The organism is Marivirga atlantica (assembly GCF_016734805.1).
In the GTDB taxonomy this organism is placed as follows: domain Bacteria; phylum Bacteroidota; class Bacteroidia; order Cytophagales; family Cyclobacteriaceae; genus Marivirga; species Marivirga atlantica.
On record NZ_JAERQG010000003.1, the window covers coordinates 57,672 to 173,014 of the forward strand.

A 115,343-nucleotide genomic window follows, 5' to 3' on the forward strand; every position below is an offset into this window, starting at 1 on the left:
CTCAGAACATAAGTTGGTGGATGATCTAAAGCAAAAGCAATGGGAAGTGACTTGCCTATGCTTCGTTGATACTGATGGGAATTCCTTTGACAGGTCAAAGTTCAGGTCTTTAAAAAGACCGAACCTGACAGGAGATAAAATAGAAAAGGCAGTTTCGCACCTGATATAGTCCACTCTGCACTATACTCCTTTTATCTTTTTTCTGTTTTTGTTTAGTCCTCTTTTACCTTAAAAGTGGACTATCAATTTTTACAGCCCACTCTGCACTCTGCACTCTACACTGCACCATGCTTTAGAGCCTCATAACGCCCCTTTTAGCCTCCTACTTTAGCATCGTATTCGACAATCGGATATGACTTTTGGCCAAGAGTCCATTCATTAATTCTTAATACGATTTAAGATGGACGAAATAATTGAACGTCTTGAAAATCTCCAACGCCTAATTGAGAGCCAGGGGATTTACACGAAAGAAGTTTTAAACTTCAATGAGGCTTGCCAGTACTTGGAGCTTTCACAGTCACACTTATACAAGTTGACAAGTGGAGGTAATATTCCACACTACAAGCCAAACGGAAAGAAGCTCTATTTCAAGAGAACGGAGTTAGAAAGCTGGTTGCTTCGCAACCGCAATTCTACTCAGGAAGAAATAGACCGCAGAGCTGCGGATTACCTAATCAAAAAAGGGAGGGTAAAGCTATGACAGAGGTTTTCGATATGCTCTTGACAGTAGCTCAAGACATAAAAACAATCAAAGCATACCTCCTCAATTTCCATAAGTCACGATTGGAGCAATTCAGTGACGAATGGATTGATGGTCAGGTAGTGATGCAAACGCTGCACATTAGCAAAAGAACCCTTCAATCCCTTCGGGATAGTGGGGTTCTTCCCTACAGCCGAATCAATGGCAAGTTCTATTACAAAGTTTCTGATATGGAAGCTTTACTGGAATCCAACTACTCACCTTCAAAATCAAAGCATTATGGAGATCAGTAGAGAAGCCATTTTGAGAAAGACACATTACGGCTTGAATATCTATGCCCATGTATTACGCCACTACTATCAGGGTGAAACAGTCCTATCCCTTTCGGGACGGGACTGCAAACCTGCTAAGAATCCTTTCAATGCGGACAAGCCCACATTGATGGTTAAAGTAGTTGACGGCATTGCTACACACACAGATACAGAAGAAGCCATTGCACAGGGCAATATCTTTGATTTTGCTTCATTGCATTTCAGCCTCGAAGGGCAAGCCCTTCTTGATAAGATCAATGAAGAACTATACCTGAGAATTGGAAAGGAAAGAGGGTTTTATCACCAAGCGGAAACGCAACCTGCGGTTGCTCTTCCTGAAATAGTCAAACCAGCTCCGCCAGTTTTCAGCTATTTCAACAAGCCCGTTACCAACACAATCCCAAGTCGCCAAGTCTCCTTGATAGAGGTGTACCATCTCATCAAAGGCAATGATTTTGCTTCGTGTACAAGTACACTTCGCAATATCTCCGAGCCAAAGGATGCACGAAAGTATAAGGCTCAAAACTTCGATTATGTGACCTTCTCCGGGTCATTCTCTAAGCGGAATGATGCTAACCTCCAAAGACATTCAGGTTTGCTCACAATCGATTTTGACCACATTGAGAACATTCCTTCACTCAAGGATTCATTACTCAGCGACCACTATTTTGAAACGGAGCTACTGTTTTTATCTCCTTCAGGTGATGGGTTGAAATGGGTAATACCAATCGACTTGACACAGGCAAAACACCAGGACTATTTCAAGGCAGTGGCAAACTACGTTTCCCACACCTACCAGATTGAAGTAGACCAATCAGGAAAGGACATTTCCAGAGCATGTTTCCTGCCCCACGACAAAGACATATTCATCAACCCTAAATACATATAGGTTATGGAGCGAAAAACATTCAATCCGCTGGAATGGCTTGATAAGCCAGACCAACAAGTAAAAGTTACAGAGCAAAGCGATTACAATACAAGTACACAACTCGAAGAAGTTGAACTAATCATACAGGGAATTGAGTCCAACCAAATAGATGTTACCTCCGCTTACAGCGATTGGGTAAATATCGGTTTTGCCTTTGCAGACGAGTTTGGTGAGACAGGCAGAAACCTGTTCCACCGTGTAAGTCAATTTCACCCTGAGTATTCCATACAGGAATGCGACAAGCAGTTCGATAATTGCATGAAGGCAAGAGGTCAGGGAGTTTCCCTGAAAACCTTCTTTTTTCATGCCAAACAAGCGGGCATTCCTTTGGCTACACCAAAGCAGGAACGACAGGACTACAGCCCTGCAAGCAAGTCTGAATACCAAAGCAAGAATCTCAACACTCAGGCAGAAAACAAAAAAGAACCGGATTTAATGCCAACATTCCCAAATTCCTTGTTTCCTGAACTTCCTGAGTTTTTGCAAAAGGTAATACAGATAGCCACCTCCAATGAGGAAAGGGATATTTTACTCCTTGGCTCCTTAGTGGCTATTAGTGCCTGTTTACCCAAAGTATCAGGCATCTATGATGGAAAGCGTGTCTACGCCAATCTGTTTCTATTCATTACCGCCCAGGCATCCGCAGGGAAAGGACGTTTGGTACACTGTAGGCAATTAGTGAATCCAGTTCACAAGGAGTTTCGGGAACAGGCAAAACTCCACAAGCAACATTATGAACTGGAATTGGCTGAATACAATGCCAATAAAGGTAAAGTTGAAGGCATTGAGAAACCTGACAAGCCACCAGAAAAGATGCTCTTTATCCCTGCTAACAACAGCTCTACTGGAGCTTATCAATTATTGGGAGATAGTGATGGTAAAGGATTGATATTTGAAACTGAGGGTGACACACTTGCACATGCATTTAAGAGCGATTACGGCAACTATAGTGACGGCTTTAGAAAAGCCTTTCACCATGAGACTATTTCCTACTATCGCAGGACAGACCGTGAATATGTGGACATAGAAAGCCCTTGTCTTTCTACTGTCCTTTCAGGTACACCCAAGCAGGTAGCCGCACTTATTCCGAATGCAGAAAACGGCTTATTCAGCCGCTTCATCTTCTATTATATGAATGTTCGTCCAGTGTGGAAAAATGTATTTGCTTCGCAAACTACAAATGGATTAGACGACTATTTTGATGCGTTAGGAAATGAGTTCTTTAGCCTTTATAGTTCGTTGAAAGCTGGACAGGATGTTCAATTCTTTCTCACCGCTGACCAGCAAGACCAGTTCAATCAGTTCTTTGGTCAGATACAGGAAAAGTACATGAGTATTCAGGGAATCGACTATATGGCTACCATCCGAAGATTGGGACTGATTGCCTATCGTTTCTGCATGATATTCTCCGCTTTGCGGATCATGGAAATGCCCCACATTCAATATGATAAAGATATTGGGGCATTCGACAGCTCCACTGGGGAAATATTAACACATGGCTGTCAAACAGGTGAAACATCATCCAAGATGATTTGTGAAGAAAGAGACTTTCAAGCTTCGCTTGCTATGGTAAAAGTGTTAGTAAAGCATTCGAGTAAAGTATTTGCGGAACTCCCAGAGGACGTTCAGAAACCCACTCGATTAAATAGGAAAGAGAAATTCTTGCATAAGCTACCCAAACACTTCAACCGTCAGAAGTACTTGGAAGTGGCAGCAGCTTTGAGTATTCCCCACAAAACGGCAGAGGGCTATATCACTGACTTCTGTAAATCAGGGCTGATTCATCGTGAGTCTCAGGACAACTACATAAATACCTCGATTGAGGAAAATGAGGAAGTTAAGGAAATCAAGGAAGAACAAGCCTGATAGGCTTTTCTTCCGAAGATTCGACCACACCTATAAAATCAATCTCTTGTGGTCATACTAAGGAAAGTTAATCCTTGGTATCCTCTATTTCCTTAAAATCCTTAAAGTGTCAAAACACACACAAATATAATTTGAATAACTCTACAAAGATATTTAATTGCTTTTAATTATCTTTTTCTTACCTTTGTTAAGTATTTGAAAGATTCTACAAATAGATGAGAGTAAAACTCAGTGATATTGCACAACTTCAATTTGGTTTATACACCAAGCCAACCGAGAACGGCAATGCTGCCTATCTACAGGTGAAGCATTTTGATGATTGGGGCAATCAAACAGATAAGATCGATACTTTTATTCAGATTGACCAGAAGAATGAAACGCATCTTTTAGAAGAAGGTGATATTCTATTAGTGGGCAAAGGAATGAGGAATTTTGCCTGGACGTACCATAGAAACTATGGCCCTGCAATGGCCTCTTCTATCTTCTTTGTTATCAAAGTGGACAGATCGAAAGTTATACCGGAGTTCCTCACTACCTTATTTAATATGCCCCAAACACAGTCACACTTTCAAACATTGGGAGCTGGAAGCTCTATTCCATCTATTCGTAAGTCGGAATTAGAAGCCTTTACTATCCAAATCCCCTCATTGGAACTACAAGAAAAAGCAATTGCCATAAAGCAATTACACTATAAAGAAATGGACTTGTCCCGACAGATTATTGCGGAAAAACAAAAAGTCTATCAGGCAGTCATTAAAAACTTAATTTATCAGAAGCATGAGCAATAAACCGATTACCCAAAGCGAAATCAACAACATTGTCTGGAAAGCCTGTGACACTTTTAGAGGTGTCATTGACCCCTCACAATACAAGGATTATATCCTGACCATGCTTTTCGTAAAGTATGTATCTGATGTATGGAAGGATAAAAAGGACTTCTATGCCAAGAAATACAATGATGATGCGGTACGAGTAGAAAGAGCACTGAGAAACGAGCGTTTTCAATTGCCAGAAACATGCACGTTTGATTACCTCTTTGAAAACCGAAATGCTGCGAATGTAGGCGAGTTAATCAATACCGCTTTGGAAAGCATGGAAGATGCCAACCGCAGCAAGTTGGAGCGAGTGTTCCGAAACATTGATTTCAACTCAGAAGCCAACCTCGGGCAAACCAAAGACCGTAACAGAAGACTCAAAAACCTTTTGGTTGATTTCTCTGCTCTGGACTTACAGCCATCGCACTTAGAGGACAATGACGTGATAGGTGATGCTTATGAGTACTTGATTGAAAAATTTGCTAGTGATGCAGGAAAGAAAGCGGGAGAATTTTACACCCCTGCTCAGGTTTCTAAGTTATTAGCCAAACTCTTAAACCCTCAACCTGGTGACAGGATCATAGACCCAACTTGTGGTTCAGGTTCTTTGCTGATCAAACTATCCAAACAAGTAGGTAGCAAGAACTTCTCACTTTACGGTCAGGAAATCAACGGAAGCACTTGGGCATTGGCTCGTATGAACATGTTCCTGCATGAGATCGATGATGCTACCATAGAATGGGGCGACACACTCAACAATCCTAAGCTGCTGGAAGATGACAGCTTGCTTAAAGGAAACATTGTAGGGGCAAATCCTCCTTTTTCATTGGATAAATGGGGAGCAGACAATGCCATATCTGACCAGTTTACCCGATTCCATAGAGGTGTACCACCCAAAAGCAAAGGTGATTACGCTTTTATCTCTCACATGATCGAGTCTACCTACCACGATACAGGTCGTGTAGGTGTCATACTCCCTCATGGAGTGCTTTTCAGAGGAAGCAGTGAAGGCAAAATCAGGCAACAACTCATTGAAGAAAACCTACTGGAAGCGGTCATTGGTCTACCTGCCAACCTCTTCTTTGGTACAGGCATACCTGCCACGATCATGCTGTTCAATCGTGCCAAGGGTGACAACAAAGATGTATTGTTTATAGATGCCAGCCAAGGTTACGAATCAGGCACTAACCAAAACCGCCTACGTGATAAGGACATTGACAAAATTGTCAATACGTATCGAGCCTTTCAGGAAGCCAATCCATTGACCACCGAAGAAGGCGAAGTATTGGAAGATAGGTTTGCCTACCGTGCTACTCTCAAGGAAGTGGAGGAAAACGAGTACAACCTGAATATTCCTCGCTATGTAGACACATTCGAAGAAGAAGCGGAGGTGGATATTCCCGCAACACAAAACAATATCATCGATCTAAAAAAGGAGTTGGCAACTGTGGAAGATCAAATGGATACTTACTTAAAGATATTAGGTTATTAGCATGGTAAAGGTAAGAGAATTAATACGGCATAAAAACCCTGACTTTATCCCTTCTGATTGGGAGTTCGTTGAATTAGGCGAAATCGGTAACCTACTTTCTGGATTAACCTATTCTCCAGACAATATTGATGAGCAAGGTACACTTGTGCTTAGATCTTCTAATATTAACAATGGCTATCTCGAATTTGATGATAATGTCTTTGTTGATACAACATCTTTAAAGTTTTATCCTGTGGAAGAGGGCGACATCTTAATTTGTGTCAGAAATGGAAGCAAATCATTAATAGGTAAGAATGCACTTATTACCGAAAAAGCAGAAGGAATGGCTTTCGGTGCTTTTATGGCTCTCTATAGAAGTGAGCATAATCAGTTTCTTACTCACCTATTCAATACTGATTTATACAAAAGTCAAATCCATAGGAACTTAGGTGCAACTATTAATTCCATCAATGGAAGTGACTTTAAGAAATTTCATTTCCCTTTCCCTCCAAGTGATGAACGAAAAAAAATAGCCGTAATCCTCAGCACCTGGGATCAAGCCATTTCCACTACCCAGAAGCTAATTGATGAACTCAAAATCCGTAATAAAGGGCTTGCTCAACAATTGCTGACCGGGAAGAAACGGTTGAAGGGATTTGAAGGTGAATGGGAAGAAGTTACTTTAAAGGATATAGCTGAAAGGATCACAAGAAAAAATGATGAGTTAGATGATACGGTAGTAACCATATCGGCTCAAAGGGGTCTTGTTCTTCAAGAAGACTTTTTCACAAAGAGGGTTGCAAGCGAAACTCTAACAAATTACTACCTCATCCATAGAGGTGAATTTGCTTACAACAAGAGTTATTCAAATGGTTATCCAATGGGAGCTTTTAAAAGGTTAGAAGACTTTGAAAAAGCAGTTGTAACCACTCTCTATATCTGTTTTGCATTAAATAAAGATGTCAATTCAGATTTTATGAATCACTTTTTTGAAGCTGGTTTGATGATTCGCCCGTTAATGAAAATTGCTCAAGAAGGTGGACGTGCTCACGGTCTTTTGAATATTGGAATACATGATTTCTTTGGTCTAAAACTAACTATTCCATCCCTTGAAGAACAAGAAGCAATAACCGCTGTGCTTTCAGAAGCAGATAAAGAGTTGAAGCTGCATCAGAAACAATTAACTACCCTTAAAGAGCAAAAGAAAGGCTTAATGCAAAAGCTATTGACGGGAGAAATAAGAGTTAAAACGAATGAATAAAAACCGGAGACTATGAGTACAAAAAATCTATACATTGATGAAAGCTGCCATCTGGAACATGATGGGTTTCCGGTGATGTGCATTGGATATACTAAGATAAATGCAGAGGATTATGACAACCTCAAAGAAGGCATTAAATCCATAAAGCTAAAACACAATGCCCCAACTGAAGTAAAGTGGAACAAGCTTTCTAACTCACGTATAGAGTTGTACAAAGAACTCATAGATTTCTTTTTTGATTCACCTGTTCAATTCAGGTGCATATTGGTCAAATACAAAGGAAAATTAGATCATGCAGCTTTCAATAAAGGTGACCATGACAGCTTTTATTACAAGTTGGTTTACTTCCTGCTTAATTCGTCCACCAATCCTCCTAATGGCAATGATTACAAGGTGTATATGGACATCAAGGACACCAGAGGCAAAGAACGGTTGTCTCAAATCAAAACAGTATTTGAGAACAAGTATTATGGCGAATCACCCTTTATCCATTTTCAGCATATACGTTCAGACGAAAATGAATTTCTACAGCTTACTGATCTATTCATTGGCGCTATAACTTATAAGTCAAGAAAGGAACATGAAAAGGAAGGAGCCTCTTCTGTTAAAAATGAAGTGATTGCCTATCTGGAAGAAAAGTCAGGTTATTTACTGAACGAGGGTACAGAACCTTGGGAAGAGAAGTTTAACATATTCGATCATCAACCTAAATCTAAGTCATAATGGAGCTGGATGATTTAGAAGACTTGTTTGATGACTTAGGCTTTGATGAGCCAACGCCTGATCAATTGTATCAGATGTACGGAATTTTTCTCAATGACATTGCCAGGAACCCAATTGTACTTAATGGCAAAACACTAAAATATAACAGCAACAGGTCAAAACATCCTGTTTGCAGAGGTAAGGCACAGGCTTTCGAGCATATCATTACAAGAGAAAGTAAAATATCGGGTAAAAGAAATTTTGACAGGGATAGGGCAAACAAAGTGCATTGGATTCGTCCAGTTTTATTGAACGCCAGTGATGTCAGAATAAAGTATTTTGAAAAGATAAATGATAAAGGGGAGAACCAACATTTTTATTGGTATCAGGAAAAATCCTTCATCATAATAATCAGGGAAATTCAGCCTGACATTCTGTTAATAACCTCTTTTTCAGTAGATAATCTGGAAAGGTATAAATTCAAAAAGTGGTATGATGAGTACAGAAATTGACATAAAAAAACCCCACTTCGTAAGTGAGGCACGCAACTTTAGGCACTGCGATCGAGTGAACAATGTCACTTGCCAAGTCCTTTACCCTTTGGGTAATGACAATACAAATGTCGTAAATATTTACGAGATAAGCAACAATAAGTTTGTAACTAACACCTATCATACTGATTATCAAGATGTTTACTCACCTTCTTTGACCGCTTTATTTCTCAAACAAAAAGCCAAGCTTAGTGCCTGGCTTCATGCCGAACGGGGACACCCCGATCCTAATATCTTAACGCTGATTACTCGGTTCAGCGTTAGAAACCTTTGTAGATTCCTTACCAAGGGTAAAGAGCATAGCAAAGATACGAAAAAGAGTTTCCTGTTCAATACAACATTAAGACATATATAATGGCAGCACCATCATTTAAAGAAGATCATATATCGCAGCTTCCGGCATTGAAGCTGCTCATGAATATGGGATGGAAATACCTATCTCCAGAACAAGCTTTGGAAGCTCGTGGAGGAAGAACATCTAACGTATTGTTGGAAACCATCCTGAAAGAACAATTACATAGTATCAATTCGATTGAATACAAAGGGAAAGAGTTTACCTTCTCAGAAGTCAACGTAAACAATGCCATTTTATCCTTACGTGACCTTCCTGTTCAAGATGGTTTTATCGCTTCTAACAAAGCGTTTTACGAACTCACCACGCTTGGCAGGAGCTTTGAGCAATCGGTTTTGGGTGATAAAAAGAGTTTCTCTTTCCAATACATTGATTGGAAACATCCTGAGAAGAACTCATACCACGTATCAGAAGAATTTAGTGTCCTAAGAAGTGGCAGCAGCGAGCATTACCGTCCTGATATTGTGCTATTCATCAATGGTATACCTATGGTAATCATAGAATGCAAAAGCCCAAAAATCAAAGACCCCATTGACAAGTCCATAGAGCAACATTTAAGAAACCAGCAGGAAGAAGGTATTCGTTCCTTATATCAATACTCCAACCTTGTGTTTGGACTGGCTACACATGATGCCAAATACGCTACTACGGCCACTGAAAAAGAATTTTGGAGTTTTTGGAAAGAGTTATTCAAAACCAAGGGGGAAGAAACAGAATGGCTGGACAATTTACAAACCCTAAAGAACCAACCACTACCCTCAAATGAAAGGACAACCCTCTTTCAGGAGCGGTATAAAAATGTATGGTCATACTTCAAGAATTTAGAAAAGGAAGATCAAGCGATTACCGAACAGGACAGATTATTGTTTAGTCTTTGCCAGCCACATCGTCTTTTAGACCTCTTTTTTAATTTCACTCTCTACGATGATGGAATTAAGAAAGTGACCAGGTATCAGCAATATTTTGCTGTACATAATACGCTCAATAAAGTAGCCCAAACAGATAGTCATGGATTAAGAAAAGGAGGAGTAATCTGGCATACCCAAGGAAGTGGCAAATCACTTACTATGGTTATGTTGGCTCAACTCATTGCCACCCACCCCAAAATTAAGAACCCTAAAATCATATTGGTCACAGACCGTATTGATCTGGACGATCAAATAACAGAGACATTTAAAAAGTGTCAAATACCTGTTGAAAATGCTCAGACAGGTAAACATTTGGTAGAGTTACTTTCAGGCACAGGGGATACTGTCATTACTACCTTGATCCACAAGTTTGAAGCTGCGGTAAACCGAGCCAAAGAAGGCTTTGATTCACCTGACATATTTGTGTTAGTAGATGAAGGACACAGAAGTCAATACGGTACTTTCAATATCAAAATGCAAAAGGTCTTTCCAAGAGGCTGTTTCATTGCATTCACAGGTACGCCTTTGATGAAGAAGGAGAAAAGTACGGCTAACAGGTTTGGTGGTCTGATAGATGTCTATTCGATAACTGATGCAGTGGCTGACGGTGCGGTAGTACCCTTATTATATGAAGGAAGGCACAATTTGATTGAGGTCAATGAAAAGCCATTAGACAACTATTTTGAGCGTGTTTCCGAGCCGCTTACACCATACGGTAAGGCAGCATTGAAACGAAAATTCAGCTCTACCAACCAGCTTAACAAGGCAGAAGAAATCATTTATGCCAGAGCATGGGACATATCAGACCACTACGAGCAAAATGTACAAGACATCCTCTTTGGTACATTAAAGGCTAAAGGTCAGTTAGTAGCACCAAATAAAACCACGGCTATTCGTTACCGAGAGTTTATTAAGCAGATTGGCAAAGTAAGTTGTGAAGTATTGATTTCTGCTCCAGATGTCAGGGAAAACTATGATGATGCTTTTGAGGAGAGTGACGATGTGATATTGAAGTTCTGGAAAGCCATGATGGACAAATATGGCAGTTCTGAAAACTATGAGAAATCACTGATCAACTCATTCAAGAAACAAGATCACCCTGAAATCATCATTGTAGTCGATAAGCTTCTGACGGGATTTGACGCTCCTAACAACTACGTGTTATATCTCACAAGACAGTTAAAAGAACATACTTTACTACAAGCCATTGCAAGGGTTAATCGATTAGCTCCCGGTAAAGAACATGGTTTGATTATCGACTATTATGGTAATCTTGAAAATTTGGATTCTGCATTAGAGACCTACTCAGGAACCAACGATTATGATGCCCTTGATTTGGAAGGTACGCTAACCAATATTAGCGAAGAAATCAAAAAGTTACCACAAGCACAATCAGAGGTCTGGGACATCTTCAAAGAAATCAAAAACAAGTATGATGAACCTGCCTACGAAGAACTATTACAGGATGAGGCAATTCGCCATATATTCTATGAAAAAGTCTCGGCTTTTGCCCGATTATTAAAATTGGCTTTGTCCAGCTTTGAGTTCATAAGCAATACCCCGGAGCAGCAAATCAACAAGTATAAACAGGACGCTAAATTCTTTTTAGGATTGAGAATTTCTGTCAAGCGGAGGTATTTTGATGACTTGGAATACAAGGAATATGAACCACAAGTTCAGAAACTAATTGATAAGCATATCACTACTGAAGGTGAGATTCTTCGTATCACCGAATTGGTCAACATTTTCGATAAAGAGCAGCGAGAACAGGAAGTAGAAAAAATCACCAGTAAAGCAGCAAAGGCTGATCACATTGCCAGCAGGACAATCAAGGCTATCAATGTAAAAATGAATGAAGACCCTGTTTACTTCAAAAAGCTGTCAAGACTTATACGAGATACCATTGATGATTACCACCAACACCGTATTTCTGAGGCCGATTATCTCAACAAGGCAAAAGAATATGAAGATCAATTCCACAACGGAAGACAAGATAACATCCCTGAAAACTTAGTTGGAAATGATACTGGTATAGCCATTTATAACTTAGTAAACGAGATTTTCAAAGGTCACTTGAAAAGATCAGAAGGTGCCGAAAATGTAGGGGCTATCATAGCAGAGGGTATTGATAACGTAATTAAATCCATCGTCTTTGAAAATGGCAAGCCCATTATTGATTGGGTGAATAAGTCCGACATAGAGGGTAAAATCAGGATTGATATTGATGACTACCTCTTTGAGCTGAAGACTCAACAAGACATTGAATTGCCCTTTGATTTGATAGATGAATTAGTAGAAGAAGGATTAAAAATTGCTAAGCTGAAATATGTCTGATACCATCACCATACAGTCATTCAAATTCGGCTCTAAGGAAATCAACTATGAGCTTACTTATCAAGAGCGTAAGACCTTGGGTATTCGTGTTTATCCTGATTGCAAAGTGAGGGTAATAGCCCCAAACGAAACAACCGAAGAGAAATTAAAATCTAAGCTTAGAGAAAAAGCTCCTTGGATCATCAAACAACAGCTTGAATTTCTGTCATACCATCCTCTCACACCACCAAGACAATACGTAAATGGTGAAACACACCTTTATTTGGGAAGACAGTATAAGCTTAGAATTGAAAATGATCTTCAAAATGGAGTTAAGGTTTACAGGGGTAGATTGATACTTTTCAAAAAAGAAAATACCTCTCCTGCGAACATCTTGACAGAATGGTATAGAGAAAAGGCAGCATTACATTTCCATGATATTCTAAACAAGGTGCTTCCATTATTTAAACGATATGGGATTTCTACACCAGACCTACAGATAAGATATATGCCTACCAGATGGGGAAGCTGTACCGTCAGAGGAAAGGTTATTCTAAATCCCGATTTGATAAAAGCTCCTAAAGGAAGTATTGAATATGTAATTATCCATGAACTCTGCCATTTGGTGCATCATAACCATACAAAGGCATTTTATGATCTACAGGAAACCATAATGCCAGATTGGAAAAAATGGAAAGAAAGACTTGAAAACACACTGAATTAGATACTGCTATGTCGAACCATACCTTCAATATACTCACATTCAATCACCCTCAGGAAGAACAAACCTTTTACTTCACTGACCAGGAACAAGCCAACCTCACTCGGATTTACAAATCCTTAGTGCCTGATGAGGTCATTGAAAAGTATGGAGAGCAAGACCATTATTACACATCATTTACAGTTGAGGCCGAAGGTTTCTTAGCGGTATCAAAACCAACAAGTCCACAGTTTGAGACCAAGACAAATGAGCAAGGAGAAGAACGGTCATATACCATCCGTAATTCTACCTTTTCCACTTCAGTACTAAAGAGATATTACAATTCACTCATTCATAGCCATTTCAAGGAGAAAGGATTTTTAGTGAAGCCCAATTTTGTAAGTGATACAGAAGTTTGGCTTCCAAGTGCCAAACAAGACACCACAGGCAAGTACAAGATATTCGACCGCTTCTCACTCAAAGTACAGTTTAAGACAGTTTCCGACAGTCTTGAATTGTTGGTGACATTTGAAGGTAAATCCAAAATCTTCAAAGTTCCTGTCTCCACTCTTTTAGAGGATGTATCACCGACAGATATTAATTGGGTAGTGTATGAAAAGGGTCTGTACCGTTTTGATGAGTTACCTGATAGCGGTAAAAGAGAATATGACAAGGTGTATCCAGTATGGAATTTCGAAATCAGAGATGCGTTAATGCAAGGAACGGAAGCCCCGGACAAAACCAATAAGTACAAAAAGTTTAGAGAGGGAATCGACAAGTTCTACAATCAATACCTGAATACAGAGGAATTCAAAGCAATCATTCCAATTACCTCCAATGGATTCATACCAGTTAATAAAATCAATGTCGGGTCAGTCAACAATTCCAGTAACCGCCTTTTATTCGGTGAAGAAAAGTCTGGAATCGTGCCAATGGATGGAATGAAAGAGCATGGTCCTTTCGGATTAAGCCCTACTACTAAAATTCACTACTTTTTTATCTTTCATAAAGATGATCAGCCCATCGCAGAGAAGATGGACAGTTATTTCAAAGGAACTGAGTTTGGCTTTAAAGGATTGGTCAAGTTTATTCATACAACTTACCACACCGAAAAAGGATTCAGTATAAGGTTTGATGACAGAGATGATCCATGGCCAGAAATCTATGAAGCGGTTACCAACAAACATTTTGAATCAGATATTCAGTACATCGCCATTTATATCAGTCCATTCTCCAAGAACTCACCGGACAAATCAAGAAGGAAGATATACTACAAGCTGAAAGAATTGCTTTTAAAGGAAGGTGTATCCTCACAGGTAATTGATGGTGAAAAGGTAATGACTAATGAAAAGTACTATTACAGCTTACCGAATATTGCAATTGCCATTTTAGCCAAATTGAACGGCATTCCGTGGAAGCTGGATACAAAGCTTAAAAATGAATTGATAGTAGGCATTGGAGCATTCAGAAACTCAGAAGTGGATATACAATATATCGGCAGTGCTTTTAGCTTCGCTAATAATGGGAAATTCAACCGTTTTGAGTGCTTCCAAAAAGACCAAACAAAGGAGTTAGCAGGTTCAATTATCAGAGCAGTAAAAGAGTATGCAAACGTCAATACAGGCATCAAACGGCTTGTGATCCACTTCTACAAGAGTATGAGGCAAGATGAACTACAACCGATAGAAGACGGCCTCAAACACCTTGGATTAGACATTCCAGTATTTATAGTTTCCATCAACAAGACAGAATCCTCGGACATTGTTGCATTTGATAACAGTTGGAAAGACCTTATGCCAATGAGTGGCACTTTCATAAAGGTTGGGTACAATAAGTTCCTGCTATTCAACAACACAAGATACAACCCAAAATTCTACAGCTTCCATGACGGCTTTCCGTTCCCGATAAAGCTGAAAATCTTTTGTACAGAAAAAGAGCTGGTAGAAGAATACAAGACGGTAAAGGAATTGATTGATCAGGTATATCAGTTCAGCCGTATGTACTGGAAATCAGTAAGACAACAGAACTTACCAGTTACCATCAAATACCCTGAAATGGTCGCAGAAATGCTCCCTCATTTTGATGGCAATGAAATACCTGAATTTGGAAAAGACAACCTTTGGTTTTTATAATGGACAGAATAGAAGAAATATTTAAAATTAAGGACGTAAAGCCGACTGCTGTAAGGATAGTAGTACTGCGCTACCTATTAGAGCAAAAGAAAGCACAGTCTTTAAAAGACATTGAAGTTGGTCTCGATCAAACAGACAGAAGTTCAATTTTTCGCACACTAAAAACTTTTGAAGATCATAAGGTGATCCATAGCATCGAAGATGGCTCAGGGATGACCAAGTATGCTGTATGTGTAGAAGGCTGCAATTGCGATCCAGAAGACCTTCATTATCATTTCTATTGCACTTCATGTGAAATGACTTTTTGCCTTTTAGACCACCCTATTCCTTTAGTCAATCTACCAAATAATTTTAAAATGGCACAAGCTAACATGGTCATTAAAGGATTATGCGATAAGTGTAACCAATAACCTTTGCAATCGGGTTGCACTATCACTTCTTTATATTTGTGACCAATGAAGTATTTATCTTTGATATTCGCCACGTTTACGCTGATGCTCTCCACAGTCCCTATTGAGGGAGCTTGTCGTAGTAACTCGTATGATGGTGTTTACAACTACTCAAATACAGAATCTAGTCAGCAGGAGAGCGGAAATCAGGATAACGAAAATTGCCCCCCACTCTGTGGTTGTCAATGTAGTCATGTACATGCAATCTCTTTTGGAAACAATAGGGTAATTATCAATCTGGTATTTGCGGATAATAATAAGTTGCCCAGAAACTACAACAATGGTATTTCTTTTAATTTAATAAATGCCGTTTGGCATCCCCCAAAGTTTTCCTAAAAGGTTATTGCTTACTTATTCAAAGGTATTAACACATGTGATTTTCAAGTCACATGTGTTATATTCAATAACCACCACTACGCCTACTGTCCAATAGAACAGTACGGCTTGTATTTCCAAATCAACATGTTTAAAAGTCATAAACATCAGGACTTCTTTATCAAGAGATCCTGATAAAAGTAAAGCTATGATTAATCAAATAATTTCGTTTTCAATAAAAAACAAGCTTATTATTGGCCTGCTCACGCTGGCGCTCATTGGGGTCGGGATATACTCCATGTCCACCGTCAATCTGGGCTCTGTACCCGACATTACCAATAATCAAGTGCAGGTAATTACTGTATCAGAAAACCTGGCCACTGAGGATATCGAACAGTTTGTTACTTACCCTGTAGAGTTGGCCATGGGCAACCTGCCGGGAGTAGATGAAATCCGTTCTGTTTCGAGGTTCGGCCTCTCTGTCGTTACCATTGTTTTTGAAGACGATATGGGTACCTATCTGCCCCGCCAACTGGTACAGGAAAAACTAATCGAATTAAAAGAGACCATACCGGAGAAATTTGGAAGCCCATCAATGGGTCCCATTTCCACTGGTTTAGGCCAAATCTATGAATACACCATTGAACCACAAGAGGGTTATGACTCGATGTATTCACCTATGGAGTTGCGCACGATTCAAGAATGGATTGTAAAACGGCAATTAACTTTGCTTGAAGGTGTGGTTGAGGTGAATTCTTTCGGTGGCTATATTAAGCAATATGAAGTGGCCATTAACCCGGATAAACTCAATGCACAGAATGTGAGCATCTCTCAAGTATATGAGGCTCTGGCCAGAAACAATGTTAATACCGGTGGGGCTTACATTGAGAAGAACAGGATGTCTAATTTCATCCGTGGAGAAGGCTTGGTGCGCTCTCTGGATGATATCCGAAAAATCGTCATAAAAACAGAAAATGGGATCCCGGTTACGGTAGGTGATGTAGCCTCTAAAGTACACTTCGGCAGCCAGGTGCGATATGGGGCTTTCACACAGGATGGAAAAGAAGCTGTTGGCGGCATTATTATGATGCTAAAAGGCTCCAATCCCAATGCAGTCATTCAGAATGTAAAAGAGCGTATGGAAGAGATAGAAAAATCTCTTCCGGAGGGATTAGCGATCAATACGATAATTGATCGTAGTGATTTAATTTCCAGGACTACCGATACTGTAAAAACCAATCTTATAGAAGGGGCGCTGATTGTCATTTTCGCCCTGGTGATTCTGTTGGGTAGCCTTCGTGGCGGTATTATCACTGCGACTACCATTCCGCTTTCCCTACTGTTTGCCTTCATTTTAATGAAGCAGTTCAATGTGTGGGCCAACCTGATGAGCCTTGGGGCCATTGATTTTGGGATCATCATTGACGGGGCGGTGATCATTATAGAGGGCACAGTGTATGAAATCCAAAAGCGCATCCGGTCAGGGAAAATCAAATTCAACCAGGGCGTAATGGATGAGGTTGCTTATGATGCGGGCAGTACAATGATGAGTTCGGCCTTTTTCGGACAGATTATCATCCTCATTGTATTTACCCCCATCTTATTCCTTACCGGGGTGGAAGGTAAGATGTTTCAGCCGATGGCCTATACATTTGGCTTTGCCATGATTGGTGCCATTTTCCTTTGTCTGACGTATGTACCGATGATGTCGGCCTTGTTTATGAAACCTGTTCAAAACAAAAAGAACTGGTTTGGACGATTTGAACGCTGGCTGGAAAAGGTTAGTGATAAAATAATAGATGGCATTCAATGGGTTTATTTGCCTTTGCTAAAAGGTGCGCTGCGTTTTAAAGCAATTGTGATCATCGTAGCTATTGTGCTGCTGGGAGTAGCCGGGTTTATTTTTTCCCGTATGGGAGGGGAGTTTGTGCCACAGCTTGATGAAGGAGATATCGCGATGCAGGCACTCATCAGGCCCGGAAGTTCCCTAAGTGAGTCTAAAGAGGTATCAATCAAGATTGAGAACCTGTTGCTGGAAAGTTTTCCCGAAATAAAAACGGTAACTGCCCGGATTGGGGTGGCCGATATCCCTACGGACCCCATGCCGATGGATATAGCCGATATGTACCTCATATTGGAAAAAGATAAAGATAAATGGGTTTCAGCTGAAACCAAGGACGAGCTAATTGAGCAAATCAAGGAAAAGCTGGAAACCAATCTGACCGGGGTTAACCTGGTATTTACCCAGCCGGTAGAGCTGCGTTTTAATGAGTTGCTGGAAGGGGTACGGGAGGACATTGCCGTAAAACTCTATGGCGAAGACCTGGAAGTGCTTTCCGCAAAAGTGCAGGAAATGGCGGATATAATTTCTACCGTGCCAGGAGCCGGTGATGTAAACCCAGAACGTACATCAGGACTTCCCCAAATGACCGTTCGTTACAATCGGGATAAAATTGCCCAATATGGATTGGACATTCAAAAGATCAATGAGTATGTGAGTTCAGCCTTTGCAGGTGGTGTGGCCGGGGTGATTTTTGAAGGTGAAAAAAGATTTGATCTGGTCATCCGCTTTGATGAGGCGCACCGGAAAAGTATTGATGACCTGCGCACACTCTACATTGATCTACCCGATGGTACCCAAGTTCCGATAAAAGAAGTGGCCGACATTAGCTATGTGCCGGGCCCCATGCAGATCTCGCGGGACAATACCTATAGAAGAACCTATGTAGGAGTGAATACACGGGGAAGAGATGTAGAGTCAGTGGTAAATGATATTCAGGAAAAACTGGATGCACAACTAGAGTTACCTCCCGGCTATTACATCACTTATGGAGGAGAGTTTGAAAATCTGGAAAGGGCTAAAAGCAGATTAGCAATTGTTGTACCCATTGCTCTCTTTCTCATCTTTGTTCTGCTCTACTTCGCCCTGAAATCATTTTCTCAATCCATTATGATCTATATAGCTATTCCACTGGCAGCTATTGGGGGAGTATTTGCACTGTGGGTTAGAGATATGCCTTTTAGTATTTCAGCGGGAGTTGGTTTTATTGTGCTTTTTGGTGTAGCTGTCCTGAACGGTTTGGTATTGATCAACCGATTTAATTCCCTGAAAGAGGAAGGAGTCACCAGCATCAGGGACCGCATTTTTACAGGAACTAAAGAACGGATCAGGCCTATTATGCTTACCGCAACCACGGATATTCTCGGATTTCTTCCTATGGCATTTTCAGCGTCTGCAGGAGCAGAAGTGCAGCGGCCTTTGGCTACTGTGGTAATTGGTGGTATGCTTACTGCCACCTTGCTTACGCTGGTAGTGCTGCCGGTGCTTTACACTTTTGTAGAAGGAAGAAGCGATAAAAGAAATAACCTGAGTGCACCAAATGTCAATGTGATCATCATATTGATTATTTGTGGTGGATTATTTGGCTTACCGGCTATGGCTAATGCCCAGCAGCAGGAACAAAAGAATGACAGCCTACCAACGATTACATTAGAACAGGCAAGGAAGCGTGCAATAGAAAATTATCCTAAAATCCAATCAGCCAGGCTGGAAATTGAAAGCCAACAGGCCTTAAAGAAAACAGCGTGGGACTTAGGTAATACCCAAATATTTACTGGTAAAGAGGAAGTGGGCAATGGATCGGATGGTGTGTACACACAATTCGGTATCCAGCAGCAGCAGATTGATGTGTTCGGTATAGCACCACGTTTGAAATTGCAAAAGGAACGGGTGGCATTGGCTGAAGCTGCTCTGGACTTGTCTGTAATAGAACTGGAAAGGGAAGTGAGTCAGGCCTGGGCGCAGGTATATGCTTCAAAGAATAATTACCAGGTGTATGAGCAGTTGGATTCGGTTTTTACCGATATTGAAAGAGCCGCACGAATCCGCTTAGAAACAGAAGCCACTTCCAAGCTGGAATATTTGGCTACTTCCAACCAGGCCAATCAGGTACAGATACAGAAGGAGCAGGCGTACAGAGATTATCTAAGTGCCTTGCAGCGGCTCAACCTGTGGTTTGCCAATGATACACTATTTACCGTGCCGGATATCCCGGCCACTCAATTGGATGAACCGCTGAATTATGTAGCCGATTCCCTAATGAACCATCCTATTTTGAATGTTTCAAAACAACGGGTAGATGTAGCGGATGCGACCATAAAAGAAAGACGTTCGCAGTTTTTTCCACAGTTGCAAGGCCAATATGGACGACAACAAGTTGATGGGCAATCAGGATTTTATCAGTACCAAATCGGTATTCGGATCCCTTTGTTTTTCGGGCCTGAGCTTGGCAGGACACAATCGGCCAAAATACAGCGGGATATTGCAGGACAAAACCTGCGACAAAACCAGTTGGAGTTGAATGCAGCTTATCAGGAAATGAAAGAGCAGTATCTGAAATGGCTTTATTCATGGAATTACTACAGGGATGAAGCACTACCCCTGGCGCAGGAACAACGAGCCGGAGCTATTTTGGCTTATCGGGAAGGGGCGATTGACTATGTGACTTTTCTGCAAAACATCAGGGATGCCATTCGCATAGAGGTGGACTCATGGAATGCCTTCGGCAACTACCTGAATAGCCGCTACCAACTGGAATACTATTTAAAAACATCAAATTAAGCATTTAATAAAACCTGAATGGATAATCAGATTAAAAATATAAACACAATGAAAAAGCAAATCTTATATATACTGGGATTGGTACTGATGGTATCGGTATTTACGGGCTGCGGCAGCAAGTCGGCTGATAACTCAGGTGATGCCTCTCACGAAGAACACAGTGAGGGCGAGGCTAGGCACGAGGGTGAAGAAGGAACTAATGAAGAAGGGATGGCTGAGCTTCACCTTTCGGATCTCAAGTTTGAAAGCCTGGGCATCAAAATTGACACACTACCCATTCGCTCACTATCGGGCGTGGTAGAAGCAAATGGCCAGTTAGAAGTGCTACCTCAGCATGAAGCAACCGTTACAGCTATTCTGGGAGCCAACGTAACCTCCATCAAAGTGATAGAGGGAGACCAGGTTAGCAGAGGGCAGGTATTGGCCTATATTTCTCATCCTAACCTGACCAGGTTACAGACTGACTATATACGGGCTTACAGCCAACTACAGTTTCTGGAAAAAGAAAACCAGCGGCAGAAAAGGCTCTATGAAGAAGAGGTAGGTTCCGGAAAAACTTATCAGCAAATTCAGGCGGACTACCAGGCCATGAAAGGTGAGGTAAAAGGCTATGAAGCCCAATTGAAGCAGCTAAGCCTGAATGTGGAGAAGATACGGAGTGGGGAAATCTATGGGTACGTACCTGTAGTCAGTCCCATCCATGGATTCATACAAAAAGTCAAGGTTCAGATTGGTCAATATGTAGACCCTCAGACCAAGATGTTTATGATTGTCAATACCGACCACATTCATGCCGACCTGATGGTGTTTGAAAAGGATATTTATAAAGTAAAGGTAGGACAAAAAGTGTCCTTTACTGTGGAGTCTGTTCCGGGAAATACGCTGACTGCCAAAATCTATTCGGTAGGCAAACAATTTGAACAAAACCCGAAAGCGGTGCATGTACACGCAGAGATAGATCAAAAAGAAGATTTTTTGATCCCGGGGATGTATATCAATGGTAAAATAAGAACGGGTGATAATCAGGTAAAAGCCTTGCCGGAAAGTGCCATCATAGAAGAAGAAGGCAAGCCTTATATTTTTATGGCGGAAGCGCATGAAGAAGATGGCAAAACCGAATGGGCGTTTAAAGCCATAGAAGTACGAACAGGTATCACAGAAGACGGATGGGTAGAAATTAAATTGTTAGAGCCACTTCCTGAGGGCACAAAAGTAGCCTGGAACAACGCTTATTACCTAATTTCTGAAATGAAAAAAGGGGAGACTGGTGACGATGATTAAAGATAGAAGTATGAAAAAAACAATATTCAAAATATCGAGAATGGACTGCTCCTCTGAGGAACAGTTAATTCGTATGAAATTGGAGTCGTTTTCCAATATAAAACACCTTGAATTTGACATACCTTCCCGTCAACTTGGAATTTACCACATTGGTGACATAGATCAAATTCATCAGGCTATCAGCGAGTTGAACCTAAACGATAAATTGGAAAACACAGAAGACGCTGATTTGCCTTCAGTTGTTGACGAATCGCATCAAAGGAAAATACTATGGTGGGTATTGGGCATCAATTTCGGCTTCTTTGTAGTAGAAATGACTACCGGATGGATATCCCGCTCTATGGGTCTGGTGGCTGACTCGCTGGATATGCTGGCAGATTCCATCGTCTACGGCCTGAGCTTATTTGCTGTCGGTGCAGCTATTTCTCGTAAGAAGAAAGTAGCCAAAATCAGTGGCTATTTTCAGATGGGATTGGCTCTGTTAGGTTTTTCAGAAGTTTTGCGCAGGTTTTTCAGCGAAAGCGAAACACCGCTGTTTCAATGGATGATCATCATTTCGGTACTTGCCTTAATTGGTAATCTGGTTTCACTCTGGCTGATCAATAAAGCTAAAAGCGAAGAAGCTCACATGCAAGCCAGCGCCATATTCACTTCCAATGACATTATCGTAAATGGAGGGGTAATACTAGCTGGGATTCTGGTTTATTTTCTAAAAAGTAAATGGCCGGATCTGGTTGTTGGTGGTGTTGTTTTCTCCTTTGTTATGCGTGGTGCTTTTCGAATACTGAAATTGGCAAAATGATTATGGGACATAATCACAATCATTCACATAATCATTCAGAGGGCAATGTAAAAGTAGCCTTCTTTCTCAACCTTGCCTTTACAATCATTGAGATCATTGGTGGTCTCTATACCAATAGTTTGGCTATCCTGTCGGATGCACTGCATGATTTAGGAGATAGCCTCAGTTTAGGACTTTCGTGGTACTTTCAGAAGCTATCCAAGAAAGGTAGAACCAAGACATTCTCTTACGGGTACAAACGATTCTCATTGCTTGGTGCGATAATCAATTCGATTGTGTTAGTGGCAGGGTCAATATTCATCCTGACAAAAGCGATTCCTGAACTCTTTAATCCTGGGGAAACAAATGTTGAAGGCATGCTCTATCTATCGATTTTGGGAATAGTAGTAAATGGTGCAGCTGTTTTCAAACTCCGAAAAGGAGAATCTCTGAATGAAAAAGTAGTTTCACTACATCTTTTAGAAGATGTCTTGGGATGGGTGGCCGTTCTTATAGGTAGTGTCATTATGATGTATACAGATGCACCATTTATAGATCCGTTACTCTCAGTACTAATCTCGCTTTTTGTTTTGTACAATGTTTACAAAAACCTCAAAAAGAGCCTTTTAGTAATTCTTCAGGGCATTCCCGAGGAAATTTCCATTGACGACATTCGGCAAAAGCTCAAGAACATATCAAAAGTTACTGACATCCATGACTGCCACGCATGGTCGATGGACGGCCAGTACAACATTCTTACACTTCACCTTCGACTAGATAAAGACTACAAACTTTCAGAACAAGCTAAGCTCAAAGAGCAAGTAAGAACACAATTAAAAGATGAATCGATTAATCACATTACCATAGAGTTTGAAGCACAGGGTGAAAACTGTGAGTTGGAGGATTGTTGATCAAATCATTTGATAAGTGATGAAAAAATATCAGATTAAAACAAAATGAAGCTAAACACCCTCTACATAAAAAACATGGTTTGTCCTCGCTGTATTGACACAGTGAAGGACATTTTGGATAACCTGAATATAGAAACCTCCTCCATTGAACTCGGAGAAGTTCATACACCAAACAACATCACGAGTGATCAGAAATCACAGCTGGAGGAACTACTGGCAGCACGAGGCTTTGAGTTGCTTCAAGATCAAAAGTCGAAACTGATCGGACAGATCAAAGCGATCATTGTAGATCAAATTCATCACAACAAAGAAGCCTTAAATATCAATTTCTCTACCCTAATAGCTGATAAACTGCACCAGGAGTATTCTTCTCTCAGCAGGCTTTTCTCTTCTGTCGAAGGAGTCACTATTGAGCGGTTTATCCTTAAACAAAAAGTAGAGCGAGTGAAAGAGCTCATCTTTTACAATGAGCTAACGCTCTCAGAGATTGCTCATCAAATGGACTACAGCAGTGTAGCCCATCTATCCGCCCAATTCAAAAAAGAGACGGGCATGACCCCCACAGCTTTTAAGAAAATGAGAAATCCGGGACGGCAATCACTGGATCAGCTGTGATCAAAATCTCATAAGCCTTTTTCAAAATTGTGTAACAGCCACAAGCAGCTTACCGATCATCTTTGTATCGTGACAATTAATACGATAACAAGATGACCAAAGAATATACAATTACCGGAATGACTTGCACTGGCTGTTTGGCCAAAGTGAAGAGAACGATCAATGGAATCGAAGAGATACAAGAAGCCGCTATTCAACTGGAATACCCACAGGCAAAGATTATCTCCGATGAATCTTTAGACCTTGGAGAAATTAATCTGGCATTAAAAAAGGTAGGGAACTATGCCATTTCTGAAGAATATCAAGAGACCGTACAAGCTCCGCTCCCTAAGATCAAAAAACAAGAACCACTCGCTGAGAAGTCCATTACCACCTACAAACCACTGATCCTTATTGTAGGGTTCATTGCTGTGGTAACAGCTTTGAGCCAATACCCATTCAATGAATTTTCGGGGATGTTGTGGATGCGCCACTTTATGGCAGGGTTCTTCATTGTCTTTGCTTTTTTCAAGCTGCTAAACTTACAGGGCTTTGCCAATTCATACAGTATGTATGATATTGTAGCTGCTAAATGGAAGACTTGGGGTTACATATACCCTTTTGTTGAGTTGGCTCTCGGACTTCTTTACCTAACTAATATTGCCCCATTAGTTACCAATTTGAGTACCTTCTTAATCTTAGGTATAAGTAGTATAGGGGTAATAAAAAGTAATTTGGATAAGAGAAAGATTAAATGCGCTTGTTTAGGGGATGTTTTCAACTTACCAATGAGCACAGTTACAATTGTTGAAGACCTTTCAATGATAGGCATGTCATTGATTATGCTTCTTCAAAACCGAATCTTGTAAACAAAAGTCAAAATTCTATAAAACATCCTTCTTTTAATTTCCTATTTTTGCTTTAGGTGAAAAGAATAATCTCCATATCGCTTGCTTTGCTCATGTTGGTTTCCAACGTGGGTTTCTCTATGAACACCCACTTTTGCGGTGGTGAAGCGGTTGAGACCTCTTTTTCAATCGGGCTTCATAATCCTGATTGCGGTATGGCAGATATGGATGGAGATTGCAAAAAAGAACCATCCTCAGAAGAACAGGTGAACCCTAAACCTTGTTGTGAAAATCAACATGAGGTACTTCAGTTAGATGAGAATGCAAATCTTCAAGCCTTCTCTGTTGATGTGAATCCTGTTTTCTTTGTTGCTTTCATTCACACTTATATTCAGCCGGTTCTATTTACTGATCAAGCTTTTGTTCATAACACTTATTACTCTCCTCCCATACCTGATAAGGATATTCAAGTCCTTTTTCAGACCTTTTTAATTTAAACCGCATAGTACAATTTGATGTTCCTGGTCTTGTGACTATGGAGCATAGTGGCATTTCCTGCCATTGAACAATTCTTTTCTGTTCAATCAAATTCAATTGTATTATGCTCAATAAAATCATAAAATATTTCTTAGAGAATAAGTTGGTCACTGTTCTCGTCCTTACAGGTTTTGTAGCCTGGGGAATTGTAACTGCTCCATTTGGATGGCAAGTGGGTGCATTGCCTTCTGATCCCGTTCCGGTAGATGCCATACCAGACATAGGAGAAAACCAACAAATCGTTTTTACCCAATGGGCTGGCCGTTCACCACAAGATATTGAAGATCAAATCTCTTATCCTTTAACTACCTATTTATTAGGTATCCCAGGAGTAAAATCTATCAGAAGTTCATCCATCTTCGGTTTTTCCAGTATTTATATCATCTTCTCCGAAGATGTAGAGTTCTATTGGTCACGTTCCAGAATACTCGAAAAACTCAACTCACTACCCTCTGGCTTACTCCCTGATGCCGTACAGCCTGCATTGGGCCCAGATGCCACCGCCTTAGGGCAGGTGTATTGGTACACCATTGAAGGAAGGGACAAAAACGGAAATCCAACTGGCGGTTGGGACTTGCACGAAATCCGCACAGTTCAGGACTTCTATGTGAAGTATGGTTTAAATGCAACAGAAGGCGTTTCAGAAGTTGCTTCCATTGGCGGTTTTATTCAGGAATACCAAATTGATGTAAATCCTGACGCTTTGAAAGCCTACAACATCCCCTTGCATAAAGTCATGCAGGCAGTACAAAAATCCAATAAGGATGTTGGTGCAAAGACCATAGAAATCAATCAGGCTGAATATTTAGTTCGTGGTTTAGGATATGTCAAGAAAGTAGAAGACATAGAAAAGGCAGTAGTTGCAGTACAAGACAATGTGCCTATAAGGATAAAAGACATTGGTGTAGTATCTCTTGGCCCCGCTACAAGACGAGGTATTTTGGACAAAGATGGTGCTGAAGTAGTAGGTGGCGTTGTAGTAGCTCGATATGGAGCGAATCCCTTGCAGGTCATCAACAATGTAAAAGCCAAAATTATTGAAATAGCACCCGGCCTTCCCAAGAAAACATTGGCTGACGGTAGAGAAAGCCAGCTTACAATTGTCCCGTTTTATGATCGCTCAGAATTGATCTATGAAACCTTAGGTACACTGGAAGAAGCCTTGTCGCTGGAAATTCTCATTACCATTCTGGTGGTGATTGTGATGGTATATAACCTAAGAGCTTCATTCCTTATTTCCAGCCTTTTGCCCATTGCCGTGCTCATGGTGTTTATTGCCATGCGATACTTTGGTGTCGATGCGAATATTGTAGCACTATCAGGAATAGCCATTGCCATCGGAACAATGGTGGACTTAGGTATTATTCTTTCTGAAAATATCATCAAGCATATTGATGAAGCCCCACCAAGCCAAAAACTAATTGATACCATTTACAATGGAGCATCAGAGGTGGCCACTGCGATATTAACGGCTGTCTCTACCACAATTGTGAGTTTTGTCCCTGTATTTACCATGCAGGCAGCAGAAGGCAAGCTGTTTGGTCCTCTGGCTTTTACAAAGACTTTTGCCCTTTTAGCTGCATTGATCGTTTCATTGCTGATTTTGCCAACACTGGCACATTGGTTTTTCGGCTTTAATATTAAAAACAAGTTCTTAAAAAAATACGGCCACTACGGCTTAGTCCTTATTGGAATTATTAGCCTCTTTATTGGACAGGTTTGGACGGGAGTGTTACTAATTCTATTTGGAATCATCGGTATTGTAAAAAACATTGAACAGCTCAAAAATGCTTCACTTCCGACTGTAATAAAGTTCTTACTCAAGTATGCGGAATTAATCATTGTCCTGTTGGGAGTCATTTGGTTGCTGGCAAAATATTGGTTACCACTAGGTGCATCTAAATCCCTTCTCCTCAACTTTGTTTTTGTTGCCCTATTGGTCGGTGTTATACTCGGTGCGTTTAGGCTATTGGAATTTCAATACAAAAAAATCCTCACTTGGTGTTTAAATAACAAAATCAAGTTTTTGATTATCCCGACTATACTCATCCTATTAGGTGCAAATATTTGGCTTGGCTTCAATGCTGTTTTTGGTTTTGTCTCCAAGGGTTTTGAGAAGGTTGGATGGAATTTGGATCAGACCAAAGGATGGTCAGCCATGTCCCATACCTTTCCCGGGATAGGCAAAGAATTTATGCCTTCTCTGGATGAAGGAAGCTTTCTGTTGATGCCAACCTCAATGCCTCATTCCGGAGTAACATTCAATCGAAAGATAGTAGGCCAATTGGATATGCTACTTACCAGTATCCCCGAAGTAGAGCTAACGGTTGGTAAACTCGGACGGGTAGAATCAGCCCTTGACCCAGCCCCTATTTCTATGTATGAAAACATTATCAATTACAAGTCAGAATACATCCTAAACAAAAAAGGACATAGACAAAGGTTTAAGGTGGACAAAGACAATCGGTTCATTACTATTTCGGGAGATGCCCTTACTAACAAAGAAGGTTTGGAACAGGGCATAGAAGCGACTGCATTAATTGCAGATGATAATGGCGAGTATTACCGCAATTGGCGTGATCACATTCAATCTCCCGATGATATTTGGAATGAGATAGTAAAAGCCACCAAACTACCAGGTGTCACCTCAGCACCTAAGCTTCAACCGATTGAAACTCGGTTGGTCATGCTCCAAACAGGGATGCGAGCTCCTATGGGAATCAAGGTATATGGACCTGACCTGAAAACAATAGAGAACTTTGGATTGCAGTTGGAGAACGTTCTAAAAGGAGTGCCTTCTGTAAAGGCAGAAGCAGTATTTGCGGATAGAATTGTAGGTAAACCCTACATACACCTCAACATAAACAGGGATGAAATCTCACGATATGGATTGAATATAGAAGATGTTCAGCGGACCATAGAAACTGCAATTGGTGGAATGAAAATCACTTCCACTGTAGAAGGTCGAGAAAGATTTCCTGTCAGGGTACGCTATCCAAGAGAATTGAGGGATGACCCTGAAGCATTGGGTAAAATACTAATGCCTACACCCACAGGTGCTCAAATTCCATTATCTCAAATCATAGACTTTGAATATGTAAGGGGTCCACAAGCGATAAAAAGTGAAGAAACCTTTCTGGTTGGCTATGTACTGTTTGATAAACGTGCTGGTTTCTCGGAAGTCACCGTGGTAAACGATGCTCAACGCACAATTCAGGATAAAATTGATTCAGGTGAACTGACCGTACCTGCTGGTGTCAGCTATAAGTTTTCAGGGAGTTATGAAAATCAGGTGAGGGCAGAAAAACGACTTTCTATCATTGTTCCTTTGGTATTAGGCATTGTATTTCTCATTCTTTATTTCCAGTTCCGTTCGGTATCCACTTCATTAATGGTATTTACAGGTATTGCAATGGCTTTTAGCGGTGGCTTTATCATGCTATGGCTCTATGGGCAAAGTTGGTTTGCAGACTTCTCAGTCTTCGGCACAAATTTTCGTGATTTATTCCAAATACACACCATTAATCTGAGTGTGGCCGTTTGGGTTGGGTTTATTGCCCTCTTTGGAATAGCAACTGACGATGGAGTATTGATGGCTACTTATCTGGATCAAAGCTTTGATAGAAATAAAACAGATAATATAAAAGGAATAAGAGCAGCAACAGTGGAAGCAGGACAGCGCAGAATAAAGCCAGCAGTAATGACAACTGCCACGACCATCATTGCTTTACTACCTATCCTCACTTCTACTGGTAGAGGTTCAGATATTATGATACCCATGGCATTGCCTGCTGTTGGTGGGATGCTATTTGCTGCCATCACTTATTTCATAGTTCCGGTGATTTACTGCTGGAGAGAAGAACGTAAAATTTCAAAAGGCCAATCATGAAAAAAATAATCATAATCATATTCACGGCATTTGGCTTTTCCACATTAACAAATGCTCAGTCGTTAGATGACTATTTCAAGTTAGCGGCAGAAAACAATCCGGGATTGCAGGCTAAATACAAATCCTTTGAAGCTGCTATGCAAAAAGTAACACAAGTTAGCAGTTTGCCAGACCCCAATCTTTCCTTCGGTTATTTCGTGTCTCCAGTGGAAACAAGAGTGGGGCCGCAACGAGCAAGGTTTTCTTTGACACAAATGTTTCCATGGTTCGGCACTTTAAAAGCCCAGGAAGATGCTGCTACTTTAATGGCAGAAGCAACATATCAAGAGTTTTTAGATGCCCGAAACAAATTGTACTACCAAGTATCAGCATCATATTATCCACTCTATGAGCTGCATAAGTTGATTTCCATTGAAGAAGAAAATCAACGCATCCTGTCCTCATACAAAGAGATAGCCACTATTCAATTTCAAAACGATAAAGGCTCAATGGTAGATGTATTGCGGGTGGATATTATGCTCAAAGATGCAACTAGTAATTTGTCTATACTGGAACAAAAGCAAAAACCTCTTGTAACTCGTTTTAATAAGCTTTTGAATCGGTCTGATGACGACAATATTGTTGTTCAGGACTCTTTATTCACTTTTAGTTTACCTGCAAACTATCGTAAAGACTCGTTACTCGCGTCCAATCCTATTCTTGATGAATTGGAGTTGAAAATTGAAGCAAGTAAAGCAAGTGAACAAGCCGCAATCAAGCAGGGTCTTCCAAAACTTGGTGTAGGCTTAGATTATGTAATCGTAGGTCAACGTACGGATGTGTCATTACCTGATAATGGTCAAGATGTATTTATGCCAATGGTGTCTGTGAGCCTTCCAATTTTCAGAGGAAAATATAAAGCAGCACAAAAAGAAGCTCAACTCATGCAAGAATCTTATTCCCTGCAAAGAGAAGAAGCTGCTAACAGGCTAATCAGTTCCTATGACATGATTTGGTTCGAGATCCAAAAACAGATTGAGTTGATACAGTTATACGAAGAACAAATACAGGAGTCTAGGCAATCATTAAACCTTTTATTCTCTGCTTACAGCACTTCGGGAAAAGACTTTGAAGAAGTACTTAGGATGCAACAACAAATATTAAAGTATCAAAAAATGAAAGCTACTGCCTTGTCGGAATACCACATCGCATTAGCAGAACTGGATTATATCACAGCTAAATCGAAATAATCATGGAAAATAAACATCATAATCATACAAACGAAGATCACAAGCATAGTCATGAACACCATGACCATAGTAATCATAATAATGGCCATGAATCTCATGACCATCACCAGGGACATCATGCCCACATGATTGAAGATTTCAAAAAACGCTTTTGGATTTCTTTAGTCATCACCCTGCCTATCGTAGTGCTTGCACCAATGATACAGGGATTAATCGGTTATGAACTTCGCTTCAATGGTGATCGATATGTTCAATTCGTGCTTTCATCCATTATTTTCTTTTATGGAGGTTGGCCATTCCTAAAAGGTCTCGCAGATGAAGTAAAAAAGAAAGCTCCGGGTATGATGACTTTGATTGCTTTAGCTATTTCAGTAGCCTATTTCTACAGTTCAGCTGTAGTATTTGGACTTGGTGGCAAAATCTTCTTTTGGGAACTCGCCAGCTTAATCGTCATCATGCTATTAGGCCACTGGATAGAGATGAAATCCGTTATGGGAGCTTCCAATGCCTTGCAGGAATTGGCCAAAATGATGCCTTCAACAGCTCGCAGAATTAAAGAAGATGGGGAGCATGAAGATGTGCCTATTGATAATTTAAAAGGCAATGACACCATACTGGTAAGACCAGGCGAAAAAATCCCTGCTGATGGTATCGTATTGGAAGGTGAAAGTCATGTAAATGAATCCATGCTTACTGGGGAATCAAAACCAGTAACCAAACATAGAAATGATCAGGTTATTGGTGGTTCGGTCAATGACAATGGCACCTTAAAAATCAAAGTGAAGCATACGGGCAAAGATTCCTACTTGTCTAAGGTGATAGAAATGGTGAAAGAAGCTCAGGAAACGAAATCCAAAACCCAAAATCTGGCAGATAAAGCCGCTGCATGGTTATTCTACATCGCTTTAGGAGCAGGTATGACCACACTTGTAGTATGGTTGAGCCTCGGTAAAGACTTTGAATATGCATTAGAACGTATGGTAACCGTCATGATTATCTCATGTCCTCATGCTTTGGGCTTAGCTGTCCCTTTAGTAGTGGCCATTTCCACGGCTGTTTCTGCTAAAAATGGATTATTGATCAGAAACCGAACAGCATTTGAGAATGCAAGGAAACTAACCGCAATCATATTCGACAAAACAGGCACTTTAACCAAAGGTGAATTTGGGGTAACACGGTTTAAAAGTACTTTAGACAATTACTCGGACAATGAATTACTTCAAATTGCTGCGTCTATAGAAAATAGTTCTGAGCATCCTATAGCGGCAGGTATCGTTCGTAAGGCAAAAGCAAATGATTTGACTTTACAAGAGCCTGAGAACTTCCAAAATATTACAGGAAAAGGAATCAAGGCAAACCTAAAAGGACAGGAAATCAAAATTGTTAGTCCAGGAATGCTTACAGAGCAGGGATTTGACACTCCAGCTGATGCTTTTAAAACAGAGGATGAAACGGTAGTATTTGTTTTGATTGACAATTCATTGGCAGGATACATTGCCCTTGCAGACGAAATTCGACCAGAATCTTTATCAGCAATAAATACGCTAAAAGAGAGAGGTATAAAAGTTTACATGGCAACAGGTGATAACCAGCAAGTGGCAAAAGCAGTTAGCCAGCAACTCTCTTTGGACAACTTCTATGCAGAAGTACTCCCCGAAGACAAACAACGCATCATTAAAGAGCTTCAGGAAAAAGGTGAATTTGTAGCCATGACGGGTGATGGTGTAAATGATGCCCCTGCTCTTGCACAGGCTAATGTGGGGATTGCCGTTGGTTCGGGCACAGATGTAGCAGCCGAAACGGCTGATATTGTTTTGGTCAACAGTAACCCGAAAGACATTGCCAATTTGATTCTTTTCGGTGCGGCTACTTACAAAAAAATGATGCAAAACTTATGGTGGGCAGCAGGTTACAACATTGTAGCCGTTCCTTTAGCTGCTGGTGTTTTGGCAGGTGTTGGGATTATTCTCAGCCCTGCCATCGGTGCGGTTCTAATGAGCCTTAGCACTGTGATAGTTGCTTTCAATGCACAATTATTAAAAAGACAAATCAAGAATTAAGATGAAAAATATAAATAAAACAACAGTAATTATAGCCATAAGCACAATGGCTATCGGCTTGCTACTTGGCTGGATAATTTTCGGAAGATCCAATGAAAACCAAACGGATGAACATAACCATACTGCAATGGCAGATTCCGAAACAATTTGGACATGCTCTATGCATCCACAGATCAGGAAGAGTGAATCAGGCGATTGTCCTATTTGTGGTATGGACTTGATTCCTTTGGAATCCACAGATGGTGAATTAGACCCTATGGCAGTGAGCATGTCACCAACTGCCATGCAGTTGGCACAGATTCAAACTATGGTGGTTAATAAGGGTAAGGCTGATAAATCAATTCGTCTAAATGGAAAAGTACAGGCAGATGAACGTTTGCTATCTACCCAATCTTCACACATCCCAGGCAGGATTGAAAAGCTTTCAGTCAATTTTACAGGAGAATTTGTGTCGGCAGGTCAGGTTTTGGCAAATGTGTATTCCCCTGAATTGGTGACTGCACAAGAAGAATTGTTTGAAGCAAAAAAAATAAAAGAAACACAGCCTGCATTGTTTAATGCTGCCAAAGAAAAATTGAAAAACTGGAAACTCTCAGACAAACAGATTGATCAGATAGTCAAATCAAATAAGACCATAGAACAGTTTCCAATTCTCGCCAATGTTTCAGGATATGTAACTAAAAAAATGGTCAATCTGGGTGACTATATCAAACAAGGGGAAGCCTTATATGAAATAGCGGACTTATCTAAAGTATGGGTGCTTTTTGATGTGTATGAGTCAGATATGACTTGGATAAACAAAGGTGATGCGGTGATATACACAGTGCAATCAATACCTGGTAAAACATTTAAAGGAAAAATTAGCTACATCGATCCTGTTATCGATCCAAAGACCAGAGTGGCAAAAGCAAGACTTGAAGCAACAAACAAAGGTTTAATGCTCAAACCAGAAATGTTCACAACTGGAACGATAGAAGCAAAAACCAATACCAATTATACATCCTTAACTGTCCCTAAAACTGCTGTAATGTGGACGGGCAAACGCTCCGTAGTTTATGTGATGCAAATGTCAGCTCAAGGTATAAGTTTCATCATGCGAGAAGTTACTTTGGGTCCAGAATTAGGAGAAAGTTATGTGATTGAAGAGGGCTTGCAGCCTGGCGAAGAAATAGCAATCAATGGCACATTCAGTATTGATGCAGCAGCACAATTGGCAGGCAAACCAAGTATGATGAACCCGGAAGGTGGTGTAGCCATGACTGGCCACAACCATGGGGGAAATACCAATTCAAATATGGAAACAATGCCTGTTTCATCTAAGAAAACAACATTATCAGAGGATGCCAAAAAGTCTTTACAACCACTTTTTGACAACTACTTCAAATTGAAGGATGCGTTGGCAAGTGATGATTTTGAAGATGCTAAAGCATCGGGAGTAGCTATGAACAACTCCTTAGGAAAGATTGATATGAACCTTTTTAAAGGAGATGCACACTCTTTATGGATGCAACAATCCACTGCATTAAAACCTAGTTTACAGCATATTGAACATCTCGGTGACATCAAAGCCATTAGAGGAAAGTTCATCAGCATATCCAATTTAATGATTGCAATAGCAGAATCTTTTGCCCCATTATCCACTGCTATTTATATTCAGAATTGCCCTATGGCAGACTCTAACAAAGGAGCAGATTGGTTGAGTCTGGATAAAGAAATTCAAAATCCATATTTCGGAGAGTCAATGCTTTCTTGTGGCGAAAACACCAAAACAATAAAATGAAAGAGTGTTGCAAAATCGGAGACAATGCACCTCCCTCAATATTTAATAAATGGGCTTCCAGAATAATATGGGGTATCATATCCTTCATCGTTCTTGGCTTATCACTAATTCAAATGTTTAACTTCTAAATTTTAACACAATGAAAAAATCAAATTCAATCTTAACACTCGCTTTAGTAGCAGGTCTCTCATTTTCGCTTCTTGCCTGCGGAAATAGTAAATCAACCGATCATAACGATGATAATACTGAACATGATCATAGTGGTATCGATCATGCAGCCGAGCATAAAATGCCCGATGGTTCAGTTGTGGAAACGAGTGAAAATAAGTCCATTTCTCAATTAATCGATCAATACCTGGTAATTAAAAATGCCCTGGTTCAAGACGATTCAAGAGCGGCTGCCAGCGCAGGTCAAAAACTTGCAGAAACGTCTTCAAGTATAGACCTTAACACTTTTGAAGCATCCAAGCAGTCCGAGATTAAGGAAATATTGGAAGTAGTAAAAGAACATGGCGAACACATTGCCAAAAGTGAAATAGCACATCAGCGAGAGCATTTTGAAGGCATGACAAAGGACTTCATGGACATACTTGCAATCACAGGAACGGACAGAACACTATATCAGCAGTATTGCCCAATGTACAACAAAAATAAGGGAGGGTATTGGTTGAGTGACTCCCAAGAGATCAAAAATCCATTATTTGGCAGTAAAATGCTGACTTGTGGTTCGGTGAAAGAAACCATTTCAATGAAATGAAAAAATGGCTTAAATTATCTCTATGGATAGTTTTAATTGTGTTGGTGGGGATTCAATTTGTCCCCGTCCAACGCGATGAAATAGAACCAGTTACCAATGCTGATTTTATTGAGCATTACGAGTCCCCTATTGTCATTGGAAATATTATCCGAGCATCTTGTTATGATTGCCATAGCAACCAATCCAAATACCCATGGTACAGTAATGTTCAACCTATAGGTTGGTTATTACAAAATCATATTTCAGAAGGAAAATCTGAATTGAACCTATCTGAATTTGGCAACCTTTCGAACCGCATGAAACGGATGAAAATAAATTCAATCATTAGTCAAATTGCAGATGATAAAATGCCACTTCCTTCTTATGTGCTTATGCACTCTGATGCCAAATTGGATTCCTTAAAAAAAGCTCATTTGGTTAGTTACTTTGATTCAATATTAGTTGATATTGATAGGTGAAAAAAAAACCTTTGTTTTTTATAATGGAAAAATCTGTATTCAAAATATCACAAATGGATTGCCCTTCTGAGGAACAAATGATTCGGATGAAATTGGATGGAATAAACGAAATCAAACAACTTGAATTTGAGATACCTCAAAGGAAACTAACCATATTTCACATTGGCAATACTACGGAAATTGAAAGGATATTAGCAGAACTAAAATTAGGTTCAAAACTAATATCAAACACACAATCACAGGTAGTAATTGATGTAGAATCAGACCCAAGCAACCAACGAAAAATCCTTTGGGCTGTTCTTATCATCAATTTTGTCTTTTTTGTTCTTGAAATGCTATTCGGCTTGATTTCTAAATCTATGGGGTTGGTGGCAGATTCTTTGGATATGCTAGCAGATTCGTTAGTGTATGCATTAAGCTTACTGGCAGTAGGTCAAACATTAATTCGTAAAAAGAAAGTAGCTAAACTAAGTGGGTACTTTCAAATGTCATTAGCTCTATTTGGTTTATTGGAAGTCATTAGACGTTTTGTAGGATCTGATGGCATACCGATTTTTCAAAACATGATTATCATATCCTTTTTAGCTCTTTTGGCAAATTCCGTTTCACTTTACCTGATTCAAAAGGCGAAGAGCAAAGAAGCACACATGCAAGCTTCTGCAATTTTTACTTCCAATGATATTATCATCAATTTAGGTGTAATTTTGGCTGGAGGCTTAGTCTACTATTTTGAAAGTAAAATACCTGACTTAGTTATTGGTTCTGTTGTTTTCATTATTGTATTTAGAGGAGCAACAAGGATTTTAAGATTAGCGAAATAACCCCACCCTCACCCATGTGCTTCCAGTAGGTTCATTGCATTCGTTCGTACCTCACTCTTTACATTCACCCACTTCCTGCACCACACAGCAAGAGCACTCCTTCATTCCTTTCCGTTGCACTCCAATCCATTCAGTCATACACTTGCTTTTCCCAACGCACACCCCAACGCAGGTAAAGCGGTGTTCGTCAATCGTTCCGTTTTGTTCCGCAAAAACATATCTGCAAGGGTAAAATGTACTCCCTTCGGTCGCCCTTGCATATACCGTTCACTTACCAGGTGGTTTGTGCTCCAGTAGGTGCTCACCACCTGCCGTTCACTTGTTTTGCTTCACACACTACTCTCAATCCTCACTTGCAGCTACTTCATCCCCCCAAACCCCAATAAGGTGTTCGCTGTACTCACAGAAGAATTATATTGGGGGTCAGTCGCTGCATGTGTTTTTGCTCGCCTGCGGGTCGCTGCGGGCTGATCGGGCTGTCATGCTTTTTGCAATTAGTCCAGTGCCTACAGTCGCTTCATTTCAGTCTCTCGTTCCTCTTTCCTTTCATTCAGCCACTTTCAGCACCCCACACAAGAGTAGCTCATTCACTTCACTCAACGAGCCGACACAGTTCCATTCCGCAATCCGTCTGTTATGCCTTCAATTAGTATTTGGTGGATTTATTAAGATGTCAAATACTCCAACACCAATAACAGCCAGTAATTGCTTCATTCCACCCAACAAATCGTTTCGTTCCGTTCAATCGCTACCCTTGCCTTTCCCGACCCTAATGCAAAAAATCACGCCAGCCCTGCCGTAAACGGTAGCTGTCTGCCGCCCTCATTCTTCGGGCTTTTGCAGCCACCACCCTTGCTCCACTCGCAGGCGGCTCGCATAAATGGCTACGCCTTAGTTTACCTGCGTTCACACAGCAATTACATTTAAGCATGTCAATGACTCTTGTATTTAAGTATTTGCTTAAACATTAAACTAAATTTCTTTTCTTTGCGTTTATTTAAGTAATCACTTAAATACGATTCATTATGACCAAAACATGTATTAGAGTTTATGCTGATGAAAAACAGATCAAGCAGTGTAAGCAAGACATTGAAAAAGTAGGTGATGCAGTAAACCGAATAGCAAGGGCACTTAACCTTGCTGGCAATGAGGTACGACTAAAAATTCTGTTTCTATTGGACAAGGAATCCAAAATGTGTCCATGTGATCTTAGCGATATTCTGGGTATGACAGTTCCTGCCATTTCTCAGCATTTGCGAAAGCTAAAAGACGCAGGGCTTGTTGAAACAAACAAAGTAGGACAAACAATTTTTTACTCTATTTCTGAATCCAACAACCTCATTCTGAATCCAATATTTAAGCTGTTAGAACCAGAAAATGAATCAGTACTATGAAGGACAAGAAATCAAGCTCATTAGCATTGACAAGCGCATTGACGGCTATTAGTGCATCACTTTGTTGCATTACACCAGTGTTGGCACTACTTGCAGGATCAAGTGGAGTAGCTGCAACATTTTCTTGGTTAGAACCTTTTCGCCCTTGGTTGATTGGAATAACTGTAGTCGTTTTGGCATTTGCATGGAATCAGAAATTGAGACCAAGAACGGAGGAAGAAATTGCCTGTAATTGTGATGAGGAAAAACCTTCTTTTTGGCAGTCAAAGAAATTCCTAGGTATAGTGACGGTATTTACAGCGATCATGCTAGCATTCCCTTATTACTCGGATGCCTTTTACCCTGAAACCAAACTATCAGAATCAGAAAATGTCAATCTCGAATCAACCTACGAAATCAATATTACTGGAATGACCTGCACGGGATGTGAAGAACATGTGAAACTTGAAATTGGAAAACTACCTGGCATTTCTGGTTTAGAGGTTTCTTATGAAAAAGCGAATGCAGTGGTAACTTTTGATGAATCTAAAACAGACATTGAGAAAGTAAAATCGGCTGTTGACAAAACAGGTTACAAAGTAGAATCAGTAAACAAATCAAAATGAGTGAAGTAGTTCTTAAATCAACAATTACTTGTCCTAAGTGTGGACATCAAAAAGAAGAAACCATGCCAACAGATGCATGTCAGTATTTCTATGAATGCGAAAACTGTAAAGAAGTACTTAAACCCATACAAGGTGATTGTTGCGTTTATTGCTCTTATGGTACAGTAGCTTGCCCACCAATCCAAGAAGGTGGTAAAAGTTCATGTTGTGGGTAAATCAGACAATCAAAATAAAGAGAGCAGCAAAGTTAGGTGGGTTCGCACATGCCCACCGCACAACCGGATTGCCAAGGTCAAGCCCTACGGGTTTTGATAAAAATCTCCACCCTACGGGTAGTATTTTTCCCAAAAACCTTGTCAACCGTGCCACACCCACCTTTTCAAGAGCTTTCTCTTTTCTTTTTTTCCCTTTTTTCTTTTCTCTTTTGAAAATGTCTGTGCGAAGCGCAGCGAGCATAATTCTAATGGCTTGCTATATGAAATCGTTTCGCTTGAAAACACACAGACTAGGAACCACCTACAACAAACCCCATTTCTTTATCCTGAATAAAGGATTGAACAGTGGTAAACCACTCAATACACCATGCCCGAATTGTTTTGTTTGTATTGTTGAAAATGAAGCAGATAGGGAATTTTTATACTGGCTATGCTTCGGACTGTGGAGGTCTAAGTCATTCCATTTCTATTTGAAAGGCTCGGTGATTCCATTCATAACTATTGACGAGATCCGAAAGGTTATAAGAGAAAGTGAAGTCAAAGCAAGCACCAAAGAGAAGGCATTTGAAAAGTCGATTCAGGCACTAAAACTATTGGATGTCAACGAGCAAAAAATCAAGCTCACCTTAAAAATGATAGATACTGCCAGGCAGTCAATATTCCACAACCTAATGAAGGAAACAGGGGCAGGATAGCTTCTTGATCTGACAAAAGAACAGGGCAACAAAGGCAAAATAAAGCACACCAAAGCAACAGCACCTAAGAATGAATCTTCGCCTGTTTCTTGTAGTATTTTAGATGGTGAAGGGCAAATCCATGGTAAGTCCGTGTCAAGTCCAAGCAAATGTTTAATCCTTTAAAAATCGTAAAAAGATGGGAAAAATTAATCAAGGTATTCTCGGTGGTGTCTCCGGACAGGTTGGGAATGTAATCGGTGGAACTTGGAAGGGCATCGATTACCTAAGAATCAAACCTTCCAGTGTAGCGAACCCAAGAACTGAAGGTCAAGTTGACCAGCGTTCAAAGTTCTCAATTGTATTGAAGTTCTTGCAGCCAATGACTGACTTCCTTAGAGTTGGTTTTAAGCAGTATGCCAACAAGATGACCCAATTCAATGCGGCCATGTCATACAACCTGAATAATGCCATTACAGGAGCTTACCCCAACTTCATGGTAGACTATGCAAGTGCATTGGTTACAAGAGGCAACTTGACTGGTTCTGCGAATGGTGCAGCTTCTTCTCCAAGTGCTGGAAACGTAGAAGCTACCTGGACAGACAATTCAGGAAGTGGTAGTGCTCAAGCAACGGACAAAGCTCTGATTGCTCTTTTGAATACCACTAGAGGTGAGGCAGTTTTCACAACTGCGGGACCAGCAAGATCAGTTGGTACAGCAACCATTCCAGTGCCTTCTGAATACTCAGGAGAAGACGTTGAAGTCTTCTTAGGGTTTGCATCAGAAGACGGAACTAAAGTTGCTAACAGCTCTTATTTAGGCTCTGTAACAGTTGCGTAAAGCGATTGGTGTTTTCGATAAAAACCGCTTCCTTTGTGAGGCGGTTTTTTTATGTCCACTCCGCTCCATTTTTCCTTTCTTATCCCTTATTTTGCTATTAATCAGCTATTTCTGTTGCTAATTCGTTTCTACTACTTTAGCAACATGCTGATATACAGTAAGTTAAATTAATATCAAATATTCTGTATCGGGAAGTAGGTTGGGAGGAAATCACGACTTATAGCATTGATTCAACAAGCATCTTAGAAAGGCACACTTTACTAGTCTGAATAATGAGAGTTGTTTAGCGGGTTAAGTAGATTGAGGGTCTAAAACGAAATCTACATTAAAGTAAAACTATTTAATAAACAATTACGTCTTAAGAATTCATAAGGTAAAAGGGGGATGTTGAATTAATAAATTTATTTTAATGGAAATTAAAATAATAGTAAAAATCCCTTTGAAGGTGATTAAGTTGTTATTAGCAGCATTGATTGTGTTGTTTTCTTAATTGAAGAACTACTAGTCGTGATAAACGGTACGCTAATTATTTTAGCGTGGATGAGAAAAAGCAGTTAAAAAGGAGATTGTTTAACTGTTCATCCGAGTGGTGAAGGTCTCCGCCCCTCTTTTTACTTTTTTAATTAACATTATCAGTTCTACCAAAATAACTTAGAGGTCTACAACAGTTTTTCTGTACCGTACCATAGATATCTTTATATGAAACCTTAATATATAAATCCTTCATAATCTGCCTAATTGATTCACGTTGTTCTATAGCTTCATCAATACTCATATCAATCTCAACTTCTACAAGTTTATAATTTTCTCCTTTACTTAAAAAAAAGTCCTTATATCTAGAGGCATAGAATTTATATTTAGCTCCTTTAGATAATTTCATAGGTAGCCAATCAATTAATGTATTTTTCTTCTCCAAATTAGGTACTTCTTTATATACTTCGATATCAGTAATTTCAGCTGGGCCAATTCCTACATTTGTTATCCCTACATATAACATATTTTCGAAATCACCATAACCAATATTTATTAAAGGTACAATGGACTTCTTATTGTGTTCCCTTTGAACGTATAGTGTACCAAAAGCTGCTATTGCAATTAATCCAGTAATTATAACATTAATAATCTCCATATTATCATAATTATGTTTAACACCTTCGTTTTGTCATGTTTAGGTATTAATTTAACACATGAGCAACAGAGGTAAAACAATTCATTTAAAAACCAAGAAGCTAAAATCAACTAAGCTTTCCTACTATCTACAGATTTATAACCCTATCCCTGATAACTAGCCAGTTCTGGAGGTTAAGCACTAATATTAATTTAGTTTCTAATAAAAAATAACTATTTTTATTAAAGCTACTACCTTAAAATAAGCATCATGAATGCACCTACAGCCACCATTACTGATAAAGGTGATTATCTGATCGTCACTGAAATTGGTGAAAGAACAAGTCTTCTGGATATAGTTGAAGATGTAAAAACTGTCTATGAAGCTGCCAAAGCATATGACAACAAGTATTTATTAGTTGACTTCCATCAGGTAAATAATATTGTCCCTCAAACAGATGCTTTTAATCTGGTAAGAATTTTTGAGAGTAAGTTTCCAGATTTAAGCGACCTTACCTTTTCTTACATTACTAATGATGAGAGTTTGCAACTCGTAAAGTTCTGGGAACATATAAGTAATCAAAGAGGATTTAAAATTAAGGTTTTCACCAATTTTGATGAAGCACAAAACTGGCTGATTTCTGAAATAACAAAGGTAGCTTAAGCATGAGTATCTTAATATAGATAGTAGTCCTTAAATTATACCCATAAGAAATCGCCAGGAATCATATAGCAGTTTACATTTTTGATGTATACTTCTTATTTAGGTAATCTATCATGGTTTTCAAGCATTTTTATAATGCTATTTAACATATAATATTTTATATTTATCATGTACTATTAGTTCTTTCAACCTACCAAGCACGATGGATATAAAAGTCCTTATCATAGAAGACAACCCTATTACAGGTCAGGATTTAAAAGAAATTTTGGAAGATTATGGGATGCTGGTTACAGGAGTGACTAAAACTAGAAGTGAGGTATTGATGTCTATTAATGGACAAAGTCCTGATGTATTATTAGTTGATATTAACCTTAAACATAATGATGATGGTATAGAAATAGTTGATGAACTTCTCAAGACTTATCATTTCCCGTTTATCTATTTAACAGCTAATTCAGATGTAGAAACGGTCAAAAGAGCTTTCAAGACCAACCCAGCTTCGTACTTAACCAAACCTTATGATGATAAAGATGTAATAATTGCACTTGAGCTAGCCTTTAATAACCATTATAGTAAAGTCATACAAGAAGGTGTTAAAAATAATCCTTTCATATACTTAAAAGGAACTAACGATTTTGAAAAAGTTCATGTTGATGATGTCTTATTTTTACAAGCTCAAGGAAGTTACACTGTATTTTTTACTTCTAATAAAACCTATACACTAACTAGTAATTTAACGCATAGTAAGGAAAAAATAGAACACCCATCATTCTTAAGAATTCATCGTTCATATGTTGTTAATACCAAGCATATAAGTGCTGTTAAGAATGACTCACTACTTATTGCTAATCAAACACTACCAATAGGAAGAAGCTATAAAAATGACATAAAGCATAAACTGCAAAAGATATCATGAAAATCATGATTCATTTCTTATTAGGAGTGATCAGTCTTTTACCGAACCTAAAAGTAGCGCAGCAAGATGCGAGTTCTTTTCCAACAGCATTTATTTCTTCAGATAGTATTCAACTAGTCTCCCGAACCCCCTATTGGGTCAGAGTAGATATCCCTAAGGTACCAAAATCAGGAAATTATGTAGTACAAGCCGGCAACTGGTATATGCGTAATATGCAATTCTATGATCACAATTATAAGCTGATAGGTAGCGGAAATAATACGCTCCTGAACTTGAATAAAACAGAAAATACTACACTCTACATTTACTATGAGTTTTATGATGAAAAGGCCAATATTCCATTCAATATTCAGCTTTATCCTGCTTTAGAGTTTAAGGATAAAGTGAACCAGATGAATATTTTTCAAACAGCATTTTTTACGATGTTGAGCTTTCCTCTTCTTATTTCACTTTTCTTTGCTAAAAAGAATACAGAACGCGTATATCTATTTTATTCATTATACATCTTATCTGTCTTTTGGTTTTTCGGATATCAATATGGCTTAATAGGTAAATTATTTAAGGGTATTAACCACGTTTCACCTATATGGATTTGGCTTTCAGGCTTCACAATAACACTTTTTTATGCACTTTTTTCTGTCCATTTTTTAAATCTAAAAGAAAGGGATGTTAAAGCCTACAAAATAATAAAAGCAGGTATTATTTATATACTAGGTTTAACCTTCGCTTCGCTTGTTCTTTACATATTTAGAATTGACGCCCAGCATGCACTTTGGTATAAATTACCAACTATTGCTATTCAGTTGGTTCTTATTTTCGCGGTTCTCCTACGCGTGTTTCAACTACAAGGTCATCTCAAGAACTATTATCTCACTAGTGTTATATTATTGATTGTAATATCCATTGGAGGACAAATCATGTCCACTATTCAGTTAGTCAATAATTTCAATTACATCATACAAGCTGGCTTAGTAATGGAGATATTTATTCTCTCTATTGGTTTAGCGGTTAGAGTTAATTTACTCCGTGAAGAAAAGGATATGGCACAAATTGAACTGATAAGCCAGCTAAGACTAAATGAAAGCTTACAGAAACAGTATACTGAACAACTTGAGGCAACGGTATCATCAAGAACACAAAACTTAAAAAGACAAAACAAAGAAATTCAGGTACTGCTGAAAGAAATTCATCATAGAGTAAAAAACAACCTACAAATGATTATCAGCCTCTTGAACATGCAGCAAAGAAGAACTAATTCTGAAGCTTCTAAATTGACATTACTCTCAGCCAAAAACAGAATTAAATCCATCGCTTTAATTCATGAACACCTTTATTCACACAATGATTATGGACAGATCGCTCTGCATAAATACTTGCCAAAGCTTATAAACTTACTAATAAGCTCAATGCATAAAGGCTACCCTATTAAAACCAATATTGCAATTGATGAAGTTAATGAAAGTATCCAAACCAGTATTTCAATAGGCTTGATTATGACAGAATTGATTACTAACAGTTTAAAATATGCACTACGCAATCATCCAGCTCCAGAACTGGAAATAACTTTAGAAGAGCTAAATAATTCAGTTGTTTTCTCTGTAAAAGACAATGGTAATGGCATTGATGATACCCATGCTAATGGTATGGGATACTCTATCATTAATGGTATTTTAGATAATGCTGAATCAAAACTAGAGCAAAATGTAAATGATGAAGGTTTTACTGTAAAGGTAACTTTGAAGTTATAAAACTTGAAATAATGGAAATAGCAGACATTTTTCATACGACTGAACCCTTTGAAAGATATGGAACTGAGTATTTTCTAGTTCTCACTTTTTATGTGCTAGCGGGCTCTTTACTAATATACCTGGGCAGAAATGTTAATGAGTTAAAAAAAATTAGAATACTCAAGTCGATAGGCTTTATATTATCTGCCATTATTGTATCCTGGATTATTACTGAAAGCTTATTGGGGCGTTTTAATTATAAAAACGACTTACCGATCATATTCTGTAATTTCACTGCACTAGTAATCCCTTTCTATTTTATATATAGAAAACAAGTGACCTTTGATATGCTCTATTACATTATATTTGCCGGAGCTATTCAGGCAATTATTACTCCCGGACTAAAGTTCAATTTTCCACACTATGAATTCCTTAAATTCTGGACTGTTCATGTAGGTTTAATCATTTTCATTTTATATGAAATGATCGTTTTTAAGAAACTACCTTCAAGAAAAGGAATATTCACCTCTTTCTTAACTGTACAGCTTTATGTTATAGTAGTTTTTATACTTAATTCTATAATAAACACCAATTACTTATATCTGAATACGCCTCCCGATAATGGTACGCTACTAGATGCTTTAGGTGGCTGGCCTTATTATATTATCTGGATGGACCTGATTTTAATACCTTACTTTATACTTTTGTACCTACCCATTTTTTTAATAAAAAGAAAAAGCAAGCAACTATCCTAAAAGTTGCCTGCTGCTTTAATATTTAACCTAAAATTATACTAGTTATTTCTATCGAGAAAATCTCCTGTCGCATTGTTTAAAAATGTATTGGCATTTTCTGCGGCCAGAAAATCATACTGCCTATCAGAAATTTCAAGTACTACACCCCAACCTTTACTATCTGTAAATGTGCAATTAGTAAAATCAAAATTGATATTAGATGATGAAGTTTGAGTATCCTTAACTACAATATTTCCTTGTTCAGTTGCTCCTGTAAACATTACATTTCCACCACCACTTATATTTAGGTAATCAATGCTATGTGCTACATTAGCCATGGTATTTAAGAATACTCCTCCCCAACCAGCACTAAGATCAGTAGCTTCAAAAATAATAGGATTTGCCTCCGTACCTCGAAAATCCGTTGCTAAACGATTACCAATGGTTAAAGAGGAACCGTTATCGAATTTAATGTTCACACCTTCCTCTACTATTAAAGTTTGTGTAAAACCTACAGATAAATCTAAGTTTTGATCAATCCTATAAAAATTGTCATCATTTAAATCAGGAATTGTTATTTCTGGAGCCGAACTATTACTTGCTCTGGCTTTAAGCAAAATAGCAGGAATAGAAGTTATTTCATTTGTAAAGGTTACCGAAGAACTGACTGCAGCATCTACAAAATCAATTGGAAGAATTAGTGCCTCTTGAGCACAATTTGAAAAAGTAACGGTACTTAAATTAGGAAAACTGTTGTTAGCCGAATAGAAACCATATCCACCTGAATTATTAATTTCAACATTAGTGAAACTGCTATTATTGTTTACATATAAGGCTGATTGAATATCATTGCCAGTTACACTATGAGCTGCTGAACCAGCATTATCAATGTGCACATTTTCGAGTGCCAAAGAACCACCACTCAATATACCCTTCCAGCCTGTTCCATTTACACCACTTATAATAGAACTATTGGCTGATTTACCTGATATTGTTCCACCTGCAGTAAGTACTAGCCCTGTATTTTCATCCATAGTTAAGTTCTTACCTTCTTCAAAGAGTAATGATATAGGCTTGCCTAAACTCACTCCATTTGTAAAATGATAATTGGTATTACCAGCTGCAATGTTAAAAGCATTATCATTTGTTGAAAGCGAAGTTTCTCCTTGTCCATTCAAGGTTACTACTGCCTCTGCATCGGAAAAAGTATTTCCTCTGATTAAATTAATATTAAAAAAGGAGCTATGAATGGCATCGTGTTGATCGAAAGTATTACTGTAAATCCCTTGACCTGTAACGAATGCATTCTCAAGTAAATTAAGGTTAATACCCGATGAATTCTCGAATACAGAATTGTCGAACTCTATATTACCCTGATCAACTGTAATAGTAGCAGCTTGATAGCCTTCAAAAGCAGAGCCCCCAGCACCTGAAATGATGCATCCTGAATTGATTAATTTTAGATTACCTGATTTCACCAAAATTCCTTTCCAATTATCCCCAGAAAACTTAACCAAGCCAGATTCGTTTCTTTCATCGATATTTGTTAGTTCTCCCCCATTATCTATAATAATTCCGGCATTCTCACCAAATGCTATATGCACACCATTATTAATTGTTAACGTTTTACTATCTAAGATGAGCATTTCATTCACCTGGTAATCAATCACTGTATTATCAAAAGGTGTTATATCAATCAATTCATCCAGATTAGCTAGCATACTATTATTCAGCTCAACAATACCCGAAACTGTGACAACAACTCTGTCATTGCTGAAGGTATTTCCACTGGTTAATTCGAGCAGAAAATCGTACTGACCATTAACCTGAGGCGTAAATGAAAAGGTTTCTTCTTTATCAGGTGTTTGCAAAACAGATCGACCCAACTCGTACCTATTTCCATCAGAAGTAATTATAGGTGCAGGTCCATTCTGGTAAGTAAGAACAAAATTGCCGGATGCATTACCTGGAATAATTGATTCTGAGAAGTCTATTACTACTTCTTCTCCTAAGCCAACACTAAAATCATCTAAAAGTACAGCAGTAAGTTGCTCATTTGTTGTGGTTCCGTCATCATCCTCATCACAGGATGTAAATAGTATTATAGGCATTAAAAATACTATATAGATTGCTATATGTTTAATATGTTTCATTTTTCTAATTATTTAAGGTTGTTATTATTTAAAGTAGCCCTCCCCTTTCTTAAGGAGAGAGCGTTTCGGGCTTGGCAAAATCTCCAAAGCTTATCAAGCCCTGAAGATTTGCATATATAAGCCCTAACCTGAACTTGCAATTTTTTGAATGAGATTTTTCATTTATTAAGCTTTAGAGTAAAACAATATATTTCAATTTTAAATTGAGATATTTATATTTTATAGCAAAAGCTTTCTTTGTGAACGACAGCTTTTCTTTGTGAATGACAATGTTATTTAAAAATGAAAAGGTGGTCGGCTTTAACTTATGGGTTGAAGCAATAAGCCATATAATGAACTTCCTAGGTGTTTATTTAATAAGATTGATGTAAACACTTTCCTATACCACAAGTTAGTGAGTCAAACTTTATTAAATGAACTTCAGGAAACTATTCGATTTCTTAAGAGGCCTCAACACAGAAGGAAACAACAATAAAGCATGGATGGATCAGCACCGATCGCTCTATGAAGAAATAAGAGATGAATACAAGCAATTTCTTGATGTGATGAATCAGGAGTTTGCCCAGATACATCCTAACTATCATGATACCCCAGGTAGAAAAGCCATCAATAGAATCAATAACAACAAGGTGTTTCACCCTAATAAACCCACTTATAAAGATCACTTCGGGGCTGGTTTGGATCAGTCAAAGAATCATGCTGACTTCTACATCCATTTAGGCATTAATGAACGTTTTGTGGCAGGAGGTTTTTACCATGCGCCCAACGACATTCTTAATAAAATAAGAGATGCAATAGACTACAACGGAGAGCAATTTATGGAGATTATCAATAAGCCTGATTTTAAAGCATATTATGGTGAATTAATGGATGAAGATGCTTTAAAAACTTCACCGAAAGGCTATTCACAAGAACACAGATTTATAGAGTTACTCAGATTGAAGAGCTTTGCAGTATCGCATGATCTCACTCAAAAAGAAGTAATAGGCGGTGGATTTAAAGAGGAGTTGATTAAAGCGTATAAATTACTATTACCCTTCAGGCAGTATCTAAATCAGGCCGTTGCTTTTGAAGAATCTTGATTAATTTAAGCTATATCATCCTCTAGTGAAATAACATATTCTACCAAATTATCTTCCCTACCAAGCCCCAGTTTCTTGCGTAATCGATATCGTGCGGTTTTAACACTCTCAGGGGAAATCCCCATTACTGTGGCTGCCTCCTTTAGGTTCATATTTAGCTTGAGTAGTGCACAGAGTTTAAGTTCATTATTAGTAAGGTCGGGGTATTTGCCTTTCAGCACACTAAAGAAATTGCTATGAACTTCTTCAAACTGTCGCTTAAAATCCTGCCAGTCTTTATCAATGTGGACGCTGCTACTTACAGTCTTTTTAAGGGCGTTTAATTTTCTGATGGTTTCCTGATCTTGTGTTTTCTTAAGCTCATCAATACTTGATTTCACTTCCTCCATCAATTCATTCTTCTGGATAAAGTTGAGCGTATAGCTTGTTAATTCTTTATTCTTAAACTCAATTTTCTGATTTAGTTCAATTTCCTTTAAGCGAGCATTTTCTAACTCAGCTTGTGACAAGGCTTCATTTGCCCTGTATATTTCTTCATTTTTCTCAAATAGCTCCTTTTTACGCTTTATGTTAATTCGCTGCCGGCTATAGATGAAATAAGAAATAATAATGACAGCAAGTATGCCTACGATAAGTAGGTTTCTCCATAAGGCACTTATTTGCGAATCTCTTTTCAATAAGCTCACCTCTTGCTCCTTCAATTTGAGTTCCTGAGCGTTTTTCTCCAACTCATATCTATTCTCTAATCTTACAAACTCTCGTAACTTCTCAGCATTGAAAAGGGAATCCTTCACTATATTATACAGCTCAGCATATTCTAATGCCTGCTGATAGTTTCCCCTATCTTTTGCAAGCTGTTTCAATTTCAGATAGATGTCTCTTTTTAGCTTTTTGGAACTTATAAGCTCAGCTTCCTTTAAGGATTTTTGCAGATAAAGATCAGCCAACTGATAATCACCCTTTTTCATATATATAATCCCTAGATTATAAAGGTTGGAAGCTTTTCCGTTGAGGTCGTTTGTTTGATTCTGGATCACAATAGCTCTATTTGTGTAGATCAATGCACTATCTAAATGGCCAGATAATTGAAAGAGCATGCCTAAATTAGATAATGCTGTGGATTTACCATATCTATAATCTTCAGCTACACTTATACTGAAAGCCTCATTGAATTTGCTTTTGGCCAAATCAATCAGTCCTTGTTTTTGATAAAGTTCACCTATATGATTAAGCGTATTTGCTGATCGTTTCGGCCTGTTCAGTTGCTGAAAAGTACTCAGCGCCTCTTCATAATATCTTAAGGCCTCATCAAAACTATTCTGTTCATGGTAAATAAGGCCAGTATTCATCTTAACATTGGCAATATTGAGGGTATCTTTCAAAAGCTGATACTGAGAAAGTGCTGTTAGGAGCACATCCAGACCTTCCTCATAATTGCCTTGTGCCCAATTAGCTACACCAATAGATCTATTGGCCATAGCCATACCTTTCAAGTAGGACTGATCTTTAGCAATTTGTAGTGCTTCTCTACTTAGTGCTTCTGCCTTAACAGGATCAACTATCCAGTTATTATAGCTCAGTTGATTTAGCAGATCAGCTCTTACAGAATCTCTGGTTTGATAGGTTCTTAATACATTCTTTAAGCTATCAGAAGTAGGCTGTGCATTAAGCTCAGTAAGATGTAAGAAGAACAGAAGAGTAATTAGATATTTGGTCATTCTACAGATTCTCTAATAATAGTAACATACAAATATTAGCTATTTATTAATCCGATGCCTATTAATTACATTATATCTTTCTCACATTGTTGCTTGTACTGAGCTTGTTAATGATAAATCTTACCCATTTCATTTTCCGAAGAAAGAATTTCTGTTGGCCCAAAAGAAATGCAAATCCTATTAATAATATTTGATAAAGGGGAATTACAAATATAATGTACAATGCAATTTTTGACGGTATGCTTGTGGAGTTGTCAATTCCTATATAATCAAATATGAATGATTTGAGTAATACTGCGGTTGTGCCAGTAAGTGCAAAAACACACAAAACTAGTATCACCTGAAACAAATTTTCAAGCTTCCACTTTCGCTTTAAGCGGTTTAAGAAGACTAATTTTTTAAGCTTCATAATGGTTTCTTTTAAAGGTTGACGGATTAACCAACTATTTTAAAGGTGACTATTCGAAGAATAATATAGATGACACACACCAAAACTAACTTGGCATTTTCTCCAAAATAACTTTCAACTCTTTGATTAAATAAATTTATAATAGCTTTCATTTTAATTAATATTTTAGGTGTTAAAATACCCGAGATACATTGAATCCAAAGTGCACATCACCATTGAAGAAATCTCCTGAAGTTTCTGTGATAAATCCCTTTTCAATCATGGATCGACTATTGGTTAAGTGCAGCTGGAATACATGTCCTCCGGTTTCAATATCAACTCCTACAGCAATTGAATTGTAGTTGGTATCTGCTTCAGGTACATCAAATCGATAATAATATTCCGCATTAAGAGAAATACGCTGGCTCATTTTAAGCCTACCCCCCACTCCTAAAGCGTATACATCACTATTTTCCTGATCTTCAAGAATTTGGTTTCTGTGAACCAAAGTAGGCATCAACTGCATGGAAAACAGGCTGCTGAACTTACGGGCTATCAATAGCTGATGAGTATATACTAGCTTTGATGCTGTTGTATTAAAGCCCTCCTGCCCCTTCAAACTCTTTAATGCAGCACTTGTTAAATAAGCCAAAGAAATAGGCATCACCTTGCGTCCTTTGCTTTGTCTTAGAAGTTTTAGTTTAAAGAAAGTATCAAAGGTTTTTTCAAAAGAATTTCTACCTAAACCAATGGTAATTCTATCTGACAATCCGTACTCAAAACCTAATCTGATATTGGCACCATCGATGCCAAAAAGCTCATAGGCTCCAGAATTCAATCTGCCGAAACGGTGAGAAATTAGAAACTCGAAAGCCTTAGCTTTTCTGGTTTGTACTGTATGTCCATTTATTAAACGACTTCCCTTAAAAGTAGCTTCTGCATAAATAACAGGATCTTCAGTATTGTCATTAAGTAATGCCATTAAATCATTGTCCTGAGCGCGGAGCTGTAACATGAAAAGAAGAAGCATTATAGTGTAAGTATATTTCATAATTGTTTCTTAACTGGATAATTAATTAAATCACTTGATAAGGAGGAACCATACACATGCAATTGTCCCTCCTATCTAGCAATGAATATTTTTACCAACTCAACTCTTAAAAGGCAGGTATTTAAGTTCAACAGTTACCTCAACTTCTTCTGCAATATTTTTAAACACAATAGTCGGGATTTCAATATCATAGTCGGCCACCTTCACCATGAATGATGTTTTTGCCACCACTTTGTTATTATCAACTTTAATAGAACCTACTGTATCCATAGGTTTCGTAACTCCATGAATGGTCATTTTACCTTTAACCCTTACCTCATAAACGCCATTCCTATTGATATCAATTACTCCATCACTTACAAAATATCCACTAAACGCAGCCATAGGCCACTTTTCTGACTCCAAATAATTCTCATTAAAATGCTCCTGCATTAAAGAGTTTTCGAACTGAAAAGCTGTGATTGGTACATTAATGGCTACTTCAGACTTTTCTATATCAATAATACTTTGCACCTTATTATTAATAGCTTCTATATCTTCCAAAGGAGCCTCTGAATAAAATTTAGCGTAGCCTGTCTTGGTAAAGAATTTTGTTTGTGCATTCGCCTCGCCTACCAGCAGTAGTAAAAAAAAGGCTGTGATTAAATTTTTCATTATTAAAATTTTATTGGTTTCAGTTTTTATTGATTTGCTCCACTATCTACCCAGCAGGCTATCAGAGCTATTTCTTGATTGCTAAGGCTTTTACCACTTGATGATGGAGGCATTGTTTTAGCACTCGTTCTGGATTTAATCCTACTTGAATTACCACTTATATTTCCTGCATCTCTAAAATCAGGGTTTACATTGCCCCCATGGCAGCTTGAGCTAACGCAGTTAGTCTGGATGATACTTTGGATTGCTGAGAAATCTACCTCAGTAGCTATTTCAACATTCTGAGATACACTGCATCCTGAGGCATCTTCTGCAATGAGTGTATACTCACCAGTGGCTAGATTCTCAAATGTATTATCAGGTTGAAAATCACCAGTACCCAATTTGAATCTATAAGGTTCTTGACCACCAGTTGCAGATACCGTAACAACACCTGAATTACTTCCACAATCAGCAGCATCAGTCTGAACTGATATGTTTAAACCCGAAAGGTTTTGAATTTCAACACTGAGGGTACTAGAACAGCCATCAATCGTTTCTACTGCAATTTCATAAGTGGCAGCAGACAGATTCTCGAAACGCCCAGTAACATTCTCATTCTCACCATTAATACTGAACTTAAGTGGTGATCCTTCAACACCATCTGCTTCTACTACAATTTCACCTGATTCACTTCCACATTCTGTATCTGTGCTTGAAATAAGATTAAGAACAGGTACATCGATACAGGCTTTCTCTTGCTCAATAATATCATAAGTACATGCATTAAAGGCAAACAAGAAGCATATAACAGCTAATCTTCTCAAATAGGGTACGATAAATTTCATCAGTTTAAGAATTGATAGTTATGCACTCCTTAAAATTGTACTGCAGATAGACTCCATAAATCTGCGATACTTCCACTTATATCTCCTCTGCCATTATCGTCCGAAAAATAGTATAGCGGCCTTCCTTTGAAAGTGAGCTGAGTAGTACCATCTGTACGGTTGATAGTGGAAAATTCAGATGACTTTAATAAGGATGGTAATATCAGCTCATCTTTCACCTGAAACGAAGGATATGCACTTAGGCATCCTCCGGCACAATTACTCGTGTTCTCAGAATCATTCTCAAAAAAGTAGAGAGACTTACCTTCAGCATCTACCAGATAGGAAACATCAGTATCGTCAATATTTTGCTTAGCTACTGCCAGGCTATAATCTACTTTTGCTCCAAACCATACTGAACCTACACCATCACCCTTTACATCTGAAGATGATTCATCAGAAGCAAAGTAATAAAGCGGCCAACCTTGGTAAGTTGTCTGTTTAGCTCCATCAGCTCTCGTAATAGTTGAAAAGTCTGCCAGCTCTAATCCTTCGCCAACTGCAACATCTTCTATGTAGAAAACCGGCCATGCATTCAAACAACCGTCATTACAATTGCTTTCGCCAGATACATCATTAGCGAAAATGTACAATGACATCCTATTGGCATCGGAGATGATTTCTCCAAATTCACCTTTTTCTATAATGCTAATTTCAGCAGTTTCTTCTGGTGCAGCTACTTCTTCTTCACTACATGCTAGCGTGAATAAAAAAGTAGCTAGTAATAATAATTCAACAATTCTTAATTCAATTTTTTGCATCAGTTTTTTAGTTTTTGTTTGATGCAAATGTATGAGAGACTAAGCCTCACCTATTATAATACAGGTAGACAATTAGGTTACAGCGGTGTAAAAACAGGTGATATAAAAGTAGACAAAATTGATTAAAAATAGCCCTATAATGTTTCTAAAGCTATTTAAATGATTACTAAAGTAATTGGTGAGAAAAAATAAGATGTAATATAAAAAGTATACAAAACTAAGTGTTTTCAAAGACCTGATCCTTATCAGGATAAGTTATTAGGAAGACAAACAATTACTTCTGTTCCTTTATTCGGCTCACTTTCAATTCTTATAGTACCGGAAAGCTTTTCAACGAAGTCTTTTACCAAAGTGTAGCCAATACCCGTACCTTTTTCATGTTTGGTACCCACTTCACTTAGAACATTTTCATTATTTAGAACCCTATTAATCGTTTTCTTATCCATGCCTACACCGGTATCTCTTACATGCAAGTAAATTTGTTGTTCACTTTTTTCGTCAATGCTTATTGATATGGTACCCCTCGGATGGGTATATTTTATCGCGTTAGAAATCAGGTTTCTGAATATAGTAGAAATAGCATCTTCATCACTTCTATAGGTCAACTCTGCCGGAATATTATTCTCTATTTCAATATTCTTCTCAGATATCTGGTAAATGAAAAGTCCTATTACCTGCTTAACTAAATCATGTAGATTAAGCTCAGAATATTTAAACTGAAAGCCTTCCCTGTTAGAAATTGACCAACTTAATATGTTATTTACTAAAATACTTATGGATTGAGACGATCGATTCAACATATCAAACATTCTTTCCCTTTCAGCATCACTTTTTGATTGTTTTAAAATGTTAACAAGCGAATTTATATTACTAACGGGATTCTTAATATCATGCGCTATTATATTGAATAGCCTATTTTTAGTACTATTGGCAACCTCTAGCTTTTTCTTGCTCTTTCTGAGCACATAAAATTGAATAATAAATATTATTAAAGAAATAGAAATAATGGCTGTTAAAATATATTGATATGAGAGCAGTTTGTCTTGAGCGCTAAGCTCCTCCTGAGCTTTCTTATTCTCAAGATTTAGCATCATATTCTCATTTTCACTCTCTTCCAGCTGGTATTTAGCCCTGACTTCTTCTAATTGTCTATTTTTTTCAACGTTGAAAAGAGAATCCTTCTCATCACTGTACTTTATATGATAGTTAAGGGATTGTTTATATTTACCCTGATCCTTAAAATTTTCTGAAATAAGCTTATAAACATAGTTTCTCTCTCTTATCTCACCTGTTTGTCCCATTAATAACAAACTTTTCTCGTAGCTGCGTTGAGCTTGTTCAAATTCCTTTTTACTGTTAAACACCCTGCCCATTGTATAGTGAACAAAAATAGCAGCCGAATTGAACTGATAATACTGAAGTGTTTTTAATGATTTTTTCAAATAATCTAAAGCAATATCCGATTCATTTAAATCGTGATAAGCTTCTCCAATATTAGCTTGATTAATCGCTACAGCTAAAGAGTCTCCTATCTTTGTGTTTAGTGCTAAGGATTTTTTGTAATAAGAAAGTGCCTTGGTATAATCTTCGTTAAAATAAGCCGCAACACCTAAATGGTCATAACATAAAGTGATTCCTGGGGTGTCATTAACTGCAATAGCACTTGAAAGGATATCATCGTATAATATTTTGCTCTCGTTTATACGGTTTAAGCTCAAATAAATACCGGCAAGAATAGTTTTGGACTTTATCAACTCTGTTGTATCACGCACATACTCATTGTAATCAATGCTATTGAGTATGTTGCGCACCGCAGAAGTATTATCGCCCAAGCGCCATTGTACGTGCGCAAGACCAGCCATGCCTTTTGCTTCAAGACTAAAGTCAGATAATAATCTGCTAGTTCGAATAACTTGCTTGTAATATCTTGCGGCACTATCCAACTTACCTTGCTGATAATATATTTCAGCAATATTGAAATCCTGCTTATTCATTAACAGGCTATCATTTTCAAGCAAAGCCTTCGATTTTATCACTCTATATGAAGCTAATGCACATTTATAATTTGCACTGTTAAAGCAGGAATCAGCTTTAGACTGAAGGGATTGTAATTCGGTTTCATCAATTGCAAAAACATAAGTACCCAAAACTGAATTCCCGAAAAATAAGGAAAGAGATAGAATAAAAATAAGCTTCGATCTAGACAGCATTAAATACTTTACAATCAGTTAAATAGATTAATTAAACTTAATACATAAAATACTAAGTTAAAAACTAAAGCTAACTTTAAGAATAAGGGATGTAACTTAATGAATGCTTTTACATTAATTTTCAATAATTACTGCATCCACCTTATTTTCGGATACAAGCTGATTAAAAGCAGGTATGTCTTCATCCAAAATGTCTCTCAGCTCATTTAATATGCTATCAATTTCTGCTGTAACCTCTTTTCTAAATTCTATAGCCGCATCAGTAGGTGCATTGTCTCCCATTCCCATGAGTGAATTTAAATGTCCTAACTTATTATTCAACCTTATCGGGTAGTTTAATGGATCTTGCCCGCTCTGATTCTTTGTTTGATAGAGCGCTTTTTCAATAACCTCCATTTCAGTCAAAATGTGCTTTCCAAAAGTCTTTATTGTATCAAGCTCTGTTTTGGAAAGAACTATATTGATTTGTTTTCTAGCTTCTCTGATTTTTTCAATGCTCTTATTAGTCTCGGTAAGCTTATCAACTACTTTCTGCTGAAAATCAAATTGCGCTTGTAAGTCGGCCATGCTTGCAGAAGAGCGTGGGTCCTTTTTAATTATAAAATTTTGAGTAGCTATGCTTTCATCATTGATAAGGAGTTCTACCTGATAGTCACCAGGTAAGGCCACTGGTCCACTTAAAGATGACCACCATAAAATCATTCCATCAAAGCCTTCAGCTCCTCGATATTCCATATCCCAAATATGCTGATTACTACCTGGCTTAACTGATAAAGTGCCTTCTTTTTTCTTTTTATTGGGTTTAGTGCTAAATACCTGAATAGTATCGCCATCTGACTCTTTGTAAATAAGCTTTACTGTGTCGGCAGCAGCAGTATCCTGTACATAAAAATAACTTATCACTCCCGATGGCATATTAGTGCCTGCCGTTTTGCTCTCTCTAGACCGGCCCGCTATTCTATAAGTAGGTTTAGGTTGATATAAATGATATTCATTTGAAATATTTACTGCCTGATGTAATACAGTGAGATCATCAATTAACCAAAAGCCTCTGCCCTGTGTTGCAGCTATTAAATGATTGTCTTTTATAGCTAAATCTGTAATAGGAACAATTGGTAAATTCAATTGAAAAGGCTGCCAGTTTTCTCCTGAATTGAATGATATATACATACCCGATTCTGTGCCTGCATATAATATAGAGGGCTTTTCAGGGTCCACACGGACTACTCTCACAAAATGATCATTAGGAATTCCATTGGTTAATTTAGTCCAGCTTTTACCATAATCAGTGGTTTTATAAATATAAGGTTGATAATCACCTGATTTATAAGAAGTTCCTGCAACATAAACGCCTCCCTTTACGCCAGGAATAGCATCTATACTATTGATCATCAACCATTTAGGCATATCCTTGGGAGTAACATTATTCCAGTTTTCTCCTCCATCTTTACTTACGTGGATCAGTCCATCATCAGAACCTGTCCATAATAAATTCTCTTCATAGGGTGATTCCATGGCCGCGAAGATAGTTCCATAATACTCTACACTGGTATTATCTTGCGTGATGGGGCCACCTGAAGACTTCAAGGTAGATGGATCGTTTCTGGTCAGGTCAGGACTGATTAACTCCCAGCTTTGACCTTCATCAGTTGTGACATGTAAATGATTGGAAGCAGTATATAGCTTATCAGGATTGTGTGGTGAAAAGAAGATAGGGAAATTCCACTGGAATCTATACTTCATATCTTCAGCTCCATGCCCCATAGGGTTATCAGGCCAAACGTTGATAGCTCTTATTTCCTCGGTTTTATGATTGTAGCGTGTTAAAAAGCCATCGTAGCTACCGCCATAAACAATGTCATCATTTTCAGGATCAACCGCTATATGGGCACTTTCACCGCCTGCAGTTGGCTCCCAGTCTCTTTCCCCAATTACAGATCCAGTTGTTCTGTGTGCAATTCTAACAGTAGAATTATCTTGCTGGGCGCCATATATTCTGAATGGGAAATGATTATCCGTTACCACCCGATAAAATTGCGCAGTATTTTGGTTCGTGTAAGTGCTCCAGTTTTCTCCACCATCGAAGCTAATCTGTGCACCTCCATCATCAGCTATGATCATACGCTGATTGTCATTAGGAGCTATCCATAAATCGTGGTGATCTCCATGGGGAGCATTATATGATTGAAAGGTTCTACCGCCATCTTTTGATTTGTGGTAGTTTACATTAAGTACATATACAATATCTTCATCCTGGGTATCTGCATATATTCTGGTATAATACCAGGCACGCTGCCTAAGACTTCTGTCATCATTAAGTTTTTTCCAGGTCTCGCCTCCATCATTGGAGCGAAAAACACCCCCATTGTCATTTTCTATGATAGCCCATACTCTGTTGGAGTTCTTTGGAGAAACTGTCACGCCTGAAATACCCCATACTCCTTCAGGTAAACCTTTATTTCCAGAAATATTAGTCCATGTTTCACCACTATCAGTAGATTTCCAAAGTGCCGAACCAGATCCTCCACTAGATAAGCTATAAGGTGTTCTTCTGATATTCCAGGTTGAAGCATACATAATGCGTGGATTATTAGGATCGAGAATAAGATCCACTGCTCCTGCATCCTGATTGGCAAAAAGCATACGCTTCCAGGTATTCCCTCCATCAACAGATTTATAAACACCTCTCTCTGAAGTACCTTTATATAAGTCACCCATTACAGCAGCATAAACGATATCAGGATTTGTAGGATGAACCCTAACCCTTGCTATATGCCTGCTGTTTTCTAAACCTATCTGCTGCCATGTTTTTCCTGCATCCACTGATTTCCACATACCATAACCATAAGAAACATTCCCTCTCACAGTTTCTTCACCACCACCTACGTAAATCACGTTGGGATCACTCTCAGCAACTGCAACGGCTCCTATTGACCCTCCGAAAAAACCATCTGATATATTCTCCCAGCTATTGCCGCCATCCTTGGTGCGCCAAACACCACCACCGGTAGCACCCATATAATAGAGGTTGGGCTCATTATTGACTCCTGTTACAGCTGCTGAACGGCCACCACGATAGGGACCTATTCCACGCCACTGTAAAGCATCATAGAGTGATTCGTTAACAGAAGATGAGCTTTCAACCATCTTTTTCTTTTGTGCTTGAGCACTTGAAAAGAAAACTAGCGTAAGGATAAGCAGGATGGACTTTTTCATAGTTTTTGGTTTAAAAACTGAAAATAGTATTTTCTTAAATCAAAGCCGAATTATTAATAAAGAAAGGTATTTACTTTAACGACTATTATTTAATTATTCATGTTCTTTGTCCCAAAAGAACGATCTGTTAAAAAATCAACTTATAGCCTACTCCTCTCACATTTATAATCTTTACGCTGGCATCTTCTTCTAACTTTTTACGCAGCTTTGAAATAAAAACATCAAGTGTACGGCCAATGTAGTTTCCCTCATCTCCCCAAACAGTTTTTAACAGGTAATCGCGCTCAACTGTGGAATGAGAAGTCTTCAACAGTAGTGCAAGCAAATCAGCCTCCTTACTTGAAAGCTCAATCTTTTCACCTTTGAAAGAGAGCTCCATTGTTTTACTATTAAATTCGTAAGCTCCCAATTGAATTATATCTTCATTTGGACTGTTTTCACTCCTTTTCTTTTGAAAATATATCCACAAAAATACTAAGCATATCAGAAGTATAATACCCGATGTAATCGAAAAGATATTTATCTCTCCCCATTTTAAAGAAGTCTTATTACTTCTGGTACTTGAAGGACCAATAAAAAGAGATCGTATTGAATTATTAGGCTCTAAAATGGTAAAGTAAATTATGTAGCAAGCTTTTGGAAGTACCCTGTTGATGCAAGGAATCAAATCGTTTTTTACAGAGTTACCAATCTCATAACTATAAACAACCTCACCGGACTTACATGTTTGTACTTCTACTAGATAGCTTGTTGCGATATGAGATTGTTCAACAACACTTTCTATTTGTGCAACCAGTTCTTCAGGGCGAATTAGCAGTTCCTTTTCAAATTCTAACTTATATCTATGCTGTTCAGATTTTGATACTAAAACGAGAGAAATACTGTCTCCTGAATTGAGTAGTATTTGATGCCCCATCATTCTAACAGCTACCTGAATGTGCTTTTCATTGATATCAGTTTGTGCTATACCCTTTGAGGAATAACAAAATACAAATAGGCATGCAAGAATAAAGCTGTTGAGTTGTGGGCTAATCATGGTGTAAATCTATCCGATTCTACTACTATTTGAAATCATTTACATGTCATTTTACATTAATTTACATTCAATTAAGCTAAAGAAATGGGCACAAACTTATCATTGTAAGAAAAAAACCAAGATGACAACTGAAAAATTTCAAACACCAAAAAAGCACTTCCTCTTCTTTCCTTTGGTATGCATCATAGCATGCAATGAACCTGGCAAATTGAACAATTCACAAGAAAATGAGAAAGTAAAAGCTACCTCAACTATTAGCAACAGTAAGAAGATAGACACTGATGTTTTCAAGAGCCAGTTAAGCAGTGCCTTCTTTGGACTAGGGTATAAAGAAGGTTTTGATAATAAGGAACAAGTAAGCCAATATGTCCGAAAGATATTTCAGGATAAAAAGGGACATTTGTGGTTTGGTTCTAATGCTGTTGGCGTAATCCGCTACGATGGTGACACCTTAAGTTACTTTTCGATTAATGAAGGTTTAAGTGGAAGCCAGGTTACAGGAATTATTGAAGATGAAGATTTTAACCTTTGGTTTTCTACCAACGGAGGAGTTACGAAATATGACGGTAAATTATTTACCAACTTTACTGCACAAAACGGGCTAAGCAGTGACAGAGTTTGGAGTATATTTCAAGACACAAAGGGAACTATTTGGATAGGCACAGCCAAAGGTCTTTGTCGCTTCAACGGTAACATATTTGAACCCTTTCCAATAACTGGTCACCCCAGTAGTGTTGTTAGGAGTATGACAGAAGACAATAATGGCAACCTTTGGCTGGCTACAGATGGGGAGGGCGTTTACAAATACGATGGACAGAAATTTACTCCTATCACTTCAAATAATGAGTTAAGTGATAAACATGTGATGAGCATTTTAGCAGACTCAAAAGGTAATATCTGGATGGGTACCCGTTTTGGCGGTATTAGCAAGTTTGATGGTCAATCCTTCATGAATTATTCAGTTGACAATGGTATTGGTAATAATGAAGTTTGTACAATTTATGAAGATAAGAAGGGGAATATATGGTTTAGTGCTGAAGGTTTTGGCATTTATCGTTATGATAAAGGAAAAATCATCAACTTCAGCCAACAAGCCGGTTTAAATATTCGTGCTGTGCAGGCTATTTTTGAAGACAGACAAGGTCGTTTCTGGGTTGGCGGTGGAGATGGCCTCTACAGAAGAGCAGGAAATGAATACATTAACATTAGAAAAAATGGCCCATGGGATGATTGTTAAGATAATTATCACACATCGAAATTTTAATTAAAAGCTATTATGAGTTTACTTTCTGAATAGGATTCATTTAGAAAGTAAACTCATTAAACAAACAACTTTATTTTATTGCTATATCTGATTCAGTTAAAAAAGGTAATGTTTTCAACAAGCAATTACTACCTCATGAAACAACTACGTAAACACCTAAAAAAAATATGAAACCAAGATAAAGAATAGGATGTAGCTTTCGCCTTGAAATAATATCATAAAGAAATAGGGACAGCCACAAACCTAGCCAAATGGGAAATGCCAGATGCACAGGATTCAGTCCTAAGTTGCCACAAAAACGACTTAATATAGGCTCCAAGCATAAGAGCATACCAGTAAAAATGAAATATTGATGTAATACGCTATTTTGTCGTTTTAGATAAGCAAATAAGAGTACTAGAGCAAAAGCAGGTACAAACAGGCGATTAGCCTTCCCGAAAAATGGTAAATCGACAAAATCAGGACCCATATAAGCAAGATAATTGATGCTTAACAGCATGAAAATGGCAATTACGAAACCAATTATTCCAAATTTTTTATGTTGAGCAATATTTAGCTTTCGGATGTGATTGGTTTGAATGATCAAAACTATCGTCCAGGAAAACATAATTAAACCGTGAATAATCATAAATGGATTACTGTTACTTTCTTGGTGTACATCAGTTATCATATTATCGGAGAAGGCAATCAGGCTCATGATAAAAATAGCGATGCTTAAGCCAAAGAAGTAGTTTCTGGTATAGAAGTTCTTTTTCATCACATTTTTTATTTTACTTTTTAATTTCAAGCCTTAAAAAACGGGCGGCATTATTATAAAATATGTCTTCTTTTTGAGCTAAAGAGAGAAAAGGAGCCTCATTGATAATATCAATACTTTTTCCAATAAGGCCTGGCCAGTTCATGGAATCGGAGCCAAACATGATACGTTTGCCATAACCGGCTAACACCATTTTCTTTAGATGATACTCATAAAAATAAGCTTTGGGATAAGTCCACATAATACCACCCAAATCAACATAAAGCTGTGGGTAAGAGTACATCATGGCAATCATTTCATCTATGAATGGCTCTCCATAATGCATGACGGACATCCTGAGTCTTGGATACTTGTTTAAAACCTCTTCCAGTTGAAGTGGATTTGAAAATTTCACGCGGTAATTTGGAAAGCCCAGATAGGGAGCACCCGGAGGACCTGACCCCAGGTGAACAGCTACTGGAATATCGAGTTTAACCGCCAACTCCCAATACTTATCCATCCTTGAATCGTTCGGAGCAATGCCATGATATTGGTTACCTATTTCTCCTAATACCTGAATATCATTGGCCCTTATAATGGTTTCAAGACTATCGACAGGCATTTCATCCGCGGGTAAACTAAACTTTAAGCTGGGAATAAATCTGTCGGGTGCGGCTTCCAACCAGTCTGGAAGAAAATCTACTTCCCCACTCAAGACAGCCGTTATATTATACTTATGGAGCTGCTCCACTGTTTGTTTGATCAGTTCTTCGTCTGTTTCGGGCGACCATAGTAAACCTTCGCAGTCCGGGTTTTCTGATGCCTTCATCACCACATCCATCCAGATATCTTTAGGGTCAAAATGCTGGATCATAGTGGATATAGGTACACAAAACGGAAGCGGTGGCGGTCCATTGGCATCTGCATGAAAGGCATGCAAATGTACATCAATGATGGGACCTTTATAAGGCGCATAAGGTTTTGATTCATCGGTCTGTGCCATGATACCTATATGAAGCAGGCAAAGAATGATTGTTAAGAAGTAGTTTTTCATGATTTTAGGTTAAAGTTTTTCAGGAATGTTTTATGCTCAGTTCTCTCTATTGATCAGATTATTCATAGTGATTATCTTCCATTTCTCTTCTGATTTTTTCCATATTCTTGAAGCTGTTTCACGCAGAGAGTCCCCCGCAGAACTGATGTAAATCATGCTTACATAATCATACCCCAGGTCATCAGATAGTAATTTTTGATCATTATAAGTTTCTACCACCCGTTTTTTTGGTAGATGAGGACCATACTTTACGAGGTCATTATAGCTCCATATTTTTCCGTTTTCCCACATCTGTATGTCCTCATCAAATCCGGCTAGTATGTTTTCCAGATTTTCACTACCCATCATATATTTGTTTTGATAGGCCTGAGCCATATTCTCAAATGCCTGTTGCTCTTCTAAAGAAATCGTTTGAGTTGATATCTCTGATTCTGAAGGTGATTTTTGTTGAGTGCAGGCAACTAGTAGCACCCAAATGATTAAGCTTAATTTTTTCATAGTTTTATTTTTTAATATGTGCCTGACTGATCATATGGCTTACTATTTTCCATTCGCCATCTATTTTTTGATATACTCGCAGATGATTGATGTCCCGATCCGGCATTGGCTCACCAGAGCTATATTTTTGCCCTTTTCTAAGATTCCTGGATCTTAATAAGGCTACATCATTACTTAAAAAGTTAAAGTCATTTTCTGCATAATTTTGCTTACCTGCCATCACGAAGTCAAGGCTGAAAATTTCCGTGAGAAGCGCTCTAAGCTCTTCCCTGGTGCGCACTCTATCGCCAAAAGCATTGGTCCAGTCTGTTGAGTCTGCATAGTCCGTCAAAACCAGTTCTACATTTCTACTCTCCCAGCCTTTGTTATAGTTTTCGATTGTTTTTAAAATAGCCTGGCGGTCTGCTGATCTATCAGGTTTTAAAAAAGTAAATGCGAACAATATGCTTGACAGCAAAATCAAAAATGTTATAATTTTTCTTTTGTGTATTTTCATAATTATTTCATTTAGTTTGTCAGTGAGGTATTTATATCGCCTTTAGAAATTGGTTGCCAGCGTTTATAGGTGAGCGAACGCCAAAGCCATTCCATAGGACCATATTGAAATTTAGACAACCAAAGGTGACTAAAGACTATCTGAAACACCAAAATACCTAAACCTACCGCTGTAAAAGCCAGCGGACCATCTGTGGCAAATAAGCCTAAACCATAACTATTGTAGATCAGGCAGCAGATGACACTCTGCATGAGATAATTTGTTAGCGCCATCCTACCAAAAGGAGCAAATATTGATAATACGTTTTTAAAGGAGTGGTTTTGGTAGAGCAATGCAATCCCACACGCATAAAAGAGACCTAATGCAGGCACTCCATAAGCATAAACTAAGGGTTGAATTATCCCCAGCTTACCAAATGTGTAATAAACATCGGTAGTCATCAATTGAGCTAACACTAAATTGCAGGGAATGCCAATGACTGCACCCCAGATCATTACTTTTTTAAAGAGTGGTCGATGAGCTGCAATATTTGTAAAGAATTGCTTGCGAGCCACATAAAAGCCCAGTAAAAACATGGCAAATACCCTGAAAAATCTGCCAGTAAAAATTAAGTCAGGATAGCGACCAAAAACCAACCCTCCTGCATTGAACATTAAAATATCCTTCAAGCTACCAGATTGATAAGCCAATATAAGTTGCTCAAAGGGAGGTGCACCTGGAGCTCCTGCAAGCTCAGCAGCTGAAGCATTCTGCTGTCCATACCACATAAAGGCATATTGAATAAAAGGAATCAGGAGAAGGATGATAGCCCAACGCAGCAGACCTTTATCGGAAACTTTAGTAAACAGCAGTAAAACGAATCCTAATAAGGCATACACAGTTAGAATATCGCCAACGAAGAAGAAGACTGCATGCAGGAGTCCAAACAAAAATAGGATGAGTAGCCTTCTGGAAAAGCGGCCTGCAAAAGGTTCATTTCTATCTATTGACCGTTGTAATTGCAGGGCAAAGCCAATTCCGAATAACAGAGAGAAAATGGAGTAAAATTTCCCATCTGATAGGAAATGTAAAATCCACATAAGCATATGCCCCGCCTCAGCTGCCGGCATATTTTCCTGTGCTTCCGGAGATAACATCCAGAAGCCCGAATGGTAAGGCATATTGGCGAAAAGTACACCAATAAGGGCAAATCCTCGGAGCACATCTAAAATGAGATGGCGTTCATTAGGTTGTGTAGGTTTCATAGTTTTTTTATTTTGAGTTGAATCACTTAATCAGCCCAGAAGCCACTTCTCGGTGAAGCCGCCAGTTGCCTTTTGTGTCCTTTTTGAGGATCACCAAAAAAGAGTCCTTAAGCTCAATGGTGTTACCCGCAGAATCTGTGTAGAAAACAGAACTTACTCCAAAATCATAAGCCACCGTATCGCTTACAATAACTGTTTCCTTTGGATACATGATGATGCTATCATAACTGAATAAGCCTTTTGGATCTTCCCGCATCTTACGATAGGCCTGCCACTCTGCACTACCCGGGCCAATTGCCTTAATATCTTTGGTAGCATACTTACTTAAATCTGAGTAGCGTTTCTCCTTTATCGCTAGTTGAAAATTGGCTCTCAAGTTTTCTATTTTGGCGAGCTCATTTTCAATAGCTGCTTTTACATCCTGTTCATTTTCCGTGGCTGTAGAACAGCTGTAAATGGACAGGAATATTAAAATGAGTATCAATTGAATTTTAAAGTACATCATATTTGAAAGCATTAATTATCACTTATTTGCCAGGCTCATACTTTTTTGAGCTTTCGCCTTAATCTGATGGCAATGAGGGTTGGGATAAGGGCGATGAGCAGACCAAAGAGAAAACCTTTTATCGTAAATTTTAAGGTCATGTTGGAGTCTATATCATGTCTATGATTCCAAATCTCTACAATTTTCCCTTCCTCATTGAAGCGGAAGACATTGATGATCGGAATCGTACCAGCACCATACATGATTTTACCAAGTAGGGTTTCAGGTATGTAGGTGGCTTCCCAGCGGGTGGCTACCAAATCGCCTTCTGCTATCTGGTAATTAATTTTAGAATCCCAACTTCCATTTTCCCAGAATCTGTCGGCAGTTAATTTCTGTTCTATAGCAGGCTCTGTTACATTCTTTCTGTCTCCAATATCATGGGCCACATAAGTATCGGCCACATATTGCGTGTATTTTTCAGTATTATTTGTAAACCAGAGATCTTGATAGAAATTATTGGCTATTTGTTTGTTTCGTTGTTCACGAGAAATTTCAGAGCGTGATGAGACTGCTCTCCCGTTGATCTTTAAGCTATCCTTCTGAGCAAAGGAGAAGGAAGTATGCAAACATAAATAAATTATTAAGGCAGGTTTTTTCATAGTTTTAAAAAGGTTTTAGCATTTAAATAGAATATTTTTTCTTTGTCCTCATATGTGAGGAAGTCATATGAGTTTAATGTATTGATACTTTTTTCAATGGCATGTGGCCATACCATTTGGTCGGAACCATAAAGTACTCTATCAATAAGCTTATATCTTTTAGCTTTTCTTAAGAAAGCTTCTGCATAGTCCATGGGCTGTTCTGCAACCCATAGTATAACTCCAAGATCTACATAAACTTGACTATACTGGGTCATTAGACGTAATGCATGTTCGTAATAAGCCTCACCAGCATGCATTAGATAAATTTTTAACTTGGGGTATTTGGCCAGAACATCTTCAACAGTATAAGGATCTCCATATTTAAGGCGAAAGTTGGGGCAGCACTGATAAGTAATATCCATTCCACTACCTCCTGTATGAACACCAACAGGTATTTCATAGCGCTCACATATTTTCAAAAAGTGATCAAATGCTGGATCAGAAAGTGTAAACCCTCCATAAACAGCACCAATTTCACCAAATACCTGAATAGCTCCGGATTCAATTTTCTTCTTGAATTCTATGGTATCAGTAGGTGGTTCACTGGTATAGTAACCAGGTATGATTACATCGTCTGCTTTAAACATACCTTCTCCACCAATGGTGCTTACAACAGCTTTCTCAATCTTAAATTTCTTTATTTGCTCTAGTAGGGCCTGGTGGAATACTTGCAAAGATACAGGTGCTTGTGTGCCATCTGGAGCTATTCTTGAGCCATAACTATTTTCTGAATAATCATGCATGTGCATATCTATAATTGGACCAGTATAGGCTGCGACTGATTTTTGGGAAGAATTAGATATGCCCTGGCCGTAGGCATTGACAAGAAAAGCCCATAATAAGGTAGATGATATTAATTTTTTGCAGTTCATAGTTCTGAAAATTTGGTTTACTTCACTTGCCCGGATGCCACCTCTCTATGCAATAGCCAGTTACCTTTGTTGTCTTTTTTCAAAATCACCAGGTAGGAATTGGTAAGCAGTTTTTCTTCACCAGCCTCATTGGTATAATATACTTTGCTGGTTCCGTAATCGTAGGCTACGGTATCACTGACAACAACAGTCTCTTTAGGAGACATAATAATGCGATCATAAGGAAAAGCTCCCCTCGCCTGCCCCAGCTTATACATTTCTAAAAAGCCGGTAGAAGCTGGACCTATATTCTCCATATCTGAGGTAGTAAATTGGCTGAGGTCCTGATAGCGCTTTTCTTTGATAGCCAGCATAAAACCCTCGCGAGTTTCCTCTATTTTAGCTAGCTCTTTTTTAATATCCTGGGCATAGCTTGAAAACCCAATAAGCATTAGAAATAGCGTGAATTTTAAGAACATATTGATAGTGGTTTTTATTGAACATGCTCAAGGTAGCTGATCTCTAAAAATCACATTATCAGATATATCCCAAAAATTATAAGAAATGTAACATCATGGCCCTGGATTGTTTTAAGCCTGATTTTTATGGTAATCGGATGGAGCTATTCCATATTTATTTTTAAAGCATTGGGTAAAATAGCTTAAACTGTTAAAGCCTGATTGGTAAGCGGCTTCGGTCACCTGAATTCCATTAGCTTTCAATAGGTCTGCAGCTCTTTGTAGTCGGATGTCCCTTATAAATTCACTTGTTGAAAAGCCTGTCAAAGCTTTTAGCTTTCTGTGCAATTGCATTCTACTTACTCCCAGTTCGTTTTGAAGTTTTTCTACCGTCAGATCAGTATCAGAAATATGCTCTTCCACTATGGAAAGAATTTTTATGAGGAAGCGTTCATCAGGATTGTCAACATCTACCTTTGACGGTGATAAAGCAATAGTTTTATTATATTTTAAACGCAATTGCTCTCGCTGATTTATCAGGTTTTGCATCCTAATGAGTAACTCATCCGTATTGAAGGGTTTTGCTAAATACTCATCGGCTCCAGTTTTCAGTCCATCTAACTTACTTTCTATGTCTACTTTTGCCGTTAACATTACTATGGGAATATGGCTGGTACGCTCATCGTGCCTTAGCAGCTTGCATAGTTCCAGTCCATCCATTTCAGGCATCATCCAATCTGAAATAATAATATCTGGAATTAGGTCAACGGCCTTAGCCATTCCTTCCTTACCATTATGTGCCTGAACCACTTTGTATTCGGCTTGCAGAATAGAAGTGATATGATGGATTAAATCTAAATTGTCTTCTACTATCAATGCAATGGCTTTCTTATTGTTCAGTTCTACCTCCTCTACCGGTTCTGGCATTGTAGTATCATGAAATGTTGTTGGTGTTTCCTGCTCTTGCTCTGCCATTTCAGCCTGATGGTATGCTCTTGCTGAAATAGGTATTTGTATGTCAAATCTACTTCCCTTCTCTGCCGTACTCTTAGCTGAAATTGTACCATGATGCAAGGAAACCAACTCCTTAGTTAATGTTAAGCCTATACCTGTTCCTCCGTAGGCCTCACTGCTGTCTACCTGATGAAAACGATCAAAAATATGCGTTAGCTGATCTGAAGGAATTCCCTTTCCATTATCTTCCACACTCAACACCAGGAATTCATTTTCTTTCAGCGCCTGCACCCTCACCATTCCTCCAGCCGGAGTAAACTTCAGTGCATTGGAGAGTAGGTTGTTCAATATCTTCTGTACACTATCAGAATCAAAAAAAGCCAAGTTTAGTTGCTCATCAATTTCACAGCTTAAATCAATATTTCTTGAAGCGGCTAATGACTCAAAGGCAGCTACATTCATCCGAATAAACTTAGCGAGATCATGCTGCTGAACAACTAATTTGAGTTTTCCCGCTTCCAGTTTCGATAGATCCAAAATTTGATTGGTAAGCTCCAGTAAACGCTGAGCATTTCTTTGTACCAAATGAAGATCATTTTTGATAGCAGGATCATTCTCAGTTTTTAATATCTTTTCTACCGGGTTTAAAATGAGTGTAAGGGGTGTGCGAAACTCATGAGAAATATTGGTGAAGAAATTAGTTTTCACCTGATCAAGCTCTCTTAATTTAGTATTTGCTCGTACTTTTATTTGATACCTGCTATAACCTACTGCCACCAGAATAATTAAAATTATGGCAATTGTAAGTAAGTAGTTCCTAAGGTTCTGCTGCTTTTGAAGCTGTAAATTTGCTACCTGATTTTCTGCACTTAACAGCTCTATCTCCTGCTCCTTTTGCGAAACCTCATATTTGGCTTCCATTTCAGCTACTAATTTAGATTGCTCAATATTGGTTAAGCTGTCGTACAATACTTTATGAACCTTACTAAAGCTAAGAGCTTTACCTAAATCACCCTTACTTTCATAAAGTTGGCTCAGTAATTTTGTGATATTGCTTTTTGCTGGCAAGAGCTGTAATGTATCGGCCAACTGATCTGCTAAAAGAAGTGTGTCCTCGGCTGCATTTAACTGTTTGGTTGCCAATAGTACTTTGCCAATGGCTAAAAGGTTATTACAGATACCTACATCATGTTCAATCGTTTTTTGAATGGCAATACTTTCTCGAAACTCAATCAGTGCCTTGCCGTATTTGGCTTGATCATAGTATAAGTTTCCCAAGTTTGTTTTAATATCTGAAACATTGTATCGCTCATTAATAGCATCAAAAATAGCAGATGCCTTATTGAAATATTCTACTGCCAGCGCATAGCTAGCCGACTGCTGCTCAATGGCTCCAAGATGCTGGTAAACAAAGGCCAGGGCATATTTATTACCCGATTTTTCACACAACTCAATGGATTCCTGGAGATAACTTTTAGCTTTTTCAAAATTACCTAGTTGATTATGTACCAGGCCAATGTTAATCTGTGCTGTTTCCTTTATGGATAAGTTCCCCTTTTCCAGACTTTCCTGATAATGTTCTAAGGCTTTGGTATAAGCACCTTTAGAAAGGTAAATATTACCGATATTGTTATTGGCACTAGCCACTAAAACATTATTCCCTGCTTTTCCGGCTCTTTTTATGACTATCTCAAAATGAGGAATGGCCTTCTCCCACTCCCCTAACTGATTATAAGTATTCCCTAAACCTGTATGCGCATCTGCCATGCCTCCAAGGAAATCTATTTCTTCAGCCAGTTCCGCTCCTTCCTCAAAATAGTAAAGTGCAGAATCATTTTCACTTCTGATGCGGTACATATACCCAAGGGTATTATAGGCATCAACCTCTCCTTTTTTATAAGCTATCTGCTTGCTTAAGCTGGCTGCCTGTTTTGCAAACTGAATTACTTCTTCAGGATTTGAATAGTATAAATCAGTATAGAAAAAACTTAAGTATAACTTCACTCTATTAGAGTCCACATTCTCCAGCTGAAGCTGCTTTCTTAGTGAATCAACCTCATCCTGAGCTTGTATTGCATTTATAAAGCTCAGGAAAGTGAAAAATAAAATGAGTCTTTTTAACGACATAGTAATGCACTTTAGCACTACAAAATATGAAATTATTCAGTTTTCCTCACCCTCAGTTGAAGGATATTATTTGCCAATACTTTTTACAATCTTTTTTATTATTCCTTGACCGATTAATTATTTAAATCATTTTGCACCGCTGAAAACTCTCGTAAAATAGCCAGCTCTTTTAAAACACCTTTTCTGATCACATAAAAGACCGTAAGAGCAATGAATACAAAACCAATATCCATGAGCCATATCCATTTCATGTCAAGGTATTTCATAAACTCTGGTGTAAGCATATAAAACCCAATGATATAAAGTGCTACGATAGTGATTGTGAAAGCGCCATGAATTTTACTTCGGTAGTGATAATATGCCACCATCCTTTTGCTAAGCTCATCTGTTTTAAGGTTAATAGACAGCTGTGAAGCCTTAACTAGGCTGACTATTTCAATAATGATCCTGATTAGCAATCCTCCACACATTAATAATACTCCTACTCTACTTAATACTTCTTTAAATGGTGCAACCTCGGTAAAGAAATATACCAATACCATTAAGGTGATGCTTAATATAGCTATGGTGCTTAGCTGGGCATTTCTGCTTTTATTCTTAGTAGCTCTGGCTTGAGCTACCAATTTTTCGGAATCAGCTGTTTTTGTTTGTCCCAAATCAGCTTTATCGTTTTTCCATTTATTTTTTAGTTCATCGAAATCATTCATTGCTCATAATCTTTTTAAGCTTCTCTTTTACTCTGTGTATTTTCACTCTCAGGTTACCGGGGTTAATCCCCATAATATCTGCTATCTCATCATAGGATAATTCATCTAACACCAGCATGATTAAAAGTCTATCTACCTCTGCCAACTTTCCTATCGCAGCATATAATTCATTGTAGTTGTGGTCTGCTACGGTGTCTGCTTCAGGATTGACCTTAACATTCTCTAAACGATCAGTTGGCATCCGTTTCTGCTTCCTAAGTTGCATAAGACAGGTATTCACGGTTATTCGATAAATCCATGTTTTATGACTTGATTTTCCTTCAAAAGACGATAATGCATTCCAGGTATTGACAAAGACTTCCTGTGACAGATCCTGAGCGGCAGCACTATCGCCTTTGGTAAAACCAAGGCATAGTTGAAATACCATGCCTTGAAACTGGCGGTGAACTGATTCAAATTCGTTTTTAAGGCTCATTATTCCACTAAGAATTTATTCATTTGTGTACTTAGCCATTCAGGCTGATCAAACATGATAAAGTGTTTACTATTTTCGGCTATCAGTATTTCGGCACCTGCTAAGTTGGTAAATTGATCAGTTAAATTTTTTTCTACAAGGTCCCGATCCGGAAATGATGCCCCAAGCACTAAAGTTTTCGCCTTGATCTGAGCTAAAGTCGGTCTTAAATCTACTTTTAGTAAATCAGTATAGCCATAAACATAGGTTTCCAGGTCTGCCTCCATACTCCACTGAACAAGTTCTTCTACTTTCTCATTTTTCATAGTCATATTCATTGACATCATTTTAGCCATCGCCAATCTGGCACTATCTGTTTGCTGAAGCATTTGCTGATTATAAGGACTTTCATATTGAATGGCTTCTGCTGGTACACCGGGCATCATTAAGGCACGCATACATGGCAAAGCATCCACTATTATCAATTTTGAAACCAGCTCAGGGGCTTCACTTGCAATCTCCATTGCCAGCATGCCACCCATACTATGACCAATGATAATGACATCTTTTAGCTTTTCATTTTCAAGATACTCAATCAAATCATTTTTGATAGTGGAGTACCACGGCATTTCAATGGCCGGATGACCATTAAACCCTGCATAAGAAATTTGTACAGTCTGATAATCGCCTTCAAGGCTATTAATGGTTTCATCCCAAACGGATCCTGGTGTTGTAAAGCCCGGAAGCATTAATACTGCTGCTCCCTTTCCTGACTTTACAGGATAAATAGAAGGATTTTGGGCATAAACAGAAACCACTAAAACTACTGCTACAAATAAAGAAACTAATTTTTTCATGATTTTTAAATTTAAAGTTTCCTCTTAGTATCAACATTGAGGCAGTTGTTACAACGAACTTCATCTTTTTTAGAAATTTCTTAAAATCGAGCTAAAACCTATGACTTAAATCACTTCTAAGGCTGCTATGGATCATAACCCTAATGACTAAACTTCCTGAACTTGTGAATTCAAAAGGAAGAAATTATGCAGCGGATTGATTATAAATATGGAAAAGGAAGTAAAAAACTGAATAGTGATTCGTTAAAAACAACCAATAAGGCTGCACTAACAAAACTGATCACTCAGGCTAATATTCCCATCATACCGTTGAAGATTTTTAATGAAAAATTCTCTACTTCTTCACTCAATGAATTACATAAGCTCTTAAAAACCAACCATAAATGTGTAGTATTTGAGGGCAGTAAAGATAGCAACAAGCATACAGCCATTATTAAATATACAGGAGAAGAAGAGTATTTTGAAACGTTCAATTATTTCAACGCACAAGGTAAGAAATACGAGCAAGCAATAATTATTTCTCCCAATTCATTAAACAGGTATAAAAGAGAAAGAGAAGCTGATTTTGTCAAAAAGACTTCTCTGTTTTTTAGCAACACCAGTTTCATAAAATTGCAAATGGAAAGCGTACTGGAATTTTCTAATTTCGCCAGGCACGAATACAAGCCTATTCTTGTTTTGCCATACGAAGATTTGAAAGCTTATTTACAGCTATTGAATTCACAGCAAAACAGTAAAACAGCTATTGCAGCTTGCTTTGAGTAAAACTCTGCTCTACAAATCGTAAACACTAAAGCTTAAGGAAAACGCTACGGTAATATCCTCATTCACTTTTACCATTCCGAAGAACTTCTCGGGAGCTTCAATGCCAAAATCAGTAATGCATAGCTCAGGATTTCCCTCACATAGATAAGCTTCATCGGTTTTTTCAATATGGGTAGCTATGGTGAAATGCTTTTGAACACCTGCAATGTTAATAGCTATTTCTGCGTGGTTTTTAAGGCTCTCAATTTTATAAATGCCAATAAGCTTTATGTTAATGTAAGGATGTTCTTCAGCCTTTAGCAGTTTGCGAAAATCGCTTGTCATGGGACTATTGTCACATTTAAAACTTTTAATTGGTAGCCGTAATGAAGCTCCTTTGATTTCAAGCATTTTTTCGGCATTCTTTAACGCTATCATTAAAGTATCTTTGGGAAGACGTACATTGTAAGCACAACCAAAATCACTCACATTAGTAGTGCCCATTATTTCAATACTGCTTTTAGCATGATCAAAAACTATCATTTTTTGCTTTTGTGCTATCAAACCATTCTGAAAAGATGGCTGCAGCATGAGGTGAAAAAGAAAAGCAAATTGAAGAAATTTCATTGTTTTAAGGTAAATAAAAGCTGCCATAAATTATTGCTAATTAGATGGCAGCTTTCAATGACTATTGGCTTTGATTAGAAGCTAATGCAGGCTTCTATGTTAATTCCACTAAATTCTGCTCCGGCATATTTAGTGTTATTCCATCCATCACCGCTATAGCTTTGATTAACATATTCTAATTTGGTTAAGATGTTGTTTGTAAGGAACCAGCCAGCACCTACATTAATTCTGCTCGTACTCTTTTCTTGCGCAGCGTCTACGTTTTTGCCAGTAACGTTATTATATCTTCCACCAAGATAGAAGTTTTCGTTGCTACCAAATCTGTAGAGTAACTCAGCAGCAGTTTGAGTAAACGCACCACCTGCATCGTCACCGTTTGATGCTACTTCATATATTCCGAAGAATTCTAGGCCTTTAAACTTAATAAAAGGATTCACCTGTATAGCAGTCAATTTAGTAAACCTGGCATTAATTCTTGGTTCAAAATCACTGCCTCCCTCGGCCAAAGTGTGCAAAACATTATAGTATCTTGCCCCTGCTCTATCACCACCGTATAACCATGTACCAGTAGTGGTTCCATTATTCATGTACCATGATCCTGTTAATCTTAATCGTAGATCATCATTTAGTTGATTGTCATAGCCTAATTTACCAAAGAAAGACACCTTATTATCTGTATTATCATTTACTACAACATTCTGATTTAGCTTACCATTGGTTAGCCCAATCACCCCAATAATTCCATTAGTTTGGATGGTAAGATCTCCAAAAGCTTCAGTAGAAAAAGCATCCATAATATAATTCCCCACAAACGGGTTATAAATGGCGCGAGCATTATCGGATCTTCTGAAGTGGGCATCACCATAATTGAATTCATCTAAACCTATAGTAATGGTTGCTATGTCCATGAATCCTTCCATAAATCCATCTTTAATAAAATCAAGTTTATCCATTTGTAAATAGCCACCTTTAACCCATGACTCTTCATGGTGTCTGGCAGATAAGTAAGTTCTTAAATGCATTCTTACACCATCATATAACTGAACATCCAGATTGAAATTAGCTGTTGGTAGGTTTAAATTGCTACCAAGCTCAACCAAACTATCTAAGTCATTGCTTTGATTAAGTGCCTGAAATTGCATAGCAAAGTCTCCGCCTACTCTTACTTTAACACCTTCATAAGGTATAGTATCAGCCTTACCAGTTTCAAATACATTGAGACCTGCTTGTCCTACTGGTCGGAAAAATTGTAAATTTCGTTGATTCTGTGCTTTCACACTTAAGCTTAGCATGACCAGAAGTAATACTAGAATTGAATTTTTTAGCGTTTTCATGGTTTTATTGTTTAGTAGTTAAATTGTGTATACTGTTTTAAATTTTATGGTAATCTCATCACCGGTTTTAATGGTGCCGAACACTGCGGTTGGGGGATCTACCTTGAAATCCGTCATTTTGAATTTTATATCACCGCTAATTGATATCTCCTTATTGCTATTGGTGATAGTTGCTTTCATATTGACTATTTTGGTAGTTCCGGCAATAGTGAGTTTACCCTTAGTATTAAAGGTCTCTCCACTAGCCTGACTGATATCTGTAAGTTCATAGCTGATGTAAGGATACTTATCACCCTTAAGCGCTTCAACTGTATTATCATCCATGGCTGATTTACCACTTTCCAATGAAGCCACCTCCACTTTAAATGTCAGTTGCTCTATTGTTGAGAACTTACCTTCTTCAAATTGTACAACTGCCCCTCCCTTACAATTAGTGGCTTCAATGTGCCAATCATGTATGGATGATGTTCCATAAATGGTGAGTTGCGTTTTCTCATTATTTACGCTCATATTTTGGCGCGTTGCAGGTAATATGAGTAAAATCGAGCTGATTAAAATTAGTATCGTTTTCATTTCTTTTTTTTGGTAAAGGTGGGAATGATAAGCGCTCTAAACCCTGACATTTATCATGTTTTAGGCTGATACTAACACAACATGAGTAATTCCATAAAACCAGCTTAAAACTGACATAAATCATGTTTTTAGCTAATCTATGTTACGGAATACGGAGGTGAAACATGGTACTTTTATAGTATGAGAAACAGATCAGTTTTCTCGAATGTGCAACTTAAAAAGACACAGCCATGGAAGCTAAAAAGAATCCTCAACTTGACATTTATAGAAAGTCTACCCTTTTCTTCAATATTGGTTTGTTCCTTTCTATATCATTGGTGTATGGCATCTTTCAGATAGAGTTTAAAGGTGATGAAGGCATTATGGATTTAGGTACTGTTAGTACGGAAAAAAATGAAATATTAGATATTCCACTTACACTACAACCACCGCCTCCTCCTCCTAAAATTCAACTGGCTGAAATAGTTGAAGTAGCCAATGAAGAGGTAATAATTGAAAACCTACCCATCATAGATATGGAAATGCAGGAGAACGCAGAAATAGAAGAAGTAGCCTATCAGGAAATAGAATTAGATGCACCTGAAGAAGAAAAGGCAGAAGAAATATTTAGTGTAGTTGAAGTACAAGCAGAGCCCGTTGGAGGTGTAAAAGCATTCTATGCTTATGTGGCGGAAAGATTAGCAGGAAATTACCCACCAACTGCAGAACGAATGAATATTCAAGGAGTGGTTTATATACAATTTGTAGTTGAAAAAGACGGCTCCATCACTGATGTTAAAGCTATGAAAGGCATAGGTGGCGGTTGTGACGAACTAGCCATAAAAGTGGTAGAAGAATCTCCGAAATGGATACCCGGAAAACAAAGAGGAAGACCGGTAAGAAGTTATAAAATGGTGCCGATCAGATTTATCTTAAAGATGCGGGATTAATGTCATTACCACTCAAATAACAACCAATAAATTTTAACAAAATGAAAAAGATTTTAGTACCAACAGATTTTTCCAAACTAAGTGAATACGCCTTAGAGTTAGCAATTGAATTGGCTCAAAAGTTTGATGCCAAAATCACCCTAGTCACAAGCCTTCATTATGATTTCAATATAGAAATTCGAGAAGCAGCCTTAGTTACTAGCACCTTATTGAAGAAAGTTGAGGAGTCTGTTAGTCACAGCATGCAACAACTGGTAAATAAGTACAGCGATTCAGGGGTATTAATCAATCATTATATCTCAGATAAAAGCTTAGTTGCACAGCTTAATAATAAAATTCATGATGAAAATTATGATTTGGTAGTAATGGGCACTAAAGGAAGCTCTGGCATTGATGAATTCTTTATAGGCTCAAATACTGAAAAGGTAGTTCGAAAGGCATCATGTCCGGTTATTTCAGTTTCCGGCAAAACCACATTAGCTGAGATTAAAAAGCTCATGATTCCAGTAGATTTGGAGGATATCAGAGAAAGCTTTTTACTTAAAATAGCAGAGCTTCAAAAGACTTTCGACTTAATGCTGGACTTTGTTTGGGTAAAAACTCCACATAATATTCAGAATGAAGTAGAAATTTCTAAGGAAATTTCTCTTACTCTAAAAGATAAAGGAATTACAAATTTCAGTTTCCATATCGTTAGAGCTGTTATACCTGCAGAAGGTATTTTAACTTATGTAAATGAAGCAAAAATAGATATGATTGCAATGGCTACTCATGCCAGAAAGGGCTTAGCCCATTGGCTAACAGGAAGTGTTACTGAAGACACTGTCAATCACGCCAAAATACCTGTATGGTCTTTTAAATTGGATTCGAAAGAAAAAAGTATAAACCTTGAAAGTGCTAAAAACCTTTATGAAAGGTCATTTTACAGTGCGATAGAGATGCCTATTTAGCATCTAACAATTGGATTAACTAATAAGAGGCAGTTAAAACTGCCTCTTATTTTAGCTTTTTAATTCAAAAAAAGCCTTTTCTAAATTTTCTCTTTCCGAAGGATGAGCAATTGAAGTAAGCAGCTTAGCTCTTTCTCTCAAATTCTTACCAAATAAGTCTACAACTCCATATTCAGTTGCAATATAATGTACATGTGCCCTGGTAGTTGTTACACCAGCTCCGGGTTTTAGTGTAGGCACTATTTTACTTATTCCTTTGGCCGACTGAGAAGGCATGGCGATAATTGCTTTCCCACCCTGTGAAAGTGAAGCACCTCTTACGAAATCCATCTGACCACCTACACCTGAATACTGAAACCTCCCAATCGTATCTGCACAAACCTGACCAAATAAATCAATTTCAATAGCGGAATTAATAGCTGTTACTTTGGGATTTCTTCTGATAATGGCTGTATCGTTTGTATAGGAAGCTTCTTTCATATGCACAATAGGATTCTCGTGCATAAAGTCATAAAGCTTTTGAGAACCCATAGCAAAACAACTTACTATTTTACCTTTCTTCACTGCTTTCATACTTCCGTTAATTACACCTGATTCCACTAATGGCAAAATACCATCAGAAAACATTTCAGTATGTACCCCCAGGTTCTTATGATTACCAAGCTTACTTAAAACTGCATTTGGAATAGCACCAATACCCATCTGAAGTGTAGCACCATCTTCAATCAATTCGGCAATAAAACCTCCTATTCTATCTTCTACTTCTGAGGCTGCTTTAATATCATGCGCAAAAATGGGGTTATCTACTTCAATAGCATGGTCAATATCTTTCATGTGAATAAAGCCATCACCATGCGTACGAGGAACTTGCTTGTTAATCTGTGCTACCACCATTTTTGCATTCTCCACTGCTGCCATACTTACGTCAATGGAACATCCAAGCGAACAATAGCCATGTGCATCAGGAGGTGAAACTTGAATAAAGGCTACATCTATGGGTAAGCGGTCATCCTGAAATAATTGATGTACTTCGCTTAAAAAAACAGGTATATAGTCTGCATAGCCCTGACTAATGGCAGTTCTCACATTACCAGCAACAAAACAACTGTTTAAATGAAATTTTTTACTAAAAACCTCCTGAACATAGGAAGCCTTCCCTTCTGTATGCAAATGCACTATATCCAGGTCTTCCAGCTCATCTGATCGGCTGATTAAGGCTTCAATTAAATCTGTAGGAGTCATAGCTGCTCCCTGAATAAAAATTCTATCTCCGGATTTAACACCAGCTACTGCTTCTGAGGCACTTTTTATTTTCGATTTATAATTCATGATATATTTATGTATAGTTGACTACCAGTTAGATTGATACAAAACTAAATAGCAGTCCTTTCAATAAAGCTGATAATTATCAGCTTTAATATTTACTTTTTACATTTTTGATTATTTTTATTTATCATCCTTGTTAAGCTAAAAAATGAACGAGACAATAAATAAAAAGTCGAAATTGCAGTAAAAAAATTAATGCAGGATTTTATATCACCAATCAAAATTTTACATTTATATCTGAAATTCTGAATTATTAGAATATGGCACAGAAAGTTAAAAGCACACCTTGTGAGTTATGCATCAATAGAAGGAAGTCTTTATTAAAGGATGTACCGGATGAAGCACTTTGCAAACTAAGCCAGTCTAAAAAAACCATCGCACATAAGAAAGGTCAAATTCTGTTTCTGGAGGGTACTCAGCCAATGGGGCTATTTTGTATCAGTAAAGGCCATGTAAAGGTGTTTAAAACAGATGATTCCGGCCGAGAGCAAATTGTAAAATTGGCTAAAGAAGGAGAATTTCTTGGCTATAGAGCCCTTTTATCAGAAGATAACTACAACTCTTCAGCGGCTATTATTGATGAAGCAGAAGTTTGCTTTATTCCTAAGAGCAGCTTTACTGACCTGGTTGCTAAAGACACTGATTTTCAAAATAAACTCATGCAGGCGGTATGCAATGATTTAGGAGTGATGGAGCAGAAAATGGCTGATATGGCCAATAAAAATGTTAGACAGCGATTAGCTACTACATTACTTATGCTAAAAAGTTCTTACGGTGTGGAGAATGAAGGATTTACAGATATAGAGATAGCTCTCGCGCGCGAAGATATCGCCAAAATTGTAGGTACTGCCACCGAATCGGTTATACGATTACTGTCTGATTTCAAAAAAGAAGGCCTCATCGAATTCAAAGGTAAAAAAATTAGAGTGCTTGATACTGAAGGTTTAGCCAAAGAAATAGACCTGTTTGCCTAAAACCTGATTTATATCATGTTTAGTCCTTAAGCATGTCAGCTTTTGATTAGCTAATATGTAGTTGTTTTGTCCATAAGACATTAAGCTTATGGAAACATTACAAAGAAAATCTACTACAGTAAAGAGAAGCGATTGGTGTAAAGCACTCTCCTACTATTCTGAAGATTCAAAAATATGCAGTGGTTGCCAATTATCTAAAAGTCTCTTAACAGACTTTGTATTACCCATCGAAAAAGCGAGCAAAAAACTAGAGAGTGTTGATCTGCAACTTTTTTCAAAATCTCTGGCTCAGGTTCAGAAACCTAGCATCATCAAAAAGCAAAAATCAAAAACACCTACTTCCTATTTAATTTATCTTGATTCAAAGGCCAGCTTCTCACAGTTATTCGAAAGTTTAGCCTTACACCAGCAGGAAAAGAAGCCGGCAGCTATCATCATTTCTCCTACCTATTTTTCAAAAAGCAAAAGGATAATTGAAACCAGGCTTGTAAGGGAGATTCAGCAGTATTTTGATCCAACAGGCTTTATTAAATTACCCATTGAAGAGGTGGGTGAGTTATTAAAATATGCTAAAAGTCAGTCAGCTGAAATGATGATACTCCCCTATTCAAAATTAGCTGAATACCTACAATTAGTTAAATCAACAGAATTAGAAGATGTAATGGCCGCAAGCTTCTACCCTATCCTTAGTAGCAAAGTCTCATCTTAAAAGCTGACAATTATCATGTTTTACTGAGAGTCTCAATACTAACATTGCAGTAAGATATTTAATCATGGAGCAAATTAACAACATAGCAGAAAAAACTACACACTGTAAACACTGTGGTGAATTATGCACCGATATTGTTTACGATCACGAACAGCAATCCTTTTGTTGTTTGGGTTGTAAAACAGTGTACCAATTGCTTAATGAGCATGAGTTAGCTTGTTTTTATGATTTAGATAATAAGCCTGGTATCAGCCAGAAGAGTAAATTAAAACAGAATTTTGGCTTTTTAGAAGATCAGGAATTTGCCAACAGCTTACTTGACTTTCAGAATGACAAAATTGCTAAGGTAACCTTTTCAATACCTGCCATACATTGTGCAGCCTGCATCTGGCTTCTGGAAAAGCTTTATAAATTCAATCCGCACATAGAGCGCAGTCGGGTTAATTTTAATAGAAAAACAGTAAGCATCACTTATCTTAAAAACGAGCTCTCTTTAAAAGAATTAGTGGCTATACTGGATAAAATAGGGTATACACCAGAAATAGCAATTGATAATAAAACCAACCAAAAAAGTCCTTATAGAAAAATATGGATGCAGATAGGTATCGCTGGATTTGCCTTTGGTAATGCTATGCTATTTAGCCTTCCTGAATACTTCGGTATGAGCATTTTTGACGGTAGCATGGTAGCCCACTTTTTACCTGTACTTAATGCCATCTTAGCGATTCCGGTATTGCTATTCAGTGCACAGGATTACCTGAAATCGGCATGGAATGCTACGGTTACAAAAAAAATCAATATGGATGTTCCTATCAGTCTGGGCATCCTCACCTTATTCATTTACAGCTACTACCTCATTTTCTTTGAGCAGCAACTAGGTTATATTGATTCATTTACGGGGCTGATCTTCTTTTTGCTTTTAGGTAAATATTACCAGCAAAAAACTTTCGACCACCTCAAATTTGATAGAGATGTAAAATCTTTTTTCCCCTTAAGTGTAAGCAAACTCGAAGGCAATAAAGAACAAAATGTATTGCTTAAGCATATTTTACCCGATGACATTCTTAGAATAAGAAATGAGGAAATTATTCCAGCCGACTGCCTGCTACTTTCTGATGCTGCTTCTATTGACTACAGCTTTGTAACAGGTGAATCTATTTTAGAAGAAAAACAGAAAGAAGAACTGCTTTATGCAGGTGGCCGACTCAAGGGATCTTCCATTTTGGTTCAGGTAAAGAAAAGACCGTCTCAAAGTCATTTAGCCCAGCTATGGGACGATGAAAAAATGGGACAAAGCCATAGCCATATGCAGAGTATAGCCGATGGAATCAGTACCTACTTTACCTTCATTATATTAGCTGTTGCCCTAATTGCCGGGCTTTACTGGATAATGAATGGACAGTATGCTACAGCTGTAAAAGTTTTCAGTACTGTCTTAATTGTGGCTTGCCCCTGCGCACTCGCATTGGCCACTCCGGTAACTTTGGGTAATGCTATGAGGGCATTAGGTAAGTTTGGGTTCTTTACTAAGAATACCCAAACCATAGAAAATCTGGCTCACATTGATACCATCATTTTCGACAAAACAGGCACACTTACTTACCCTGATAAAGCATTAGTAAATTTTGTAGGTGAATTACCCGACCATAAACAGCTGGCAGCAGTGAGCACGCTACTGAATCAATCTCGTCACCCTTTGAGCCAGCTCATTTTCAACTGGCTACCTTACTATCCAACTCAGGAGATTACTCATTTTAAGGAAACTGGCGGACAGGGTATTTCAGCCATTTGTGAAGGCCGCCTTATTAAGTTGGGGAAAAACACATTCGTTGGTGCTCAAGATGACACTGGCAATAATGGAGCTGTAGTTTATCTAAGTATTGATGAAGAAATATTTGGTTACTTCAAAGTTAAACATGTTTTCAGACAAGGTATATCCGGCCTGTTTCAAGAGTTAAATCACCAGTATGAAACACACCTCATATCCGGTGATAATGCCAATGATATGGCAGAGGTGAGTCAATGGATAAACAACCAGAATATACAGTTTCAGCAGCTTCCGGGAAGAAAACAGCATTATGTAAAGGCACTCACTGAAGATAGAAAGAAGGTGTTAATGGTAGGTGATGGTCTGAACGACTCAGGAGCTTTGAAAGCAAGCCATGTAGGCCTGGCAGTTACTGAATCATCAAGTCAGTTTAGCCCGGCAAGTGATGCCATTACACTCGGTAATGGCTTACTTCAACTGCCTAAGGTGCTTGGGTTAGCAAAACACAGCATAAAGGTTATTAAAGTCGCCTTTATAGTCTCCTTCCTATACAACATTATTGGTATTTCTATGGCTGTACAAGGCTTACTATCTCCTGTTTTCGCAGCTATTTTAATGCCTATAAGTTCAGTTTCTGTAGTGCTCATTGGCCTTACAGGAATAAGTATTGGTCAGAAAAAAATGAATTATAAAAAGCAGAAATCATGAATATACTCATCATCCTCATAGTAATAAGCTTGTTAGTGGCAAGTGGATTTGCTGTAGCCTTTATCTGGGCAGTAAAAAGTGGTCAATTTGATGACGCCTTTACACCATCTGTCCGCATTTTGTGGGAAGATGGTAGCAAGTCGAAATCAATAAAATCTCAAAATAAAAGTGAATTAAACAATCCTAAATCATAAACAAATGGCAATAGAACAATTTCAGTACGATAACAAAATTGTCAAGTACTTTACCATAGCAACAGTTGTTTGGGGGGTAATTGGCATGACGGTCGGCCTTCTGGTGGCTATCCAATTATTTCTGCCGGAAGCTAACTTCGGACTTTCCTTCACCACTTTTGGTAGGATAAGACCTTTACATACCAATGCGGTGATTTTTGCCTTCGTGGGGAATGCAATTTTTGCCGGAGTTTATTATTCTATGCAGCGTCTGTTGAAAACACGAATGTTCAGCGATGCCCTGTCGTGGATCAACTTCTATGGTTGGCAGCTCATCATACTTTCAGCTGTATTAACCTTACCTTTTGGTATCACCACTTCTAAGGAATACGCAGAGTTAGAATGGCCTATTGACATCGCCATTGCCTTGATTTGGGTGGTATTCGGTATTAACATGATTGGTACCATTATCCGCAGAAGAGAAAGACATATGTATGTGGCCATTTGGTTCTACATAGCTTCTTTCATTACAGTGGCTGTTTTGCACGTTGTAAACTCTTTTGAACTACCGGTTAGCTTCCTTAAGAGCTATTCAGCTTTTGCAGGTGTGCAAGATGCCCTGGTACAGTGGTGGTATGGACATAATGCCGTGGCATTCTTTTTAACTACTCCTTATTTGGGTCTGATGTATTACTTTTTACCAAAAGCAGCCAACAGACCTATTTATTCCTATAGGCTTTCCATTGTTCACTTCTGGGCATTGATATTCTTATACATCTGGGCAGGTCCGCACCACTTGTTATATACTTCCTTACCCGAATGGGCACAAGCTTTAGGTACCGCATTTTCTATCATGCTAATTGCTCCATCATGGGGTGGTATGGTAAATGGTTTACTCACCTTAAGAGGTGCCTGGGACAAGGTGCGTGAAGACCCTATCCTTAAATTCATGGTAGTGGCAGTTACTGCTTATGGTATGGCTGTTTTTGAAGGCCCTATGCTTTCATTAAAGAATGTAAATGCTATTGCACACTACACCGACTGGATTGTAGCACACGTACACATTGGCGGTTTAGGCTGGAATGGTTTCCTAACCTTCGGTATCCTTTACTGGATGGTGCCAAAAATGTGGCAAACTAACTTATTCTCTAAAAAATTAGCCAATACACATTTCTGGCTTGGCACTATCGGTATCTTATTTTATGCCTTGCCAATGTATGTTTCTGCCATTACACAAGGCTTGATGTGGAAAGAGTTTACTGCAGATGGTATTCTTCAGTACCCTAACTTCTTAAGCACTACCCTTCAGATTATACCTATGTATATGCTTCGTGCATTAGGAGGTTTATTCTACCTCAGTGGTGTAATTGTGATGGTTTACAACCTAATTAAAACTGCCAAAGCAGGAGATTTCTTAGCCAATGAGGCAGCGGAAGCACCAGCTTTAGAGAAAAAAGAAAGTGTGGCCAGCGAATACTGGCACAGAGTATGGGAAAGAAAGCCGGTTTTCTTTACTGTACTTGTTACCATCGCCATTCTATTAGGTGGTCTCTTTGAATTGGTCCCTTCTTTCTTATTGAAAACAAAAGATGTGACCACCATCAGTTCTGTGAAGCCTTATTCTCCGCTTGAGCTGGAAGGTAGAGACATCTATATATCAGAAGGTTGTGTTGGTTGTCACTCTCAAATGATTCGTCCATTCAGGTCAGAAACAGAGCGTTACGGTGAATATTCAAAAGCCGGAGAATTTGTTTATGACCACCCCTTCCTATGGGGATCAAAAAGAACAGGGCCGGATTTACATCGTGTAGGCGGAAAATATCCAGACTCATGGCATTATAACCACATGTATGATCCAAGATCCATGTCGCCTGGTTCCACTATGCCTCGCTATACCTGGTTATTTGACACCAATTATAAGCTGGAAGGAATCCCTGCCAAGATTGAAGCTATGCAAACATTGGGAGTTCCTTATCCGGAAGAGTATGCTGATCAGGCTATTGAAGATGCAAAAGAGCAAGCTTCAACAATAGTTGAGAGTCTTAAAAAGGATGGAATTGAAGTGATGCCTGAACAAAAGATTGTAGCACTCATTGCCTACCTGCAAAGATTGGGAACAGATATTAAAGGTGAAGAGATAGTAGCTGATGAAACTGCTGGTAATTCCTCATCCGGAGGCATGTAAATGAATTATTGACATTAAAAAATTAAAATCATGTTTAAGCATTATTTCGAACAATTGGATAATTTTCAAATCTACCCAATCATTTCATTAAGTGTATTTTTTGCCTTTTTCATTGGGCTCATTTGGTGGGTAGTAAGGGCAGATAAGCGCTATATAGCTGAAATGGAGCAAATGCCATTGAATAGTGACGAACCTCAAAATCCAAAAAACAATAAATCATGAAAACTATAGCTAAACTATTCTTACTTATGCTATCTCTTGTTATTCCTTATGTAGGATTCGCACAAGAGGTAGCCAGTCAGGTGGATGTTGAGGTAGAACAGCAGGGCTGGTTTAAACAACTTCTATCTAACGAGCAAGGTCAGATTCTTCTACTTATAGGTGCTTTTCTAATATTACTAATATTTTTATTAATAATAATGGTAGTGCTTCTGGCCAGAACAGTTTCTATCATCACTTCTGAAGGTAAAGCCGAAAAGGTAAGCTGGACAACCAAATTAAAGCAAAGATGGATCACTGGTAAGTTAAAACCTGTGGGACAGGATGGAGACATGTTACTTGACCACAACTATGATGGTATTCAGGAAATGGATTACGGTATGCCCCCATGGTTAAGATATGTCTTCTTAGGTACATTCATATTTGCAGTTTTCTATGTACCTGCATTCCTGATTTTTAATATTATCCCTGATCAAAAAACAGAACTGGATAATCAGATTCAGCATGCTGCTTTATTGGCTGAAGCAAGAGCTAAGGCTGGTATGATGTCTATTACTGCTGAAACAGCTGAATTTAGTGAAGATGCAGGTATTATAGAAGCTGGAAATGCTATTTTTCAGCAAAACTGTGCCGTTTGCCACGCCAAAGATGGTGGCGGTGGTGTGGGCCCTAATCTTACTGATGAATATTGGCTACATGGTAATGATATCAAAGCTGTATTCAAAACAGTATCGGAAGGTGTTCCTTCTAAGGGTATGATTCCCTGGAAAGGTAAGCTCAACCCAAAAGACATTCAGGATGTATCCAATTACATTCTAAGTCTTGCTGGAACCACACCCGCTAATCCAAAAGAGCCACAAGGAGAACCTATTAAAAGGGAACAAGCTGAAGAACGGATTGATGAGGCTGTTGAGAATCCAGATATGGAAACTCCAGGCCCAATTGAAGTAATAACAGATGAGGAAGTAACTCAATAATAAAATGGACTTAAGTCAGGAAAATTTCAGAGGTCAGTTAGCAACCGTTGGAGAGAAAGGGAAGCGTAACTGGATATACCCTAAAAAGCCTAAGGGTATATTTCATAACTATCGTAGAGTGGTGGCGTGGTTGCTGCTGGCCTTATTTTTCTCAGGTCCTTTTATAACTATTGGAGGGCATCCCCTACTGCTTTTCAATATTTTTGACAGAAAATTTGTGATATTAGGTAGTGTATTCTGGCCTCAGGATACACACCTTCTTATCTTCTTACTACTCATTTTCGTAGTATTTGTACTACTTTTCACAGTAGTTTTTGGAAGAGTTTGGTGTGGATGGGCTTGTCCGCAAACGGTATTCATGGAAATGGTATTTCGTAAAATAGAATACTGGATTGAGGGAGATGCCAATCAGCAAAGAAAACTTAAAGCTGCACCATGGACTTTCAATAAAATATGGAAGAAGACGCTTAAGCAAGTGATATTCTTGCTCATAGCCTTATGGGTTTCTCATACCTTTATGGCTTACCTGTTAGGCATAGAAGAAATGACGGCTGTTATCTCTTCTGGGCCTCAGGCTAATTGGAGTGGCTTTGTTGGTTTAATTGTATTTACAGGAATATTTTACTTTGTTTTTGCCTACTTCAGAGAACAGGCCTGTACATTGGTTTGTCCTTACGGAAGACTTCAAGGTGTTTTTCTCGATAGAAAATCCATAGTTGTAATATATGACTGGCTTAGAGGTGAACCTAGAGGAAAAATGCGTAAAAAAGAGCCTGTACCTGAAAAAGGAGATTGCATAGATTGTAGTTTGTGCGTACAGGTTTGCCCAACAGGTATCGACATCAGAAATGGGACGCAGATGGAGTGTGTAAACTGCACTGCCTGCATTGATGCCTGTGATGAAGTAATGACAAAAATTAATAAGCCTAAAGGCTTAATAAGGTTTGACTCAGTAGAAGGGGTAGAAAATAAAACCAAAAAGTTAATTAACGCCCGTGTGCTGGCCTATTCAGCTGTACTTGTGATCTTACTATGTTCTATGGGTTTCTTACTGCTTAGCAGAAGTCCTGTTGAAGCATCCTTAACCCGTACGCCAGGCGCTATTTATCAAATGAAAGGTGATAGTCTGGTAAGCAATATGTATCAAATTGAGCTTATAAATAAAAGTTTCGACTCTCATTTAATTGCTATTGAACTAGAAGAAGAGCAGGCTCAGCTATTTATGCCCGCTGGTGAAATTGATTCACTCAACTCACAGGATAAAAAGACCATCTACTTCTTTATTGAAGTACCTAAAAACATAGCCTATCAAATGAATGAAAAGGCTCATGTAAAAGTATTATTGGACAATACGGAAATGGAAGTAATCAAAACGAGCTTTCCTATTCCTCCATCATTAAAAAAATAACAATCATGAATTGGGGACAAAAAATCACGATAGGTTTCATCGGCTTCGTAGTATTTATCATTGGCATGGTTACCATTAGCATGCGTACAGATTTCTTTCTCGTAGAAGAAAACTACTACGAAGAAGAACTAGCATTTCAGGATAAAATAGAAAGCAGAACGAATGGAACAGGCTGGCAGAAAAATGTAAGCATTGCCAATGAAGAAGAATTTATTGACATCAACTTTGAGGATGCCGAAAATGTACAATCAGGAAAGGTATATTTCTTTAGACCTTCAAACGCTGAGTTAGATTTTTCTTTCCCTTTGACTGAAAACTTAAAATTACCAAAAAAAGAAATTCTTCCTGGTAAGTGGATTGTCAATTTTGAGTGGCAGTATGAAGGGAAAAAATACGTGAAGGAAGAAACGATTTACGTGGGCTCATAATGTTACTCGCATCATTACTCATAGGTTTAAGCGGAGGCATGCACTGTAGTTTAATGTGCGGTCCTCTTCAGACTGCGGTATTTCATCATCAAAAGATGAATTTATCCGTAGTGCTTTACCATGCAGGGAGAATTTTAACCTATGTTTTAATTGGCCTATTGTTTTACAGTTTGGGAGAAGGTATTTCATTCTTAGGATTACAGAAAGTTTTTATATATATCATCAGCGCCTATGTTATCTACTTTTATGTAATACCCAGCAAATGGAGAAAGCATCATTGGATAGAAAAAATAGAGTTGATGCCCTTCAGGTTTTTTGGTAAACATCTTAGAAAGTGGAAATATAAAAACACACCTGCTTTCCGCTTTTTCTCAGGTATGCTTAATGGATTATTGCCCTGTGGGCTGGTTTATATGGCTGCAGCGAATAGTTTATTGGCCAATAATCTCCTGCTCAATATTTCAGCCATGGTGCTTTTTGGAATGGGTACTGTGCCTTGGTTAATTGGAAGCCAATGGCTATTGAAACTTCCTTTAAACTTCAAAAGCTTAAATACGCAAAAACTGAAACCTTATTTAGCTGCTATTGTGGTGATTTTCCTGTTGGCAAGAACTGTAGAACTTCCTTTTCTACATCATCAGCATATGCAGGAAACTGAGACCAAAGTGATTACCAACTGTAATGGTGATAAAGAAATATTTCAATGGAATAAGTAGTGTTTCTATTTTATTTCGTAGAAATCCTCATCAAAAGTTTTTCCGCAATGCCTGCCATCCTTTAAAATGCGTATTACCATCCATACAGTAAATAATGGAAGTGCTCCAAAAAGGATAGAAATAAAAGGATAAGGAAAGTTTAGCGCTATACTTATCAAATACAGTAAAGCGATAAAAGAAGTGACTGAAATGGGCCAAATGAGCTTTTTCATACTCATTTAACCCAATTAATTCATGAATGTTTATACCGACTGGCTAAAAACCTTTTTTTCACTAAGCTTATTATTAGCAAGATACGGATCAAAGACAACACAAATATTCCTGATGAAGAGCATACCTAATTCAGTTACATTTAAAGTATTGCCCTCAATTATTAATAAGTTATCATCCTCCAATGGCTTCAAATTGGCTCTTGCTTCATCTAGCCTTTCTACTTTATCTTGAAAATCATAAAGCCCATTGCAAATCAACTTAGATATAATTTCACTGGTTTCAACCTCCTGAAAATTCATCAAATGTCCTTTAATAATAGGTAGCTTATGGTTATTTATACTCTCCTGATAAGCTTCTACGGCCTTTTCATTTTGAACGAATGCATGCTCAGAGCTGCTGATGGAAGAACAACCTAATCCAATCATTTGCTTGCTATTATCAGTAGTGTAGCCCATAAAGTTTCTATTAAGCTTGCCTAGTTTTTTGGCAATAGCCAGCTCATCTGATGGTAAAGCAAAATGATCCATACCAATCTGCTCATAACCCAGATCTAGAAGTTGATCTTTTGCAAACAGATAAAAAGAAAGCTTTTCTTCGGGTGCTGGTAAGTTACTTTCATCGTAACCGCGCTGACTTTTACTTACCCATGGCACATGGGCATAACTGTATAGTGCTATTCGTTCAGGTTTGTATTCAGCCACTTTTTCTATAGTGGTAGCAATACTCTCTTTGGACTGAAAAGGTAAGCCATATACTAAATCAAAATTGACAGACTCATATCCCAGGCTTCTAGCATCCCTTACTACCTTTTCTACGTTTTCCTCTGGCTGAATTCTGTGAATAGCTTTTTGTACTTCGAAAGTAAAATCCTGTACGCCATAAGAAACCCTGTTAAAACCTAACTCTTTTAAAGTACTAAGATGCTGATAAGTGGTATTATTAGGGTGTCCCTCAAAGCTGAAGGAATGATCTTGTACTAACTCCACATCTTTTAAAATATGGCTTATTAAATCCTTAAGGTTATCAGGACTGAAAAAAGTGGGTGTTCCACCACCCAGATGAAGATATTTCAATTGCGGCTTATGATTGAAGGAATTTTTGTAAATAGTCCACTCCTTTTTTACAGCCTCAATATAAGGATGCTCCATTTCATGCCTCTTGGTAATTCGCTTATTGCATCCGCAATAGGTGCATAAGCTTTCACAAAATGGCAAATGAATGTAAATACTTAAAGACTTATCCTCAGCAATTCTAATATCCTTATTAAGCACACTCAGCCATGTTTTTTGGCTCATTACTGCATTATTCCATTGGGGTACAGGCGGATAACTCGTATACCTGGGAATGGCCTTATTATATTTTGAAATAAGAGACTGAATCATTTATCTTTTTTTAACAAAGATAGATTTGCCATAAATGGAAAAACCTGATAAAAATCAGGTTTTAAAATGAGTGTATTTGAAAATTTAGAACTCCTTAATCGTCCTCCTCTTTAGTGGCTTCTTCGTTACCAGACTCTTCGTTTGGAGCATCTTTTTGTTTTTTCTTCTTATCAGCTTTATCCTTATTAAACAGTCTTTTGAAAAATCCCTTAGGTTTATTTTGAGTTGAATCAGTAGCTTGAGCACTTCCCTTGCCTTCCTGCTTAGCCGCAGCCGAATCTCGCGCAGCTGATTGTGCCAGTAAGACATCATTTCCAACTAGCAGCATGTAATTCACGAAATCAACATTGTAATTGAACCGCTTAGTATTAGCCCAAGGGTCTTCTGATACAGTAAGATTTACGGTGTCAGCAAGATCACGCAAAGTATCAGCGTCAAATTCTGCCCTTTCTTCGGGCGGTCCTACGTTTAATAAGGAATCTATTTCTTCACTATAAACATCAGATTGATCAACTACAAGCAGTCTCTCTTGCTGCCAATAGCCATAATCTCTTTCTCGTAAGCCATATATATTCTTCTTGAGCTTTGTGGTATTAGAAGCTTCAAGTATTAACGAATCACCTTCAAAAAATGAAAATTTATTAGCTTGCTTTTTATCATCTAGTATGTATGTACTTTGATAGGCAGCACATACCATTTTATCTTTGCACGAGCTTAAGATAGTTAAAACTACTACTGATAATATGGTAAATACCTTATTCAATTACTTTAATTGTCGATAGATAGCTGCATGCACATAATCTACCCATTCCTCATACATTTTTGCTGAAGGATGTAAACCATCTTTAGCTACATATAATTCACTAAACTGTGCTTTTAAAGAAATTGGAGTTATGTCGTAAAAATGAACCTCATATTTCTCACAAATTTCCTGAGCAAGCTTGTTGTAACTCTCCAGTTCTGTTTTAATTTTTTGAATATCTTTATCGTTTTCTTTTGCAAACGGAGTAACACCATAATCCGGTATGCTTAAAACAAATACTGATTTACTTTTTTCACCTGCAAATGCTAAGGCCTTTTTCAATAAAACTTCAAATTCCTTCTTGTATTGTTCAATAGGATATCCTCTATACTGATTATTCACACCGATCAACAAACTGACTACATCATAATCAGCCTCTAAAAGAGTTTCTTCTTCCTTTTTCACAGCATCAAGAAGCTCATCTGTAGTCCATCCTGTAGTAGCTATTATCTTGTCACAACTTACTTTTAAGCCGTTAGCTGATAATGTATTAGCCAAAACTACCGGCCATCTTTCATCTGATTCAACTGCTTCCCCTATAGTATATGAGTCACCCAAAGCAAGGTATGACTGTTGGTTCTGAGACATACTTTTAAACGATACACCTGTTAAACACAAACATAAAAGTACACTTAGTATAAGTTTTTTCATAATTTTTGCTATCAATACTGTTAAGTCTGTCTGAAAATATTCATATTTAATTGCCAACAAATTACGTGATTATATATTTAAATGAATGCATTGGTATGGTATTTATATGCCTTTATCGAAAAAAAGCCTTGAAATAGTGTACTGATAGATATTTTAAAATTACAATTAGTTCAAAGTCCAAAGGAAATAATATATTTACTTTGGTATTATAAGTAAATATATTTGTGAAGTACTTTTTTAGCATATTAATTTTATTTACATCAGCAGTTTGTACTGCGCAGGAAAAGATTACTACAGAAGAACTACCCTCTACCGTAAACGGTCGATATCAGGATGTTAGACCCATTATTTCTGATGATGGCTCTGTGCTCTACATTAATAGACGGTTTCATCCGGGTAATATTAAAGGTGAAAAAGACTTTCAGGATGTATGGGAAACCCGTTCAGGGGCAAACAACAGTTGGTCAAAACCAAAGAATCTGGGTGAACCTTATAATGATAAAAAAGCCAATGACTTGGTACGGGCCAGTGCCAGTGGAGATTCATTAGTCTTTGTAAATGCTGATTATAAAGGTGTAGGCTCCACTTTAGCCCTTTTTTACAAAAACGAGAAAAGAGCTCAGGAGATGGAGATTGATGGTTATTATAATAAAAGTCCTTATGTAGATTTTGACGTCAACTTTAAGGACAATGTTATTCTAATGGCAGTTGAAAGAAAAGACACTGAAGGTAATCAAGATTTATATTATAGCATTTACCAACCCAATTCTAAAACTTATAGTACCCCAATGACCATGGGGAAAATCATTAATTCGAATAAAGCCGATTTTGCTCCTTTTTTAACAAATGATGGTTATACACTATTCTTTGCAAGTTATAGAGATGGTGGTCAAGGCGGTGCAGATCTTTACATGAGCCAGAGACAAAGTGATGCCTGGGATGACTGGAGCGAACCTGAGAATTTAGGAAACATCATCAATTCACCTTACGAGGAAACCTTTGTATCCATTGATCCTAGCTTAAACTATCTGTATTATGATTCTTATCCTTCTGGGGCATCGAACAGAAATATCTGGAGAGCAACATTGTCAGAAGAATTGAAAGCCAAGATCAAAAAGGGAGGCAAAAAGAAAAAAGTGAATATAGCCGGTGTTAACGCTTCAACCGATGCTCCATTAGTCGCTAATTTCGGACAAATTGATTCTACAAAAAAAGATTCAAACATACCTGAAATCGATAGCACTACTATTACCGCCTCAGAAACATCATCTGTTTTTTCAGGATCAATTGCTAATAATGATGAAACCAGTGGTGCCCTTGAAGAGGATGTAGTAGCAGTTGAAGAGACTGAAGTTGCAGCTCAAGAAGTACCAGAAGATTTAACCTTCTTCGAAAAAATAGGTCAGAAATTAGGGATTGGCGTGGCAGATGAAACAATAGAATTACTTAACGCTGGTAAAAAAGGAAAAAAGATAAACAAGAATGTTTACTTCAAATTTGATTCAGACAAGCTGCAAAGCAAGTTTAACGGACTTCTAAGTGCCATAGCTAAAGAAATGGAGGCTAATCCTAATTACAAATTAATGATAGAAGGACACACCGATGGCATTGGTGGTGAAGATGTAAACAAAGACCTCTCTTGCCGAAGGTCAAGAAATGTTAAACAGGAATTGGTTGATTTAGGCATAAATGCTAACAGGCTAGAAATCAGTTGCGAAGGTAAGGAAAGGCCCATTGCCACCAACGATGATGAATTTGAAGGAAGGGAACTTAACAGAAGGGTTGAATTCTATTTCTTTTAATTATTCTCAATCAATGGTGACTCTGGCAAATCGGGTTCAACAGCAGCAGCTTCCGGCTGAGCAACTATTAAATAAACAATTAAGGTAGTTATTGCCACAGGAACTCCAATCGTAGCAACCACTGGAATTCTTCTTTTAACTTTAAAATATCTGCTTTTAAAAGGTTCTTCTTCTGAATCTAGTTTTTTGATTTCAAAATAATAATTGCTTCCGACCTTTACTGATTTCGGAATAGTAAAACGTTGACGATTATTATTGAAAAATGTACTATCTATTGTAGCAATCTTTCCTCTTTTACCTAGCTGGTATAAATTCAAACTCAATCGTTCATAAACTTCTCCCCCATCCCATTTTAATTCATACTCCTTTCCTTTCTTAAACACCTGATTACGATCAAGGTCTTCAATTATAATAGGGATTGATTTTTCCACTACTTTTACTTCCTCAAAACTTTGTAAATTATCTTCATGAAGAAACACTGAGTAGATTTTACTAACCGGTAGTCCGTTTTCTTGCAACTGAATACTTACATAGAAATCGATGGTTTCATTATAGTTAACAGCCTCTTTTTCATTTTTGTAGAAATAGGTTCCATCTATCACCCTATCCGCACTTACTTTTACAAAAAAGCGCTGGCGTTCTTTATCATTGTATATTTTACTGGTTTTGAAATTGCTAAACACCATCTTCAGGCCCTCCCTGTACCTTGAGCTAATATCGTCAAAATAAGTAGTCAGTGGATCGATATTTTGATCTCTCTCTGCAGGTCGTCTTTTAGGAGGAATAAGATCATTGTAAACGTATATGCTATCCTTCTCAACTGATTTAAGCAATTCAGCTTTGTAAACATCAAGTAATTCGGCATCTGATTCTGATGCTAGTAATTCTAAGTATCTGGTATAGTTTTCTACTACTTGCTGAGAGGCATTAATGATAACAGTTTCATTTGCCTTACTGATAGAGTTTTGAGCCAACGATAAACGAACATTAATAAGTAAGAATGCTTGTAATAAACCGATATAGATGATCTTTTTTCTCATTTCTTAAGCAGTTTATAAGTTTCACTTATTGGTTTTCCATCTATTTCTACCTGTAAGATGTACACACCTTTTATTAATTCCGTTATAGCCTCATCGTTAAAAATAACCTCATGATACCCTGAATTCAATACCATTTTACGCTTGTAAATCAAACTGCCATTTAAGTCGTAAAGCATAAATTGAAGATTAAAAGTCGAATTACGTTCTGGTAAACCTAAAACTGCAGTAAAGTCCTTTTCAAATGGGTTAGGATAAAGTTGTTGAAGATAAATGTCTAGAGGTTTCAAGTGTTTTATTACTTCATCTCTATCACCTTTAATCAATTGAATCTCAGCAATACCAGTTTTATGAATCTCATAAGTCGATATTTCTTTCATATTGATTAAGCTATTGGCACTAACATCATATAGCCAAAGATATGATTCTTCAGGTAAATAAGCCTGATCCCATCTCAAAGTAACACTTTCCTTCCCCTGATTACTTACCTGGAAGCTCCACTCCTTAATATTCACAAAATCTATCCCTCTGAAGTCTTGAGAAAGTAGTTCATTGGTGTTTTGACTGAAGAAAGCGCCAAAATCAAATAAGAAATCAGGTAATAAATGCTGATCATAGTTATCCAATCCCTCTTGAGCACTTTCCAATTCACCTATAGCAAATAAGTGATATGCCAAGTCTTTCTTTGAGACTGAAATTGGTAAATGCCATTCTAATGGATTGCTTAGTTTTGGAGTTAAGCTTGCCGCAAGTCTATTGGATGTTTGAGTTTGATAAGGGATAACTATTTCAACATCCGAACTTCCGTTATATTTAATAAAGCCTCCTTGGTAAACCTTAAGTACTGTACTATTCGAAAACGTACCATCCTGATAAATGATTAATTCTTCCGCTTCGTTTAGTGAAGGATTAGCAGCTTCAACATTTCTCCAATCTAAATCAAACAAATAAGGGTTTCCTATTTGATTCCATCCTGGCTTTAAAGTGATTGTAAAAGGAGCTGAAGTAACATCTACAGTTTGCCCCTGAACCAAGTTGATACTTTGGGCTTCCTTCATAATTACCCAATAGCCTTCTCCGGGATTTACTTCATTAAATGTCGTTGGTCCATATTCTTCAGTAACGCCTTTATCATTACTGTAGCGAAACATTCGCCACTTTTTAATATTAGCTTGATTTCCATTACTCGGCAAATCTTTGAAAACGAAGCTTACATCATTTGGATTAAAAACATACGGAAGGCTAATTATCTGATAATCTTCTATGCTCGTACCAAAGTTAAAAAATGATGAGGCATCGGTATTTACACTATCTGCTTCTTTTAAGTATTTACCTATCCTCTTGGTATCAGAGTAAATAGTATCACCAGAAACATCAATTATTTCAAAATAATATTGAATGCCCAATGGATCATCATCAAACTCCTCCTCGGTAATAGTAGATTGGTAAAAACCATTTAAGAAAGAAATTTCACCTTCTCTAAATGTTCCAGATTCCGTAATTCCCTTTCTATAAAATTTAATAGCATCCATTGTACAGTCATCACGCAAGGACACTCCAACATCTACTTTATCCGTTGCCTGGGTTAATTCAATATATGGTGGCGTTGACTCTTCCTGGATATCAATTCCTCTTAGTACGTTAAATTCAGTTCCAAATTCACTGGTTCTGTCATCTGTTGTTAAACTAATTGAGTATGTTCCTGATATACCTTCAGGAACTGTTAATCTTATCTCCTCAGCATTGGTTGAAATAACATCAGAAGAAGCCACAGTTATATCTCCAAATTTTAAAGTCATTTGACTAAACTCATTTTCAAAGTTATTGCCACTGATAGTTACTTCAGTACAACTGGTGCCAGATAATGGTGAAATATTAGTGATTTCAGGAGGAATTATCTTTCTGAAATTCTCATTATTTAATAGTGTTTTACCGCGTAAGCTTGCAGAGATTGGATGTACGCCACGCTCCAGTTCAATAGGAACCTGAAAGGCAAAAGTTGAGTCAGTCATTTCAACAACATCACTTACACTAATCTGAGCATCACCTATTGATACTTCCCATTCAAAGGGAGAACTAGACTTGCTGAAACGTCTACCCATGAATTTTACAGTATCACCACTCTCTCCTTCAAGACCTTGAATGGAAATAAACTGCTGATAGTTTATTGTTAGTGTATCCGTTCTATTTGACAAGCCTGCTTTGTCAATTATTTGGAAATAATAGCGCAACATATCCTTTCCATTAAAGACAGAGCTATTAATTGTTCTCCTGATAGTTTCATCTTCAGCAACTATTCCAACACTATCCCACTCTTGATCAGTTGAAAAATGAAAGTAAACCGTATCGATGGCACACAATTCGCGTATTGTAAATCCCACATCAACACCAGCATCTAATTCTGCCTTACTCACATAATTTACGTGACTCTGATTAAGGATATCAGCACCAGATAAGGCAAAGTATTTAATATTGAAAGTATCTATTCTATCATCAGTTTCTACTGAAACTGAAAGGCTATCACTAAGTCCTGCAGGCAAACGTAAAATAAGTGTATTATTACTGGTAGCCACTACATTTTCAGCTTCTACTAGTGTAGCATTTAATCTGATTTTAACATCTGATTGATTATTGCTGAAGTTATTACCTCTTATAGTAATATTATCACAAGTTTTACCCGTTAAAGGACTCACTTCTGTAATACTTGGTGGAATAATCATCCGGAAAGTTTCAGGAGCTTCGACTGTTTGCCCCTGCACTGTCACACTTACTATGGCCTCTCCTCTTGGTAGATTATTAGGTACAACAAATTCAATAGTTGAATTACTTAAGCTAATTATATTGTCAACATCAATAAGAATACTTCCTATTTTAACCTCGATCTCTTCTTTTAGATCAGGAAATTTATCTCCCGCAATTCCCAGAACATCTCCAGCTTCACCTTCAACAACTGTGAGTTCATTTATTGTCGGTAATGTTAAAGCTTCAAAAGTAAATATCTCTTCAGAGGTTCCTTCCTGATCATCATATATAATCCTGATAGGAACTGGTTCCCGGTTCAAGCCGGCCGGAACTTCTACAACCAATTGATTTCTACTATCGCCAGAACCAGTAATTTGCGCCTCAAATTGCCCGAAATAAACACGATTTAGACTGGGTACCTTCCCAAAATTCTCCCCATAAATAGTAACGGTTTCACCAGCATATGCTTCATAATTATCCATTCCAGAAAGTGAGGGAGGATCATATTTTGGTAATACAAATCTCTGCCAATAAACATTACCAGCGTCCAACCATGATACCAGATAATTATTTTGATCACTATTATAGGCAACATCTTGAATTGAACGATTTAGGTTTGGTATAGGTATTTCATCATTATATACCAAATTGTTATCCACAACATCATAACCTTGGGCTAAACTTCCCAATATGAGATCATTAAACCAGAATAAAGCATATTCATTTCTAGAAGCATTATATAAAGCGTGAGGTTTAGAGGAACCAATATCCACTCCACCTTGGTATTGTGCTACACTCAGATTATTAGGCACCTTTTCGTACACTATACTAGGGGTAGATGAATTGATAACTGTTATATTTCCCCCCACAATTTCGTAGTTGAATAAGTAATTAGTACCTGAAGAACTTAGACCTTGTGAGAAATACTGCTGAAAGGAAAGGAAAGCTTTTCTGGTAATTGGATTATAGGTAAGCTGAGGAGAAAAAGCATATCCATAATAATGAGAGTTTGCTGATGCCAGTTTATTGAGATTAGCATCTATTAAATCTAATTGAACAGCACTAGATTGTCCATTAACAAATAGCGATATTTCAAAATCAGAAGTTGACGGATCAGAATTTTCAAGCATAGCCACTAAATATTGTCTACTATGATCAAGCTTCAACACATCAAGGTCGTGTAAATGCTGTATCCCACTCATGTCTATTGGTTGATTATCAGATATTGCAAAGGTTGATCCAGAAACATCTAAATTTAGTTTAGCACCGACTGCGTCTTCGCTGTAGGCATTTCTCGCTAAGTATACTACTGGAAATTTGTTACCGAAACTTGATTCAGGGCAATCAAACTCAAGACCATTTATATCAAAAGGATCAGTGATTATTTCTGTTTCCGGAATGGCTACTGACAGATTACTTGTGTTATAGGTTTTTGCAAAAACATTATAATTATTGCTTGATATCCTTTCTTGCCATAGTATTGTCAGTTTAGTATTACTCTGATTAAGCACCATTTTTGGCTTGCTAAAATCTCCGGTACTTTCGTTTACTTTAATGGAAACTGATTCCCGTTGTAAATTTTTACTATTTATTATATTTAAATAAAGATCATTAGAAACCTCACTTATCATATAATACTCTTCAGCTCTTTTATCATAAATGGTTGTCACTTCACCACTGCCTTCAATAAAATTAACGGCTTCATCACCTTCTGTTACTTCAAAAGATTGTTCCGGTGCAAAGGCACTTCCTGAAAAGCCATTATTAATTGCTTGAACGCTCCAATGATACAATCCTATAGGCAAATCTTTAATTAAAGTGGAGGTAGCCGGATAAACATTACCATTCAAATACGTTTTTAATGTGCCATCATGATGGGCATTAACAGTTTTAATGGTATCCAAACCTCTTCTAATATAAACATTATAGAATAAGCTGGCTGAATTAGCCTTGGGATCATTTGAAGCACCCCATTCTAAAAGAACATTACCAGCTTCTGATTGGGTGCTTTTTAAATTGGCAGGGACAGATGGGGATTGAGCTGTATTTTCTGAAATATTTTTTAAGATCTTTGAAGATCCCCCTTGTAAACTAATTATGTCTAGTTTTCCATGATTATAGAAATCACCAATAATTAATTTAGTGTATTCTTCAGCCAGTTCAATATACTGAACAGGTTGTAGTTCACCATCAACGAGATTTAATAGCTTTAAAACTGCATTTTCGAACACTACCTTTTCTATAACTATTACTTCCTGAACGCCATCATTATTCAGATCATAGACACCGTGTATGTCGAAAGCATCTGTATCTATGTAAGACGCGTTAAGATAGATTTCATCTAAGCTTTCGAAAACATTATTTGTGTTTCTATAATACCAGTAATAATAAGGAGGTGCACCATATTCATATTCAATTACTTTGTTAAGTAATTCAACTTCACCATCTCCATCAAGGTCAGATTCCCACATTTTACCGAAGTTGGTTCCTCCTGTGGCGTTAAACAATTCATGAGTTCTTACAAAAGTGCCTGATCTATTGGTTGTAATGATATTATTGGCGATAATATCCAGATCACCATCCTTGTCATAGTCCGAAAAGAAGGTATTAACTCCCAAGTCAGGGGTAGAAGCAACTTCAAAACTCTTAGACTCATTTTGGATATAAAGTTCTTCATTTAACACATCCAGATCACCATCCTGATCAATGTCTGCAACTGCAATATTATCATTATTACCTCCTAGCGCAGCAGCAGCATAGTTGAGTGTTCCATCTTCATTATAATAAATAGCATTATAAGTTATTAAATCCATAAAGCCATTGCCATCTATATCTGCCCAGGTACCATTTCTACTTGTAGAAAAATAACTTGTGCTAAAACTTAGTGTATTCTCAATTCCATTATTTCTGAATAGTGTATTTCCCATAAGGAAATCCATGTCTTTATCATTATCTATATCTACAGCAGTTGTAATGAGGGTATTGGCCAGCCCGGTACCAAACGGATTTCCACTTTGTAATGCTAAAATTGGTTTATATTTAAGTTTGGCTGAATAATCCTGCGTCTCTCCATAACTATAGTTGCCACAGGCAATTACATTTGTAGTATTATATGCTAAAACTACTCGAAGCATAAAAGCTTCATCATAATTCACATTATTGGGTACCTGTATTTCAAAATTTCGATTGTTTGTTACCGTACTGTTAGTTGACTGGAAAGCCTTCTCGCCAACATCATCAAAGTCCTTATCAGCATTCCAATCAATGAAAATAGCCATATTAGCATTTGAAGAACCATTACAGGACCCTAACTTTATGTAGCCTGATAATTTTTCACCAGGAATAATGTCTATAGTAATGTCTGTAAAATCCTGATAAGTTTGACAGCTACCGTCATTAACATAATCTACTCCCTTTAAATTAAATTTATCTATAAGCTCATAAGAAGCATTAGTAGCTGCAGATGCACAATAGTCCGAAGGGTTAACAGTTTGAGCCAGGAGGTTGAAAGAAACACCAATGACTAAAATAGAAGTTGTTACAAATCGAATATATTTATTTCTCGCCATTAGTCATTCGATTAAAACATTCTTTGTTCCATTTTACTTTTTTCTTCAGATGTAACAGCTAACAAATTACTTATTAACCAACCTGAATTACTTCGTTCTCTTCTAAATTCATCTAAAACCATTACATAGCCTGGAATCTGGAAAAAGTAATACTTAATATCTTTTATATAAGAGAAACTTAACCTACCCTTTGCCACATATTCAAAGAATTCTTCCATTTCAGCACTCTTTCGCCTATTATTAAATTCAGCACTATTGGGCTTAATCAAATGTCTGAAATTTATAAAGTCAGTTCCCTCACTATTTGGGGGTAATAAAATATTGGGTTTGGAGGTAACGTAGTCCCAGCCTAAAGCTTCGCATTTAATGGCTTTGATAGTCCAGGCTGACCTATTGCCTTTAAAACTATGATTAGCCATAACAGCCTGCATACGGTATGATTTACCATCAAAACTAATATCCATCTCCAAGCTGGCATACCAGTGGCTATCATAAAAACTTAAGAACACGGCTTGCTCTTCTTGATTGGCTTCCTTTATGAATGATTGAACATTTGTTAAATATTCTTCATTGGCACGCTCAATCATTTCTAAATCAAATAATGAAAGTAGTGCCTTACTTCTTCCGTCTGGCATTTCTGCACCCATTGCTTTTTCATATGCAATTCTAAATGGGTCCTTTTCATCATAGTTAAATCTATCAATGAATTGATCAATACTTTTAATGCTGAAAGTAAAATCACTTACAGTTTTTACATCATCTATTTGAGCCACGCTGCTAAATGAAGCAAGTATTAAAAGACTTAACACTATTTGCTTAATCCTTACAATCATCGAGTCTCTTTTACATTAATATTACCTAGTTTAGCCGGATAGAGTACAACCGCTTTGTCACCCATTGTCACCGTATCAGGTTTGATGATTACATCAATAGCCTTGGTTGTTTTATCTTGATAATCAGGCACATCACTTTCACTATCATAGTAAATTTTAGTATCCTGAAAAATAAAGGCTGTTGCATAAAACTTGTCATCCATTCCTCTTCGGATATCTGTAAGCTGGGTAACTTCGTAAAAAGTAATATCTACTTTTTCTGCTTTTATAGCATATAGTCTATCAAAATAGGTTCTTACAGGATAATCCTTCACCTGTGTTTCTCCATTTCTGATGTATGAAACCTGAACAACATTGTTATTACTTTCAAATAACTCGATGGTCTGATCAATAGCGTCCCTTCTTAGCTTATCTTCTATCTCTTTATCGGCTATCATTGATATATAGTGTTCTAGCCGCTTAACTCTTTTAAGTACAGATTTTTTGAAGTAATTCATCAAATCTTCTGATATAACTACTTCATCGGTTGAGCCAGACTCTTGCGCTTTTACTGAGTTAAAACTCAGAAAAGCCAAAAACACAATTAATAGCGCTTTAGGTAAGGGATTATTCAGTTTATAATTCATTCACTTTCAATAAAAATGCTCTTAATTTTTTCGTTCTGGTCTAATTCCTGACTGATAACTTTTACTTCAATATCCTTTAATGTAGCCAACCGATCTAAATAGCTTTCTATACTGATAGATTCATCCAGCATGTTATCAATCAGTATATTTACCCTTACATTACTAGAGGCAAAATGACTTAATATCTCATTCTTAACTTCATCTTTCTCGGATGACAGCAAACCATAACCGGTAATTTCATTTACGCTAGTGGCAAAATTAAAAGGTATCTGGTTTTTAAATACGATATTTTGATAACCAGCAGCTTCTTCCGGCTTAGTTTCTTCAGGAGATTTAATAAAGTAGAAGTCTCCTAAAAGACTGCTATTTTCCCACGGTATTTGCTTTTCCTGAGATATGGTAGCTACTTTTCTTCGAGTAGCTTTAAAAACTTGTTCAATGCTCAACCCAGGTGTTCTAATAGCTTTTATTAATTCTTGAGTATACAATCCATTTTTACCTTCACCATCTGAAGCTACTCTTCCTGGTGCAGTTGAAAAAGCTATAATTGAACCTGTGGGTGCAGAAGCAGGCTGTGCTAAACCACCACCGCTGAGACTTCTATAATCGGAAGGAAAAGGATTATTTCTACAAGCATCAAGAATGATAATATTAAGTGGGTTTTTCATAAATCCGAGCATGCGCAATACACGATCGCTTTCCATGCATTCATCCTCAATTTCATAGGAGGCTTCCATATCGGCATCAATAGGAACGAGATAATTAGTACCACTTTTTTGTAAGCCATGGCCTGAGTAATAAAAAAGAGCTATGCCAGGGTTTTCTTTTATCTTTTTCCCAAATTCTCTAACTGCCTCTTTCATGCCTTCATTGGTGAGGTCATAGGCAACGATTACATCAAATCCCACTTTGGATAAAGTCTCCGCAAGGTCTTTGGCATCATTTACAGGGTTTTTCAAAGCTCCAACCTCATAATTGGTATTACCGATTATTAAGGCCGTTTTGTTTTCATGATCTTGACAAAAAAGCAAAATTGGTGTTGCGAGAAACCACAACAGAAAGGTAATTGAATAGAGCTTATTAACATGAAAACATGAATACATGTTATAAAAATACAAATATTATTTTGTATTCATAGCGGAACATAATATTAAAATAATTGGTTAACAGCGAGTTGCAGCAGGAAATTAATCTTTGAAACCAAACTCAGCTTTTACTTTTTTCGGCAAACTAGCTACAATAAGTTCATAACTATGATCTATTAATTCTTTAATAAGCTTATCTCCTACTGAGCCATCCATTAGAATAGTATTCCAATGCTGTTTATTCATATGGTAACCTGGAATAATTGAGCCATCATATTGTTCTCTTAACTGTACAGCTCTTTCAGGATCGCATTTCAGGTTTACACTGGTGAAAAGGTCTACATCTGCCAGGGCAAACATTTTATTGGCTACCTTGAACACCAGTGTATTATTGTCGAATGGGAAGCCTTCAGTTGTGGCCTTTTTACTTAAACAATATGCTCTGTATTCTTCTATGTTCATCTCAGGAAAGCACGAGATATCATAATAATCAAAGCGACTAGGAATAGAATGATTGATATCTTATTAATACCGTGCATCATTTTCAGGTTGGTATTACTTGGGGCATCAGGATCTTTCCTTATAAATAACCTTGTGAAATAATTAGTTACTTCTCCAAATTGAAAGTATGATTTCCAGCCTGCGTTCTTATTATTATCTTCTTGCATGAATTCTTAATTTGTGTAGCAACAAGTCTAAGCCTTCTCAGGTTCAAGCCAGTTACCATCTTCTCTAATTATTTCTATTAATTCATCAACAGCCTTTTCTGAAGGCACTCCTCTTTTCATCACTTCCTGCCCTTTATAAAGCGTTATTTTACCTTTTCCGGATCCCACATAGCCGTAATCTGCATCAGCCATTTCACCAGGACCGTTTACTATGCATCCCATTATTCCAATTTTCACACCTTTTAAATGATTTGTTCTGGCACGAATCATAGCAGTTGTTTCCTGCAAATCGAAAAGTGTTCGCCCACATGAGGGGCAAGAAATATATTCGGTTTTTGATATACGTGTTCTGGTCGCTTGAAGAATATTAAAAGCTGTTTCATTAACAACCTTATCTCCTCCACAATTTTCAGCAGCAATGAATATTCCATCGCCCAAACCATCAATAAAAAGAGCACCTATATCGCTTGCTGATTTCAATTGCATTTCTTCAGCAGATAAATTCTGATAAGCTCTTCCTATAACCACAGGAGCCTTACAATCTCTATTCATAAGCTCCACAAACAACCTACGTTGTTCGGCCATCCCATGTTTGTTATAAGTATCAATGAGTAAAACTGCTGTATCATCATTATTCAGTTTCTGAATAAGTGCTTCAGTTAGATCAGGAAGTGTGCAGTAAATAAAATTTAATTTAGGATGCTGCTCTACATCTAACAGATAATCTTTAGGATTGATGAAAGGATATCTTCTTTCCTTGTTCTTTTCCTCCAACCAGGTTTTATGCTCATGAACTAAACCGAGCGTTCCAGGAATTTCAAAATCAACCTTTAAGGTATTAGTGAAAACATAATCACAGGCAAAATCGGAAATTGACCATTTATCTAGAGGAACCGAATAATGATAACCAACTCCAAAGAGTGAAGCTGGGGTGATTTCCTTTTTTGTAGAAAAATCAGCCATTACAACAGGTACCTCGTGTGCACCCATATTTGCTACCTGTTTTGTTTCCCTTCTATGGTATTCAAAAGGATTGCATGGCATTCCTTCTATTTCAGGAATAGGCTCATGTTCAATTCTTTCTCCGTAGGGTGCTGCTAACATGCGAGCCACAGGAATTTCAAATTCAGGCTCTTCAGTGAGAGAAACTCTAATTGTATCACCTAAGCCGTCTTCCAACAGGGTGCCAATACCAACCGCAGATTTAATTCTACCATCTTCAGCCTCTCCTGCTTCTGTTACACCTAAGTGAAGCGGATATGGCTTTAATCCTTCTTCATCAAGCTTATTAACCAATAAGCGATAGGCCTGAACCATCACTTGCGGATTACTAGACTTCATTGAAACAACTATATTATAAAAATCTAAATCTTCACAGATTCTTATAAACTCCAAAGCCGATTCAACCATGCCAAAAGGTGTATCACCATAGCGGCTCATAATTCTATCAGAAAGAGAACCGTGATTTGTGCCGATGCGCATGGCTGTTCCATGTTCTTTACAAATCTTCACTAAGGGCTGAAAGCGTTCTCTTATTCTATCGAGTTCAGCCTGATAGCTCTCATCAGTGTATTCAATGTTTTCAAACTTCTTTTTATCAGCATAATTGCCCGGGTTCACACGGACCTTCTCCACAATCTTAGCCGCTAGCTCAGCTGCATTAGGTGTGAAGTGAATATCGGCCACTAAAGGTGTATCATAGCCCTTTGCTCTTAAACCTTTCTTAATTTCTCTGAGGTTCTCAGCTTCTTTAAGAGAAGGTGCTGTAATACGAACTAGTTGACAGCCAGCTTCAATCATCCTTATAGATTGCTCAATAGAACCCTCAGTGTCCATCGTGTCAACAGTGGTCATAGATTGCAACACTATGGGACTGTCTCCTCCTATGGTTACATTGCCAACCTGAACAGGAATTGTTTTCCTTCTACTATATTTTACAAGGCTGTTACAGTAATTCTGTAAGTCTTTAACCGGAATATCCATAATAATTTATCAGCTAGCAGTTTAAACTTCAAAATAAGGAAATTGTTAGTATAACAACTATTTTTCAAAGCTGAATTTTAATGCACCAATTGATATTAATTTTAGAACAAAAAAGAGCTTGCTAGATTATTTAGCTGAACATTAGATAAAATGAAAATAGAATACATCAACCTTAACAATAAAAAAATTAAGAACTGTTTCAGCTCCGTTTATGAGCAGTTTAACGCTTTGCATCACCATCAAATGATAGTAGAGCAAAAACGCGTAGGTAGTTCCACTATGCAGGCTCAGCCCAAAATTGCTTTGTCGGAAATATTTTCAAGTAGTAGAAATTATAAAATAACAGTAGGCATTTATATAAAAGACAGTAACAAAGCACATGTTCACGATTTGCCCGAGGAAGTACTTAAAGGATGGTTCGCTCATGAATTAGGACATGTAGTAGATTATGAATCATACACTAACTTTGGTATGATCAGCTATGGCATTAAATATTTGACTTCTAAAAGCTTTAAAAAGGAAGTCGAACACAAAGCTGATGAATATGCCATTAATCATGGTTTTGGTCATGAGATCATTGAGGCTAAAAAATATATTTTAACTAGCCCTTTATTCAGCGAAGACTATCAAAATATTATCAGAACTTTTTATATGCCGGTAAAACTGGTTGAAGAAAAGCTGAGAAGTACCAAAAGCTAATTAAGCCCAGCCTAATTTGAGAAACTCCTCGTACACTTTTAATCCTAAATAGGCATCAGTGGCAGCATAGTCTAGCTGAGCTTGGGTAAGTTGCTCACGCTCCCAATTTGAGGTTTGTTGAGCTTTTGAGATTCGTTTCTTTAAGAATATAGCGGTAAGGTTCTTTGCTCCTATCTGCCTCACTCCATTTTCTGATGCTATCGTGCTTATATCTTCAAAACCCTCAGGTTTAAATTTCCGCAGTTTTTGTAAATCCTTTAAGTCATCACGAATGGCTGCACCAACTTTTATGATGGAGGGGTCTTCAAAAATTCTTACCAAATCACCAGGGAAGCCACATAATAAGTTTCTAATGATAAACACTTCATCGTCTGTGGCTAGCTGTATTACTGAAACGGGATTATAAACACCCTTCTTAAAAGCAGGTTTCGCTTCTGTATCGAAACCTAAAATATCCGCTTTCCACAATTTAGGAATTACTTCTTCCCAGTCCTTATCATCTTCAAGAATCGTAATCTCCCCTTCAAACTTCCATAGTGGAAGCTCATTTATTTCCTCTTTGGTAATTTCCATTAATTCACTCATTTATCAGTAAATCTTCTGATTTTGATGTTGAGGTATGCAAATAAGATAGTCATAAAAGGACTTATGATGTTGAAGAAACAATAAGGAGCATAAACCCATGTTGATACTCCCAAAACAGAAGACTGCGTGGCACCACAGGTGTTCCATGGAACTAAAACACTTGTTACCGTTCCTGAATCTTCCAGTGTTCTACTTAACACCTCTGGTTTTAAACCTCTTTCTTTATAAGTATCAGCAAACATCCTTCCCGGTACCACAATGGCTAAATATTGATCTGATGCCGTAATATTGAAGAATACGCAAGTACCTGCTGTTGAAGCTACCAAAGAGCCTGTTGAATTAGCTAATTTAATAATACTACCTGTGATGACTTTAAGCATCCCTGTAGATTCCATAATACCTCCGAAAATCATAGCACACACGATCAACCATATCGTATTTAGCATGCCGTACATTCCGCCTGTTGAAAGCAGTTCATTCACCATAGCATTTCCGGTAGTAATACTTACATCTCCATACATAGCCACCATAACAGCTTTGTACGAAGCCTCAAAAAAGTTACCTGTAACACCTGATATCACTTCGATTATATTAGGTTGAAATATGATAGCAAAAACGCCACCGAGTAATGTTCCTATAAGTAGTGCAGGAATGGCCGAAACCTTTTTAACAATTAGAAAAATTACGGCTGCAGGCACTAAAAACAACCAGAAATTGATATTAAATTTTTCCTGAATTGACTGCTGAACGAGAGCGGTCTGCTCGATATCCGCTTGCCCGCTATTCATTAAACCCCATATCAAGAAAATAATCAATGTAATCACAAATGTTGGCCCTGTTGTAAAGGCCATGTATCTGATGTGGGTGAATAAGTCGGTTCCTGCCATTGCAGGAGCAAGGTTGGTGGTATCACTTAAAGGCGACATTTTATCACCGAAATAGGCTCCTGATATAATGGCTCCTGCTACCACTCCTTCACTCAACCCAAGAGTCTGTCCGATACCTAAAAGTGCCACACCTAAAGTAGCAATTGTACTCCATGATGAGCCAGTGGCTAGTGAAACGATCGCACTTACAATACAGGCAGCAAACAAGAATATAGTAGGGTTAAGAATTTCTAAACCATAGTAAATCATAGCGGGCACTATACCACTAATGAGCCAGGTACCCGCCAATGAACCTATCAGTAATAATATAAGTATTGATGACATTGCGGAGCTTATGCTATCCACAATACCATCGAGCATGTGTGACCATTTATATCCAAGCCTGAGAGCTACTATTGCTGCAATACCTGCAGATAATATAAGGGCGATTTGATTAGAACCATCTAAGGTTCCATCTCCGAAATAATATACATTTAAACTAAGTAGGACAATTAAAAATAATATGGGAATAAAAGCTTGAAATAAACTTGGCAGTCGCTGCGAATCCGTCATCTATATATGTTCAAATAGGTGTATTCAAAAATTTCGATTCGAAATATAATAAAAAATTAATATTGGCTGATAAGTAATTCGCTTATTTCCGCTCCTACCTGAGTACCAATCGCCACTCCCATTCCACCAAGTCTTACCCCCATGGCAATATCATCATTTATCATTTTCACAATTGGTGCTTTGGTTGCCCCGAAAGCCATGATACCTGACCACTCCATATCCCATTCAACCTGTTGATCAGGCAGAATCATTTCTTTTACATCATTTTGGATCTGTTCTTTTATCTTGTTATTGATACCAAACTGATCAGTATTTTCAACGGCCATATCCAGGTTTCTACCTCCACCTATCAACAACCTATTACCTACATCTCTGAAGTAAAAATAGCCCTCATCGTAATGAAATACACCTTTAACAGGTAGGTTGTCAATCGGCTGGGTAATCATCACCATCCCTCTACCCGGATTAATATCTTCCCGTGGATAAAATTTATGAGCAAAAGCATTTGTACATATGGCTAGTTTATTTGCCTTAAAGTGTACTTCGTCCTGAACAGGCCCTTTGGCGATAACTTCACCATTTCCCTCCACTGATTTTACTTCAACTCCGGTATATATATTAATACCCAACTCACCACAAAGCTTCCACCATGAGCTTATCATTTTTCCTGTATCTATCTGGCCTTCAAACTGATTACTCACAATGGTATGCACACTTTTTTTATCAAACCCGAAAGACTTAACCAATTCAGGCTCGTTATTAAAAACTACAGATTTAAAGGTGCCTCTGAGTAGGTTGTTAAAATAATCTATTTGGTCTAATACCGCTAACTCTTTATCTCTGATTAGCTCAAAACCTCTATTCTGTTGAAAATCTATATTTTCTTTACCAAGAATAGATTGAAGCTTCTGTAAACCATCCCACCTTTTCTTCACCAGCTTCACAAGATCATCCTCACCAATATTGGGTAAATCATCAGCAAGTTCAGTTAAACTACCAAAGCAAGCAAAACCAGCATTTTTTGAACTGGCACCGCTAGGAAACATCCCACGCTCTAAAATAGCAATCTTAGCGTGAGGATAATTTTGTTTTAAATGGGAAGCTGTTGAACAACCCACTATTCCACCACCAATGATTATAAAATCGTATTTTGTAAAGCTTTCTCTTTCCCAGAAACTCAGCATGCTTTATAATTTTTGTCGTAAGTTTGAACAATTGTAAGTGAGTGTATTTTAAAAAACGTGCACTCATAACATATGATCATTAAAATAAGATACCAATGAATTTAAGTGCCATTATAGAAAAGGCGAAAACCTCTAATTTCTATCTATGGGTTTTAAACAAAGGCCTAAATTATACGATACCTTTCAATAAACCACATGGTTTTAAAATTACATCAGTTGAAGATGATACCATTAAAACAAAGCTTCCTTTTAAAAGAAGAAATTTAAACCACATTAAAGGTATTCATGCCTGTGCAATGGCTACCATTTCGGAATACACTACAGGTTTAATGATCCTCTATAAACTGGATAATAAAAAATACAGAATTATTATGCAGAAACTTGAAATGGAATATCATTTTCAGGCTAAGATGGATGCCATAGCTAGTTTTTCCATTGATGAGAAGTGGGTAAAAGAAAAAGTTGAAGAACCTTTACAGAATGAAGATGCCGTAGTCATTCCGTGTGTAATTAAGTTGCATGATACTAAAGGCAATCATTTAAGTACAGGAACAATTTATTGGCAAATTAAGCCTTGGGATAAAGTGAGAACGAAGTTGTAATAAGGCGGCTGTATGAATGATGATTTACGAATTACGGTTTTTGCTAAACTCGTAATTCGCAAATCTGCAATCTAAAATCAGTTGTCTTCAGGAGGGCAACATCTGTCGTTGCAACGCTCTCTAATCATTTCATAAGCTTTCAGATCACCAAGCTCACCTGCTTTGCTTAAATCTAAACATCCTTGAGTTCGCTGTCCGTACTCTAGTCTTAAAACTCCTCTCAAGAAATAAGCATCCACATTTTTTGGATCTTTCTCAATGATTTTTGTACAGTCATTAATGGCATCTTGATAAGCCTCTAATTGCTGCTTAGCCTGACCTCTTTTATAATAAGCTTCAAGGTTATTTTCGTTAAACTCAATGGCCTTGGTATAATCATTAATAGCACCATAATAATCCTGAAGCATGTATTTGATATTACCTCTTTCGAAGTAAGCCTCTGAAAAATCACTTTTTGCATCAAGTGCTCGGTTGTAATCTTGCATAGCACCGTGTATGTCAGAAAACTTCTGCTTGATGTTACCACGCATGTAGTAGGCTTGGTGCGATGAAGGATCAGTTTCTATAGCTTCATTGAAAGCCACTATCGCCTCCATGTATTCTTTTGCTTCGAACTTCTTAATTCCTAAGTCGATATATTCTTCAGCAGTTTCTTGTGCTAAGGCTGATAGACTTACACTGAATAAACAGATTAGTAAAAAGGATGCTTTCAATATTTTTGTCATTGCTTAATTAAGTTTTTCTAGTCTTGGTTCATCAATAATGCTGCCAATCTATAAAAGAGCTAACAAATAAAAACTCCTTTCTTTTCTGATTTCTTACTTCAGTTTCGGAAAAGCCATTTTATAATCAGCTTTTACCTTGCCTTTACTGATGTTAGTCAACTTGCCTTTCAGTAAACGTTTCTTTAAAGCAGAAATATGATCGGTGAAAAGTATTCCTTCAATATGATCATACTCATGCTGGATAACACGTGCAGTAAAGCCATCAAACTCCTCAACATGTTCGTTAAAGTCTTCATCGAAGTACTGAAGTTTAAGGTGCTCTTGACGGAAAACATCTTCTCTTATGTTTGGAATGCTCAGACAACCTTCTTCCATTGCCCATTCTTCTCCTGCCTCCTCAATAATCTGTGGATTGATGAAAGCCTTCTTTACCTTCGGCTCATCACCATCATCAATAGGATCGGTATCAATTACAAAAAGTCGCAAACTTTTACCTACTTGAGGAGCCGCCAAGCCCACACCATTGGCATTATACATGGTTTCAAACATGTCATTAACCAATTGCTTGACATCTACCTCTTCAGGATCAATATCCTTGGCTTTCGTTTTAAGCACCGGATGTCCGTAAGCTACTATAGGGTAAATCATAAATTAATTCTCTTCTAAATATTGTTGCAAAATTATTGCTGCACTCACTTTATCAATGTTGCCAGATTTTTTCATTCGTTGTTTCTTTCTGGAGCCGGCAGCAATCATGGATTGGACAGCCATTTGTGAGCTAAAGCTTTCGTCCTGCAAATGTAAGGGCATATTTGGAAATTTCTTCCTGAATAAATTAATAAATACCTTTACATGTCTGGTGGCATCGGTTGCCTCACCCTCCTCATTGGTAGGATATCCGCAAACCACTGCTTCAACATCCTCCTTATTAAAGTAATCTGTTAAAAATTGAATGATATCTTTTGAATGAATGGTATCTAAAGGGCTGGATATTATTTTCAGGGGATCAGTAGCAGCAAGTCCAACCCTTTTCGTACCATAGTCAATGGCGATTATACGTGCCATACTAATTCAGCTTTATCAAGTCATCAAAGTTACGCCTAACTTGTTTTTCTAGCATTAAAGCCTTTGGAAAAAGCACCTCATTTTCTATCTGAGCGTGAATCATTAACTTCCTTTCAAAACGTTCAAGAGCCGCATAGAGTACGTTGAAATTTAGTTCTCCTTCACTTTCAGGCGGAAACTGCTCCATTATATACCTGATGCCCTTCATTTCATCATCATGCACTTCATGATCCATCGCAAATTTCTGAATATTAAACTTCTGATGCTTATAAAAGAAGCCTGATGGATTTAGCCTCTCATCATTAATCTTCTTTAAACTTAAAATGTAGTCGAATAAGGTATCTTCTTCTTCGTAGATATGGTGTACAAAATCTTCTACAAATAAAGGGAAAATCTCCTGTAGGTCTTTTTGAACACCAAAGTAAGTTTGCGTTGCGGACTGCAGACGATTAATCATTTTAACCAAAAAAGGAAGGTCTTTTTTGATGAACAAATAATGAGCATGCTTCAGGTATTCAACAATTAAATCAATAGGTAGACCTAGTAACTTAAGGTTATCTATTTCCTGGTTTTCTTGTATCTGTTCTAATTCAGCTATTACCTTTTTGCAGTCTAAGCCTTTATGCTTACAAACCTTTTCAAGTGAATCCTCTTCAAACTCATAGTATTCGATCCCTAAATAATACAGTACGGATGCAAATACATAATGCTCTGCCACTAATTCCTTAATCTTCTTTTGTGAGTAATCCACTTTTACTTATTTTACTTTTTGTAACTTGATGTAAGATAAACTTTCGTCATTTTTTATCCAACGAAATCGCTTTTTTCTGCGTTACTTGTAACAAAAAATCTTCAAACGTGAATAAACATAAAAATAGTTCATTTCAGGTACGGTTGCCAATCATAATTTTTTCCACACTTGCCGCAGGTATTCTTATAGGTGCCACTATGGCTAATCCTGAAGGAAAATCAAGCACTGTTTTAGATGGTATAACCAGAATTAAAGAAATATTTCTTCAGATTGATCAAAACTATGTAGACGAAGTAGACAATAACGAAATAGTTAATAGTGCCATTGAGGGAATGCTTGATCAGTTAGATCCCCATACTTCTTACATTCCTGCCAAGGACTTAGAAATGGTTTCAGCTGACCTGAGAGGTAATTATGAGGGAATCGGAATAGAGTTTAACATTTTCAAAGATACACTGTATGTAGTAGCTCCTTTAAGTGGCGGACCTTCTGAAGCTGCAGGTTTGCAATCAGGTGATAAAATCGTTGAAGTAAATGGTGAGAATATAGCAGGTATTAATTTGACTAACCGACAAGTTCATGAAAATTTAAGAGGCGAAAAAGGTAGCGAAGTAGAAGTAACCATTTTACGAAAAAATGTAAAGGATCCTCTTAAATTCAATATTATCAGAGATAAAATCCCTCAGTTTTCCGTGGATGTCAGCTACATGATTGATAACAAAATCGGTTACATTAAAATCAGCAGATTCTCTGCTACTACTTATACGGAATTTAAAGAAGCTTTGACAAAACTTAATGAGGACGGTATGCAAAAGTTAATCCTCGATCTTCAAGACAATCCTGGTGGCTATATGGATAAAGCCATTAGCATTGCCGATGAGTTTCTGAAGGACAATGCGATGATTGTTTAT

General features: G+C 37.7%; 104 protein-coding genes (2 of these 104 cut by a window edge). 57 read left to right on the forward strand and 47 right to left on the reverse strand.

The genetic code is table 11. The features are described 5' to 3' along the window. From JKP34_RS11955 to JKP34_RS12120, 34 genes are all read left to right on the forward strand, one after another. A protein-coding gene (locus JKP34_RS11955; RefSeq protein WP_014022281.1) for a hypothetical protein crosses the window boundary here: on the forward strand, positions 1 to 169 show its 3' end. Its footprint begins 848 nt before the window's first position; the window shows 169 of its 1,017 coding nt (coding positions 849-1,017); the start codon falls outside the window, past its left edge; the stop codon is at positions 167 to 169. 231 nt (positions 170 to 400) lie between these two features. Further along, positions 401 to 700 carry a helix-turn-helix domain-containing protein gene (locus JKP34_RS11960; RefSeq protein WP_014022282.1) on the forward strand — a complete coding sequence of 100 codons (300 nt, stop codon included), beginning with the start codon at positions 401 to 403 and terminating at the stop codon, positions 698 to 700. Then, positions 697 to 993 (forward strand): helix-turn-helix domain-containing protein, encoded by a 297-nt coding sequence (locus JKP34_RS11965; protein ID WP_100626897.1) that lies wholly within the window; start codon positions 697 to 699, stop codon positions 991 to 993. The genes JKP34_RS11960 and JKP34_RS11965 overlap by 4 nt, the downstream gene beginning before the upstream one ends. Continuing rightward, a complete protein-coding gene (locus JKP34_RS11970; protein ID WP_201921650.1) occupies positions 980 to 1,900 on the forward strand; it encodes a BT4734/BF3469 family protein in 921 nt (306 codons plus the stop codon). Before JKP34_RS11965 ends, JKP34_RS11970 begins: the two co-directional genes overlap by 14 nt. 3 nt (positions 1,901 to 1,903) lie before the next feature. Further along, positions 1,904 to 3,805 carry a DUF3987 domain-containing protein gene (locus JKP34_RS11975; protein ID WP_201921653.1) on the forward strand — a complete coding sequence of 634 codons (1,902 nt, stop codon included), beginning with the start codon at positions 1,904 to 1,906 and terminating at the stop codon, positions 3,803 to 3,805. A gap of 215 nt (positions 3,806 to 4,020) precedes the next feature. Then, on the forward strand, positions 4,021 to 4,593 hold the full coding sequence (locus JKP34_RS11980; protein WP_201921656.1) for a restriction endonuclease subunit S: 573 nt from the start codon (positions 4,021 to 4,023) through the stop codon (positions 4,591 to 4,593). Next, on the forward strand, positions 4,583 to 6,112 hold the full coding sequence (locus JKP34_RS11985) for a type I restriction-modification system subunit M (RefSeq protein ID WP_201921658.1): 1,530 nt from the start codon (positions 4,583 to 4,585) through the stop codon (positions 6,110 to 6,112). Before JKP34_RS11980 ends, JKP34_RS11985 begins: the two co-directional genes overlap by 11 nt. Position 6,113: 1 nt before the next feature. Next, on the forward strand, positions 6,114 to 7,352 hold the full coding sequence (locus JKP34_RS11990; protein ID WP_201921662.1) for a restriction endonuclease subunit S: 1,239 nt from the start codon (positions 6,114 to 6,116) through the stop codon (positions 7,350 to 7,352). A 12-nt stretch (positions 7,353 to 7,364) separates the two neighbouring features. Beyond that, positions 7,365 to 8,075, forward strand: a complete 711-nt coding sequence (locus JKP34_RS11995) for a DUF3800 domain-containing protein (RefSeq protein ID WP_201921665.1) — start codon at positions 7,365 to 7,367, stop codon at positions 8,073 to 8,075. Then, a complete protein-coding gene (locus tag JKP34_RS12000; protein WP_236664990.1) occupies positions 8,075 to 8,566 on the forward strand; it encodes a hypothetical protein in 492 nt (163 codons plus the stop codon). The genes JKP34_RS11995 and JKP34_RS12000 overlap by 1 nt, the downstream gene beginning before the upstream one ends. 393 nt (positions 8,567 to 8,959) lie before the next feature. Continuing rightward, positions 8,960 to 12,199, forward strand: a complete 3,240-nt coding sequence (locus tag JKP34_RS12005; protein ID WP_201921668.1) for a type I restriction endonuclease subunit R — start codon at positions 8,960 to 8,962, stop codon at positions 12,197 to 12,199. Then, entirely contained in the window at positions 12,192 to 12,902 is a 711-nt protein-coding gene (locus tag JKP34_RS12010; protein ID WP_201921671.1) for a M48 family metallopeptidase, read from the forward strand. Before JKP34_RS12005 ends, JKP34_RS12010 begins: the two co-directional genes overlap by 8 nt. Positions 12,903 to 12,910: 8 nt before the next feature. Continuing rightward, entirely contained in the window at positions 12,911 to 15,010 is a 2,100-nt protein-coding gene (locus JKP34_RS12015) for a Piwi domain-containing protein (RefSeq protein WP_201921674.1), read from the forward strand. Continuing rightward, positions 15,010 to 15,420: a Fur family transcriptional regulator gene (locus JKP34_RS12020; RefSeq protein WP_188467722.1), complete on the forward strand. Its 411-nt coding sequence runs from the start codon at positions 15,010 to 15,012 to the stop codon at positions 15,418 to 15,420. Before JKP34_RS12015 ends, JKP34_RS12020 begins: the two co-directional genes overlap by 1 nt. Before the next feature lie 45 nt (positions 15,421 to 15,465). After that, the gene (locus JKP34_RS12025) at positions 15,466 to 15,795 is read left to right on the forward strand and encodes a DUF6660 family protein (protein WP_014022289.1); all 330 of its coding nucleotides are present in this window, start codon (positions 15,466 to 15,468) and stop codon (positions 15,793 to 15,795) included. Positions 15,796 to 15,982: 187 nt separating this feature from the next. Further along, on the forward strand, positions 15,983 to 20,395 hold the full coding sequence (locus JKP34_RS12030) for a CusA/CzcA family heavy metal efflux RND transporter (RefSeq protein WP_201921676.1): 4,413 nt from the start codon (positions 15,983 to 15,985) through the stop codon (positions 20,393 to 20,395). Positions 20,396 to 20,443: 48 nt separating this feature from the next. After that, positions 20,444 to 21,676, forward strand: coding sequence for an efflux RND transporter periplasmic adaptor subunit (locus JKP34_RS12035; RefSeq protein WP_201921680.1), 1,233 nt, complete (start codon positions 20,444 to 20,446; stop codon positions 21,674 to 21,676). Positions 21,677 to 21,686: 10 nt separating this feature from the next. Next, entirely contained in the window at positions 21,687 to 22,478 is a 792-nt protein-coding gene (locus JKP34_RS12040; protein ID WP_201921683.1) for a cation transporter, read from the forward strand. 2 nt (positions 22,479 to 22,480) lie between these two features. Further along, positions 22,481 to 23,368: a cation diffusion facilitator family transporter gene (locus JKP34_RS12045; protein ID WP_041935341.1), complete on the forward strand. Its 888-nt coding sequence runs from the start codon at positions 22,481 to 22,483 to the stop codon at positions 23,366 to 23,368. Between the two features lie 75 nt (positions 23,369 to 23,443). Continuing rightward, entirely contained in the window at positions 23,444 to 23,983 is a 540-nt protein-coding gene (locus JKP34_RS12050; protein ID WP_236664991.1) for a helix-turn-helix domain-containing protein, read from the forward strand. A gap of 92 nt (positions 23,984 to 24,075) precedes the next feature. Beyond that, a complete protein-coding gene (locus JKP34_RS12055) occupies positions 24,076 to 24,831 on the forward strand; it encodes a heavy-metal-associated domain-containing protein (RefSeq protein WP_201921685.1) in 756 nt (251 codons plus the stop codon). Positions 24,832 to 24,887: 56 nt separating this feature from the next. Further along, positions 24,888 to 25,307, forward strand: coding sequence for an HYC_CC_PP family protein (locus JKP34_RS12060; RefSeq protein ID WP_201921688.1), 420 nt, complete (start codon positions 24,888 to 24,890; stop codon positions 25,305 to 25,307). Positions 25,308 to 25,411: 104 nt separating this feature from the next. After that, entirely contained in the window at positions 25,412 to 29,236 is a 3,825-nt protein-coding gene (locus JKP34_RS12065) for an efflux RND transporter permease subunit (protein WP_201921690.1), read from the forward strand. Then, positions 29,233 to 30,465: a TolC family protein gene (locus JKP34_RS12070; RefSeq protein WP_115869569.1), complete on the forward strand. Its 1,233-nt coding sequence runs from the start codon at positions 29,233 to 29,235 to the stop codon at positions 30,463 to 30,465. Before JKP34_RS12065 ends, JKP34_RS12070 begins: the two co-directional genes overlap by 4 nt. Before the next feature lie 2 nt (positions 30,466 to 30,467). Beyond that, positions 30,468 to 32,525 (forward strand): copper-translocating P-type ATPase, encoded by a 2,058-nt coding sequence (locus JKP34_RS12075; protein WP_115869568.1) that lies wholly within the window; start codon positions 30,468 to 30,470, stop codon positions 32,523 to 32,525. Between the two features lies 1 nt (position 32,526). Further along, complete coding sequence (locus JKP34_RS12080) at positions 32,527 to 34,305, forward strand: efflux RND transporter periplasmic adaptor subunit (protein WP_201921693.1); 1,779 nt, start codon at positions 32,527 to 32,529, stop codon at positions 34,303 to 34,305. Between the two features lie 139 nt (positions 34,306 to 34,444). Continuing rightward, the gene (locus JKP34_RS12085) at positions 34,445 to 35,062 is read left to right on the forward strand and encodes a DUF3347 domain-containing protein (protein ID WP_201921695.1); all 618 of its coding nucleotides are present in this window, start codon (positions 34,445 to 34,447) and stop codon (positions 35,060 to 35,062) included. Beyond that, a complete protein-coding gene (locus JKP34_RS12090; protein ID WP_201921697.1) occupies positions 35,059 to 35,520 on the forward strand; it encodes a heme-binding domain-containing protein in 462 nt (153 codons plus the stop codon). The genes JKP34_RS12085 and JKP34_RS12090 overlap by 4 nt, the downstream gene beginning before the upstream one ends. Before the next feature lie 23 nt (positions 35,521 to 35,543). Then, positions 35,544 to 36,341, forward strand: coding sequence for a cation transporter (locus JKP34_RS12095; RefSeq protein ID WP_014022303.1), 798 nt, complete (start codon positions 35,544 to 35,546; stop codon positions 36,339 to 36,341). A gap of 1,025 nt (positions 36,342 to 37,366) precedes the next feature. After that, a complete protein-coding gene (locus tag JKP34_RS12100) occupies positions 37,367 to 37,735 on the forward strand; it encodes an ArsR/SmtB family transcription factor (RefSeq protein ID WP_201921700.1) in 369 nt (122 codons plus the stop codon). Further along, positions 37,732 to 38,340, forward strand: coding sequence for a mercuric transport protein MerTP (gene merTP, locus JKP34_RS12105; protein ID WP_201921703.1), 609 nt, complete (start codon positions 37,732 to 37,734; stop codon positions 38,338 to 38,340). Before JKP34_RS12100 ends, merTP begins: the two co-directional genes overlap by 4 nt. Beyond that, positions 38,337 to 38,555, forward strand: a complete 219-nt coding sequence (locus JKP34_RS12110; protein WP_014022306.1) for a GDCCVxC domain-containing (seleno)protein — start codon at positions 38,337 to 38,339, stop codon at positions 38,553 to 38,555. Before merTP ends, JKP34_RS12110 begins: the two co-directional genes overlap by 4 nt. 275 nt (positions 38,556 to 38,830) lie before the next feature. Next, positions 38,831 to 39,250, forward strand: coding sequence for a DUF6943 family protein (locus JKP34_RS12115; protein ID WP_236664992.1), 420 nt, complete (start codon positions 38,831 to 38,833; stop codon positions 39,248 to 39,250). Between the two features lie 178 nt (positions 39,251 to 39,428). Next, positions 39,429 to 40,070 (forward strand): DUF6266 family protein, encoded by a 642-nt coding sequence (locus tag JKP34_RS12120; RefSeq protein WP_201921709.1) that lies wholly within the window; start codon positions 39,429 to 39,431, stop codon positions 40,068 to 40,070. A gap of 619 nt (positions 40,071 to 40,689) precedes the next feature. On the opposite strand, the gene JKP34_RS12125 is transcribed toward JKP34_RS12120, so the two are convergent. After that, positions 40,690 to 41,199: a hypothetical protein gene (locus JKP34_RS12125; RefSeq protein WP_201921713.1), complete on the reverse strand. Its 510-nt coding sequence runs from the start codon at positions 41,197 to 41,199 to the stop codon at positions 40,690 to 40,692. Between the two features lie 249 nt (positions 41,200 to 41,448). Between JKP34_RS12125 and JKP34_RS12130 the strand changes: the two genes are divergently transcribed. From JKP34_RS12130 to JKP34_RS12145, 4 genes are all read left to right on the forward strand, one after another. Next, entirely contained in the window at positions 41,449 to 41,841 is a 393-nt protein-coding gene (locus tag JKP34_RS12130) for a hypothetical protein (RefSeq protein WP_201921716.1), read from the forward strand. Positions 41,842 to 42,043: 202 nt separating this feature from the next. Beyond that, positions 42,044 to 42,757 (forward strand): LytR/AlgR family response regulator transcription factor, encoded by a 714-nt coding sequence (locus tag JKP34_RS12135; protein ID WP_201921720.1) that lies wholly within the window; start codon positions 42,044 to 42,046, stop codon positions 42,755 to 42,757. Beyond that, positions 42,754 to 44,505: a histidine kinase dimerization/phosphoacceptor domain -containing protein gene (locus JKP34_RS12140; RefSeq protein WP_201921724.1), complete on the forward strand. Its 1,752-nt coding sequence runs from the start codon at positions 42,754 to 42,756 to the stop codon at positions 44,503 to 44,505. The genes JKP34_RS12135 and JKP34_RS12140 overlap by 4 nt, the downstream gene beginning before the upstream one ends. 11 nt (positions 44,506 to 44,516) lie before the next feature. Next, complete coding sequence (locus JKP34_RS12145) at positions 44,517 to 45,239, forward strand: YwaF family protein (RefSeq protein WP_201921727.1); 723 nt, start codon at positions 44,517 to 44,519, stop codon at positions 45,237 to 45,239. A gap of 38 nt (positions 45,240 to 45,277) precedes the next feature. Here JKP34_RS12145 and JKP34_RS12150 read toward each other — a convergent pair whose 3' ends face one another. Continuing rightward, positions 45,278 to 47,371 (reverse strand): autotransporter outer membrane beta-barrel domain-containing protein, encoded by a 2,094-nt coding sequence (locus JKP34_RS12150; RefSeq protein ID WP_201921730.1) that lies wholly within the window; start codon positions 47,369 to 47,371, stop codon positions 45,278 to 45,280. Between the two features lie 413 nt (positions 47,372 to 47,784). Here JKP34_RS12150 and JKP34_RS12155 point away from each other — a divergent pair, with 413 nt between their 5' ends. Beyond that, entirely contained in the window at positions 47,785 to 48,453 is a 669-nt protein-coding gene (locus JKP34_RS12155; protein WP_201921733.1) for a DUF2461 domain-containing protein, read from the forward strand. A gap of 5 nt (positions 48,454 to 48,458) precedes the next feature. Here the strand turns inward: JKP34_RS12155 and JKP34_RS12160 are convergent, their stop codons facing one another. The 9 genes from JKP34_RS12160 to JKP34_RS12195 all read right to left on the reverse strand — a co-directional run bounded on the left by JKP34_RS12160 (position 48,459) and on the right by JKP34_RS12195 (position 60,353). After that, complete coding sequence (locus JKP34_RS12160) at positions 48,459 to 50,171, reverse strand: tetratricopeptide repeat protein (RefSeq protein ID WP_201921736.1); 1,713 nt, start codon at positions 50,169 to 50,171, stop codon at positions 48,459 to 48,461. 70 nt (positions 50,172 to 50,241) lie between these two features. Further along, positions 50,242 to 50,580 carry a DUF6787 family protein gene (locus JKP34_RS18355; RefSeq protein WP_317193703.1) on the reverse strand — a complete coding sequence of 113 codons (339 nt, stop codon included), beginning with the start codon at positions 50,578 to 50,580 and terminating at the stop codon, positions 50,242 to 50,244. Between the two features lie 172 nt (positions 50,581 to 50,752). Continuing rightward, positions 50,753 to 51,610, reverse strand: a complete 858-nt coding sequence (locus JKP34_RS12165; RefSeq protein WP_201921739.1) for a DUF5777 family beta-barrel protein — start codon at positions 51,608 to 51,610, stop codon at positions 50,753 to 50,755. 99 nt (positions 51,611 to 51,709) lie between these two features. Further along, the gene (locus JKP34_RS12170; RefSeq protein ID WP_201921743.1) at positions 51,710 to 52,264 is read right to left on the reverse strand and encodes a YceI family protein; all 555 of its coding nucleotides are present in this window, start codon (positions 52,262 to 52,264) and stop codon (positions 51,710 to 51,712) included. Positions 52,265 to 52,290: 26 nt separating this feature from the next. Further along, positions 52,291 to 53,091 carry a hypothetical protein gene (locus JKP34_RS12175; RefSeq protein WP_201921745.1) on the reverse strand — a complete coding sequence of 267 codons (801 nt, stop codon included), beginning with the start codon at positions 53,089 to 53,091 and terminating at the stop codon, positions 52,291 to 52,293. Positions 53,092 to 53,120: 29 nt separating this feature from the next. Beyond that, complete coding sequence (locus JKP34_RS12180; protein WP_201921748.1) at positions 53,121 to 53,891, reverse strand: hypothetical protein; 771 nt, start codon at positions 53,889 to 53,891, stop codon at positions 53,121 to 53,123. A gap of 245 nt (positions 53,892 to 54,136) precedes the next feature. Further along, positions 54,137 to 56,101 carry an ATP-binding protein gene (locus JKP34_RS12185; RefSeq protein WP_201921750.1) on the reverse strand — a complete coding sequence of 655 codons (1,965 nt, stop codon included), beginning with the start codon at positions 56,099 to 56,101 and terminating at the stop codon, positions 54,137 to 54,139. A 114-nt stretch (positions 56,102 to 56,215) separates the two neighbouring features. Continuing rightward, positions 56,216 to 59,317, reverse strand: coding sequence for a WD40/YVTN/BNR-like repeat-containing protein (locus tag JKP34_RS12190; protein WP_201921752.1), 3,102 nt, complete (start codon positions 59,315 to 59,317; stop codon positions 56,216 to 56,218). Between the two features lie 127 nt (positions 59,318 to 59,444). After that, a complete protein-coding gene (locus tag JKP34_RS12195) occupies positions 59,445 to 60,353 on the reverse strand; it encodes a winged helix-turn-helix domain-containing protein (protein WP_201921754.1) in 909 nt (302 codons plus the stop codon). 121 nt (positions 60,354 to 60,474) lie between these two features. On the opposite strand from JKP34_RS12195, the gene JKP34_RS12200 reads away from it, so the two are divergent. Next, on the forward strand, positions 60,475 to 61,590 hold the full coding sequence (locus tag JKP34_RS12200; protein ID WP_201921756.1) for a ligand-binding sensor domain-containing protein: 1,116 nt from the start codon (positions 60,475 to 60,477) through the stop codon (positions 61,588 to 61,590). Positions 61,591 to 61,750: 160 nt separating this feature from the next. Here JKP34_RS12200 and JKP34_RS12205 read toward each other — a convergent pair whose 3' ends face one another. The 13 genes from JKP34_RS12205 to JKP34_RS12265 all read right to left on the reverse strand — a co-directional run bounded on the left by JKP34_RS12205 (position 61,751) and on the right by JKP34_RS12265 (position 73,241). Continuing rightward, positions 61,751 to 62,374 carry a hypothetical protein gene (locus tag JKP34_RS12205; protein ID WP_201921759.1) on the reverse strand — a complete coding sequence of 208 codons (624 nt, stop codon included), beginning with the start codon at positions 62,372 to 62,374 and terminating at the stop codon, positions 61,751 to 61,753. A 13-nt stretch (positions 62,375 to 62,387) separates the two neighbouring features. Next, positions 62,388 to 63,407 (reverse strand): amidohydrolase family protein, encoded by a 1,020-nt coding sequence (locus tag JKP34_RS12210; RefSeq protein ID WP_201921763.1) that lies wholly within the window; start codon positions 63,405 to 63,407, stop codon positions 62,388 to 62,390. A 36-nt stretch (positions 63,408 to 63,443) separates the two neighbouring features. Beyond that, positions 63,444 to 63,905: a hypothetical protein gene (locus JKP34_RS12215; protein WP_201921765.1), complete on the reverse strand. Its 462-nt coding sequence runs from the start codon at positions 63,903 to 63,905 to the stop codon at positions 63,444 to 63,446. 4 nt (positions 63,906 to 63,909) lie between these two features. After that, positions 63,910 to 64,401, reverse strand: coding sequence for a YybH family protein (locus JKP34_RS12220; RefSeq protein ID WP_201921767.1), 492 nt, complete (start codon positions 64,399 to 64,401; stop codon positions 63,910 to 63,912). An 11-nt stretch (positions 64,402 to 64,412) separates the two neighbouring features. Further along, a complete protein-coding gene (locus JKP34_RS12225; protein WP_201921769.1) occupies positions 64,413 to 65,645 on the reverse strand; it encodes a DUF418 domain-containing protein in 1,233 nt (410 codons plus the stop codon). Positions 65,646 to 65,667: 22 nt separating this feature from the next. Next, entirely contained in the window at positions 65,668 to 66,150 is a 483-nt protein-coding gene (locus JKP34_RS12230) for a Cif family virulence factor (RefSeq protein WP_201921771.1), read from the reverse strand. A gap of 35 nt (positions 66,151 to 66,185) precedes the next feature. Beyond that, entirely contained in the window at positions 66,186 to 66,791 is a 606-nt protein-coding gene (locus JKP34_RS12235) for a nuclear transport factor 2 family protein (protein WP_201921773.1), read from the reverse strand. Next, positions 66,788 to 67,705 (reverse strand): amidohydrolase family protein, encoded by a 918-nt coding sequence (locus JKP34_RS12240; protein WP_201921774.1) that lies wholly within the window; start codon positions 67,703 to 67,705, stop codon positions 66,788 to 66,790. Before JKP34_RS12240 ends, JKP34_RS12235 begins: the two co-directional genes overlap by 4 nt. Before the next feature lie 17 nt (positions 67,706 to 67,722). Next, on the reverse strand, positions 67,723 to 68,163 hold the full coding sequence (locus tag JKP34_RS12245) for a Cif family virulence factor (protein WP_201921777.1): 441 nt from the start codon (positions 68,161 to 68,163) through the stop codon (positions 67,723 to 67,725). A gap of 111 nt (positions 68,164 to 68,274) precedes the next feature. Continuing rightward, the gene (locus tag JKP34_RS12250; RefSeq protein ID WP_201921780.1) at positions 68,275 to 71,223 is read right to left on the reverse strand and encodes a tetratricopeptide repeat protein; all 2,949 of its coding nucleotides are present in this window, start codon (positions 71,221 to 71,223) and stop codon (positions 68,275 to 68,277) included. A 113-nt stretch (positions 71,224 to 71,336) separates the two neighbouring features. After that, on the reverse strand, positions 71,337 to 71,930 hold the full coding sequence (locus tag JKP34_RS12255; RefSeq protein WP_201921783.1) for a hypothetical protein: 594 nt from the start codon (positions 71,928 to 71,930) through the stop codon (positions 71,337 to 71,339). Beyond that, positions 71,923 to 72,405 carry an RNA polymerase sigma factor gene (locus JKP34_RS12260; RefSeq protein ID WP_201921786.1) on the reverse strand — a complete coding sequence of 161 codons (483 nt, stop codon included), beginning with the start codon at positions 72,403 to 72,405 and terminating at the stop codon, positions 71,923 to 71,925. The genes JKP34_RS12255 and JKP34_RS12260 overlap by 8 nt, the downstream gene beginning before the upstream one ends. Next, a complete protein-coding gene (locus JKP34_RS12265) occupies positions 72,405 to 73,241 on the reverse strand; it encodes an alpha/beta fold hydrolase (RefSeq protein WP_201921788.1) in 837 nt (278 codons plus the stop codon). Before JKP34_RS12265 ends, JKP34_RS12260 begins: the two co-directional genes overlap by 1 nt. 186 nt (positions 73,242 to 73,427) lie before the next feature. Here JKP34_RS12265 and JKP34_RS12270 point away from each other — a divergent pair, with 186 nt between their 5' ends. After that, the gene (locus JKP34_RS12270) at positions 73,428 to 74,006 is read left to right on the forward strand and encodes a hypothetical protein (RefSeq protein ID WP_201921791.1); all 579 of its coding nucleotides are present in this window, start codon (positions 73,428 to 73,430) and stop codon (positions 74,004 to 74,006) included. A gap of 9 nt (positions 74,007 to 74,015) precedes the next feature. On the opposite strand, the gene JKP34_RS12275 is transcribed toward JKP34_RS12270, so the two are convergent. The 3 genes from JKP34_RS12275 to JKP34_RS12285 form a co-directional block, all read right to left on the reverse strand. Next, positions 74,016 to 74,612 (reverse strand): YceI family protein, encoded by a 597-nt coding sequence (locus tag JKP34_RS12275; RefSeq protein WP_201921794.1) that lies wholly within the window; start codon positions 74,610 to 74,612, stop codon positions 74,016 to 74,018. 74 nt (positions 74,613 to 74,686) lie between these two features. Then, a complete protein-coding gene (locus JKP34_RS12280) occupies positions 74,687 to 75,946 on the reverse strand; it encodes a hypothetical protein (protein ID WP_201921797.1) in 1,260 nt (419 codons plus the stop codon). An 18-nt stretch (positions 75,947 to 75,964) separates the two neighbouring features. Beyond that, the gene (locus tag JKP34_RS12285; protein ID WP_236664993.1) at positions 75,965 to 76,519 is read right to left on the reverse strand and encodes a YceI family protein; all 555 of its coding nucleotides are present in this window, start codon (positions 76,517 to 76,519) and stop codon (positions 75,965 to 75,967) included. Between the two features lie 230 nt (positions 76,520 to 76,749). Here JKP34_RS12285 and JKP34_RS12290 point away from each other — a divergent pair, with 230 nt between their 5' ends. Together JKP34_RS12290 and JKP34_RS12295 are read left to right on the forward strand one after the other, a co-directional pair. Next, on the forward strand, positions 76,750 to 77,448 hold the full coding sequence (locus JKP34_RS12290; RefSeq protein WP_201921801.1) for an energy transducer TonB: 699 nt from the start codon (positions 76,750 to 76,752) through the stop codon (positions 77,446 to 77,448). A gap of 41 nt (positions 77,449 to 77,489) precedes the next feature. Then, a complete protein-coding gene (locus JKP34_RS12295; RefSeq protein ID WP_201921803.1) occupies positions 77,490 to 78,398 on the forward strand; it encodes a universal stress protein in 909 nt (302 codons plus the stop codon). Positions 78,399 to 78,449: 51 nt separating this feature from the next. Here JKP34_RS12295 and JKP34_RS12300 read toward each other — a convergent pair whose 3' ends face one another. After that, on the reverse strand, positions 78,450 to 79,727 hold the full coding sequence (locus JKP34_RS12300) for an acetyl-CoA hydrolase/transferase family protein (protein ID WP_201921805.1): 1,278 nt from the start codon (positions 79,725 to 79,727) through the stop codon (positions 78,450 to 78,452). Between the two features lie 257 nt (positions 79,728 to 79,984). On the opposite strand from JKP34_RS12300, the gene JKP34_RS12305 reads away from it, so the two are divergent. The 10 genes from JKP34_RS12305 (at position 79,985) to JKP34_RS12350 (ending at position 89,989) form a co-directional block, all read left to right on the forward strand. Further along, the gene (locus JKP34_RS12305) at positions 79,985 to 80,698 is read left to right on the forward strand and encodes a Crp/Fnr family transcriptional regulator (protein WP_201921806.1); all 714 of its coding nucleotides are present in this window, start codon (positions 79,985 to 79,987) and stop codon (positions 80,696 to 80,698) included. An 88-nt stretch (positions 80,699 to 80,786) separates the two neighbouring features. After that, positions 80,787 to 81,407, forward strand: coding sequence for a hypothetical protein (locus JKP34_RS12310; protein WP_201921808.1), 621 nt, complete (start codon positions 80,787 to 80,789; stop codon positions 81,405 to 81,407). A gap of 64 nt (positions 81,408 to 81,471) precedes the next feature. Beyond that, complete coding sequence (locus JKP34_RS12315) at positions 81,472 to 83,883, forward strand: heavy metal translocating P-type ATPase (protein ID WP_201921811.1); 2,412 nt, start codon at positions 81,472 to 81,474, stop codon at positions 83,881 to 83,883. Further along, the gene (gene ccoS / locus JKP34_RS12320) at positions 83,880 to 84,077 is read left to right on the forward strand and encodes a cbb3-type cytochrome oxidase assembly protein CcoS (RefSeq protein ID WP_201921813.1); all 198 of its coding nucleotides are present in this window, start codon (positions 83,880 to 83,882) and stop codon (positions 84,075 to 84,077) included. Before JKP34_RS12315 ends, ccoS begins: the two co-directional genes overlap by 4 nt. 4 nt (positions 84,078 to 84,081) lie before the next feature. After that, on the forward strand, positions 84,082 to 86,241 hold the full coding sequence (gene ccoN / locus JKP34_RS12325; protein ID WP_201921817.1) for a cytochrome-c oxidase, cbb3-type subunit I: 2,160 nt from the start codon (positions 84,082 to 84,084) through the stop codon (positions 86,239 to 86,241). A 30-nt stretch (positions 86,242 to 86,271) separates the two neighbouring features. Then, positions 86,272 to 86,463 carry a cytochrome C oxidase Cbb3 gene (locus tag JKP34_RS12330; protein ID WP_201921820.1) on the forward strand — a complete coding sequence of 64 codons (192 nt, stop codon included), beginning with the start codon at positions 86,272 to 86,274 and terminating at the stop codon, positions 86,461 to 86,463. Continuing rightward, positions 86,460 to 87,437: a cbb3-type cytochrome c oxidase N-terminal domain-containing protein gene (locus JKP34_RS12335; protein WP_201921823.1), complete on the forward strand. Its 978-nt coding sequence runs from the start codon at positions 86,460 to 86,462 to the stop codon at positions 87,435 to 87,437. The genes JKP34_RS12330 and JKP34_RS12335 overlap by 4 nt, the downstream gene beginning before the upstream one ends. A 4-nt stretch (positions 87,438 to 87,441) precedes the next feature. Beyond that, complete coding sequence (gene ccoG, locus JKP34_RS12340; protein WP_201921826.1) at positions 87,442 to 88,845, forward strand: cytochrome c oxidase accessory protein CcoG; 1,404 nt, start codon at positions 87,442 to 87,444, stop codon at positions 88,843 to 88,845. Positions 88,846 to 88,850: 5 nt separating this feature from the next. Further along, positions 88,851 to 89,273, forward strand: a complete 423-nt coding sequence (locus JKP34_RS12345; protein ID WP_201921828.1) for a FixH family protein — start codon at positions 88,851 to 88,853, stop codon at positions 89,271 to 89,273. Beyond that, complete coding sequence (locus JKP34_RS12350) at positions 89,273 to 89,989, forward strand: sulfite exporter TauE/SafE family protein (protein ID WP_236664994.1); 717 nt, start codon at positions 89,273 to 89,275, stop codon at positions 89,987 to 89,989. The genes JKP34_RS12345 and JKP34_RS12350 overlap by 1 nt, the downstream gene beginning before the upstream one ends. A gap of 5 nt (positions 89,990 to 89,994) precedes the next feature. On the opposite strand, the gene JKP34_RS12355 is transcribed toward JKP34_RS12350, so the two are convergent. From JKP34_RS12355 to JKP34_RS12370, 4 genes are all read right to left on the reverse strand, one after another. After that, positions 89,995 to 90,201 carry a hypothetical protein gene (locus JKP34_RS12355; protein WP_201921833.1) on the reverse strand — a complete coding sequence of 69 codons (207 nt, stop codon included), beginning with the start codon at positions 90,199 to 90,201 and terminating at the stop codon, positions 89,995 to 89,997. Positions 90,202 to 90,231: 30 nt separating this feature from the next. Next, positions 90,232 to 91,584: an oxygen-independent coproporphyrinogen III oxidase gene (hemN, locus tag JKP34_RS12360; RefSeq protein WP_201921834.1), complete on the reverse strand. Its 1,353-nt coding sequence runs from the start codon at positions 91,582 to 91,584 to the stop codon at positions 90,232 to 90,234. Between the two features lie 94 nt (positions 91,585 to 91,678). After that, entirely contained in the window at positions 91,679 to 92,347 is a 669-nt protein-coding gene (locus JKP34_RS12365) for a hypothetical protein (protein WP_201921837.1), read from the reverse strand. Beyond that, on the reverse strand, positions 92,348 to 93,037 hold the full coding sequence (locus tag JKP34_RS12370) for an SGNH/GDSL hydrolase family protein (RefSeq protein ID WP_201921840.1): 690 nt from the start codon (positions 93,035 to 93,037) through the stop codon (positions 92,348 to 92,350). It lies immediately after the preceding gene. 224 nt (positions 93,038 to 93,261) lie between these two features. Here JKP34_RS12370 and JKP34_RS18360 point away from each other — a divergent pair, with 224 nt between their 5' ends. Beyond that, on the forward strand, positions 93,262 to 94,839 hold the full coding sequence (locus JKP34_RS18360; RefSeq protein ID WP_201921843.1) for an OmpA family protein: 1,578 nt from the start codon (positions 93,262 to 93,264) through the stop codon (positions 94,837 to 94,839). Here the strand turns inward: JKP34_RS18360 and JKP34_RS12380 are convergent. From JKP34_RS12380 to ispG, 8 genes are all read right to left on the reverse strand, one after another. Beyond that, the gene (locus JKP34_RS12380; protein WP_201921847.1) at positions 94,836 to 95,879 is read right to left on the reverse strand and encodes a hypothetical protein; all 1,044 of its coding nucleotides are present in this window, start codon (positions 95,877 to 95,879) and stop codon (positions 94,836 to 94,838) included. The genes JKP34_RS18360 and JKP34_RS12380 overlap by 4 nt on opposite strands. After that, positions 95,876 to 102,187 (reverse strand): IPT/TIG domain-containing protein, encoded by a 6,312-nt coding sequence (locus tag JKP34_RS12385; protein ID WP_201921850.1) that lies wholly within the window; start codon positions 102,185 to 102,187, stop codon positions 95,876 to 95,878. Before JKP34_RS12385 ends, JKP34_RS12380 begins: the two co-directional genes overlap by 4 nt. Before the next feature lie 11 nt (positions 102,188 to 102,198). Next, positions 102,199 to 103,020, reverse strand: a complete 822-nt coding sequence (locus JKP34_RS12390; RefSeq protein WP_201921853.1) for a hypothetical protein — start codon at positions 103,018 to 103,020, stop codon at positions 102,199 to 102,201. Beyond that, entirely contained in the window at positions 103,017 to 103,646 is a 630-nt protein-coding gene (locus JKP34_RS12395) for a hypothetical protein (RefSeq protein WP_201921856.1), read from the reverse strand. The genes JKP34_RS12390 and JKP34_RS12395 overlap by 4 nt, the downstream gene beginning before the upstream one ends. Then, positions 103,643 to 104,701, reverse strand: a complete 1,059-nt coding sequence (locus JKP34_RS12400; RefSeq protein WP_201921859.1) for a caspase family protein — start codon at positions 104,699 to 104,701, stop codon at positions 103,643 to 103,645. The genes JKP34_RS12395 and JKP34_RS12400 overlap by 4 nt, the downstream gene beginning before the upstream one ends. Positions 104,702 to 104,833: 132 nt before the next feature. After that, positions 104,834 to 105,193 carry an MmcQ/YjbR family DNA-binding protein gene (locus tag JKP34_RS12405; protein ID WP_201921862.1) on the reverse strand — a complete coding sequence of 120 codons (360 nt, stop codon included), beginning with the start codon at positions 105,191 to 105,193 and terminating at the stop codon, positions 104,834 to 104,836. Next, the gene (locus JKP34_RS12410; protein ID WP_201921866.1) at positions 105,190 to 105,399 is read right to left on the reverse strand and encodes a DUF6728 family protein; all 210 of its coding nucleotides are present in this window, start codon (positions 105,397 to 105,399) and stop codon (positions 105,190 to 105,192) included. The genes JKP34_RS12405 and JKP34_RS12410 overlap by 4 nt, the downstream gene beginning before the upstream one ends. A 27-nt stretch (positions 105,400 to 105,426) precedes the next feature. Next, entirely contained in the window at positions 105,427 to 107,382 is a 1,956-nt protein-coding gene (ispG, locus tag JKP34_RS12415; RefSeq protein ID WP_201921869.1) for a (E)-4-hydroxy-3-methylbut-2-enyl-diphosphate synthase, read from the reverse strand. Positions 107,383 to 107,532: 150 nt separating this feature from the next. Between ispG and JKP34_RS12420 the strand changes: the two genes are divergently transcribed. After that, positions 107,533 to 108,081, forward strand: coding sequence for a hypothetical protein (locus JKP34_RS12420; protein ID WP_201921872.1), 549 nt, complete (start codon positions 107,533 to 107,535; stop codon positions 108,079 to 108,081). Here JKP34_RS12420 and JKP34_RS12425 read toward each other — a convergent pair whose 3' ends face one another. Genes JKP34_RS12425 through JKP34_RS12435 form a run of 3 tightly spaced genes read right to left on the reverse strand, consistent with a single transcriptional unit; the run spans position 108,082 to position 111,289 of the window. Continuing rightward, positions 108,082 to 108,666 (reverse strand): 3'-5' exonuclease, encoded by a 585-nt coding sequence (locus tag JKP34_RS12425; RefSeq protein ID WP_201921875.1) that lies wholly within the window; start codon positions 108,664 to 108,666, stop codon positions 108,082 to 108,084. After that, positions 108,663 to 110,105, reverse strand: a complete 1,443-nt coding sequence (gene nhaC / locus JKP34_RS12430; RefSeq protein ID WP_201921878.1) for a Na+/H+ antiporter NhaC — start codon at positions 110,103 to 110,105, stop codon at positions 108,663 to 108,665. The genes JKP34_RS12425 and nhaC overlap by 4 nt, the downstream gene beginning before the upstream one ends. Before the next feature lie 56 nt (positions 110,106 to 110,161). Beyond that, complete coding sequence (locus JKP34_RS12435) at positions 110,162 to 111,289, reverse strand: NAD(P)/FAD-dependent oxidoreductase (RefSeq protein WP_201921881.1); 1,128 nt, start codon at positions 111,287 to 111,289, stop codon at positions 110,162 to 110,164. Positions 111,290 to 111,384: 95 nt separating this feature from the next. Here JKP34_RS12435 and JKP34_RS12440 point away from each other — a divergent pair, with 95 nt between their 5' ends. Beyond that, positions 111,385 to 111,891 (forward strand): DUF4442 domain-containing protein, encoded by a 507-nt coding sequence (locus JKP34_RS12440; protein ID WP_201921884.1) that lies wholly within the window; start codon positions 111,385 to 111,387, stop codon positions 111,889 to 111,891. Between the two features lie 77 nt (positions 111,892 to 111,968). Here JKP34_RS12440 and JKP34_RS12445 read toward each other — a convergent pair whose 3' ends face one another. The 4 genes from JKP34_RS12445 to JKP34_RS12460 all read right to left on the reverse strand — a co-directional run bounded on the left by JKP34_RS12445 (position 111,969) and on the right by JKP34_RS12460 (position 114,432). After that, complete coding sequence (locus JKP34_RS12445; RefSeq protein WP_201921887.1) at positions 111,969 to 112,616, reverse strand: tetratricopeptide repeat protein; 648 nt, start codon at positions 112,614 to 112,616, stop codon at positions 111,969 to 111,971. 93 nt (positions 112,617 to 112,709) lie between these two features. Then, positions 112,710 to 113,264, reverse strand: a complete 555-nt coding sequence (def, locus tag JKP34_RS12450; protein ID WP_201921890.1) for a peptide deformylase — start codon at positions 113,262 to 113,264, stop codon at positions 112,710 to 112,712. Between the two features lie 3 nt (positions 113,265 to 113,267). Beyond that, on the reverse strand, positions 113,268 to 113,681 hold the full coding sequence (gene ruvX, locus JKP34_RS12455; RefSeq protein ID WP_201921892.1) for a Holliday junction resolvase RuvX: 414 nt from the start codon (positions 113,679 to 113,681) through the stop codon (positions 113,268 to 113,270). Between the two features lies 1 nt (position 113,682). Beyond that, the gene (locus JKP34_RS12460; protein ID WP_201921894.1) at positions 113,683 to 114,432 is read right to left on the reverse strand and encodes an iron-sulfur cluster repair di-iron protein; all 750 of its coding nucleotides are present in this window, start codon (positions 114,430 to 114,432) and stop codon (positions 113,683 to 113,685) included. A 107-nt stretch (positions 114,433 to 114,539) separates the two neighbouring features. Between JKP34_RS12460 and JKP34_RS12465 the strand changes: the two genes are divergently transcribed. Further along, positions 114,540 to 115,343, forward strand: partial view of a S41 family peptidase gene (locus tag JKP34_RS12465; protein WP_201921895.1) — the 5' end (the start) only. The gene runs 822 nt beyond the window's last position; the window shows 804 of its 1,626 coding nt (coding positions 1-804); its start codon is at positions 114,540 to 114,542; its stop codon lies off the right edge, out of view.

What these genes read in the sequence shown, in the direction of transcription:
- JKP34_RS12195 (WP_201921754.1), bottom strand. Translation starts at nt 60,353, where the DNA reads ATGATTAGCCCACAACTCAACAGCTTTATTCTTGCATGCCTATTTGTA.
- JKP34_RS11960 (WP_014022282.1), top strand. Translation starts at nt 401, where the DNA reads ATGGACGAAATAATTGAACGTCTTGAAAATCTCCAACGCCTAATTGAG.
- JKP34_RS12190 (WP_201921752.1), bottom strand. Translation starts at nt 59,317, where the DNA reads ATGAAAAAGTCCATCCTGCTTATCCTTACGCTAGTTTTCTTTTCAAGT.
- JKP34_RS12275 (WP_201921794.1), bottom strand. Translation starts at nt 74,612, where the DNA reads ATGAAATTTCTTCAATTTGCTTTTCTTTTTCACCTCATGCTGCAGCCA.
- JKP34_RS12305 (WP_201921806.1), top strand. Translation starts at nt 79,985, where the DNA reads ATGGCACAGAAAGTTAAAAGCACACCTTGTGAGTTATGCATCAATAGA.
- JKP34_RS12110 (WP_014022306.1), top strand. Translation starts at nt 38,337, where the DNA reads ATGAGTGAAGTAGTTCTTAAATCAACAATTACTTGTCCTAAGTGTGGA.
- JKP34_RS12270 (WP_201921791.1), top strand. Translation starts at nt 73,428, where the DNA reads ATGCAGCGGATTGATTATAAATATGGAAAAGGAAGTAAAAAACTGAAT.
- JKP34_RS12230 (WP_201921771.1), bottom strand. Translation starts at nt 66,150, where the DNA reads ATGATGTACTTTAAAATTCAATTGATACTCATTTTAATATTCCTGTCC.
- JKP34_RS12070 (WP_115869569.1), top strand. Translation starts at nt 29,233, where the DNA reads ATGAAAAAAATAATCATAATCATATTCACGGCATTTGGCTTTTCCACA.
- JKP34_RS11965 (WP_100626897.1), top strand. Translation starts at nt 697, where the DNA reads ATGACAGAGGTTTTCGATATGCTCTTGACAGTAGCTCAAGACATAAAA.
- JKP34_RS12335 (WP_201921823.1), top strand. Translation starts at nt 86,460, where the DNA reads ATGAAAACTATAGCTAAACTATTCTTACTTATGCTATCTCTTGTTATT.
- JKP34_RS12295 (WP_201921803.1), top strand. Translation starts at nt 77,490, where the DNA reads ATGAAAAAGATTTTAGTACCAACAGATTTTTCCAAACTAAGTGAATAC.
- JKP34_RS12380 (WP_201921847.1), bottom strand. Translation starts at nt 95,879, where the DNA reads ATGAGAAAAAAGATCATCTATATCGGTTTATTACAAGCATTCTTACTT.
- ruvX (WP_201921892.1), bottom strand. Translation starts at nt 113,681, where the DNA reads ATGGCACGTATAATCGCCATTGACTATGGTACGAAAAGGGTTGGACTT.
- JKP34_RS12015 (WP_201921674.1), top strand. Translation starts at nt 12,911, where the DNA reads ATGTCGAACCATACCTTCAATATACTCACATTCAATCACCCTCAGGAA.
- JKP34_RS12135 (WP_201921720.1), top strand. Translation starts at nt 42,044, where the DNA reads ATGGATATAAAAGTCCTTATCATAGAAGACAACCCTATTACAGGTCAG.
- def (WP_201921890.1), bottom strand. Translation starts at nt 113,264, where the DNA reads ATGATTTACCCTATAGTAGCTTACGGACATCCGGTGCTTAAAACGAAA.
- JKP34_RS12035 (WP_201921680.1), top strand. Translation starts at nt 20,444, where the DNA reads ATGAAAAAGCAAATCTTATATATACTGGGATTGGTACTGATGGTATCG.
- JKP34_RS11990 (WP_201921662.1), top strand. Translation starts at nt 6,114, where the DNA reads ATGGTAAAGGTAAGAGAATTAATACGGCATAAAAACCCTGACTTTATC.
- JKP34_RS12180 (WP_201921748.1), bottom strand. Translation starts at nt 53,891, where the DNA reads ATGCAAAAAATTGAATTAAGAATTGTTGAATTATTATTACTAGCTACT.
- JKP34_RS12170 (WP_201921743.1), bottom strand. Translation starts at nt 52,264, where the DNA reads ATGAAAAATTTAATCACAGCCTTTTTTTTACTACTGCTGGTAGGCGAG.
- hemN (WP_201921834.1), bottom strand. Translation starts at nt 91,584, where the DNA reads ATGATTCAGTCTCTTATTTCAAAATATAATAAGGCCATTCCCAGGTAT.
- ccoN (WP_201921817.1), top strand. Translation starts at nt 84,082, where the DNA reads ATGGCAATAGAACAATTTCAGTACGATAACAAAATTGTCAAGTACTTT.
- JKP34_RS12185 (WP_201921750.1), bottom strand. Translation starts at nt 56,101, where the DNA reads ATGCTGTCTAGATCGAAGCTTATTTTTATTCTATCTCTTTCCTTATTT.
- JKP34_RS12410 (WP_201921866.1), bottom strand. Translation starts at nt 105,399, where the DNA reads ATGCAAGAAGATAATAATAAGAACGCAGGCTGGAAATCATACTTTCAA.
- JKP34_RS12245 (WP_201921777.1), bottom strand. Translation starts at nt 68,163, where the DNA reads ATGTTCTTAAAATTCACGCTATTTCTAATGCTTATTGGGTTTTCAAGC.
- ccoS (WP_201921813.1), top strand. Translation starts at nt 83,880, where the DNA reads ATGAATATACTCATCATCCTCATAGTAATAAGCTTGTTAGTGGCAAGT.
- JKP34_RS12090 (WP_201921697.1), top strand. Translation starts at nt 35,059, where the DNA reads ATGAAAAAATGGCTTAAATTATCTCTATGGATAGTTTTAATTGTGTTG.
- JKP34_RS12050 (WP_236664991.1), top strand. Translation starts at nt 23,444, where the DNA reads ATGGTTTGTCCTCGCTGTATTGACACAGTGAAGGACATTTTGGATAAC.
- JKP34_RS12265 (WP_201921788.1), bottom strand. Translation starts at nt 73,241, where the DNA reads ATGAAAAAATTAGTTTCTTTATTTGTAGCAGTAGTTTTAGTGGTTTCT.
- JKP34_RS12420 (WP_201921872.1), top strand. Translation starts at nt 107,533, where the DNA reads ATGAAAATAGAATACATCAACCTTAACAATAAAAAAATTAAGAACTGT.
- JKP34_RS12040 (WP_201921683.1), top strand. Translation starts at nt 21,687, where the DNA reads ATGAAAAAAACAATATTCAAAATATCGAGAATGGACTGCTCCTCTGAG.
- JKP34_RS12140 (WP_201921724.1), top strand. Translation starts at nt 42,754, where the DNA reads ATGAAAATCATGATTCATTTCTTATTAGGAGTGATCAGTCTTTTACCG.
- JKP34_RS12030 (WP_201921676.1), top strand. Translation starts at nt 15,983, where the DNA reads ATGATTAATCAAATAATTTCGTTTTCAATAAAAAACAAGCTTATTATT.
- JKP34_RS11970 (WP_201921650.1), top strand. Translation starts at nt 980, where the DNA reads ATGGAGATCAGTAGAGAAGCCATTTTGAGAAAGACACATTACGGCTTG.
- JKP34_RS11975 (WP_201921653.1), top strand. Translation starts at nt 1,904, where the DNA reads ATGGAGCGAAAAACATTCAATCCGCTGGAATGGCTTGATAAGCCAGAC.
- JKP34_RS12405 (WP_201921862.1), bottom strand. Translation starts at nt 105,193, where the DNA reads ATGAACATAGAAGAATACAGAGCATATTGTTTAAGTAAAAAGGCCACA.
- JKP34_RS12280 (WP_201921797.1), bottom strand. Translation starts at nt 75,946, where the DNA reads ATGAAAACGCTAAAAAATTCAATTCTAGTATTACTTCTGGTCATGCTA.
- JKP34_RS12285 (WP_236664993.1), bottom strand. Translation starts at nt 76,519, where the DNA reads ATGAAAACGATACTAATTTTAATCAGCTCGATTTTACTCATATTACCT.
- JKP34_RS12025 (WP_014022289.1), top strand. Translation starts at nt 15,466, where the DNA reads ATGAAGTATTTATCTTTGATATTCGCCACGTTTACGCTGATGCTCTCC.
- JKP34_RS12130 (WP_201921716.1), top strand. Translation starts at nt 41,449, where the DNA reads ATGAATGCACCTACAGCCACCATTACTGATAAAGGTGATTATCTGATC.
- JKP34_RS12095 (WP_014022303.1), top strand. Translation starts at nt 35,544, where the DNA reads ATGGAAAAATCTGTATTCAAAATATCACAAATGGATTGCCCTTCTGAG.
- JKP34_RS12445 (WP_201921887.1), bottom strand. Translation starts at nt 112,616, where the DNA reads ATGACAAAAATATTGAAAGCATCCTTTTTACTAATCTGTTTATTCAGT.
- JKP34_RS12345 (WP_201921828.1), top strand. Translation starts at nt 88,851, where the DNA reads ATGAATTGGGGACAAAAAATCACGATAGGTTTCATCGGCTTCGTAGTA.
- JKP34_RS12260 (WP_201921786.1), bottom strand. Translation starts at nt 72,405, where the DNA reads ATGAGCCTTAAAAACGAATTTGAATCAGTTCACCGCCAGTTTCAAGGC.
- JKP34_RS12240 (WP_201921774.1), bottom strand. Translation starts at nt 67,705, where the DNA reads ATGAACTGCAAAAAATTAATATCATCTACCTTATTATGGGCTTTTCTT.
- JKP34_RS12255 (WP_201921783.1), bottom strand. Translation starts at nt 71,930, where the DNA reads ATGAATGATTTCGATGAACTAAAAAATAAATGGAAAAACGATAAAGCT.
- JKP34_RS12300 (WP_201921805.1), bottom strand. Translation starts at nt 79,727, where the DNA reads ATGAATTATAAATCGAAAATAAAAAGTGCCTCAGAAGCAGTAGCTGGT.
- JKP34_RS12165 (WP_201921739.1), bottom strand. Translation starts at nt 51,610, where the DNA reads ATGAAATATACTTACACTATAATGCTTCTTCTTTTCATGTTACAGCTC.
- JKP34_RS12200 (WP_201921756.1), top strand. Translation starts at nt 60,475, where the DNA reads ATGACAACTGAAAAATTTCAAACACCAAAAAAGCACTTCCTCTTCTTT.
- JKP34_RS12435 (WP_201921881.1), bottom strand. Translation starts at nt 111,289, where the DNA reads ATGCTGAGTTTCTGGGAAAGAGAAAGCTTTACAAAATACGATTTTATA.
- JKP34_RS12160 (WP_201921736.1), bottom strand. Translation starts at nt 50,171, where the DNA reads ATGACCAAATATCTAATTACTCTTCTGTTCTTCTTACATCTTACTGAG.
- ccoG (WP_201921826.1), top strand. Translation starts at nt 87,442, where the DNA reads ATGGACTTAAGTCAGGAAAATTTCAGAGGTCAGTTAGCAACCGTTGGA.
- JKP34_RS12390 (WP_201921853.1), bottom strand. Translation starts at nt 103,020, where the DNA reads ATGATTGTAAGGATTAAGCAAATAGTGTTAAGTCTTTTAATACTTGCT.
- JKP34_RS12225 (WP_201921769.1), bottom strand. Translation starts at nt 65,645, where the DNA reads ATGAAACCTACACAACCTAATGAACGCCATCTCATTTTAGATGTGCTC.
- JKP34_RS12385 (WP_201921850.1), bottom strand. Translation starts at nt 102,187, where the DNA reads ATGGCGAGAAATAAATATATTCGATTTGTAACAACTTCTATTTTAGTC.
- JKP34_RS18355 (WP_317193703.1), bottom strand. Translation starts at nt 50,580, where the DNA reads ATGAAGCTTAAAAAATTAGTCTTCTTAAACCGCTTAAAGCGAAAGTGG.
- JKP34_RS12120 (WP_201921709.1), top strand. Translation starts at nt 39,429, where the DNA reads ATGGGAAAAATTAATCAAGGTATTCTCGGTGGTGTCTCCGGACAGGTT.
- JKP34_RS12350 (WP_236664994.1), top strand. Translation starts at nt 89,273, where the DNA reads ATGTTACTCGCATCATTACTCATAGGTTTAAGCGGAGGCATGCACTGT.
- JKP34_RS12005 (WP_201921668.1), top strand. Translation starts at nt 8,960, where the DNA reads ATGGCAGCACCATCATTTAAAGAAGATCATATATCGCAGCTTCCGGCA.
- JKP34_RS12355 (WP_201921833.1), bottom strand. Translation starts at nt 90,201, where the DNA reads ATGAAAAAGCTCATTTGGCCCATTTCAGTCACTTCTTTTATCGCTTTA.
- JKP34_RS12330 (WP_201921820.1), top strand. Translation starts at nt 86,272, where the DNA reads ATGTTTAAGCATTATTTCGAACAATTGGATAATTTTCAAATCTACCCA.
- JKP34_RS12080 (WP_201921693.1), top strand. Translation starts at nt 32,527, where the DNA reads ATGAAAAATATAAATAAAACAACAGTAATTATAGCCATAAGCACAATG.
- JKP34_RS12215 (WP_201921765.1), bottom strand. Translation starts at nt 63,905, where the DNA reads ATGAAAAAATTAAGCTTAATCATTTGGGTGCTACTAGTTGCCTGCACT.
- JKP34_RS12065 (WP_201921690.1), top strand. Translation starts at nt 25,412, where the DNA reads ATGCTCAATAAAATCATAAAATATTTCTTAGAGAATAAGTTGGTCACT.
- JKP34_RS11995 (WP_201921665.1), top strand. Translation starts at nt 7,365, where the DNA reads ATGAGTACAAAAAATCTATACATTGATGAAAGCTGCCATCTGGAACAT.
- JKP34_RS12235 (WP_201921773.1), bottom strand. Translation starts at nt 66,791, where the DNA reads ATGAAAAAACCTGCCTTAATAATTTATTTATGTTTGCATACTTCCTTC.
- JKP34_RS12075 (WP_115869568.1), top strand. Translation starts at nt 30,468, where the DNA reads ATGGAAAATAAACATCATAATCATACAAACGAAGATCACAAGCATAGT.
- JKP34_RS12020 (WP_188467722.1), top strand. Translation starts at nt 15,010, where the DNA reads ATGGACAGAATAGAAGAAATATTTAAAATTAAGGACGTAAAGCCGACT.
- JKP34_RS12205 (WP_201921759.1), bottom strand. Translation starts at nt 62,374, where the DNA reads ATGAAAAAGAACTTCTATACCAGAAACTACTTCTTTGGCTTAAGCATC.
- JKP34_RS12220 (WP_201921767.1), bottom strand. Translation starts at nt 64,401, where the DNA reads ATGAAAATACACAAAAGAAAAATTATAACATTTTTGATTTTGCTGTCA.
- JKP34_RS12310 (WP_201921808.1), top strand. Translation starts at nt 80,787, where the DNA reads ATGGAAACATTACAAAGAAAATCTACTACAGTAAAGAGAAGCGATTGG.
- JKP34_RS12155 (WP_201921733.1), top strand. Translation starts at nt 47,785, where the DNA reads ATGAACTTCAGGAAACTATTCGATTTCTTAAGAGGCCTCAACACAGAA.
- JKP34_RS12045 (WP_041935341.1), top strand. Translation starts at nt 22,481, where the DNA reads ATGGGACATAATCACAATCATTCACATAATCATTCAGAGGGCAATGTA.
- JKP34_RS12150 (WP_201921730.1), bottom strand. Translation starts at nt 47,371, where the DNA reads ATGAAACATATTAAACATATAGCAATCTATATAGTATTTTTAATGCCT.
- JKP34_RS12175 (WP_201921745.1), bottom strand. Translation starts at nt 53,091, where the DNA reads ATGAAATTTATCGTACCCTATTTGAGAAGATTAGCTGTTATATGCTTC.
- JKP34_RS12290 (WP_201921801.1), top strand. Translation starts at nt 76,750, where the DNA reads ATGGAAGCTAAAAAGAATCCTCAACTTGACATTTATAGAAAGTCTACC.
- JKP34_RS12315 (WP_201921811.1), top strand. Translation starts at nt 81,472, where the DNA reads ATGGAGCAAATTAACAACATAGCAGAAAAAACTACACACTGTAAACAC.
- JKP34_RS11985 (WP_201921658.1), top strand. Translation starts at nt 4,583, where the DNA reads ATGAGCAATAAACCGATTACCCAAAGCGAAATCAACAACATTGTCTGG.
- JKP34_RS12250 (WP_201921780.1), bottom strand. Translation starts at nt 71,223, where the DNA reads ATGTCGTTAAAAAGACTCATTTTATTTTTCACTTTCCTGAGCTTTATA.
- JKP34_RS12370 (WP_201921840.1), bottom strand. Translation starts at nt 93,037, where the DNA reads ATGAAAAAACTTATACTAAGTGTACTTTTATGTTTGTGTTTAACAGGT.
- JKP34_RS12395 (WP_201921856.1), bottom strand. Translation starts at nt 103,646, where the DNA reads ATGAATTATAAACTGAATAATCCCTTACCTAAAGCGCTATTAATTGTG.
- JKP34_RS12210 (WP_201921763.1), bottom strand. Translation starts at nt 63,407, where the DNA reads ATGAAAAACTACTTCTTAACAATCATTCTTTGCCTGCTTCATATAGGT.
- JKP34_RS12100 (WP_201921700.1), top strand. Translation starts at nt 37,367, where the DNA reads ATGACCAAAACATGTATTAGAGTTTATGCTGATGAAAAACAGATCAAG.
- JKP34_RS12000 (WP_236664990.1), top strand. Translation starts at nt 8,075, where the DNA reads ATGGAGCTGGATGATTTAGAAGACTTGTTTGATGACTTAGGCTTTGAT.
- nhaC (WP_201921878.1), bottom strand. Translation starts at nt 110,105, where the DNA reads ATGACGGATTCGCAGCGACTGCCAAGTTTATTTCAAGCTTTTATTCCC.
- JKP34_RS12440 (WP_201921884.1), top strand. Translation starts at nt 111,385, where the DNA reads ATGAATTTAAGTGCCATTATAGAAAAGGCGAAAACCTCTAATTTCTAT.
- JKP34_RS11980 (WP_201921656.1), top strand. Translation starts at nt 4,021, where the DNA reads ATGAGAGTAAAACTCAGTGATATTGCACAACTTCAATTTGGTTTATAC.
- JKP34_RS12055 (WP_201921685.1), top strand. Translation starts at nt 24,076, where the DNA reads ATGACCAAAGAATATACAATTACCGGAATGACTTGCACTGGCTGTTTG.
- ispG (WP_201921869.1), bottom strand. Translation starts at nt 107,382, where the DNA reads ATGGATATTCCGGTTAAAGACTTACAGAATTACTGTAACAGCCTTGTA.
- JKP34_RS12085 (WP_201921695.1), top strand. Translation starts at nt 34,445, where the DNA reads ATGAAAAAATCAAATTCAATCTTAACACTCGCTTTAGTAGCAGGTCTC.
- merTP (WP_201921703.1), top strand. Translation starts at nt 37,732, where the DNA reads ATGAAGGACAAGAAATCAAGCTCATTAGCATTGACAAGCGCATTGACG.
- JKP34_RS12145 (WP_201921727.1), top strand. Translation starts at nt 44,517, where the DNA reads ATGGAAATAGCAGACATTTTTCATACGACTGAACCCTTTGAAAGATAT.
- JKP34_RS12425 (WP_201921875.1), bottom strand. Translation starts at nt 108,666, where the DNA reads ATGAGTGAATTAATGGAAATTACCAAAGAGGAAATAAATGAGCTTCCA.
- JKP34_RS12125 (WP_201921713.1), bottom strand. Translation starts at nt 41,199, where the DNA reads ATGGAGATTATTAATGTTATAATTACTGGATTAATTGCAATAGCAGCT.
- JKP34_RS12010 (WP_201921671.1), top strand. Translation starts at nt 12,192, where the DNA reads ATGTCTGATACCATCACCATACAGTCATTCAAATTCGGCTCTAAGGAA.